This is a genomic window from Devosia chinhatensis, from assembly GCF_000969445.1.
Taxonomy (GTDB): domain Bacteria; phylum Pseudomonadota; class Alphaproteobacteria; order Rhizobiales; family Devosiaceae; genus Devosia; species Devosia chinhatensis.
The window spans coordinates 2,046,063-2,139,066 of sequence record NZ_JZEY01000054.1 but is presented as its reverse complement, the minus strand read 5'-3'; the positions used below and the strand labels follow the sequence as shown (position 1 = coordinate 2,139,066).

The 93,004-nt window shown below is 62.8% G+C and carries 99 protein-coding genes (1 of these 99 running past the window's edge); 41 read left to right on the top strand and 58 right to left on the bottom strand.

The window, feature by feature from the left end; all coding sequences use genetic code 11:
* Positions 1 to 123: 123 nt before the first annotated feature.
* From VE26_RS17455 to VE26_RS10315, 9 genes are all read right to left on the bottom strand, one after another.
* Positions 124 to 1,188: a beta family protein gene (locus VE26_RS17455; RefSeq protein ID WP_084620248.1), complete on the bottom strand. Its 1,065-nt coding sequence runs from the start codon at positions 1,186 to 1,188 to the stop codon at positions 124 to 126.
* Entirely contained in the window at positions 1,188 to 1,682 is a 495-nt protein-coding gene (locus VE26_RS17450) for an ImmA/IrrE family metallo-endopeptidase (RefSeq protein WP_084620245.1), read from the bottom strand. Before VE26_RS17450 ends, VE26_RS17455 begins: the two co-directional genes overlap by 1 nt.
* Before the next feature lie 10 nt (positions 1,683 to 1,692).
* Positions 1,693 to 2,124, bottom strand: coding sequence for a hypothetical protein (locus VE26_RS10345; protein WP_046104847.1), 432 nt, complete (start codon positions 2,122 to 2,124; stop codon positions 1,693 to 1,695).
* 502 nt (positions 2,125 to 2,626) lie between these two features.
* Positions 2,627 to 5,110: an excinuclease ABC subunit UvrB gene (gene uvrB / locus VE26_RS10340; protein ID WP_425283854.1), complete on the bottom strand. Its 2,484-nt coding sequence runs from the start codon at positions 5,108 to 5,110 to the stop codon at positions 2,627 to 2,629.
* A 236-nt stretch (positions 5,111 to 5,346) separates the two neighbouring features.
* Entirely contained in the window at positions 5,347 to 6,129 is a 783-nt protein-coding gene (locus VE26_RS10335; protein ID WP_046104845.1) for a DUF429 domain-containing protein, read from the bottom strand.
* Positions 6,130 to 6,137: 8 nt separating this feature from the next.
* Positions 6,138 to 6,812: a spermidine synthase gene (locus VE26_RS10330; protein ID WP_046104844.1), complete on the bottom strand. Its 675-nt coding sequence runs from the start codon at positions 6,810 to 6,812 to the stop codon at positions 6,138 to 6,140.
* A gap of 76 nt (positions 6,813 to 6,888) precedes the next feature.
* Positions 6,889 to 7,782: a phosphotransferase gene (locus VE26_RS10325; protein WP_046104843.1), complete on the bottom strand. Its 894-nt coding sequence runs from the start codon at positions 7,780 to 7,782 to the stop codon at positions 6,889 to 6,891.
* A 10-nt stretch (positions 7,783 to 7,792) separates the two neighbouring features.
* The gene (locus VE26_RS10320; RefSeq protein WP_046105243.1) at positions 7,793 to 8,224 is read right to left on the bottom strand and encodes a YdeI/OmpD-associated family protein; all 432 of its coding nucleotides are present in this window, start codon (positions 8,222 to 8,224) and stop codon (positions 7,793 to 7,795) included.
* 147 nt (positions 8,225 to 8,371) lie between these two features.
* Positions 8,372 to 9,661 (bottom strand): PQQ-dependent sugar dehydrogenase, encoded by a 1,290-nt coding sequence (locus VE26_RS10315; protein ID WP_425283845.1) that lies wholly within the window; start codon positions 9,659 to 9,661, stop codon positions 8,372 to 8,374.
* A gap of 222 nt (positions 9,662 to 9,883) precedes the next feature.
* On the opposite strand from VE26_RS10315, the gene VE26_RS10310 reads away from it, so the two are divergent.
* A complete protein-coding gene (locus VE26_RS10310) occupies positions 9,884 to 10,255 on the top strand; it encodes a DoxX family protein (protein WP_046104842.1) in 372 nt (123 codons plus the stop codon).
* Positions 10,256 to 10,261: 6 nt separating this feature from the next.
* On the opposite strand, the gene VE26_RS10305 is transcribed toward VE26_RS10310, so the two are convergent.
* The 4 genes from VE26_RS10305 to VE26_RS10290 form a co-directional block, all read right to left on the bottom strand.
* A complete protein-coding gene (locus VE26_RS10305) occupies positions 10,262 to 10,834 on the bottom strand; it encodes a peptidase inhibitor family I36 protein (RefSeq protein ID WP_046104841.1) in 573 nt (190 codons plus the stop codon).
* Positions 10,835 to 10,938: 104 nt separating this feature from the next.
* Complete coding sequence (locus VE26_RS17145) at positions 10,939 to 11,604, bottom strand: SH3 domain-containing protein (RefSeq protein ID WP_052715803.1); 666 nt, start codon at positions 11,602 to 11,604, stop codon at positions 10,939 to 10,941.
* A 217-nt stretch (positions 11,605 to 11,821) separates the two neighbouring features.
* Complete coding sequence (locus VE26_RS10295; protein WP_046104840.1) at positions 11,822 to 12,211, bottom strand: acyl-CoA thioesterase; 390 nt, start codon at positions 12,209 to 12,211, stop codon at positions 11,822 to 11,824.
* Positions 12,212 to 12,214: 3 nt separating this feature from the next.
* Positions 12,215 to 12,808 carry a thymidine kinase gene (locus VE26_RS10290; protein WP_046105240.1) on the bottom strand — a complete coding sequence of 198 codons (594 nt, stop codon included), beginning with the start codon at positions 12,806 to 12,808 and terminating at the stop codon, positions 12,215 to 12,217.
* A 113-nt stretch (positions 12,809 to 12,921) separates the two neighbouring features.
* Here VE26_RS10290 and VE26_RS10285 point away from each other — a divergent pair, with 113 nt between their 5' ends.
* From VE26_RS10285 to VE26_RS10275, 3 genes are all read left to right on the top strand, one after another.
* On the top strand, positions 12,922 to 13,371 hold the full coding sequence (locus VE26_RS10285; protein ID WP_046104839.1) for a GNAT family N-acetyltransferase: 450 nt from the start codon (positions 12,922 to 12,924) through the stop codon (positions 13,369 to 13,371).
* Positions 13,372 to 13,599: 228 nt separating this feature from the next.
* On the top strand, positions 13,600 to 13,989 hold the full coding sequence (locus VE26_RS10280) for a DUF2147 domain-containing protein (RefSeq protein ID WP_152658793.1): 390 nt from the start codon (positions 13,600 to 13,602) through the stop codon (positions 13,987 to 13,989).
* A gap of 4 nt (positions 13,990 to 13,993) precedes the next feature.
* On the top strand, positions 13,994 to 14,392 hold the full coding sequence (locus tag VE26_RS10275; RefSeq protein ID WP_084620238.1) for a DUF2147 domain-containing protein: 399 nt from the start codon (positions 13,994 to 13,996) through the stop codon (positions 14,390 to 14,392).
* A gap of 1 nt (position 14,393) precedes the next feature.
* Here VE26_RS10275 and VE26_RS10270 read toward each other — a convergent pair whose 3' ends face one another.
* The 4 genes from VE26_RS10270 to VE26_RS18075 all read right to left on the bottom strand — a co-directional run bounded on the left by VE26_RS10270 (position 14,394) and on the right by VE26_RS18075 (position 17,889).
* Positions 14,394 to 15,299, bottom strand: coding sequence for a DMT family transporter (locus VE26_RS10270; protein WP_046104836.1), 906 nt, complete (start codon positions 15,297 to 15,299; stop codon positions 14,394 to 14,396).
* 124 nt (positions 15,300 to 15,423) lie between these two features.
* Positions 15,424 to 16,656 carry an aminotransferase class V-fold PLP-dependent enzyme gene (locus tag VE26_RS10265; RefSeq protein ID WP_084620337.1) on the bottom strand — a complete coding sequence of 411 codons (1,233 nt, stop codon included), beginning with the start codon at positions 16,654 to 16,656 and terminating at the stop codon, positions 15,424 to 15,426.
* Between the two features lie 143 nt (positions 16,657 to 16,799).
* The gene (locus tag VE26_RS10260; RefSeq protein ID WP_046104835.1) at positions 16,800 to 17,438 is read right to left on the bottom strand and encodes a Spy/CpxP family protein refolding chaperone; all 639 of its coding nucleotides are present in this window, start codon (positions 17,436 to 17,438) and stop codon (positions 16,800 to 16,802) included.
* A 193-nt stretch (positions 17,439 to 17,631) separates the two neighbouring features.
* Complete coding sequence (locus VE26_RS18075; RefSeq protein WP_160297831.1) at positions 17,632 to 17,889, bottom strand: hypothetical protein; 258 nt, start codon at positions 17,887 to 17,889, stop codon at positions 17,632 to 17,634.
* A 187-nt stretch (positions 17,890 to 18,076) separates the two neighbouring features.
* On the opposite strand from VE26_RS18075, the gene VE26_RS18070 reads away from it, so the two are divergent.
* Both VE26_RS18070 and VE26_RS10245 read left to right on the top strand, forming a co-directional pair.
* Positions 18,077 to 18,490, top strand: coding sequence for a DUF4864 domain-containing protein (locus VE26_RS18070; protein WP_160297830.1), 414 nt, complete (start codon positions 18,077 to 18,079; stop codon positions 18,488 to 18,490).
* 75 nt (positions 18,491 to 18,565) lie between these two features.
* Positions 18,566 to 19,768 carry a pyridoxal phosphate-dependent aminotransferase gene (locus tag VE26_RS10245; RefSeq protein ID WP_046104832.1) on the top strand — a complete coding sequence of 401 codons (1,203 nt, stop codon included), beginning with the start codon at positions 18,566 to 18,568 and terminating at the stop codon, positions 19,766 to 19,768.
* Between the two features lie 24 nt (positions 19,769 to 19,792).
* Here VE26_RS10245 and VE26_RS10240 read toward each other — a convergent pair whose 3' ends face one another.
* From VE26_RS10240 to greA, 5 genes are all read right to left on the bottom strand, one after another.
* Entirely contained in the window at positions 19,793 to 20,911 is a 1,119-nt protein-coding gene (locus VE26_RS10240; protein ID WP_046104831.1) for a hypothetical protein, read from the bottom strand.
* A gap of 1,176 nt (positions 20,912 to 22,087) precedes the next feature.
* Positions 22,088 to 22,795, bottom strand: a complete 708-nt coding sequence (locus tag VE26_RS10230) for an HAD family hydrolase (RefSeq protein WP_046104829.1) — start codon at positions 22,793 to 22,795, stop codon at positions 22,088 to 22,090.
* Between the two features lie 35 nt (positions 22,796 to 22,830).
* Positions 22,831 to 23,730, bottom strand: a complete 900-nt coding sequence (locus VE26_RS10225; RefSeq protein ID WP_046104828.1) for a LysR family transcriptional regulator — start codon at positions 23,728 to 23,730, stop codon at positions 22,831 to 22,833.
* A gap of 113 nt (positions 23,731 to 23,843) precedes the next feature.
* Positions 23,844 to 24,794 (bottom strand): thioredoxin-disulfide reductase, encoded by a 951-nt coding sequence (gene trxB, locus VE26_RS10220; RefSeq protein ID WP_046104827.1) that lies wholly within the window; start codon positions 24,792 to 24,794, stop codon positions 23,844 to 23,846.
* A gap of 155 nt (positions 24,795 to 24,949) precedes the next feature.
* Positions 24,950 to 25,423, bottom strand: a complete 474-nt coding sequence (greA, locus tag VE26_RS10215) for a transcription elongation factor GreA (protein WP_046104826.1) — start codon at positions 25,421 to 25,423, stop codon at positions 24,950 to 24,952.
* A 284-nt stretch (positions 25,424 to 25,707) separates the two neighbouring features.
* Between greA and VE26_RS10210 the strand changes: the two genes are divergently transcribed.
* Entirely contained in the window at positions 25,708 to 26,850 is a 1,143-nt protein-coding gene (locus VE26_RS10210; protein WP_046104825.1) for a PQQ-dependent sugar dehydrogenase, read from the top strand.
* A 62-nt stretch (positions 26,851 to 26,912) separates the two neighbouring features.
* Here VE26_RS10210 and VE26_RS10205 read toward each other — a convergent pair whose 3' ends face one another.
* The gene (locus VE26_RS10205; protein ID WP_046105238.1) at positions 26,913 to 27,122 is read right to left on the bottom strand and encodes a cold-shock protein; all 210 of its coding nucleotides are present in this window, start codon (positions 27,120 to 27,122) and stop codon (positions 26,913 to 26,915) included.
* 478 nt (positions 27,123 to 27,600) lie between these two features.
* Here VE26_RS10205 and VE26_RS10200 point away from each other — a divergent pair, with 478 nt between their 5' ends.
* From VE26_RS10200 to VE26_RS10185, 4 genes are all read left to right on the top strand, one after another.
* Entirely contained in the window at positions 27,601 to 28,578 is a 978-nt protein-coding gene (locus VE26_RS10200; RefSeq protein WP_046104824.1) for a class I SAM-dependent methyltransferase, read from the top strand.
* Between the two features lie 55 nt (positions 28,579 to 28,633).
* Positions 28,634 to 29,656 (top strand): low-specificity L-threonine aldolase, encoded by a 1,023-nt coding sequence (ltaE, locus tag VE26_RS10195; protein WP_046104823.1) that lies wholly within the window; start codon positions 28,634 to 28,636, stop codon positions 29,654 to 29,656.
* Positions 29,657 to 29,758: 102 nt separating this feature from the next.
* On the top strand, positions 29,759 to 30,928 hold the full coding sequence (locus VE26_RS10190; protein ID WP_160297829.1) for a GNAT family N-acetyltransferase: 1,170 nt from the start codon (positions 29,759 to 29,761) through the stop codon (positions 30,926 to 30,928).
* Positions 30,921 to 32,234: an oligosaccharide flippase family protein gene (locus tag VE26_RS10185; protein ID WP_046104821.1), complete on the top strand. Its 1,314-nt coding sequence runs from the start codon at positions 30,921 to 30,923 to the stop codon at positions 32,232 to 32,234. Before VE26_RS10190 ends, VE26_RS10185 begins: the two co-directional genes overlap by 8 nt.
* On the opposite strand, the gene VE26_RS10180 is transcribed toward VE26_RS10185, so the two are convergent.
* The 3 genes from VE26_RS10180 to carB all read right to left on the bottom strand — a co-directional run bounded on the left by VE26_RS10180 (position 32,231) and on the right by carB (position 37,423).
* Positions 32,231 to 33,157, bottom strand: a complete 927-nt coding sequence (locus VE26_RS10180) for a hypothetical protein (protein WP_046104820.1) — start codon at positions 33,155 to 33,157, stop codon at positions 32,231 to 32,233. The genes VE26_RS10185 and VE26_RS10180 overlap by 4 nt on opposite strands.
* 97 nt (positions 33,158 to 33,254) lie before the next feature.
* Positions 33,255 to 33,878 (bottom strand): type B chloramphenicol O-acetyltransferase, encoded by a 624-nt coding sequence (gene catB / locus VE26_RS10175; protein ID WP_046104819.1) that lies wholly within the window; start codon positions 33,876 to 33,878, stop codon positions 33,255 to 33,257.
* A 233-nt stretch (positions 33,879 to 34,111) separates the two neighbouring features.
* Positions 34,112 to 37,423 carry a carbamoyl-phosphate synthase large subunit gene (gene carB, locus VE26_RS10170; RefSeq protein ID WP_046104818.1) on the bottom strand — a complete coding sequence of 1,104 codons (3,312 nt, stop codon included), beginning with the start codon at positions 37,421 to 37,423 and terminating at the stop codon, positions 34,112 to 34,114.
* Between the two features lie 290 nt (positions 37,424 to 37,713).
* Here carB and VE26_RS10165 point away from each other — a divergent pair, with 290 nt between their 5' ends.
* Positions 37,714 to 38,034 carry an ArsR/SmtB family transcription factor gene (locus tag VE26_RS10165; RefSeq protein ID WP_244465656.1) on the top strand — a complete coding sequence of 107 codons (321 nt, stop codon included), beginning with the start codon at positions 37,714 to 37,716 and terminating at the stop codon, positions 38,032 to 38,034.
* Positions 38,031 to 38,423, top strand: a complete 393-nt coding sequence (locus VE26_RS10160; RefSeq protein ID WP_046104816.1) for a VOC family protein — start codon at positions 38,031 to 38,033, stop codon at positions 38,421 to 38,423. Before VE26_RS10165 ends, VE26_RS10160 begins: the two co-directional genes overlap by 4 nt.
* 33 nt (positions 38,424 to 38,456) lie before the next feature.
* On the opposite strand, the gene VE26_RS10155 is transcribed toward VE26_RS10160, so the two are convergent.
* From VE26_RS10155 to VE26_RS10145, 3 genes are all read right to left on the bottom strand, one after another.
* A complete protein-coding gene (locus VE26_RS10155; RefSeq protein ID WP_046104815.1) occupies positions 38,457 to 38,654 on the bottom strand; it encodes a CsbD family protein in 198 nt (65 codons plus the stop codon).
* Positions 38,655 to 38,725: 71 nt separating this feature from the next.
* Positions 38,726 to 40,513 carry an SLC13 family permease gene (locus VE26_RS10150; RefSeq protein ID WP_046104814.1) on the bottom strand — a complete coding sequence of 596 codons (1,788 nt, stop codon included), beginning with the start codon at positions 40,511 to 40,513 and terminating at the stop codon, positions 38,726 to 38,728.
* A gap of 85 nt (positions 40,514 to 40,598) precedes the next feature.
* Positions 40,599 to 40,967 carry a response regulator gene (locus tag VE26_RS10145; RefSeq protein WP_046104813.1) on the bottom strand — a complete coding sequence of 123 codons (369 nt, stop codon included), beginning with the start codon at positions 40,965 to 40,967 and terminating at the stop codon, positions 40,599 to 40,601.
* 202 nt (positions 40,968 to 41,169) lie between these two features.
* Between VE26_RS10145 and VE26_RS10140 the strand changes: the two genes are divergently transcribed.
* Positions 41,170 to 42,543, top strand: a complete 1,374-nt coding sequence (locus VE26_RS10140) for an HD-GYP domain-containing protein (RefSeq protein WP_046104812.1) — start codon at positions 41,170 to 41,172, stop codon at positions 42,541 to 42,543.
* On the opposite strand, the gene VE26_RS10135 is transcribed toward VE26_RS10140, so the two are convergent.
* A complete protein-coding gene (locus VE26_RS10135) occupies positions 42,540 to 43,649 on the bottom strand; it encodes a THUMP domain-containing class I SAM-dependent RNA methyltransferase (RefSeq protein WP_046104811.1) in 1,110 nt (369 codons plus the stop codon). The genes VE26_RS10140 and VE26_RS10135 overlap by 4 nt on opposite strands.
* A gap of 132 nt (positions 43,650 to 43,781) precedes the next feature.
* Here VE26_RS10135 and yghU point away from each other — a divergent pair, with 132 nt between their 5' ends.
* Positions 43,782 to 44,648: a glutathione-dependent disulfide-bond oxidoreductase gene (gene yghU / locus VE26_RS10130; RefSeq protein WP_046104810.1), complete on the top strand. Its 867-nt coding sequence runs from the start codon at positions 43,782 to 43,784 to the stop codon at positions 44,646 to 44,648.
* A 67-nt stretch (positions 44,649 to 44,715) separates the two neighbouring features.
* On the opposite strand, the gene VE26_RS10125 is transcribed toward yghU, so the two are convergent.
* Positions 44,716 to 45,162, bottom strand: coding sequence for a hypothetical protein (locus VE26_RS10125; protein ID WP_046104809.1), 447 nt, complete (start codon positions 45,160 to 45,162; stop codon positions 44,716 to 44,718).
* 184 nt (positions 45,163 to 45,346) lie between these two features.
* On the opposite strand from VE26_RS10125, the gene motA reads away from it, so the two are divergent.
* Positions 45,347 to 46,210 (top strand): flagellar motor stator protein MotA, encoded by an 864-nt coding sequence (motA, locus tag VE26_RS10120; protein ID WP_046104808.1) that lies wholly within the window; start codon positions 45,347 to 45,349, stop codon positions 46,208 to 46,210.
* A 24-nt stretch (positions 46,211 to 46,234) separates the two neighbouring features.
* Positions 46,235 to 47,155: a flagellar motor protein MotB gene (locus VE26_RS10115; protein WP_046104807.1), complete on the top strand. Its 921-nt coding sequence runs from the start codon at positions 46,235 to 46,237 to the stop codon at positions 47,153 to 47,155.
* On the opposite strand, the gene VE26_RS10110 is transcribed toward VE26_RS10115, so the two are convergent.
* The 5 genes from VE26_RS10110 to VE26_RS10095 form a co-directional block, all read right to left on the bottom strand.
* Positions 47,152 to 47,619, bottom strand: coding sequence for a GNAT family N-acetyltransferase (locus VE26_RS10110; RefSeq protein WP_046104806.1), 468 nt, complete (start codon positions 47,617 to 47,619; stop codon positions 47,152 to 47,154). The two genes, VE26_RS10115 and VE26_RS10110, sit on opposite strands and share 4 nt — an antisense overlap.
* Position 47,620: 1 nt before the next feature.
* Positions 47,621 to 47,881, bottom strand: coding sequence for a hypothetical protein (locus VE26_RS18495; protein ID WP_244465655.1), 261 nt, complete (start codon positions 47,879 to 47,881; stop codon positions 47,621 to 47,623).
* Entirely contained in the window at positions 47,878 to 49,131 is a 1,254-nt protein-coding gene (locus tag VE26_RS10105) for a permease (RefSeq protein ID WP_244465654.1), read from the bottom strand. Before VE26_RS10105 ends, VE26_RS18495 begins: the two co-directional genes overlap by 4 nt.
* Positions 49,132 to 49,148: 17 nt before the next feature.
* Entirely contained in the window at positions 49,149 to 49,889 is a 741-nt protein-coding gene (locus VE26_RS10100; protein WP_084620224.1) for an ABC transporter ATP-binding protein, read from the bottom strand.
* An 88-nt stretch (positions 49,890 to 49,977) separates the two neighbouring features.
* Positions 49,978 to 50,415 carry an organic hydroperoxide resistance protein gene (locus tag VE26_RS10095; RefSeq protein WP_046104804.1) on the bottom strand — a complete coding sequence of 146 codons (438 nt, stop codon included), beginning with the start codon at positions 50,413 to 50,415 and terminating at the stop codon, positions 49,978 to 49,980.
* Between the two features lie 118 nt (positions 50,416 to 50,533).
* Between VE26_RS10095 and VE26_RS10090 the strand changes: the two genes are divergently transcribed.
* Together VE26_RS10090 and VE26_RS10085 are read left to right on the top strand one after the other, a co-directional pair.
* Positions 50,534 to 50,971 carry a MarR family winged helix-turn-helix transcriptional regulator gene (locus VE26_RS10090; protein ID WP_046104803.1) on the top strand — a complete coding sequence of 146 codons (438 nt, stop codon included), beginning with the start codon at positions 50,534 to 50,536 and terminating at the stop codon, positions 50,969 to 50,971.
* A gap of 62 nt (positions 50,972 to 51,033) precedes the next feature.
* On the top strand, positions 51,034 to 51,231 hold the full coding sequence (locus VE26_RS10085) for a hypothetical protein (protein ID WP_152658791.1): 198 nt from the start codon (positions 51,034 to 51,036) through the stop codon (positions 51,229 to 51,231).
* A gap of 36 nt (positions 51,232 to 51,267) precedes the next feature.
* Here the strand turns inward: VE26_RS10085 and VE26_RS10080 are convergent, their stop codons facing one another.
* From VE26_RS10080 to VE26_RS10065, 4 genes are all read right to left on the bottom strand, one after another.
* Complete coding sequence (locus VE26_RS10080; RefSeq protein WP_160297828.1) at positions 51,268 to 52,230, bottom strand: ribonuclease T2 family protein; 963 nt, start codon at positions 52,228 to 52,230, stop codon at positions 51,268 to 51,270.
* 62 nt (positions 52,231 to 52,292) lie between these two features.
* Positions 52,293 to 54,278: a bifunctional 2',3'-cyclic-nucleotide 2'-phosphodiesterase/3'-nucleotidase gene (locus VE26_RS10075; RefSeq protein WP_046104800.1), complete on the bottom strand. Its 1,986-nt coding sequence runs from the start codon at positions 54,276 to 54,278 to the stop codon at positions 52,293 to 52,295.
* Between the two features lie 192 nt (positions 54,279 to 54,470).
* Positions 54,471 to 55,268 (bottom strand): hypothetical protein, encoded by a 798-nt coding sequence (locus tag VE26_RS10070; RefSeq protein WP_046104799.1) that lies wholly within the window; start codon positions 55,266 to 55,268, stop codon positions 54,471 to 54,473.
* Positions 55,269 to 55,349: 81 nt separating this feature from the next.
* Complete coding sequence (locus VE26_RS10065) at positions 55,350 to 56,261, bottom strand: sugar kinase (RefSeq protein ID WP_046104798.1); 912 nt, start codon at positions 56,259 to 56,261, stop codon at positions 55,350 to 55,352.
* Positions 56,262 to 56,392: 131 nt separating this feature from the next.
* Here VE26_RS10065 and VE26_RS10060 point away from each other — a divergent pair, with 131 nt between their 5' ends.
* The 3 genes from VE26_RS10060 (at position 56,393) to VE26_RS10050 (ending at position 59,415) form a co-directional block, all read left to right on the top strand.
* Positions 56,393 to 57,865: a mannitol dehydrogenase family protein gene (locus VE26_RS10060; protein WP_425283844.1), complete on the top strand. Its 1,473-nt coding sequence runs from the start codon at positions 56,393 to 56,395 to the stop codon at positions 57,863 to 57,865.
* 63 nt (positions 57,866 to 57,928) lie between these two features.
* Complete coding sequence (gene ypfJ, locus VE26_RS10055) at positions 57,929 to 58,858, top strand: KPN_02809 family neutral zinc metallopeptidase (RefSeq protein WP_046104797.1); 930 nt, start codon at positions 57,929 to 57,931, stop codon at positions 58,856 to 58,858.
* Between the two features lie 50 nt (positions 58,859 to 58,908).
* Complete coding sequence (locus VE26_RS10050) at positions 58,909 to 59,415, top strand: cupin domain-containing protein (RefSeq protein ID WP_046104796.1); 507 nt, start codon at positions 58,909 to 58,911, stop codon at positions 59,413 to 59,415.
* A gap of 35 nt (positions 59,416 to 59,450) precedes the next feature.
* Here VE26_RS10050 and carA read toward each other — a convergent pair whose 3' ends face one another.
* Positions 59,451 to 60,662: a glutamine-hydrolyzing carbamoyl-phosphate synthase small subunit gene (gene carA, locus VE26_RS10045; RefSeq protein ID WP_084620331.1), complete on the bottom strand. Its 1,212-nt coding sequence runs from the start codon at positions 60,660 to 60,662 to the stop codon at positions 59,451 to 59,453.
* A gap of 190 nt (positions 60,663 to 60,852) precedes the next feature.
* Between carA and VE26_RS10040 the strand changes: the two genes are divergently transcribed.
* The gene (locus VE26_RS10040) at positions 60,853 to 61,305 is read left to right on the top strand and encodes a GatB/YqeY domain-containing protein (RefSeq protein ID WP_046104795.1); all 453 of its coding nucleotides are present in this window, start codon (positions 60,853 to 60,855) and stop codon (positions 61,303 to 61,305) included.
* On the opposite strand, the gene VE26_RS10035 is transcribed toward VE26_RS10040, so the two are convergent.
* Positions 61,306 to 62,451: a GGDEF domain-containing protein gene (locus VE26_RS10035; protein ID WP_046104794.1), complete on the bottom strand. Its 1,146-nt coding sequence runs from the start codon at positions 62,449 to 62,451 to the stop codon at positions 61,306 to 61,308.
* A 109-nt stretch (positions 62,452 to 62,560) separates the two neighbouring features.
* On the bottom strand, positions 62,561 to 63,787 hold the full coding sequence (locus VE26_RS10030; protein ID WP_342018402.1) for an MFS transporter: 1,227 nt from the start codon (positions 63,785 to 63,787) through the stop codon (positions 62,561 to 62,563).
* Positions 63,788 to 63,933: 146 nt separating this feature from the next.
* Between VE26_RS10030 and VE26_RS10025 the strand changes: the two genes are divergently transcribed.
* Both VE26_RS10025 and VE26_RS10020 read left to right on the top strand, forming a co-directional pair.
* Positions 63,934 to 64,494 carry an HdeD family acid-resistance protein gene (locus VE26_RS10025; RefSeq protein WP_046104792.1) on the top strand — a complete coding sequence of 187 codons (561 nt, stop codon included), beginning with the start codon at positions 63,934 to 63,936 and terminating at the stop codon, positions 64,492 to 64,494.
* 19 nt (positions 64,495 to 64,513) lie between these two features.
* Complete coding sequence (locus tag VE26_RS10020) at positions 64,514 to 65,554, top strand: endo-1,4-beta-xylanase (protein ID WP_046104791.1); 1,041 nt, start codon at positions 64,514 to 64,516, stop codon at positions 65,552 to 65,554.
* On the opposite strand, the gene VE26_RS10015 is transcribed toward VE26_RS10020, so the two are convergent.
* Together VE26_RS10015 and VE26_RS10010 are read right to left on the bottom strand one after the other, a co-directional pair.
* The gene (locus VE26_RS10015) at positions 65,544 to 66,437 is read right to left on the bottom strand and encodes a YihY/virulence factor BrkB family protein (protein ID WP_046104790.1); all 894 of its coding nucleotides are present in this window, start codon (positions 66,435 to 66,437) and stop codon (positions 65,544 to 65,546) included. The two genes, VE26_RS10020 and VE26_RS10015, sit on opposite strands and share 11 nt — an antisense overlap.
* A gap of 39 nt (positions 66,438 to 66,476) precedes the next feature.
* The gene (locus VE26_RS10010; RefSeq protein WP_046104789.1) at positions 66,477 to 66,869 is read right to left on the bottom strand and encodes a hypothetical protein; all 393 of its coding nucleotides are present in this window, start codon (positions 66,867 to 66,869) and stop codon (positions 66,477 to 66,479) included.
* A gap of 58 nt (positions 66,870 to 66,927) precedes the next feature.
* On the opposite strand from VE26_RS10010, the gene dnaG reads away from it, so the two are divergent.
* From dnaG to VE26_RS09985, 5 genes are all read left to right on the top strand, one after another.
* On the top strand, positions 66,928 to 68,871 hold the full coding sequence (gene dnaG, locus VE26_RS10005) for a DNA primase (RefSeq protein ID WP_046104788.1): 1,944 nt from the start codon (positions 66,928 to 66,930) through the stop codon (positions 68,869 to 68,871).
* A gap of 192 nt (positions 68,872 to 69,063) precedes the next feature.
* Positions 69,064 to 71,121, top strand: a complete 2,058-nt coding sequence (gene rpoD, locus VE26_RS10000; RefSeq protein ID WP_046105235.1) for an RNA polymerase sigma factor RpoD — start codon at positions 69,064 to 69,066, stop codon at positions 71,119 to 71,121.
* A gap of 10 nt (positions 71,122 to 71,131) precedes the next feature.
* The gene (locus tag VE26_RS09995; protein ID WP_046104787.1) at positions 71,132 to 71,416 is read left to right on the top strand and encodes a DUF2442 domain-containing protein; all 285 of its coding nucleotides are present in this window, start codon (positions 71,132 to 71,134) and stop codon (positions 71,414 to 71,416) included.
* Between the two features lie 17 nt (positions 71,417 to 71,433).
* Positions 71,434 to 71,724, top strand: a complete 291-nt coding sequence (locus tag VE26_RS09990) for an HlyU family transcriptional regulator (RefSeq protein WP_046104786.1) — start codon at positions 71,434 to 71,436, stop codon at positions 71,722 to 71,724.
* Positions 71,725 to 71,798: 74 nt separating this feature from the next.
* Entirely contained in the window at positions 71,799 to 72,020 is a 222-nt protein-coding gene (locus tag VE26_RS09985; RefSeq protein ID WP_046104785.1) for a hypothetical protein, read from the top strand.
* Here the strand turns inward: VE26_RS09985 and VE26_RS09980 are convergent.
* From VE26_RS09980 to VE26_RS09955, 6 genes are all read right to left on the bottom strand, one after another.
* Positions 72,001 to 72,603, bottom strand: a complete 603-nt coding sequence (locus tag VE26_RS09980) for a uracil-DNA glycosylase family protein (RefSeq protein ID WP_046104784.1) — start codon at positions 72,601 to 72,603, stop codon at positions 72,001 to 72,003. The two genes, VE26_RS09985 and VE26_RS09980, sit on opposite strands and share 20 nt — an antisense overlap.
* Entirely contained in the window at positions 72,554 to 73,597 is a 1,044-nt protein-coding gene (locus VE26_RS09975; RefSeq protein ID WP_046104783.1) for an LLM class flavin-dependent oxidoreductase, read from the bottom strand. Before VE26_RS09975 ends, VE26_RS09980 begins: the two co-directional genes overlap by 50 nt.
* A 97-nt stretch (positions 73,598 to 73,694) precedes the next feature.
* Positions 73,695 to 74,378 (bottom strand): tellurite resistance TerB family protein, encoded by a 684-nt coding sequence (locus VE26_RS09970; protein ID WP_084620214.1) that lies wholly within the window; start codon positions 74,376 to 74,378, stop codon positions 73,695 to 73,697.
* 145 nt (positions 74,379 to 74,523) lie between these two features.
* Positions 74,524 to 74,889: a hypothetical protein gene (locus VE26_RS09965; RefSeq protein WP_152658790.1), complete on the bottom strand. Its 366-nt coding sequence runs from the start codon at positions 74,887 to 74,889 to the stop codon at positions 74,524 to 74,526.
* A 130-nt stretch (positions 74,890 to 75,019) separates the two neighbouring features.
* The gene (locus VE26_RS09960) at positions 75,020 to 75,535 is read right to left on the bottom strand and encodes a TIGR00645 family protein (protein ID WP_046104782.1); all 516 of its coding nucleotides are present in this window, start codon (positions 75,533 to 75,535) and stop codon (positions 75,020 to 75,022) included.
* Positions 75,536 to 75,654: 119 nt separating this feature from the next.
* Complete coding sequence (locus VE26_RS09955) at positions 75,655 to 77,841, bottom strand: OmpA family protein (RefSeq protein ID WP_052715800.1); 2,187 nt, start codon at positions 77,839 to 77,841, stop codon at positions 75,655 to 75,657.
* 254 nt (positions 77,842 to 78,095) lie between these two features.
* On the opposite strand from VE26_RS09955, the gene VE26_RS09950 reads away from it, so the two are divergent.
* Both VE26_RS09950 and VE26_RS09945 read left to right on the top strand, forming a co-directional pair.
* Entirely contained in the window at positions 78,096 to 78,518 is a 423-nt protein-coding gene (locus VE26_RS09950; RefSeq protein ID WP_046105232.1) for a secondary thiamine-phosphate synthase enzyme YjbQ, read from the top strand.
* Positions 78,518 to 79,348: a sulfite exporter TauE/SafE family protein gene (locus tag VE26_RS09945; RefSeq protein ID WP_046105231.1), complete on the top strand. Its 831-nt coding sequence runs from the start codon at positions 78,518 to 78,520 to the stop codon at positions 79,346 to 79,348. Before VE26_RS09950 ends, VE26_RS09945 begins: the two co-directional genes overlap by 1 nt.
* Before the next feature lie 203 nt (positions 79,349 to 79,551).
* Here the strand turns inward: VE26_RS09945 and VE26_RS09940 are convergent, their stop codons facing one another.
* A complete protein-coding gene (locus tag VE26_RS09940) occupies positions 79,552 to 80,268 on the bottom strand; it encodes an SIMPL domain-containing protein (RefSeq protein WP_046104780.1) in 717 nt (238 codons plus the stop codon).
* Between the two features lie 99 nt (positions 80,269 to 80,367).
* On the opposite strand from VE26_RS09940, the gene VE26_RS09935 reads away from it, so the two are divergent.
* From VE26_RS09935 to VE26_RS09925, 3 genes are all read left to right on the top strand, one after another.
* Positions 80,368 to 80,862, top strand: a complete 495-nt coding sequence (locus tag VE26_RS09935) for a hypothetical protein (protein ID WP_244465653.1) — start codon at positions 80,368 to 80,370, stop codon at positions 80,860 to 80,862.
* A gap of 74 nt (positions 80,863 to 80,936) precedes the next feature.
* Positions 80,937 to 82,088 (top strand): fumarylacetoacetate hydrolase family protein, encoded by a 1,152-nt coding sequence (locus tag VE26_RS09930; RefSeq protein WP_046104778.1) that lies wholly within the window; start codon positions 80,937 to 80,939, stop codon positions 82,086 to 82,088.
* A 44-nt stretch (positions 82,089 to 82,132) separates the two neighbouring features.
* The gene (locus tag VE26_RS09925) at positions 82,133 to 83,572 is read left to right on the top strand and encodes an aldehyde dehydrogenase family protein (protein ID WP_046104777.1); all 1,440 of its coding nucleotides are present in this window, start codon (positions 82,133 to 82,135) and stop codon (positions 83,570 to 83,572) included.
* A gap of 59 nt (positions 83,573 to 83,631) precedes the next feature.
* On the opposite strand, the gene VE26_RS09920 is transcribed toward VE26_RS09925, so the two are convergent.
* From VE26_RS09920 to VE26_RS09905, 4 genes are all read right to left on the bottom strand, one after another.
* Positions 83,632 to 84,054 carry a DMT family transporter gene (locus tag VE26_RS09920; protein ID WP_046104776.1) on the bottom strand — a complete coding sequence of 141 codons (423 nt, stop codon included), beginning with the start codon at positions 84,052 to 84,054 and terminating at the stop codon, positions 83,632 to 83,634.
* Positions 84,055 to 84,056: 2 nt separating this feature from the next.
* On the bottom strand, positions 84,057 to 84,542 hold the full coding sequence (locus VE26_RS09915) for a DMT family transporter (RefSeq protein WP_046105230.1): 486 nt from the start codon (positions 84,540 to 84,542) through the stop codon (positions 84,057 to 84,059).
* Between the two features lie 62 nt (positions 84,543 to 84,604).
* On the bottom strand, positions 84,605 to 85,309 hold the full coding sequence (locus tag VE26_RS09910; RefSeq protein WP_052715798.1) for a phosphotransferase: 705 nt from the start codon (positions 85,307 to 85,309) through the stop codon (positions 84,605 to 84,607).
* A gap of 161 nt (positions 85,310 to 85,470) precedes the next feature.
* Positions 85,471 to 86,415, bottom strand: coding sequence for a DUF2971 domain-containing protein (locus VE26_RS09905; protein WP_084620211.1), 945 nt, complete (start codon positions 86,413 to 86,415; stop codon positions 85,471 to 85,473).
* Between the two features lie 228 nt (positions 86,416 to 86,643).
* Between VE26_RS09905 and VE26_RS09900 the strand changes: the two genes are divergently transcribed.
* The 6 genes from VE26_RS09900 to arsH all read left to right on the top strand — a co-directional run bounded on the left by VE26_RS09900 (position 86,644) and on the right by arsH (position 90,856).
* Positions 86,644 to 87,471: a hypothetical protein gene (locus VE26_RS09900; protein ID WP_052715797.1), complete on the top strand. Its 828-nt coding sequence runs from the start codon at positions 86,644 to 86,646 to the stop codon at positions 87,469 to 87,471.
* A gap of 269 nt (positions 87,472 to 87,740) precedes the next feature.
* Positions 87,741 to 88,097: an ArsR/SmtB family transcription factor gene (locus VE26_RS09895; protein WP_046104774.1), complete on the top strand. Its 357-nt coding sequence runs from the start codon at positions 87,741 to 87,743 to the stop codon at positions 88,095 to 88,097.
* Complete coding sequence (locus VE26_RS09890) at positions 88,090 to 88,617, top strand: arsenate reductase ArsC (protein WP_046104773.1); 528 nt, start codon at positions 88,090 to 88,092, stop codon at positions 88,615 to 88,617. The genes VE26_RS09895 and VE26_RS09890 overlap by 8 nt, the downstream gene beginning before the upstream one ends.
* Positions 88,618 to 88,666: 49 nt before the next feature.
* Entirely contained in the window at positions 88,667 to 89,758 is a 1,092-nt protein-coding gene (gene arsB, locus VE26_RS09885) for an ACR3 family arsenite efflux transporter (RefSeq protein WP_046104772.1), read from the top strand.
* The gene (gene arsC / locus VE26_RS09880) at positions 89,755 to 90,177 is read left to right on the top strand and encodes an arsenate reductase (glutaredoxin) (RefSeq protein ID WP_046104771.1); all 423 of its coding nucleotides are present in this window, start codon (positions 89,755 to 89,757) and stop codon (positions 90,175 to 90,177) included. Before arsB ends, arsC begins: the two co-directional genes overlap by 4 nt.
* Positions 90,170 to 90,856, top strand: coding sequence for an arsenical resistance protein ArsH (gene arsH / locus VE26_RS09875; protein ID WP_046104770.1), 687 nt, complete (start codon positions 90,170 to 90,172; stop codon positions 90,854 to 90,856). The genes arsC and arsH overlap by 8 nt, the downstream gene beginning before the upstream one ends.
* Positions 90,857 to 90,899: 43 nt before the next feature.
* Here the strand turns inward: arsH and VE26_RS09870 are convergent, their stop codons facing one another.
* Together VE26_RS09870 and VE26_RS09865 are read right to left on the bottom strand one after the other, a co-directional pair.
* The gene (locus VE26_RS09870) at positions 90,900 to 92,261 is read right to left on the bottom strand and encodes an amidohydrolase family protein (protein ID WP_046104769.1); all 1,362 of its coding nucleotides are present in this window, start codon (positions 92,259 to 92,261) and stop codon (positions 90,900 to 90,902) included.
* 56 nt (positions 92,262 to 92,317) lie between these two features.
* Positions 92,318 to 93,004, bottom strand: partial view of an ABC transporter substrate-binding protein gene (locus VE26_RS09865; protein WP_046104768.1) — the 3' portion only. The gene runs 303 nt beyond the window's last position; only the last 687 of its 990 coding nucleotides appear in the window; its start codon lies off the right edge, out of view; it ends in the stop codon at positions 92,318 to 92,320.

Below are 93,004 nucleotides of genomic sequence, written 5' to 3'. Positions count from 1 at the left end.
GTCCAATGAAGGGTTTTTATTAAGGGGATCGGGCGGGGTTATCCGGCGGTCTCTCATTCCCCCAATGGCGCCGGAGACAATAGCGAAAAAGGCAAGCCATCGTAAGAGCTGCGCTGCAGCGAGTTAATCTTCATAGTCTTCCGGTACGTCACCGATAGCCACACCTAGGCCCTGAGATATTTGCTGATTTAGGTGTATATTGATCCTTGCAGCTGCCGCTTGCTGGGCGGAGTTGATTGTGAAGCCAGTACCGCTAGCCGTGTTGTCTATGAAGTACTTGCCCCAATTATTCAAATCCCCATCCCAGTACGCGCTATTTCGTGCCTGTGCTGCCAAAGGTTGAAAATCTCCCCCTATGGCATCAGATCTAAAGAAAACCCAACTGTTTGCTACTGGAAGGTCAACGCGTGAGTAGCCCGGCCCTCCGGAGTCGTTGCCATGCGGTCTTGAACTGGCCCAATCACCATAAATCAATCTGGCTGTGTTATGGGTTCCTCGCAGCGCATTATAAAATGGTCTTTCTTGAAGGTTTTCTGTGCCAAATTGGCCATAAGGCATAAACTGATCAGGAAAACTGCTAGCACTTACAACTATTTTTGCGTCGTTATGAAGGTTATTAAGTGCAGTAATCCATCCGCTAGCCCAAAGTTGCGATGACAGCACATCTCTAGACCATCCAGCGTCAAGAACAATTATATAGTTGCTATGTTCAATTGACCCGAAAGCAGCCAGAACGGCAGCTCTGTCGCAGGGGAAGCGTTGCTCAATCCTTAGCGCAAACGGTTTGTTGTTCTGGTCCGCCCAGGCGATTTGGGCCCCTATCACGTCAGCCTGGCTGCCAAAAATTTGAATGCAGGGAATGGCAAATTCGGATTCATCTGCAAAATTTCGCCAGTTTAGGAAGTTGTCGGTTGAGGACCTAAGGGCTTGGAATTCGCTCCACGCTGGTCTTTCGCTAGCGCGCAAGTAGTACCTGTCGATGTCGATAAAAAAGCGCCGATTTGGAAGGGCTCTCTCCACTCTCCTCAGGCTGTTTACTAAGTGGTTCGAGTTTGCCCAAGGCTTGATAGGGATTAGTGGAATGATGCTGTCTTTTTCAGCATTGGATAGCTGCTCCAATGCCTGCATTTCGGCAGTCCGGAGAAAGACGGTAGGAACGTACTTTAGATCGTTGATGCTAACTTGCACTACTGAAGCCCCAGGCGAATTCTCATGGCAGGCGAAGATACCTCCAGTTGCTCGGCAATTAAATCCGAAACTTCTTTTGATCGTAGTCCGCCGTGGGTGTTTAGTAGTGCTTCCACCGTCGGTCTCGGCATGAGTAGCGCTGCGGCGACTTTGTTAGCTTCTACCTCCTGCTGGTTGGAAAGTGTCGATCGGTAAAGAACATTATCTGATACCCCGTCTCCAATAAGACTGCGATGCAGCAAATAGTGTCCAATCTCATGAGCAATCGTAAATCGCTGCCTTTCCTTCTTTTCATGCCTATTGACATTTATCCGAAAGCCCGCGGGGGCTGTCGGAGATGGACGAATTTCGCCCGAAATGTCAGGAGGAAGAAGAATAAGCTTCACTTCGAGCCCTAGTTCGCGAGCTAGCGCACCCACCGGAACGGGTACTTTGTCCAAGTGCTTTTCAATTATTGCTTTGTCGCCGGCGGAAACATTGTTGAACAAGTGCATGTACCGCGTCCTAATTGTTAGTGGTCGATTCAAAGCTTCCGATGCCGCGATACATTTCCTTTTCCATCAGTTTCTGTATTTCGTCTTTGAGCGTACGATGAAACGGGCTGCTCGTATCGGCGATTGCAGCTTTTACAAGCATCTGTAGTTTTCCATCCGCGTCGTCGATGTCTTTTGATAGAACTTCGGACGCAGTCCTCATCGCTTTTCCTTCAATACTGTTCCAGCCAATTACTGCGGCAGTCGCCAAGCCTATACTTGCTACTGCAATAATAACGCCAAATGCCGTCAGTATTATCGTTATTAGATCTGGATATGAAATCTGCCACTGATTGCCGGACAGCAGTTTAATATCCAGCGATTCCGTTTGAATGACATGCGCTAGATATCCTATTGTCATCGATAGAATTGCTATGGATGTCCAAGCGAGAATTTTCTGCATGTCGATAGCCCCGTATGCTGACTTCTATATAGTATATTGCCTGCTGCATCATGCAATAAGCTTACCGCTTCATCGGGCCTGCGCGACGAAAGTCATCGGCGGCTGACCCTGCCTACCACCTGTCGCTCAATTCACCTCGCATAGCTCCGCATAGATGCCGCGCAGCATCCCGGCCTTCGCCAGGGTGGCAATCGGTATATGTTGATGGCGCGAAACCCGAGGGTGACGTGCGCTGGGCGGGGAAACGCGGGACTAGGTGCCCTCCCCGGCCATTCTCGCATAGCGCTCATGGCCTCGTGCATTCAAATCTGTCCACTGGAGAGATCTGCCCGACGCTAGGCGTCGGTCATGCCCCGAGCCTTCCAGCGTATCCGCCACTCGAGCATAGCTCTCGTGGCCTTCTCGCCTCAAAACGCTCCACAGGAGCGTTTTGCCGCCGTTGGCGGATGTCTCGAAGTCCATCACCCGCAGCCGCTTGACCTCGTCGGGACGAAGTTCGCGCTCAGAACGTGGGGTCGGCTTCGAGTATGTCCAATTCCATCTCGCGGAGACGGCGAACTTCGTCCCTGAGCCTTGCCGCCTTTTCGAACTCAAGGTTCGTCGCCGCCTCGCGCATTTCGCGTTCCAGGTCCTTCATGACGGTGGCGAGATTGTCGCCCGTAACGGTCTTTTCCTTGCCGTCCTTGCCCTTGCCGATGGAGATCGTGACGTGGTCGCGTTCGGCGGTGGAGTCGATGATGTCGTTGATGCGGGCTTTCACCGATTGGGGGGTGATGCCGTTGGCTTTGTTATAGGCGATCTGTTTTTCGCGGCGGCGGTTGGTTTCGGCCAGGGCGCGTTCCATCGAGCCGGTTTCCTTGTCGGCATAAAGGATCACCTTGCCGTCGACGTTGCGCGCGGCGCGGCCGATGGTCTGGATGAGGGAGGTTTCGGAGCGGAGGAACCCCTCCTTGTCGGCGTCGAGAATGGCGACGAGGCCGCATTCGGGAATGTCGAGGCCTTCGCGGAGGAGGTTGATGCCCACCAGGACATCGAATGCTCCCAGACGAAGATCGCGAATAATCTCGATGCGCTCGATCGTGTCGACGTCCGAGTGCATGTAGCGCACGCGAATGCCCTGTTCGTGCATGTATTCCGTGAGGTCCTCGGCCATTTTCTTGGTGAGGACGGTGACGAGGGTCCGGTAGCCGGCCTTGATGGTCTGGCGGATCTCGTCGATGACGTCATCGACCTGATGGGTGGCCGGGCGGATCTCGACCGGGGGATCGATGAGGCCGGTGGGGCGGATGACCTGTTCGGCGAAGACGCCGCCGGTCTGTTCCATTTCCCAGGAGCCGGGCGTGGCCGAGACATAGACCGATTGCGGGCGCATGGCGTTCCACTCCTCGAAGCGGAGGGGGCGATTGTCCATGCAGCTCGGGAGGCGGAAGCCGTATTCGGCCAGGGTCGCCTTGCGGCGGAGGTCGCCGCGATACATGGCGCCGAGCTGGCCGATGGTGACGTGGCTTTCGTCGACGAAGACCAGCGCATTGTCGGGCAGGTATTCGAACAGGGTCGGGGGCGGTTCTCCCGGTTTACGACCACTGAAGTAGCGCGAATAATTCTCGATGCCGGCGCAGGAGCCGGTGGCTTCCATCATTTCGAGATCGAAGAGGCTGCGCTGTTCGAGCCGCTGGGCTTCGAGGAAGCGGCCGGCGCCGTTGAGTTCCTGCAGGCGCGCGGCGAGATCGGCGCGGATCTGCTTGATCGCCTGGTTCATCGTGGTGCGCGGCGTCACGTGGTGGGAATTGGCGTAGACGCGGATGAAGGTCAGGTCGGCGCTTTTCTTGCCGGTCAGCGGATCGAATTCGGTGATCGCCTCGACCTCGTTGCCGAAGAGGGAAACGCGCCAGGCTGCGGCTTCATAGTGGGCCGGGAAGATTTCGACGGTGTCGCCGCGCACGCGAAAAGTGCCGCGCACGAAGCCGGTATCGCCGCGCTTATATTGCAGGGCCACGAGCTTGGCGAGCAGCTGGCGCTGGTCGATCTTTTCGCCCTTCTGCACGTCGATGGTCATGGCGGTATAGTCTTCCACCGAGCCGATACCGTAGATGCAGGAAACCGAGGCGACGATGATGACGTCGTCGCGCTCGAGAATCGCGCGCGTGGCCGAGTGGCGCATGCGGTCGATCTGCTCGTTGATGGTGGATTCCTTCTCGATATAGGTATCGGTGCGCGGGACGTAGGCCTCGGGCTGGTAATAGTCGTAGTAGGAGACGAAATACTCGACCGCGTTGTCCGGGAAGAAGCCTTTGAACTCGGAATAGAGCTGGGCGGCCAGGGTCTTGTTGGGCGCGAGGATCAGCGCGGGGCGCTGGGTCTTGGCGATGACCTGGGCGGCGGTGAAGGTCTTGCCCGAGCCGGTGACGCCGAGCAGGACCTGATCGGTTTCGCCGTTCTCGACGCCTTCCACCAGTTCGGCAATGGCGGTGGGCTGATCGCCGGCGGGCACATAATCGGTGGCGAGGCGGAAGGGTTTGCTGGCGCCGCGCTTGGTGGGGCGCTCTGGGCGATGCGGCACCCAGGGGGCGGAGCCTTCCACTTCCTTGCGGCCATGCAGGATGATCTGTTCAAGCGCCTTGACCGTGGCGGTCACGCCGACGGTGGTGGCATTGGAGACGTCCTCGGACTTGCGCGCCTTGTTCTTCTTCACCGAGGCGTCGAGCGCCTCACGGACTTTCGCGATGGCTTCGGGATCGGTGGCGGCGGCGCGGGACAGGGCCTTGGCCGAGGGCATGTGGCCGAAACCAGCCTGCGGGGCCTCGCCCAAGCCATCGAAATCGACGCGGTCGACCGAGTTGATCTTGGTCTTGCCGGTCTTCTTCGACATGCCGGTGGCCGTGTCGTTGTTGGACTTGGTGGTGCGGCGCTTTTCGAGCGCGGTCTTGGGCGCGGCGGCTTCTTTCTCCGCAGCGTCGGCGCGGTCGAGGGCGCGCTTGTTCTTCATGCGCTCGGCATAGAGCGGCTTGGAGGCGGCGATGTCCTCGGCCTTTTCGATCTCGGCGAAGAATTCGTCGATGGAGAACTCGGCCTTGCCGGGGCGTGTGGATTTGGGGGCCATGGCGCGCTCGTGGGTCAGAACAGGAGAGGACAGCAGAACCCTTAGATGGGTGCTCCGTCACACAATGTCAGCAGGGAAATGATCACCATTTCTAGCATGGGGGTAAAGCGGAGGGAACGGGGTCAGGTTCCATACGGGGCCGGCACCCAGATGGCGCTTCGTGCATCGCCATGGGCGATGGCGCGGCCTTCGAGGGCGCAGATACCCACCCAGGCGCAGATGATCGCATCGAGGCTATCCTCGAAAGCCTTGAGGTGGCGGAGGGGCGCATCCGGCGCCGGCAGCGGGGCGAGCGCCGCAGTGCCGGGCAGGACAATATCGAGTGCGGCAAGGATGGTCGTCCATTGCGCAAAGAGGTTGGCGAGGCGCTCCGGCCCGGTGAGCGCAGGCCAGTACTTGCCGCGATTGTGCACCTTATAGGGCAGGCGGCGGGCAGCGCCGGTCAGCTCGATCAGCGCGGGATGGGGATAGACTTCGAGCGTGCCCGGCCCGGTGATCGGGTTGGTGCAGAGAAGGGGATAGCCGAGGCTGGTAAGGGCGGCCAGCATGTCGACGGCCAGTGGGCCGGGGCGCAAGGCACTGGGGCTGTGGGTTGAGGCGCCGCGCGCGCCATAGGCGGAGGCGATGGCATTGTCGCTGCGGCGCCGGGTGGTGATGAGGCCATCCATGAGCGGCATGTCGAGCGCGACGAGGTCGGGGCGCGCGCCGGCCAGGTGGGTGGCGTCATCAAGAAGACGGGGGGCGTCGAACGCGGTTTGCTCCTTTGCGCCGCGCAAGGCGTAAAAGGCCGCGAAGGAGGGGGCGACGGCAACGAGGTGCCAGGCGCCGTCTCTCTGGGCGGCCAAGGCGACGCCGCTGGGATTATGCACGGTCCAGGCCGCGTCGATGCCGAGAACGGCGCGCATGGCAGGGCTCAGCGGCCGGGTTTGGTGGCGAACCAGATGAGGTGGCGGGCGCCCTTGCCATTGCTGCGTTCGCGCACCCGGACTTCCTCGATGGCCATGCCGGATTGCCCGAGGCGCCGGGTAAAGGCGGCGTCGGGATAGGCAGACCAGACCGCGAGATGGCCGCCGGGTGTCAACGCGGCCTTGGTATTGCCAAGACCGGTGGCGCTGTAGAGCCGGTCGTTCTCGGGCCGGAACAGCCCATCTGGTCCATTGTCGACATCGAGCAGGATGGCATCAAACGGCTTGCCGGCGCCAATGGCGGTACGCACGTCGCCCTCGTGGATGGTGACGCGGGGATCATCGAGGCTGGCGCCATGGATGGGCGACAGCGGTCCGCGGGCCCAGGCGATGACGGCCGGGACGAGTTCGGCGACGGTGATCCGGCTGTCCGGGCCGAAAGCGGAGAGCGCCGCGCGCAGGGTGAAGCCCATGCCCAGTCCGCCGATCAGGATGCGTGCTCCGGGACGCTTGCCGACGCGCGCGGCAGAGAGCATGGCAAGCTGTTCCTCGGACCCGCTCATGCGGCTATTCATCAATCCGATCGTGCCGGACATGATGGAAAATTCGGTGCCGCGCTGCATCAGCGTCAGGGGGCCTCCTCCAGGCATGGTGGTTTCGTCGAGCTTTTGCCAGGGGATCATGGGAGCCGATCATGAAGCGGTTGCATCAGGGGCTTTCTAGCCCACCCGGGATGCAAGGCAAAGCCGCAAGACGCGATCAGATGTCGTCGGCCTCGACAAGACGGGCGAGCGTGGTGCGCCCCAATGCACTCATGACCGGATTGGTCTGCGCATAATACCAGACCAGCCCCATGGCCTGCTCAAAGGCCCAGGCGGCGCCGCGCCGCCATTCGAGCTCGCTCACGCCCAGAGCATTGCGGAAGAGCGCACGCCGATCGCTGTTGAGCAGATGCCAGGACGCGACGAGATCGAGGGCGGGATCGGCCGGTCCGAAGGCGCCCGCGTCCAGAACGCCGACCAGACGCCCGCCCGCCACCAGCAGGTTTGCCGGAATGAGATCCCTGTGGCTCATGACAGCGTAACCCAGGCCCGGCAGGACGCGCATCTTGACCCACATGGCCCGCAGGCGGGCCACATCGAGCAGTCTTCCGCTTTTCGAAAAGCACTGGTCCATCCACGCATCATGATCGGGCAGGTTTCCGCCACGGCCCTTTCCGTCAAACTCAAGGCCGTTCAAATCGAGGGCACGCAAAGCGCGGATCAGATGCACAAGATCCAGCGCAAAATCCGCATTGGCACTTTGTCCGTTCGGGGTCGCGACCAAACCTTCGATCCAGGTTTGGACGGTCCAGGGCAGGGGAAAGCCAGGACCTGGCCGGCCGATGCCAATAGGGATGGGGCTGGGAAAGGGGCAATGGGCATGAAATGCGGCGATTGCCCTTGCTTCTGCCTCTAGCAGTCGCCGGCAGTCTCGCGCATCCATCCCGCGCAGGGGCAGGCGCGCGGCATGGGTGGCGCCGATGCGGAAGATCGCATTGGTGGTTGCCGGCGTGGTCAGGGGGGCGATTTCGGCGTCGCGGAATTGCGGAAATTGCCGGCGGATCAGTGCGGCGACGCGCCCGGCGTCTATGCCGATCTGGTCTTCATGCATGGGCCGGCCGTTATTGGCGCAGGGCCAGGATTAGCTTTTCTATTCGTCTGGCGCGCGTTTCGGCAGTCCTGGCCTCTTCTATCGAAAGCACATGGGCCTTGCGCTTCGACGGGGCCAGGGCGTCGAAGCTCTGGCGCGTTTCGGGAAGGGCGTCGAGCGCTGCGGCGAGATCGGGCGGCACCTCGACCTGGCGCGGCTCGTCGTCGATTTCCAGTGTGACCTCTATCGGATCGCCACCCTTCAAGCCGCTCAGCTTTCGGTGTTCGGAACTGAAGGGAATGAGCGCCTTGCCGCCCATGCTGCCGATCGTGGACCGGAACTGATAGCCGTTGACGCTCACCTTGACGGCAGCCCTGCGACTGCCGAGTGCTTCGAGCATATCGGGCGGAACTTCAATACCCGTATTGTTTCCCGTTTGAAGCAGCGTACCTGAAAACTTCATGGAAAAGCGCTCCATTCCTGATGTCGGGAATAATGAGAGCTTCCATCCGGGACTGTCAATCGAGGCTGTCGGGCGGCACGCAGGAGGCTTCTCGCGCAGCCCGGGGGACAAGGAAAAACCCTCCCCTTTGAGGGGGAGGGCTGGGTCTTAGCTCGCGTTGCTCACACGGATGATGTCGGACGTGCTGGCATCTGGATTTTCGGTGACGGCGTAGATCGCGCCATCGGGGCCGACGCGGACGTCACGGACGCGGGCCTCGAGCGGGATGCGTTCCTCGAAAGCGACGCGGTCATTTTCGAGGTGGACCACGACGATGCCGGTGGTGACCAGGCCGCCGATCAGGAAGGTATTGTCCCAGCCGGAGAATTCATCGCCTTCATAGAAGGCCATGCCGGATGGGGCGATCACCGGGTCCCAGTAATAGACGGGCTGCGCGGTTTCGGCATCGGCAGTGATGCCTTCGCCAATGGCTTCGCCGCTATATTCGATGCCGTAGGCGACATCGGGCCAGCCGTAGTTGAGCCCGGCCTCGGGCAGGTTGAGTTCATCGCCGCCGCGCGCACCATGCTCGACGATCCAGAGGCGGCCTTCACCATCCAGGGCTGCCGACTGGGTGTTGCGGTGGCCGAGGCTCCAGATCTCCGGCAGGGCCCCTTCGGTTTCAGCGAAGGGATTGCCGTCGACGGCATTGCCTTCATAATCGATGTGGAAGACCTTGCCGTAGCCGGAGGCCAATTCCTGAGCCTGGGTGCGAACCGGATCGTCCGAGCGTTCGCCGACCGTGAGGTAGAGCGTGCCATCGCCCACCGGAACGATGCGCGAGCCGAAGTGCTTGTCGCCGTCATAGGTCGGCTCCTGGCGGAAAATGACCTGGACGTCCTCGAGGGCGCCGCCGCCGGCTTCGTCAGGCACGAGGATGGCCGAAGCCAGGGTCGTGCCGTTGCCGCCTTCGCGCGGTTCGGCATAGGAGAAGAAGATGCGGCCGCTTTCTTCGTAATCAGAAGCCAGGGCCACGTCGAGCAGGCCACCCTGGCCACGGGCATCGACTTCCGGCAGGCCGGAAATTTCCGGGCCGGCTTGCCCGTTTTCATCGACAATGTGGAGCGCACCCTGCTTGGCGGTTACCAGCATGCGACCATCGGGCAGAAATTCCATGGCCCAGAGCTGGGGCAGGCCTTCGGCCACGGTCTCGGTGGTCACCTCGACGGGCTCGGCCGGCTGGGGCGCGCGCACCTGATCGGGAGAGGCGGGCTGCTGGTCCGGAGCATTGGGCGGAGCGGTTTCGACGGGTTCGCCAGCGGGGGCTTCATCGCCTTCAGCGGGCGCCACGCCTTCGACCTGTTCTTCAGGCGAGGTATTATCCTGGGCAATGGCAGCGGGGCTGAGCAGGGCAAAAGAGAGGGCCGTGCCGGCGAGGAGGTGTGCAATCTTCATCACTGGGGTCCAGACTTAAAAGGTTGAAGGAACACGCAAATTTTCAAAATCTGCATTCAGGGTTCCCCTCACTAAGTGCTGGTGGCGCGAAACGTTGCAGAACGATGCGATCACGAAAGGGCGAAGTGGTCCGTTCGTTGCGCGCGGGCGGATGTCGAAAACGCGGTATCATGCTCGTCGTGACGGCATGAGAAGCGGCCAGCGGCCGCGGCGCTGGAGGGCGGAATGAAAATTGCAGGTTGGGTGCTGAGCGGGCTGGTCGCCCTTTTCATGCTGGGGGCGTCGGTGGCGCCGAAGCTGTTGCAGCTGGACGTGGCGCTGGAGCCGATCGCGGTGGTGGGGTGGCCGGCAAAATATCTGGTGCTGATCGGGCTGATCGAACTGGCCTGCGTGGTGCTGTTCCTCATCCCGCGCACGGCGCTTCTGGGAGCGGTGCTGTTCACGGGGCTATTGGGTGGCGCGTTGGCGGCCAACCTGCGGGTGGACAATCCGCTGTTCAGCCAAACGCTGTTCAGCCTTTACCTGGGGCTCGCGACCTGGCTGGCGCTCTGGCTCCGCGAACCGAAGCTCCGCGCCGTGTTCCCGCTGATGCGGTAAGCGGGCTCAGTAGACGCGGATTGACGACACATTGCGGAATAGGAACTCGGTCAGCACCGGCTGGCTCTGGTAGACGCGTTCGCAATAGGAGCGGAAATCGCGTTCGCGGCAGACGGCGGCGCTGGTGTCGACTTCAACGGCAATCGAGCGGATGGCGTTGTCCCAGCCCCAGAGCGCGAGATCGGGAAAGACCTGGCCAGTGCCGGCGCAGAAGGAGCGGCCGGTATAGTGGGTGCCTTCGTAAAAGCACAGGCGGCCACCTTGCAGATCGGGACGCATCATGCCGGCGGCGCTGAGGGCCGAATAGGGGTTCTTGCGGAAATCGACGGCGTTGCGATCGGCCCAGCCGTGGCCGCCCGGACCATCGACGAGGCACCAGAACTGGACGCAGCGCAGGACCTTGATGTCGACATGGGCGGCAATGATGCCGACGCTGTCATAATGACCGCCGGGACCGGCGCGCAGGCCCAGCTCGGTGCGGCTCCAGGCATGGCTGCCCGAGGGACTGAGGGCGAAGCTGGGCGTAGCGGCGAAGAGCGCAAAAACAAAGCACAGGAAGGCGGCAAGCAGACGCGACATCGGATCATTCCCCCGGGCTGGGCGTGCTCGGCAGAGAACGCCGCTTCAAACGCAAAGCGCCGCCCTTTCGTGGGGGCGGCGCGGAAGCTGATGTGGCTATCGGATCACCGGATGCGGACCGAAGCGATGTACTTGTCGAAATCGCCCAGATTGCCGGCGCTGGTGGTATAGGTGCGGCAATTGCGGTAGGCGACCTCGGAGCAAACCTCGACGCGTACGCGGGAAGGGTTGTCAATCGAGGAGATGCGGTCGACCCAATCGCCCAGATCGCGAACGCTGTCGCCCTGTTCGAGGCAGAAGCTCTGGCCGCGATAATTGACGCGGTCATAGAAGCAGACCTCGGCAGTGGGCTGCACGATCGGCGGGCGCGGGCCCGGACGCGGGGGCTGCGGCTGGGGCTGATTGCCGACGCCGATGCTGATATTGGGGCCGTTCGGACCACCGATGGTGAAGCCGAAGGACAAGCCCGGATTGGCAGGGTTCACCGGCGAACCGCCAGCGGACAGGAAGTTGGCCGATACCCAACCGCCGAAGCCGCGACCCTGGACGTAGCACCAGGAGCCCTGGCAGCGCTGCACGTCGACCTGGTCGCCGCGGCGCAGCGTATTGGTCACGGCATAGCCGGTGCCAGGACCGGAGCGGACATTGACGTTGGACGTCGCCGTGCCGGGCGCGGCCTGAGCAGCCGGCAGGAAAACCACCGCGGCAGCAGCCGCAACGGCGATACCGGTGACGATATTGAGGACTTTCTTACGGGTCTGACGGTGCATAGCATGCTCCCTGTGGCTCTGGCTTACCGGCCCCGGAATTCCGGAACGACGCTTGCGGCTGCCATGCCGATGATTGTGATGCGTGAAACGGAGAATCGTCGAAAAGGGTTCCCTTGGGAGGTGACCCGCTCGCGAGAGCCTGGTTTCAAGCCGACACCGGGTGGTGCCTTGAGAGGGAGAAAAGCACCCGGCAGCTGAACGCAGTCTGAATGTTCCGTTAAGCGGCGGGAATGGGACGTTTCTGGCCGTTCTCGTCCAGCGACACATAGACGAAGCGCGCCTCGGTGACCTTCTGGCGGTCGTCGAGACGATTGCGGCGAACCCAGGCTTCGAGGCCGATGGTGATGGAGGTCGTGCCGACGCGCTCGACATTGGTATAGACGCAGAGCACGTCGCCGACTTTGACCGGCGCGATGAAGGTCATGGCCTCGACCGCCACGGTCACCACGCGGCCCTTGACCTTTTCGACGGCGGCAATGGCGCCGGCAATGTCCATCTGGCTCATCACCCAGCCACCGAAGATATCACCGGCCGGATTGGTATCGGCCGGCATGGCAAGGGTGCGGATGGTGAGCGCGCCGGTGGGCTCGGAGGCAGTGCTAAGCATCTATCAGGGTCCTTTCACGGGCCAGCGGCCAACCGCTTCTTCCCAGTGCTTGCGGCAGAGGGAGAGATAAACCGACTTTTCGATCGACACCTGGTCGCCATCGGTGAGGACGCGGCCCGCCATGTCCTGGCGCACAACCATCGTGGCCTTGGCGCCGCAGGTGCAGATGGTGCGAATTTCGCGCAAGGCATCGGCGATGGCCAGCAATTCCATGGAGCCGGGAAAGAGCTTGCCCTGAAAGTCGGTGCGCAGGCCATAGCACATGACCGGAATGCGCAAGCGGTCACCGACGCGGGCCAATTGCCAGACCTGTTCGCGGGTGAGGAACTGGGCTTCGTCGACGAAGACGCAGTCGACCTTGGATTCCTCATGGAAATCGCGCACCGACTGGTAAACGTCGTCGCCGGGGGCGTAGAGTTCGGCCGGCTCGGCAATGCCGATGCGCGAGGTGATGAGACCGACGCCGCCTTCGGCGTAGAGCGCGGACGTGTAGAGCAGGGGCCGCATGCCGCGTTCGCGGTAATTGTAGGCAGCCTGGAGCAGCAGGGTGGATTTGCCCGCATTCATCGCCGCGTATGAAAAATAGAGCTTGGCCATGTTCGGCGCGGGACTCGCGGGTTGCACTTCGAGGATGGGATAGGCAATAGACCCGAAGCGGGCCGGCATGAAGCCGCGTGAGGCGACGTTCAACAGTTCATTGCGGAGGCGAGATGTCCGATATCCTGATCCGGGGGGCGCGTCAGTCCGAGGCCGGCGACGTCATCAGCCTTCTGGACCGGTCGTGGCGCAGCCATTGGGCGCCCCATCTCGAAGCCGCGGCCCTTGGCCGATATGAGAGCGTGCGACCGGTCGAGAGTTATGTCAGCGCCTATCTCGAACACTTCCGCATTGCCGAGCGGGCCGGGGTGGTGGTGGGCCTCTATCACCTGGACGCGCCGCATCTTCATGCCATCCACGTCGACAGCTGGGCGATCGGCACAGGCGTGGGCGGCGCGATGATGGATGCGGCCGAGAGCGAAGGCGCAGGCCGGCTCGAGGTGCGCAGCTTCAACATGCGGGCGCGCCAGTTCTACCGCAGCCGTGGCTGGGTCGAGGTGGACGAGTACGAGGACGACGAGATGGGGCAGATGGTGCGTACCATTGCCATGGAGCGGCTCTGAACGGAAAAAGGCCGCCCGAAGGCGGCCAGGACCGAATGGCTCGGTGGCAGGGTTGGGGTGCCCCGCAGGTCCAGCCGCAGCAAAGCGGGAGACCTTGCGTCCGGATCTGGGGAGACCGGACCTGCGTAGACTTAAGCGGGTTGCATGACGGGACGGTGACAGGATCATTCAGGCTGCATTCAGCCCGGCGGCGACAGAGTGGCCGCAAGCCCAGTCGAGGAGTTGTCCATGCGTCGTCTTTCCCGCCTTGTTTTCGCTGCCGGTGCCCTGATCGCCACGGCCTTGCCGACGCTGGCCTCGCCAGAAGGAGTCTGGGAGCTGGAAACAAGGGATACGCGCTTTGCGTTGCAGACCTGTGGGGACGGCAGCCAGGTTTGCGGCCAATTGGTGTGGCTGAGCGAGGCCGACTACAACGAGCAGTACAAGCCCTACCTCAACAAGCCGATGGCCGACAGGCTGATGCCCGCCGGACCCAATCGCTGGAAAGGGGAGATGACGCTTTTCGGCCACAAGGTTGCCGGAACACTGACGCAGCGTAGCGCCAACCAGATGACGCTGCAGGGTTGCGCGTTCCTGGTCGTATGCAAGAGCTACGACATGTTCCGCCACAGCGAGTAAGACCATGAGCAGACGCAGAACCTTCACCCGCACCGCCCTCGTACTGGCTATGGGCCTCGGCGGCATGGCCGGGGCCATGGCCTCTCCCGTCGGCGTCTGGGAAATCGAGAGCCGGGACTCGCGTTACGACGTCACTTTTTGCGGAGACGGCACGCAATTGTGTGCCGAGCTGATCTGGCTGGGCAATGGGGCGGACAATCCCACCAACATGCCCTATCTCAACACCCTGCTGATCGAGGGGGCCATGCCCACAGATACCGGACGATGGGAAGGCAAGCTGCACCTTTTCGGGCAGACGGCGGACGGCACCATCACCCAGGTCAGCGCAGACCAGATGACCTTGCGCGGTTGCGTGGCCGTGGTGCTGTGCCGAAGTTACCAGCTCTATCGCTACGCCAAATAGATCAGTTGGTGATGCGGGCCGCGTGCGCCTTGCGGCGGGCCCAGAGCGGCGGCACGGCCTCGACCATGACGATGGCGAGAAAGATCAGCGTGGCGCCGGCATAGCCGACGAGCGGCAGGCGCTCGCCGAGCAGGAGCGCGCCGCCTAAGGCCGCGAAAAGGCTTTCGGCCGAAAGAATGATGGCGGCATTGGCGGGCGGCACATGCTGCTGGCCGATGGCCTGGAAGGTGAAGGCCACGGCGGTCGACAGCACGGCGGCATAGATGATTTCGACCCAGCCGGCGGAGATGGCCGCGAGCGTGGGCGTTTCGACCCCCAGAGCGATGGTGCTGGCGACGAGCCCGGCAAAAAGAAAGCTGATGGCCGAGACGAAGATCGGCAGGCCGGTGAGCCGCGCAATGTGACCAAGCAGGATCACGTGCATGGCCCAGAAGATCGCGCTGCACACGATCAGCCAGTCCCCGCCATTGAAGGAGGCCAGCCCCCCGCCATTGAGGTAGTAGATGCCAACGAGCGCCAGCGGTACGCCGACGAAGATGATGGGATGGGGTCGGCTGTGGAACAGCACATAGCCGAGCAGCGGCACGAAGAAGACGTAAAGGCCGGTGAGGAAGCCGCCATTGGTGGCGGTCGTCGTCGCCAGCCCTGCCTGCTGCAGCCAGGAGCCGAGAAAAAACACGCTGCTCATGGCGAGGATGAAGAGCCAATGGGTGCGGTTGAGCCGGACGGCCTTGCGGCGCAGTTCCCACAATGCCAGCGGCAGGACGAGCAGGCCGCCGATGAGATAGCGCACTCCGGCAAAGGTCAGCGGCCCCATAGAATCCATGGCCGACTTCTGCGCGATGAAGGCAAAGCCCCAGAACATCGTGCAGACGAGGAGCAGGGCTGTGGCGAGGGGGCGGGACATGACTTACCGACGTTACGACAGGCTTCATCCCGAGCGGGTGGCGGGAGTGGCGATGAGAAGGGGACGTATCGGACCTCGTGGTTCGACGGGCGTACCACGAGGTCTATGAGCACTTTGCGGCGCCTTACAATTCAGCGTCCAGCGCGCGGATCAGGCCCTGGATTTCCTCGGGCGATGTGTAATGCACGAAGGAGAGCCGCAGGACGCCGTGATTGAGCGGATCGATGCCCAGCGCTTCGAGCAGCCGCACGGCGTAGAAATTGCCGCCCGAGGCCATGATGCCATGTTTTGCGAGACGCCGGGCGATCTCAATGCCCGGCTCGGCATGGTGCAGGGCAATGGTGGGGGCGCGCAGTTCCGGATCGTCGGGCCCGATGATGCGGACATCGTTGCGGGTGCGCAGGAAATCGAAGAGGGGCCGGGCGAGCGCGATTTCCTGGGCGCGCATAGCGGCATGCGCACGACGGAAGGGATTGGAGCCTGCGCCATCGTCGCCGGCCAGGGCGGCGACCTGTTCGAGGTAATCGGCAATGCCGGCGCAGGCGGCGATCTGGGCGTGGTCCGGGCCGGCCGGGGTCAGGCGATAGCGCAGCTTGGCATCGTTGAAGTAATGGCCCTGATTGGGCAGGGCGGCGGCAAGCTCGGGGCGAATGGCCATGACGCCCTGATGGGGGCCATATACCTTGTAGGCCGAGAACATGTAGATGTCGGCGCCGAGCGCCTTTAGGTCCGGGATGCCGTGGGGGGCATAGGACACGCCATCAATGACGAGCACGGCGCCCATTGCATGGACGCGCGTGGCGATCTCGGCGACCGGGTTGATCTCGCCCACGACATTGGAGCAATGCGGCGCGGCGACGAGCCGGACCTTCTCGTCGAGCAGGGCGTCGAGCGCAGCAAGGGAAAGCCGGCCGGTCTGCCGGTCGACGGCCCATTCGCGCACCTCGATGCCATGGCGGGCGAGACGCCGCCAATTGCCGGTATTGGCCTCGTGGTCCTGATTGGTGACGATGATGGCATCGCCCGGCTTGAGCCAGCCGGCAAAGGCATTGGCCAGCACATAGGTATTGGCGGAGGTCGAGGGGCCGAAATGGATCCAGTCGGCACCGACATTGAAGGCCGCCGCCATGCGGTCGAAGGCCAGGTTCATGGCCTCGCCGCCTTCGATGGAGGCGGGGTAGACGCCATAAGGCTGCACCTTGCTGGCGCGGTAGAAGCGATCGAGCCGATCGAGCACGGCCTGGGCGGTGTAGGAGCCGCCGGCATTCTCGAAAAAGGCCTGTCCGGCAAGGGCGGGTTCGGAAAAGGCCGGGAAGAGCGCGCGCAGGCGGGCGGGGTCGAGAGGCAGCTGGGTCATCATGGGCTCGAAACAAGGATGTCGATTGGTAATCGAGCCCGGCGCAAAAGCAAACCCCGGCTGTTGAGAGCCGGGGCCTGGGGCCGGGGTGACGCGAATGCCGGCCCGCGAGCGCCGCGAAGGATCGGCGCCCGCCTTGAGCCTTACTCGCTTTCGGGCGCGGGGGGCGCATCGACCGGGCCCGGGCCGCCATGGCGCTGACCGTCCTGCGGGCCGAAGCGGTCGTGGCGCTTGCCGGCCCAATGGCCCGGCCGTTCACCCGGCTGCGGCATAAGCTGGGCCTGCTGCTCGGCATCGAGGCTTTCGACAAAGGCGGTGAAGGCAGGCTGAACCGCTTCGAGCGCGGCAAGGCGCGCCTTTTGCAGCGCAATGGTGTTGTCGAGCCGGGAGGCGGGATCGGTAGGCGCCTGGCCCTCGGCCTCACCCGGCCTTTGCGGACGCAGGCCCTTGGTGGCGCTTTCGAAGGTGGTGGCGGCTGCAAGGGCGTCGGCCTTGAGCGTTTCGAGCAGGGCTTGCTGGGCCTCGGTCAAGTCGAGGCGATGGCTGAGACGGACGATGGCGATCTCGATGCCTTCGGCACCGCGCTCGAAGCCGAGAAGGCCATTGGCCGCGCCGGCATGGCCCGGACCGCCGGGGCGGAAGGTGCGGTCAGGCGCGGAGCGTTCCTGCGCGGCCGGAGCGGGGGGCGCATCCTGGGCGAAGGCCGGGGCGACGGCGCCCAGTCCCAGCGAGGCAGCGACGAGGGCAATGGCGGTTCGGGAGGTGAGGGACTTGAGGGTCATGTTTCATCCTTTGCATGGGATCGTGCCGGGTGAGCGGCACGAATGCACTCTAGGCGAGGGCGGATGTCCTGGACCTTGCGAGCGGATGACGTCTTGGAGAGGTTGGTAAGGTGGTTGCAGGCGGCACAAAAAAAGGCCGGCTGAGGCGCCGGCCAGGAGAGGTCAGGAGAAGCAGAACAAGTCTGCAAAAGGCTCAGTGGCCCTGGCGATCCCTCGCCCAGCGCAGAGACCGGGCGGGGCGCTCGGAAATCTGAGCGGGGAGGGTGCCGCGCCGAACGAAACGGGCGGCTTCGAAGAGCAGGACCAGGAGGAGCAGGGTCAAAGGCACCATGAAGATGGCCACCTGCGTATCGGGCTGGCTGGCAAGATTGGCAGCACGCGCTGGGGTGACGCCGGCAAATAGCGCCAACGCGGAGCCAAGGATAAGTGCCATTGCGCCCAATACGGCCAACAGTTTGATCCTATTTCGTCCTGGGAACGTAGATGTGTGCATGGGATCGACGTCATATCCTCGCTTCGATCCGCACAGAGAACCATGGCAATGCGGTTCGAGTGTGGACCGAAAAGGGGCGCCGGAGGACCATTTGGCGGCGGAAGTGTGGCGCTTCGTTATCCCGAAACGAGGAAAGGACACCCTCATGCGCGTATTATTCGGACTGATGCTGGTCGCGATCATGGCGATCGGGACCAATGCCCAGGAAGCCGAGCGCCCCTGGGAGGCGACGGTTACCGGTCAGATCCTGGCCTTCCGCAGCGGCGATGCCTCGGCGGCCCTCGGCTTTGCTGGCTCGACCTTCCAAAGGACATTCCAGGACGCTGAGCGCTTTGCAGCCGCGATCAACAGTATGGGTTATGGACCGATCATCCAGTCGCGGTCGCACAGCTTTGCCGCCTTCCGCCAGACCGCGCCTGACAGCGTGGTGCAGGGCGTGAACCTGGTGGGGCCGGATGGCAGCCTTTATGAGGCGATCTACCAGCTGGTCAATGAAGCCGAACTCGGCTGGCGCGTGCATGGCGTGGTCCTGCGCAAAAGTGCAGGGCTAAGCACCTAGCATAGCCCAAAAGAAGCCCTTTTCGCCGGAAGCGGCTTGCACTAAACCCATGCCGACCTATTGCGGGAGGCAGTCATGGGTTTTCTTTCCGACGCACTGGGGCGCGTGGCGCCGTCGGCCACCGTGGCCATCAGCCAGAAGGCGCGGGTGATGGCCCAGGACGGGCGCGACATCATCGCGCTCTCGGCCGGCGAGCCGGATTTCAACACGCCCGAAAATGTGCGGGACGCCGCCAAGCGGGCCATGGACGACGGCAAGACGCGCTATACCAATGTCGACGGGATCGCCGAGCTCAAGGAAGCGGTGGCCGCCAAGTTCCGCCGCGATAACGGGCTCGATGTGACGGCTGCCGATTGCTTTGTCGGCTCGGGCGGCAAGCAGATCATCTTCAATGCGCTGCTGGCCACGCTCAATCCGGGCGACGAGGTCGTGGTGCCGGTGCCCTATTGGGTAAGCTATCCGGAAATCGTGCGGCTTTGCGGCGCCGAGCCGGTCTTTGCGGTGGCCGATGCCTCGACGGGCTTCAAGCTCAGCCCAGACGTGCTGGAGGCTGCGATCACGCCCAGGACCAAGTGGCTGATCCTCAACACGCCCTCCAACCCCACGGGCGCGGCCTATTCGGCAGAAGAGCTGAAGGGACTGGCGGATGTGCTGATGCGCCATCCGCATGTGCACATCCTGACCGACGACATCTATGAAGTGCTGGTCTATGACGGCAAGACGTTCGCGACCATCGCGCAGGTCGAACCGGCCTTGCAGGCGCGGACGCTGACCATGAATGGGGTGTCCAAGTCGCATGCCATGACCGGCTGGCGCATCGGCTATTGCACCGGGCCGCGTCCGCTTCTGGCGGCGATGACCAAGCTGCAGGGGCAGTCGACCACCAATGCGTCCTCGATCTCGCAATGGGCGGCGGTGGAAGCGCTGAACGGGCCGCAGGATTTTCTCAAAGAATGGCGCGATGTCTTCCAGCAGCGCCGCGACATGGTGGTCGCCGGGCTCAACGCCGATACCGGGCTCGATTGTCTTGTGCCGGAAGGCGCGTTCTACGTCTTTCCGTCCTGCCAGCGCCTGTTGGGCAGAACCAGCGCAAGCGGGGCGATGCTGAACACGGACGAAGATTTCGTCATGGCATTGCTCGAAGAGACCGGCGTGGCGCTGGTGCATGGCACAGCCTTTGGCCTGCCGGGGCATTTCCGGCTGAGCTATGCGGCGAGCAATGCGGAACTGGAAGAAGCGGTGCAACGCATTCAGGGCTTCTGCCGCGGTATCGTCTAGGCGACACCCAAAGGGTTTCCAGCGTCAGCGGCCGCCCAGAAGGGTTGCGAGGTTGACGCCGCCACCGGTGTTTGCGCCGGAAGTGGCCTGGCCGAACATGTCCATGAGCTTGGAGGTGGTCACATAGCTCTGCATGGCGGCCTGGTAGAGCTGGTCGGACCAGCCGACAGCCTGGCGTTCGTCTGCCGACAGCGACGAGAAGGCGCTGATGATGTTCTGGCTGAATGCGGTCGGGTCGCCCGACTTGCTGGCGCTCTGGAAACCGGCCAGCAGGGTGGCGCCGCTGCGGGATTGTAGCGCAGTACGGGCCGCGTTGGTTTCCTCAAGCGAAAACCGGCCCTCCTTGTCGAGGACCATGGATGAGAGGACCCGGCTCGAAAAATCAGAGACGTCGATATACTGGCCGACGCGGGTCTGCCGGTTGAAGGTGGGCACCTTGCCGTTGGCCTTGGCTTCGGCATAGAGCCGATCAAGCGTGGTACGGGCATTGGCGGCAAGCTCGGGCAAGGATGCCTCGACCTGTTCGCCCGATACGCTGAGCGCAAGATAAAGCGCAACCGGGTCGGCGTCGCCTGCTTCCGGCAGGGTGCCGGGGCTGGCCTGGAGTTGCTTGAGGCCCTCGGTGACGGCATCGCGGCCCGCTTTCCAGTCGGCGCTGGCGCGTTCCTCGGGCCCAAGGGCATCGAGATGGGCGGCAGCCGCCTTGTAGAGACCGGAATAATTGCCCGTGACTTTGGCGATGGCGGCGGGCCCGGCCAGCGCTGCTTCGAAGCGGCGTTGCATCTCTAGCCCTGCGGCGTCGCGGGCATCGGCGGTAAAGCTCTCATCGCTCGACATGGCAAAGAGTTCGCGGTGGTCGATCGTGGAGAGATCGAGCGCCAGCTTTCCGTCCTTGAGCGGGGAGGTGCGATCGGCTTCGGCGAGGAGGGCAGCGAGCTTGCCATGCGTATCGGCGACAAGCTGCGCGAAGGTACGTTCCGCCATGGCGGCCCGAGCCGCTTCGGAGAGGGTCACCGAGGTGGCGGTGTCCTCGTCGGTGGCCCTGGCCTGCTGCGGCGTGGCGCTGGATTTCACCGACGACGCATAGGGCGGCTGATAGCCCTGATAGGCGGCGTAGGGTGCGGTGGTGCTGATGGTGACCATGGAGCTATCTCCCGACAGGCGGGGATTGCATTGCAAGCGGCGTGCCGAAAAAAAGCGAGTGAAATCAGGGTGTGGGTCGCGCGGCGAGGCCTGGCCGGAAAGATATGCCAGGCAGAACTTGCCACGAGCAAAAAAAAGGCCCCGCCCGAGGGGATGGGCGGGGCCGTAGGCCGTTGGCCGGGGCCGCTGACCTTGGAGGAGGCGGCATCACCACGAACGCCGCCGTCGCTCGCACTATTGCGCGCCGCGCGTGGCGCCACAAACGCGCAATGGGAAGTGCTGCCATGCAGATTTGCCCAAGGTGCGGGCAAAAAAAGAGGCTCCAACCGAAGTTGGAGCCTTTGATAGGGCCGAAGCCAAATCGCAAGTAGGGCCTCGCGCTAGGGAGGAGGATTAGCGCCAGACCGGTGAGCCAAAACCGAGGGAGGAGGATTCGGTTTCAACTCGGTGTCGGCAACGCGGGTCCGAGGGAGGAGGTTACGGAGCGGCGTCGCAGCGACAAAGCCAATATAGATTTTGACCTTTTGGTCAGCAATGCATAGCTCGTCATGCCAGCTATGCATTAGGCACAGCGTCAATCTGTCCATTTAATAGGCAGGATGACAGAGAGGGGACAGGTTGGCGGATTGGGCAAAAAAAAGAGGCCCTATCCGAAGATAGGGCCTGATGACTGGGCCGAAGCCAAATCGAAAGTGGGGCAGAGAGCAAGGGAGGAGGATATGCGCTCTGCCGATGGACCTTGGATCAAGGGAGGAGGAGATGATCCGCAGTCCAGTGTTGCGATACGGGGTCCGAAGGGAGGAGGAGATCGGAGCGCGCCTCAGCAACGCCCCCTATATGAACTCTACTGACTTGCTAGACAATCCCGGGATCGACATGTCAGCCATGCGTTTTTGCAAGGCTGGCACCTGAAAAAAGTCAAAAAGAAAGGCCCCGCTCGAGGGGAGAGCGGAGCCCAAGGGGGACAGGTCAGGAACCTGTCAGGAGGGAACGCAGCGGGCGCAAGGGAGGGAGGAGAAACACCCGCTGTGATGACGGGGGATATAGGTGAGGTCTGCTGACTCGCCAATCCGGGTGCGATCATGCCAGCCATGCCCTGAGCGCATGCGACAGCAATTTTCCCAATAATTTCAACGGCAGTGAGGTGCGGTGTGGCAGGCTGTCACAGGCGTTGGCTCACGGCATGGCCTCGAAACGGGCCACGGCGTCGGGCAATTGGCCAAAATGATCGATGCGCGCATAGTGCGGCTGATCCTGCGGTTCCTCCGCATGCTCATAGGACCAGGTGAGGTCATGCGGCACGTAGATGGCGGCGGCGCCGGCGGCCAGGGCCGGCAGAATGTCGGACTTGAGCGAATTTCCTGCCATGACCGTGTGCGCCGCCCCTTCGGTGTGTCGCTCGAAGATACGGCGATAGACCGCTTCGGTCTTGTCGGAGACGACTTCGATGGCGGCGAAATAGTCGGCGAGGCCAGAAGCCGCCAGTTTCCGCTCCTGGTCAAAGAGGTCTCCCTTGGTGACGAGGATCAGGCGATAGCGCTGTTGCAGGAGGTCCAGCGTCTGGTCCACATAGGGCAGGGTTTCGATTGGAAAGCTGAGCAGCTCGCGCCCGGCGGCCATGATCTCGGCGATCACTTTGCCCGGCACGCGGTGATCGGTGACCTCAAGGGCGGTCTCGACCATGGAGAGGGCGAAGCCCTTGGCGCCGAAGCCGTAGAAGGCGAGATTGCGGGTGGTGGCGGCGATCAGGCGCTCGGTCAGGTCGGGTGCGTCGCTATAGTCGCGCAGCAGGGCGGTGAAGCGCTGCTCGGTCAGCCGAAAGAATTGCTCGTTCTGCCAGAGCGTGTCGTCGGCATCGAGGGCGATGGTGGTGATCCGGGGCATCTGCTCGTGGCGCTCCGATCTGGCCTATGGCGCGGTCAGAAGCTCCACTCGCGGGCCTTGGAAACCAGGAAGTCGCGGAAGACGCCAACGCGCTTGGAATTCTTCAGAGCCGGCGGATAGACGAAATAGGCTTCGTAGGCGGGCAGCTCGATCTCGGGCAGGACCTGGACGAGGCCATCTTCCTTTTCGGTGACATAGGCGGGCAGCATGGCGATGCCGATGCCAGCACGGCAGGCCTGCATCATGCCGTAGATGGCATTGACCCGCAGGGCAGCGCGGCGCGGGCTGGAATCGGAGCGGCCCATGCGCTCGAGATAGTTGATGTCGCCCAGATAGGAAGGGACCGGTTCGCCGAAGGAAATGATGCGGTGATTGTCCAGATCCTCGGCCGAGGAGGGCATGCCGTTTTCGTCGACATAGCTGTTGGACGCATAGAAGTGGTTATGGACCGTGAACAGCTTGCGCTGGATCATTTCCGACTGGTTGGGACGGTGCAGGCGGATGGCCACGTCGGCCTCGCGCATGGCAAGGTCGAGCTCGGCATCGTTGAGGCGGATTTCGAGCTGGATCAGCGGGTAGAGCTTGAGGAATTCATCGAGCCGCGAGGACAGCCAGGTGGAGCCGATACCCACAGTGGTGGTGACGATGAGCGGGCCGGTGGGGATGTCCTGGCTCTCGGACATCTGCGTCTCGACCTGCTGGAGTTCCCAATGCATGCGGTGCGCGGTGCGGAACAATTGCTCACCCACCTCGGTCAGCACGAGGCCGCGCGCATGGCGGATGAACAGTTTGAGGCCCAGATCGTCCTCGAGGGCCGAAATCTGGCGGCTGACCGCCGACTGGCTCATGCCCAGTTTTTCGGCGGCGTGGGTGAAGGAGCCCGACTCGGCGGCCGTGTGGAAAATCCGGAGCTTGTCCCAGTCGAGCATTTTCATGACGCCTTCTTCGTTATCGTTCAGCCAGGTCGAACCGTGTGCGCCGCCTTAGTCGAAATGGACGCAGCAATTGTGACGGTGTGGGATTTTCCCTCGGTCATCCTGTCGCAGTCCTATTCCGCCGCTTCCGCCAGCTCATGTTCTGCCAGAAAGCGCTCGGCGTCGAGAGCCGCCATGCATCCCATGCCCGCAGCGGTGACCGCCTGGCGATAGATGTCGTCGGTCACGTCGCCGGCCGCGAAGACGCCGGGAATGTTGGTTTCGGTGGTGCCGGGCTTTACCTGCAGATAACCGCCGGCCTTCATGTCGAGCTTGCCGGCAAAGATGGAGGTGGCCGGGGCGTGACCGATGGCGACGAAGACACCGTCGATCGGCTGCTCATAGGTCTCGCCGCTGAGGCGATTGCGCAGGGTGACTGTATTGACCGAAGGCGGCATGGGCGCGCCCCCGACTTCGACGACCTCGGTATTCCAGCGGACCTCGATCTTGGGATTCTTGAACAGGCGGTCCTGCAAAATGCGCTCGGCGCGGAATTCATCGCGGCGATGCACGACGATGACCTTCTCGGCGAAATTGGTGAGGAACAGCGCTTCCTCGACCGCCGTGTTGCCGCCGCCGACGACGAGCACCTGCTTGCCGCGGTAGAAGAAGCCATCGCAAGTGGCGCAGGCCGAGACGCCGAAGCCCTGGAACTTCTGCTCGGAAGGCAGGCCCAGCCATTTGGCCTGGGCGCCGGTGGCGATGATGAGGCTGTCGGCGGTATAGGTGTCGCCGCTATCACCGTGCAGCACGAAGGGGCGGCGGTCGAGATCGACCGAGGTGATGATGTCGTTGACGATGCGCGTGCCGACATGCTCGGCCTGCGCCTTCATCTGGTCCATGAGCCATGGGCCCTGGATGACGTGGGCAAAGCCGGGATAATTCTCGACATCGGTGGTGATGGTCAGCTGGCCGCCCGGTTGCAGGCCCTGGATCATCAGCGGCTCGAGCATGGCCCGCGCCGCGTAGATGGCGGCGGTGTAGCCGGCCGGACCAGAACCGATGATGACGACTTTTGCGTGCATCGCAACGCATCTCCCAAAGACAGGACTTCTCCCTTGCCCCTAGTTAAGAGGCGAAGCGGGAATGTTTCAAGGCAAACTCACTCCCGCTGAGCAGATGCTCGCGGGAGTGTACAGGAAAGACACAGGATATTGGGGTCGCGCCCAATTTTTAGGCGTCAGATATACTCTATCTTGACGATCTCGTAGCTGCGGGCGCCGCCCGGCGCGGCGACCTCGAACGAATCGCCCTCTTCCTTGCCGATCATGGCGCGGGCGATGGGCGAAGAAATCGAGATGCGCCCGGCCGAGGCATCGGCCTCGGGATCGCCGACCACCTGATAAGTCTTTTCTTCCTCGGTGTCCTCGTCGAGGAAAGTGACCGTGGCGCCGAACTTGACCTTGCTGCCGCTCAGCTTTGACACATCGATGATGTCGGCCAGGGCCAGCATGGATTCGAGTTCCTGGATGCGGCCTTCATTGAGGCTCTGCTGTTCCTTGGCGGCGGAATATTCGGCGTTCTCGGAAAGATCGCCATGGGCGCGGGCTTCGGAGATGGCATCGATGATCCGACGACGCTCGTTCTGAGTGCGGTGATCGTATTCGGCCGAAAGAGCCTTGTGCCCCTGAACCGTCATCGGGATCTTGTCCATAATCGTCCTGCCTCCAATCGGCTCGGCAAAATAAAAAACAGTGCGCGGCCAGCCTCCCGGGGCCGCGACACGAAACGAAACTGGTGCCGGCGGGCAATGCCGCCCGGCATGACCTCTCCCTGCCACGCTTCGTTCGGCCAATGCTTCACGACAAGTTTTCAGGAAGATGTCATCCAGCTTGCCCGGCTGCCACGTTGTGGTCAAGCCGGTGGTGACACTTGAGGTAAGCACTCCACATGGCATTGCAATGGCGGTCGCGCCATTGCCAGAAGAAAGGCAGGACCATGCTCATTCGCGCTCTGACGCTTTCCCTCACGCTGGCGACAGGAGGGGCGATGGCGATGCCGGCCCTGGCGCAGAGCGTGGACAGCAGCGCGGGCGCGCTGGTGGCGAGCGTGGTCGCCGATAGTCTCGAGCATCCCTGGGCGCTGGCCTTCCTGCCCGATGGGCGCTTCCTCGTCACCGAGCGGCCTGGACGAATGCTGGTGATCGGCGCCGATGGGGCACGTTTCGGGGTCAGCGGAGTGCCCGAGGTGGTGGCGCGCGGCCAGGGCGGTTTGCTCGACGTGGTCCTGGCGCCCGATTTTGCCGAGAGCGGCACGATCTACATGAGCTTTGCCGAGCCGGCCGCGTCGGCCGGCCGCCAGCGCGGCACCGGCACGGCGGTGATGGCTGCGCGACTGGTGCTCGAAGGCGACGCCGGGCGTCTTGAAGACCAGAGAGTGATCTTCCGGATGAACAATTACGACAATTCCAACCGCCATTTCGGCTCGCGCATCGTGGTGGGGCAGGACGGAAACCTGTTCGTGACGCTGGGCGACCGGGGGACGATGGACCGGGCGCAGGACGAGGCGGACCTGGCTGGAGGCGTGGTGCGGATCGATCCCAATGGCGGCATTCCTGCAGACAATCCGCGGCTGGAGGGATGGGCCGAGGCCTTCTGGAGCATCGGGCATCGCAATCCGCAGGGGGCGACATTGCGCCCGGACGATGGGGCGCTGTTTCTCGTCGAGCACGGGCCGCAGGGCGGCGATGCCCTGCACAGGGTCGAGGGTGGACGCAATTACGGCTGGCCGATCATCACCTATGGACGCGATTATAGCGGCCTGCCGATCGGTGTGGGTCAGGAGCAGGAGGGGCTGGAACAGCCGCTGCATTATTGGACGCCATCGATATCCCCGTCCGGGCTGGCTTTCTATTCAGGCAGCCTGCTGCCCGAATGGGAGGGCGACCTGCTTACAGGCGGTCTCAGCGGCAACATGCTGATCCGGCTGGACATGGAGGGCGACGAGGTCGTGGGCGAGGAGCGCCTGTTCGATGGGCAGCTTGGCCGGATCCGCGACGTACGGATCAGTCCCGATGGGGTGATCTACATCCTCACCGATGCGGCCAATGGCGCGCTCATGCGCATCGAACCGGCCGACTAGGAGGGGCAAACAAAAGGGCGCGCCCCCGAGGAGGCGCGCCCGTGACGATGTCGTCGTTCTGATCAGGCGGCAGTGAGATTGTCGGCGGCGGACTTGCCGGTCCGCTTGTCCTTGACGATCTCGTAGGTCACCTTCTGGCCTTCGTCCAGGCCGTTGAGGCCGGAGCGCTGGACAGCCGAAATATGGACGAACACGTCCGCCCCACCCTCATCCGGCTGAATGAAGCCGTAACCCTTTTGCCCGTTGAACCATTTAACGGTGCCAGTTGCCATAATGCGCGTTCCCTCGTGCAGTCGCTGCTGGTAGGGCTCCGCCGTGCACCCGGCTGAGCCCAATGTGATATCGAAATCTCGGAAGATGACGTCAGCAATAGCGAATTGCATTCGCGTGTTCAGATCGGTCGGCCGCAATATTCGATGCTGGAGCCTAGCCTGAAATTTACAAGGCATCAATATGTCGCGTGGGCACGACAACAGGCTCGGCAAAGCGGGTGCTCTGGCGAGGCCAAACAGGTTGGATCAAAAGATTTCCCGCCGGAGAAAAGCGGGCCGGCCATGAGGCCGGATGAGGCAATGCCGGTGCACCTGGCTCCGCCGACAATGTCCATATTCTAGAGCATTCGAGGCATGTTGAAAGGGCGCAAATGCGCCAGATGCGTACGCCGCTGCATTTTACTTGCGTTTTCCCCGCTCTTGCGTCAAATCCCCGCCGCCGTGCCAAAGGGGCCGGTCTTCTCGAAAGCCAATCGTCTTGAGCAAGGCGTCTTTTTCCTCCGGCGACCTGATCGCCGACCGGCGCGTGGATTATGCCCGCATGCTGGCAGAAGGCGGCGACTATTCCGCCGCAATCGACCTCATCGGGCAGGCGCTGGAGCTGGCGCCCGACTGGGCTGCCGCCTGGGACCTTCTGGGCAGCTACGAGGAGAAAGCAGGCAACGTGGCAGCGGCCATCGCGGCCTGGCGTCGCCTCGAGGCGCTGGACGACGAGGGATTGTTCGGCGCCCGGCTGAAACTGGCAGCCCACAAGGCCGGCCCGGCGGGCGACGGCACGGCCGTGGGCTATGTCGAGGCGCTGTTCGACCAATATGCACCCAAGTTCGAAGACGCCCTGGTCGGCAAGCTCGGCTATCGGGTGCCGGAACTGCTCGACACGCTGATCCAGGAGGAAATGGCGCGGCTGGGTTTGACGGGGTTCGACAAGGCGCTGGACCTCGGCTGCGGCACGGGACTGATGGGAGCGCGGCTGCGCGAGCGCGTGCGGGTGCTCGAGGGCATAGACATTTCTGCGGCCATGATCGCGGAAACGGCTCGCAAGAATATCTATGACAGCCTGCAGAAGGCCGAATTGGTCGCTTCGCTCAATGCGCGCCGGGCGGATGCCGACCTCGTCACCGCGGCCGACGTGCTGATCTATTGCGGCGCCCTGGGACCGGTGCTGACGGCGCTGGTCCCGGCACTCAGGGGCGGGGGGCTCGTGGCCTTTTCGCTCGAAGCCCATGACGGGGATGAGGACGTCTTCCTGCGGCCGAGCCTGCGCTATGCTCATGGCATTGCCGCAACGCGCGACGCCCTTGTGGTGGCGGGGCTCGACATCCTGCGCTTCGAAACCGCCATCCTGCGGTTCGACCGCGGCGCGCCGATTACCGGCATACTCGTGGTCGCGCGCAAGCCGGCCCTGGAGCTCAGTGCGGCCAATGACGGAGAAGATGGCGGCGACGTCGCGGCCTAGCCAAAGCGGTCCGGGCTTGGCACAAAGCCAGTCCCGGTTTTCATGAGGCTCAAAGATGATCCGTCACGACTTTCGCTCCGATACCGTCACCAAGCCCGACGCTGCGATGCGCGCGGCCATGGCCGCGGCGGAAGTGGGCGACGACGTCTTCGGGGACGATCCTAGCGTCAACGCGCTGGAGCAGCGCATGGCGGAGATGCTGGGCAAGGATGCGGCCCTGTTCGTGCCCACCGGGACCCAGTCCAACCTCCTGGCCCTGATGAGCCATTGCGGACGGGGCGACGAGTTCATCGCCGGCCAGAATGCGCATTGCTACAAGTATGAAGCAGGCGGGGCGGCGGTGCTGGGCTCCATCCAGCCCCAGCCGATCGCGCACCAGCCGGACGGGACGATGGCGCTCGCCGATATCGAAGCAGCGATCAAGGCCGGCGACAACCATTTTGCCACGACGCGGGTGATCGCGCTCGAAAATACCTTTGGCGGGCGCGTCCTGCCGATGCACTATATGCAGTCCGTCGCAGCGCTGGCGCGCAAGCACGACCTTGGCCTCCATCTCGATGGCGCGCGGGCATTCAATGCCTGTGTGGCGCTGGGGGTCGCGATCAAGGACTTCGCGGCACCTTTCGACACGGTCTCGATCTGCCTTTCCAAGGGATTGGGCGCGCCGGTCGGTTCGGTGCTGGTGGGGCGGGCCGCGCTCATCGAGACGGCCAGGCGCCATCGCAAGATGCTGGGCGGCGGCATGCGCCAGGCCGGGTTGCTGGCCGCAGCCGGGCTATACGCCCTCGATCACCATGTCGACCGGCTCGCCGACGACCATCGCCGTGCGCATGTGCTGGCGGAGGGGCTGGCGCGCCACGAGGCGCTCCAAGTCAGCAGTCCGCAGACCAATATCGTCTGGGTCGACATGGATACCCAGATCGGCGCGCAGCTGTCTTCGCATCTGGCGGACCATGGAATCGGCGTGACCGGTCGCTACGGCCAGCAACGCTGGGTCACTCACCTTGATATCGACGATGCCGATGTCGCGATCGCGCTCGACGTGGTCGGAAAGTTCTTTGCCGGGCGCGAACACTAGTTCTCTTTACCAAGCCGGGCGAAAGCCTTTGTTTACCGCCGCAAGCAACGTCATCTTTATCCTTGCAACGCTAGTCATGAGGCGATGCGGGGGAATTTTTCAGTGCGGCCAAGGGGCGAAATCGTCAGTCGTGTGCTCAGAACGCTCGAGGATATCGATGCCATTGCGTGCGACTGGCGTGCGCTCGAGCGCCTTTGTGCCGATCCTCTGGTCTACTTCCAAAGCTTCGACTGGTGCCGCAACTGGGTCGCCGAATTCGGCAGGAGCGGGAAGCATCGCCCCTATGTGGTCACGCTGTGGGACGGCGACCTGCTGATTGCCGTCTGGCCGCGCATGATCGTGGACATGGCGGGCATCCAACGGCTAGAGACGCTGGGCGCGCCGCATAGCCAATATTGCGGTGTGCTGGTGCGGCCCGATGTGCTGCCCGTTTCGGAGATGTCGCGATATCTGCGCGATGAGATCCGCGCCGCCGGCTGCGACGTGACCATTTCGCGGGCCGTTCCGGAAGGGTCGGTGCTGGCGCAGATCCTGGCCGACAAGCCTGAGGTCGAAGGCTCGGCGAATATGGCCTCGATGCTGGACCTATCGCACTTCGAGTCCTCCGAGCACTATACGTCCCAACTGGGCAAATTGCAGAAGCGCAATCGCAATCGCCGGCGCAATCACCTGGCGCGGCTGGGCGAGCTGCACTTCGAGGTGCTCTGGCCGGGCGATGCCCAGTTCAGGAAGCTGGTGCGGCTTTGCGCTGAGATGAAGCGGCGCTGGATCGCCGAGACCGGGCGCGTCAGCGTCGGCTTTTCCATGCCGGGCTACGAGGATTTCCTGGCCAATCTCGAGGGCGATCGCGACAGCCTGAGCGGGGCGTGCCTCTCGGTGCTGCGGGCCGGCGACCGGGTGGTGGCCCTCGAGCTCGGGATGCTGCGCAACGGGCATTACTACGCCTATATCGGCGGCTTCGACTGGGCGCTGCGTGATCTCTCGCCAGGCAAGGTGCAGATGGATCTGACGGTAGGCTGGCTCATTGACAACGGCATCAAGGCCTATGACCTGCTGATCAATCCGGCCGATTACAAGGCGAGCTGGACCAACACGGCCATTGCGGTGACCGCCCGGGCCGAGGCGCTGAGCTGGAAGGGGCGGCTTTATGCGTGCGCGTGGCTGCCCAGACTGCGCCCCGCGCTGAAGCGCCTGCATGGGCAATGGCCGGTCATGGTCGAGCGGGCAGGGCATGTGTTGCGGCCTGGCGTCTGCCTGTTGCTCTATGTTTAGCACGCCCGGCGGCACGCTGGACGCCATTATCGCCCTTGCCATCCGCGTGCTGAGCGCCGGTCTTGTCTTCGCGCTGCAGGTGCTGCTGGCGCGGCTGATGCCGGCGGAGGGCTATGGCGGCTTTGTCACGCTCTGGACGTGGATGCTGGCACTGGGCAGTTTTGCCGCGCTGGGCTTTGCCGAATCCAGTATCCGCTTTCTGCCGCGCTACCAGATGCGCGGGCATCTGGCGGCGCTGGGCAATTACTGGCGGTTCGGCATGGCCTGCGTCTTCGGCGCGAGTCTCGTGCTGGCCTCTGGGGCCATCGCGGCCGCGCTCTTGTTCGGCATCGAGGCGGGGCCGGGCCTGACAATCCTGCTTGTGGCGCTGGGGCTGCCCTTCCTGGCCATGGAATATTATCTCGAAGGGGTGGCGCGCAGTTTCGGCTGGTTTCGCCTCGCTGCCGTGCCCGTCTATGTGCTGCGGCCGATCCTCATCGGCATGGGCTGCATCTTGGTCAGCGCGTCGGGCGTGCCGCTGACCCTGCCGGTGGTCGGCGCCGTCCTCATCGGCTCCATGGGCGTGGTGACGGCCGGGCTGGCGCTGGTTCTGGCGGGGCGGCTGCGGCGCCTTGCGCCCGGACGCCGCCCGGTGCGGCCCGGGCAGAGGCGCCTCTGGCTGATGGCCTCGCTGCCCCTGCTGCTGCTGTCCGGGCTCGACGATCTTATCGGCTATGGCGATGTGCTGGTGCTGAGCCTTCTGGCAGAGCCGGAGGCGGTGGGCATCTATTTTGCGGCAGCGCGAAGCCTGGCCCTTGCCGGGTTCGTTGCCTATGCCATGACGCTGGTCGCCGGGCGACGCTTCGCGCTCGATCTGGCAGGACGTTCCCGCGCCGCGCTGCAGGACAGCGTGCTGGCAAGTTCGCGGCTGACCTTCTGGGCGACGCTTGCCGCCGTCGCCGTGGCGCTCCTGGCCGGGCCTGTCCTGCTCGGGGCCTTCGGCGAGGAATTTCTGGCCGGCTATGGGGTCATGGCGGTGCTTGGCCTCGGGCTGGTCATCCGCGCCATGGCGGGGCAGGCGGGGGAAGCGCTGATCGTGCTGGGAAAGCAGCGTGCGGGTATTTTCGTCGGGCTCGCGGTGCTCGGCGTGACGCTGGCGCTGTCCTTTGCGCTCGTGCCTCTTGTCGGCATCGTCGGCGCGGCAATGGCGAGCGCTGCCGCGATGATGGTGCGCACGATCGCGCTCGCCATGGTGCTCGAGCGCGTCGCGGGTCTGCGGGTGGTATCGTTGGGCCTGCCGCAGATCAGGCGGCCCCTGCCGAACTAGCGGGTTTCGCGGGCCCGCATCAGGGCGATCTGTCCGGCCACGTCGATCTGGCGGAAGGAAATGGCGAAGAGCTCGTCATCGTTGAGCGCGGTTTCCCGCCAGACGGTGTCGATGGCGCTTTCCTGTCCCAGATCCCGGTCGATGGCGATGAAGCGATAGGGCTCGACGCCCTGGGCTGCCTCGGGATGTTCGCCGCCCGTCCATTGGTAATAGCCGTTTTCGGCATTGGCCCAGAAGCCCAGGACCGCCAGGCGGGAAATGGCGAAAGCCGGAGCGCTGATCTCGCCGGTCTGGGTGGGATAGAGCGGCGGCCAGGTGGGAATCTTGCCCTGGATTTCGGCCCAGTCGGCGAGGTCGTCGAAGCCGGCCGATGGATCAAGGCAGGGCCGGCCGGAGCAATCGTCGCCCGCGGCCTCTTCGTCCGAAATGATCCGCATGCTGGCATCGAGCAGCATGGCCGTATTGCCCATCATGGGGCGGAAGACGAAGCGCCAGGCCCTGTGCTCGCCAAGGCCGAAGGCTTGAGGATCGGCAACGTCGTCCTCGCCGAATGCGCCGATGGCCTCCGCACGGATGACCTGGCCGAGATTGTAATGGCGCACTTCCACGAAACTGTAGGGCAGGGGCGCCCCATCCTCCTCGTCAACAATCTCGCCATAGGCGATCGCGGTGCGCGTGCGGGTTGCGTCGATGGCCTGGTCGGCAATGAGCATGGCCTTTTCGAGCGGGCCCACAAGGCCACCGGGAGTGATGCTGTCGGTATCGAGCCATTGCTGGGCCAGCTCGACTTCGAGCGGCACGGTGTCGATGGCGTCGAAACCGGGTGCATTGATGAAAGCGGCAATGTCGGCGTCCATGCCTTGCGCATGGGCAAGGCCGGTTGTGCCCAGAAAGGCGGCCAAGAGAAGGGCAAAGCGGTCCATATCGTCCCCCGATAAGTCGTTGGCCTTGGATATCGCCTGCAACCTGTACCGAAGATGACTGAAAGGGGAGACGGTTTTTGACCGCCTCCCCCGTTATTCACGCATTACGCCACATGCTGTGGAGCGCCGCGATGTCGCCTGTCGTCAGAAGCGGCATGGCTTGTGTGAGGCGTTCGATCGGCCAGTCCCACCAAGCCATTTCCAGCAGCATGGCAATGTGTTCATCCGCAAAGCGCTTGCGGATCGGCCGGGCGGGGTTGCCGCCGACGATGGTGTAGGGCTCGACATCCCTGGTTACCAATGCGCGGGTGCCAATGACCGCACCGTGGCCGATCTTGATCCCAGGCATGACGATCGCTTCAGCACCGATCCAGACGTCACTGCCGATTTCGGTATCGCCTGCCGGCTGGAAAGCGTTGTTCGCGCCGGTAAATTCGGGGGCGTCGGGCACGAAGGCAAAGGGAAATGTAGATACCCAGTCGTTCCGGTGGCCCTGATTGCCGGCCATGATGAAGGCGGCGCCCGATCCTATGGAACAGAATGCGCCGATGATCAGCCGGTCGACGCCGGGCGTGGTCATCAGGTAGCGGGCGCAATCATCGAAGGAATGGCGGTGATAATAGCCCGAATAATAGCTGTAGCGGCCGACGACGATATTGGGGTTGGTGACCTGGCGGTCGAGCGGAATGCCAAGGAACGGGCTGGCGAAATAATTGGACATGATTGATCCATGAAGGTCGAGACAACAAACAGCGCGCACGTAAAGACGCCGGCGCTGAACCGGTTGGTCGGCGTTCCTTGCGCGTGTCAGGCGCGGGGGAACGCGATGCTGTTTGTTCGGTCTGCGATCTTCATGGAGAGCATTCTAGTTTGCGGGAGACTTTCGTGAAAGCCCCCTCCGCCGCCACCCTGAAGCCTTCTCCCTCAAGGAGAAGAAGGCCTCAGGGTTCATAATCAGGCCGCGAAGTAATCCTGCAGGGCGCGCACCTGAAGGGAGCCGTTGCTGAGGGCGACAATGCCTTCCACGGCGGCCAGGGCACCGTCGATCGTGGTGTAATAGGGGATCTTGGCGAGCAGCGCGGTGCGCCGGATGTCGCGGCTGTCGCTGATCGACTTCAGCCCGTCGGTGGTGTTGATGACCAGCTGCACGCCGCCATTCTTCATGGAGTCGACGATGTGCGGACGCCCTTCGAGCACTTTGTTGATCTTGGTGGCGGGCACGTTGTTGTCGCTGAGGTAACGCTGGGTGCCGCCAGTGGCGAGGATTTCAAAGCCTGCCTCGACGAGATGGCGCGCCATATCGACGATATATTGCTTGTCTTCGTCGCGCACCGAGATGAACGCCTTGCCCGAGGTCGGCACTTTCTGGCCCGCACCCATCTGCGACTTGGCAAACGCCATGGCGAAATCGGTGTCGAGGCCGATGACCTCGCCGGTCGATTTCATTTCCGGTCCCAGAACCGTGTCGACGCCGGGGAAGCGGTTGAACGGGAAGACGGCTTCCTTGACGGCGATGTGCTTGAGCTTCTTTTCGACGAGATTGAAGCTGGCCAGCGTCTCGCCGGCCATGATGCGCGAGGCGATCTTGGCGATGGGTTCGCCGATCACCTTGGCCACGAAAGGCACGGTGCGCGAGGCGCGCGGGTTTACTTCGATGAGGTAGATCGTGTCATCCTTATAGGCGAACTGCACGTTCATCAGGCCGCCCACCTTGAGCGCGAAGGCAAGCTCGGTGGTCTGGCGCTTGAGCTCGGCAATCACCTCGGGGGAAAGCGAGCGCGGGGGCAGGGAGCAGGCGCTGTCGCCGGAGTGAATGCCGGCTTCCTCAATATGCTCCATGATGCCGGCCACGAACACGTCCTTGCCGTCGCAAAGGGCGTCGACGTCGATTTCGATGGCGCCCGAGAGATAGGCATCGAACAGCAGCGGATTATCGGAGAGAACCGAATTGATCTGGCCGGTCCGGTCATTGGGATAGCGCTGGAGGATATCGGGCGGCACGAGGCCGGTCAGCGTATCCTGGATGTAGCTCTCGAATTCCTTGGCGGAATGCACGATGGCCATGGCGCGGCCACCCAGCACGTAGGACGGGCGGATGACCAGCGGATAGCCCAGGCGCTCGGCAACGAGGCGGGACTGTTCGAGGCTGTAGGCGATGCCGTTCTTGGGCTGAGTCAGCTCGAGACGGTTCAAGAGCTTCATGAACAGGTCGCGGTCTTCGGCCAGATCGATGGCGTCGGGCTGGGTGCCGAGGATCGGGACCCCGGCCTTCTGCACGGCCTCGGCCAGATTCAGCGGGGTCTGGCCGCCGAACTGCACGATGACGCCATGGAGCGTACCCTTCTGTTTCTCGGTCAGCAGGATCTCGATGACGTCCTCTTCGGTAAGCGGCTCGAAATAGAGACGGTCGGAGGTGTCGTAGTCGGTGGAGACGGTTTCGGGATTGCAGTTGACCATGATGGTCTCGTAGCCCGCGTCCGAAAGCGCGAAGGCGGCGTGACAGCAGCAATAGTCGAACTCGATGCCCTGGCCGATGCGGTTGGGGCCGCCACCGAGAATCACGACCTTCTTGCGGTCGGACGGGCGGGCTTCGTCCTCGACCTGGCCGGCAAAGGGAGCTTCATAGGTCGAATACATATAGGCCGTGGGCGAGGCGAACTCGGCCGCGGAGGTATCAATGCGCTTATAGGCGGGGCGCACGGCGAGGCTGTGGCGCAGCTTGCGCACATCGGAGGCCTTGAGGCCTGCGAGCTGGGCCAGGCGCGCGTCGGAGAAGCCCATGGATTTCAGCAGGCGCAGGTTGGCGGCATCCTGAGGCAGGCCGAATTCCTTGACCTTGGCTTCCATGTCGACGATGCCGCGCATCTGCTCGAGGAACCAGGGATCGATCTTGCAGGCCTCGAAGATATCCTCGTTGGAAACGCCCAGGCGCATGGCCTCGGCGACGTGGAGGAGGCGCTGCGGCGTGCCGGTGCCCAGAGCCTGCTTGATGGCGTTCTTGTCCTCGCCCTCACCGATGCCGGGAATGCCGACCTCGTTGAGGCCGGTCAGCCCGGTTTCGAGCGAGCGCAAGGCCTTCTGCAGCGATTCCTGGAAGGTGCGGCCGATGGCCATGGCTTCGCCGACCGACTTCATGGAGGTGGTCAGGCGATTGTCGGCGCCGGGGAATTTCTCAAAGGCGAAGCGCGGGATCTTGGTGACGACATAATCGATGGTGGGTTCGAACGAGGCCGGGGTGGCGCCGCCGGTGATGTCGTTTTCGAGTTCATCGAGCGTGTAGCCCACGGCCAGGCGCGCGGCCACCTTGGCGATGGGGAAGCCGGTGGCCTTGGAGGCGAGGGCGGAGGAGCGCGAGACGCGCGGGTTCATCTCGATGACGACCATGCGGCCGTCCTTGGGATTGATGCCGAACTGGACGTTTGAACCGCCGGTTTCGACACCGATTTCGCGCAGCACCGCCAGCGAGGCGTCGCGCATGATCTGGTATTCCTTGTCGGTCAGCGTCAGGGCCGGAGCGACGGTGATCGAGTCCCCGGTATGGACGCCCATGGGATCGATGTTCTCGATCGAGCAGACGATGATGCAATTGTCCTTCTTGTCGCGGACAACCTCCATCTCGAATTCCTTCCAGCCGAGGACGCTTTCCTCGACAAGAACTTCGTTGGTGGGCGACGCGTCGATGCCGCTTTCGCAGATGGCGAGATATTCTTCGCGGTTATAGGCAATGCCGCCGCCGGTTCCGCCCAGGGTGAAGCTGGGGCGGATGATGCAGGGCAGGCCGATCACCTCAAGCGCCTGAAGCGCCTCGATGGTGTTGTGCGCCAGCATGGAGCGCGGGGTTTCGAGACCGATCTTCTTCATGGCATCGCGGAAAAGCTCGCGGTCTTCTGCCTTGTCGATGGCCTCGGAATCGGCGCCGATCATTTCGACGTTGAACTTGTCGAGCACGCCCATCTTCTTAAGGCTGAGCGCGCAGTTGAGCGCGGTCTGGCCGCCCATGGTGGGGAGCAGCGCGTCGGGGCGCTCCTTTTCGATGATCTTGGCGACCACCTCGGGAGTGATGGGCTCCATGTAGGTGGCGTCGGCCAGGTCCGGATCGGTCATGATCGTGGCCGGGTTGGAGTTCACCAGAATGATCCGGTAGCCCTCTTCCTTGAGCGCCTTGCAGGCCTGGGTGCCGGAATAGTCGAACTCGCAAGCCTGTCCGATGATGATGGGGCCCGCGCCGATGATGAGGATCGATTTGATGTCGGTACGCTTCGGCATTCGGGGCTCGCTCTGGCTCTATTTCATACTAGGGCGGGCGAGGGAAAGAATCGCCCGGATACACCCGTCCGTGCGAAACCCGCGTGGCCGTTGAGCACAGCAGCGCAGGGGAAAAGACCGAACATGGTGGTTAAGCGGGCGGTTTAGCGGAGAAGGGCGGGAAAGGGAAGAGGGGAGACGCGCTTGTTGCAGCAGGCGGGCCATGCGGATGCAGCAGAGGCCAGGACCAGCGCTCCATGGCTTGACATGCAGGTAAATGCTTGCATATCTAAATGCAATGAAAACCTTGCATGTCCCCTGTCGCGATGGCCGATGAACTGGATCTGGTGTTTCGTGCGCTTGCGGACCCCACGAGACGGCGGATCGTCGAGCGCCTGGCTGAGCGCGACGGACAGTCGCTGTTCGAATTGTGCGCCGCGGCCGTCGCCCAAGGCCAGTTGGCCATGACGCGCCAGGCGATCAGCCAGCATCTGGACGTGCTGGAAAAAGCCGGGCTGGTGCAGATAGCCTGGTCGGGACGAACGAAACTGCACAGGCTGAACCTGGATCCGCTGCGGCGTGCCGAGGCCAGCTGGATAGATCCCCTCCTGCAAAAGGACATTGAGCGATGAAGATCTATGTGACGAGCGTCTTCGTGGATAATCAGGCCGAGGCCCTGAATTTCTACCGCGACATTCTGGGCTTTGACGTCAAACATGACATCGATCTCGGGGGCGGCGCGCGGTGGCTGACGCTGGTGTCTCCGGACGATGGACAAGGCATCGAATTGCTGCTCGAGCCCAGTTCGCACCCGGCCGTCGGGCCCTACAAATCGGCGCTGGTCGCCGACGGCATTCCGGCGGCATCCTTCATGGTCGACGACATCGCGGCAGAATATAAGAGGCTGGTGGATCTGGGGGTTGTCTTCACCGTGCCGCCGATGGACGGGGGCGCGGTCATGATGGCCGTGTTTGACGATACTTGCGGCAATCTCATCCAGATCGTGCAGTTCAAGGCATAAAAAAAGCCCCGCCGGAAGCGGGGCTTTTTTCGATCAGACGCGGGTCGACCAGTCGTCGATTTCCTTGCGGACCTCGTCCTTGGCCTTGCCGTAGCGCTCCTGAAGCTTGCCTTCGAGCTGCTCTCGGTTGCCGTTGATCTGGGCAATATCGTCGTCGGTGAGCTTGCCCCATTGTTCCTTGGCCTTGCCGGAGAACTGCTTCCAGCTGCCTTCAATGCGGTTCCAATCCATTCGAAATCTCCTCGCAAAGTTGCTTGTGGTTAAAGAACGCGCCCAGGGCCGCGCAGTTGCATCTTCCGCTCCTATAGCCCGTACCAGAAGTAGATGGCGGCGCATGTTGCGGGGCCGACGACGAGGTTCATGGGAATGCCGACCTTGAGGAAATCGCTGAAGCGATAATTGCCGGCGGCATAGACCAGGGTATTGGTCTGGTAGCCGATGGGCGTGGCAAAGCTGGCGCTGCTCGCGAACATGACGGCGACGACAAGCGGGCGCGGATCAACACCGACCTGCTGGGCCAGGGTGATGACGATGGGCGTCATGATCACTGCCACCGCGTTGGAGCTGATGATCTCAGTAAGCAGCGAGGTCAGCATATAGACCGCGATGAGCAGCAAGACCGGAGGCAATGTCGACAAGGTTGGGGCGAAGGCGCCGACCACCAGTTCGATCGCGCCGGACTTTTCGAGCCCGAGACCGACGATCAGCATGGCGAAGATGAGCACCAGAATGCCGCCGTCGAGCGTGCGCCAGGCTTCGTCGCTGTCAATGCAGCGCAGGACCAGGATAGCCACGACCGCGAGCATGGAAAGGATGGAGATGTCCATGATGCCGAAGGCGGCGAGCCCGACGACTGCGGCCAGCGCGATCAGGGCGATCGGCGCCTTGGAGGGACGGAAGGCGCGGCCGCTGGTGCGGTTGACCGAGGCGAGGACGCCTTGCTCGGCCATGCGGTCGACGCCGATGGCGGGTCCTTCGATGAGCAGGCGATCGGCCGGACGGAGCAGGGCGGTGCCGAGGTCCTTGCCGGGCAGGTGCTTGTGCCGATGGATGCCCAGGACCTGTATCCCGAAACGGCTGCCGAGGGACAGCTGGGCGATGCGCTGACCGATGACGGAGCGCTGCGGGCCGACAACGGCTTCAACGACCACCGGGTCTTCGGGTGGGCGGCCGGTGCGCAGCTGGCCGACGCGCAAGCCCGCCGTGTCGCGCAAAGTGAGCAATTCGGACGTCGTCGCGGCAACGATGAGGCGGTCGCCATTCTCGATCTGCTGCTCGGAAAGGTCGCTGCGCAGGATGGTGCTGTTGCGCTTGATGCCGAGAATGCGCAGGCCCGGTCGCTTGAAGGTGGCGATTTCGCCCAAGGGACGTCCCGCCAGGGCAGCCTCTTCGGAGATGGCGATTTCCGACATGAATTCGAGGTTGTCCTCGATCTCGACGGAGTGGGCTTCTTCGCCCTTCCTATCGGGGAGAAGCAAGCGGCCGAACAACGCCAGCATGAGCACGCCCGTGCCGAAGGTGACAAGGCCCACTGGGGTAATCTCGAAAATCGAGAACGGCTCCAGCCCGCGGGTCCGCGCGACGCCGTCGACCAGCAGATTGGTGGACGTGCCGATGAGGGTCAGCGTGCCGCCCAGGATGGTAATATAGGACACCGGAATGAGGAGACGGGTCGAGGCGATCCCGAAACTGCCGGCGATGCGGATGGCGACCGGAATAAGGATGAGCACGACCGGCGTATTGTTGACGAAACCAGCGATCAATCCGGCGCCGGCCATGAGCAGGAGGATGGCCATCCAGGGACGGCCGCCGGCGCGATCCATGATGCCTCCCACAAGCCATTCGAGCACGCCGGTGCGCACGAGCGCGCCGGTGAGGATGAACATGGCGGCGATGGTGAGCGGAGCAGGGTTGGAGAAGACCTGCAGCACATCGGTAGTGGGCACCAGTCCGAAGATGACGAAGAGCGCGGCGCCTGCAGCAGCCACTACCTCGGGAGGGAGCCGCTCGAACAGGAAGCCGGCAAACGTCAATAAAACAAAGGCAAGCGCAACGTAGGGTTCATAACCAGCAATCAAGCCCCCGAGCATTCAATCCCCCAAACGCAATTCGTGCGCGTCTATAAGTCGACGGCCATGTTTAGGTTGCGGAAGTGGGGGACCGCTGACAAGAAAATCATGCTGCGTGTGCAACGGCTTGTCGTTCAAGCGCGTCGAGGAGTTCTTCGAGCCTGTAGGGCTTGGGAACAAAGACCGCGCCGGGAGGCAGGTCACGGTGCGAGGGCGTGACGCCACCAGACACGACCACGATCGGCAGCCCGGGACGCCGGGCGGCGGCCAGGCGCGCCAGGGTAAGGCCGGTGGGACCCGAACCCAGTTCAATATCGGTGATGAGGGCGTCGATATTGCCATCGAGCATGTGCGCGGCGACACGCGCATTGCTCGCCGGCATGGTGTCGAAATCCAGTTCGGCGAGCTGATCGATGAGGTCGAGCAAGAGCAGCGGCTGGTCTTCGACGACAAGTATGCGTGGCTTAGTGGACATGTGGCTTCCCCTCTGTACGCGGTACTGACGAGGAAAGTGTCGGTCGGGGTCCTTCGTTGCATGCGCGTCGCGCATGGCTGGCAGCATGGTTACCATTTGGTTCAAATTGTCCGCATCCCAGCGCGGCGGGGCGAAAATTCGGCTTTTCACTAGAGCGTTCGCTTAAGGTATTTTGCTTATTCTGGCAGGACGGAGAAGCGTCATGAGCCAGAACAAAGTCATCCTGCTGTCAGAAGTGGTCGGCGCGCTCAGCTATGCGCTGGACATCACGGAAGGTCAGCCTGTGGGCCATAGCCTGAGGTGTTGCTGGATCGGGATGCATGTGGGGATGCAGCTGGGCCTGAGCGAAGGAGCGCTGTCAGACCTCTATTACACGCTGCTGCTCAAGGATATCGGCTGTTCATCCAATGCTGCGCGCATCTGCAAGCTCTATCTGGCCGACGATCTGAGCTTCAAGAATGCCTACAAGGTCGTCGACACCAAGCTGCCGGAAATCCTGCGGTTCCTTCTGGCCAACACCGCCCGCGGCTCGGGCTTTGTCGAGCGGCTGCAAACGCTGGTGCATATTGCGCGCAATGGCGGTGAAATCTCCCGGGAGCTGATCGAAACCCGATGCCAGCGGGGGGCGGAGATTGCACGCAGCATGCGGTTTTCCGACGCGGTGGCCGACGGCATTCTCGACCTCGACGAGCACTGGGACGGTACGGGCCAGCCCTTGCACAAACAAGGGCAGGACATTTCGCTGTTTGCCCGGATTGCGCTGCTTGCGCAGGTCGTGGATGTGTTCTTCATGCGCGGTGGCGCCGAAGCGGCGATTGCCGAAGCACAGGAGCGCAGCGGCCGCTGGTTCGATCCGCAAATGGTCGAAACTCTGGTCGAGCTGCGCCATGATTCAGGTTTCTGGGGCCCGATGCTGGGCAATGACCTGCCCGAAAAGGTCGCCGATCTCGAACCCAAGACGCTGACGCGGCGGGTGGACGAAGATTATCTGGACGATATTGCTGCCGGCTTCGCGCAGGTGGTGGACGCCAAGAGCCCGTTTACTGCCGGCCACAGCGACCGCGTCTCGCTGTTTGCCGACCTGATCGCCGAAGAGCTGGGCTATTCTGCCGATCAGCGGCGCTGGCTCAAGCGTGCGGCTTTGCTGCACGATATCGGCAAGCTGGGGGTCTCCAACAGCGTGCTCGACAAGAACGGCAAGCCGGACGACGATGAATGGGCGCAGATCCGGCAGCATCCCGAGCTCGGCCGGCAAATTCTCTCCAAGATCGCGGCATTTTCCGACATGGCCCGCATTGCCGGCGACCATCACGAGAAGCTTAACGGCCGGGGCTATCCGCATGGCATTGCCGGGGAGGCCATCGATCTCGACACGCGCATCGTGACGGTGGCAGACATTTTCGACGCACTGACCGCAGACCGGCCCTATCGCAAGGCAATGGCGGTGCATGACGCCTTTGCCATCATGGATCGGGACGTCGAGATCGCAATCGACGCCGAGGTCTATGCGGCGCTCAAGCGGGGCTTTGCACGCCTCGAAACCGTTGCCGAGCCGATCGGCAGCCAGGCGGCCTAGAGCGCTGCGGTGCGGTAGAGCGCCACCCGTATGCCGCCGTGCAGAACCGGCGGAAGCGCAGGCTCGAAGGCAAGGCCGGTCGCCTGGGCCAGCTGTTTGTCGGCCGTGATGATGCCAACGCGCCAGCCCGAGAAGCGCGTCTTGAGCACCGTGCCCAAGGTCTTGTGCAGGGTGATGAGCGGGCCCTTGCTGCCGATGCGGCTGCCATAGGGCGGATTGACGATGACCAGACCCGGGGGACCCTCGGGAGGAGTCAGGTCCTCGATGGATTGCTGCACGAACGATGTGGACGCCGCAACGCCGGAACGCGCCGCATTCTGCTCGGCCATGCGAATGGCGCCGGGATCGCGGTCCGAGCCGTGAAAGCGCAGGGGACTTGGGCGGGCCTGGCTGCCATCCCGCAGGGCTGCCCATTTCGATGCATCGAAACCGGGGAGCAACTGGAAGGCGAAGTCGCGGCTGCGGCCAGGGGGCAGGCCCAGCGCGATCTCTGCGGCCTCGATGGGAAAGGTGCCCGAGCCACACATGGGATCGAGAACCGGCTCGGTCCCCTGGTAGCCGCATTGGCGCAGGAACATGGCGGCCATGGTCTCGCGCATGGGGGCCTTGTTCACCGCCTCCTTGAAGCCGCGCTTGTGCAGCGAGGCGCCCGTGGTGTCGAGACTGATGGTGACGAGATCATCCTCGATGCGGACCATGACGCGCAGATCGGCATCTTCCGCAGTGGGCGTACCGATGGTCTCGGCAATGGCCTTGGCCACGCGTTGGGCGGCCGCGCCGTCATGGTAGATGCGCGAGCGCTTGCAGGATGCTTCGACGGTAACGGGAATGTCCGGCCGAAGGATCTCGGCCCAGTCGATCTTGCGGGCGCGCTTGTCGAGCTGGGCAAGATGCAACGCCCGGAAACTGGCGACACGCGCCAAGACGCGGGTGGCGCCGCGCAGGACGAGATTTGCGCGCCAGACATCGCTCCAGGTGCCCGAGAAGGTGACACCGCCCTCGATGATGCGCGTGCCCGCAAAGCCGGCGTCGCGCGCCTCGGCCGCCAGCGGAACGTCAAGGCCGGGCGTGGCCACCAGAAAGATGTCGAAAGGGGCACTGTTCATTCCGGAGCCTTAGCCGAGGGCAAGGGTGGTGGCAATCGGGAGGGGCGGGGTTACCTTGATGGGGAAACGTGCTTATATCGGCACAAGGCGATGAAGTGTCGCCATATCCATGACCAGCAGAGAGCCTTTGCGATGAGTGAGTATGTGCCGCCGAAAGTGTGGACCTGGGACGCCGAGAACGGGGGGGCCTTTGCCAGCACCAACAGGCCGATTGCCGGCGCGACCCATGAGGCAAAGCTGCCGCGCGGTGACCATGACCTGCAGCTGCATTCGCTGGCTACGCCCAATGGGCAAAAGGTCACCATCATGCTCGAGGAGCTGCTGGCGGCCGGACACAATGCCGAATACGACGCCTATCTGATCAATATCGGCAAAGGCGACCAGTTCGGCTCGGGCTTCGTCGAGATCAATCCCAATTCCAAGATCCCCGCCATGATCGACCATGGCCCCAAAGAGCCGATCCGCCTGTTCGAAAGCGGCTCTATCCTGGTTTACCTGGCTGAAAAGTTCGGCGCCTTTCTGCCCACAGACGTGGCCAAGCGGGCCGAGACGCTCAACTGGCTGTTCTGGCAGATGGGCAGCGCGCCGTTCGTCGGCGGCGGCTTCGGCCATTTCTATGCCTATGCCCCGGTGAAGCTCGAATATCCCATCAACCGCTATGCGATGGAAACCAAGCGCCAGCTGGATGTGCTGGACCGGCAATTGGCCGAGCACGAATTCGTCGCGGGAAGCGAATACACCATCGCAGACATGGCCATCTTCCCCTGGTATGGCGGCATGGTGCTGGGCCGCGCCTATAATGCGGGGGAGTTCCTGCAGGTGCAGGAATACAAGAACCTGCTGCGCTGGGCCCAGCAGGTGGATGCACGCGAGGCGGTCAAGCGCGGCCGCTGCGTCAATGCGGCGACCGGCCCGGAGGACGAGCACCTCTATGAGCGCCATTCGGCTGCGGACGTGGACAAGGTGCTGAGCCTGCGCAAAGAGCGCGGCACGGTCTGAGCCCGATAATCACCAAGATAGGAGCGGGCGCAGGTCAGGGGCGCCCGCTCTTTTTTCGCAAAAGCAATCAGTTATTGATGCTGAGAATGCCCCATTGCGTTTCGGCGCAGGCATCGTCCAGGCAGACATTGGTGACCCAGATCGCGCCGTTGCCGATACCGACGCCCTCGCTCGTGACGATGAGATCGGCCACATCCTGAGTGAGCAGGGCGTCGAGCGTTTCGGGATAGACCAGGCTGTCGAAATCATCGATGAGGTCCTGGGCCTCGAGGACGTCGTAGCTCTCGCCATTGGCGTTCACCAGAAGCGGATAAAGCGCGTAATCGGCCAGAAGCGTCGGGTCATCGCTCATGGCAATGTCCTGCATGGCGCCGTAGAGCGCAAAGAAGCCATCGGCATCGCCGTGGATGGTCTCGATATTGCTCCAGACATCTTCCTCGGACTGGGCGAGAGCCGGGTTCGCCAGCAGGGACAAGGTCAACATGGAGAGCGTGGCGGCGAGAGACAGGCGCATGTCTGTTTCCTGAAAATGGGGACCCGTTCGACCTGCCCGAGCAAAATGGCGAAAGCAAGTTTTCGCAAGCACGCAGCATTCCATACACGCCATGTTAAGCCCGGCAACGGCACTATCCGGCAGCGTCCGTGGGACCGAATTGTCCCAAAAACGCAGAATGCGTTCGAGTGCGAGTATTGCGTCCATGCGTCTGATCATCGGTATCATCACCGTCTTTGCCTGCGTTTTCGGCGGCTATTCGGCCATGGGCGGACATGTGGAGGTGCTCTGGCAACCCTTCGAATTCGTCATCATCCTGGGCGCTGCGATCGGTGCATTCATCATCGCCAATGGCGGCCCGGTGCTCAAGGCCGTGCCCTCAATGTTCGGCACGATGTTCAGGGGCCCGAAATACAACAAGGCGGCCTATGTGGAGCTGCTGGGCCTGCAATTCGCCATGTATAAGTTGATCCAGCAGAAGGGCATTCTGGGGATCGAGCCGCATATCGAAGACCCGCACAATTCGACGCTGTTCAACGCCTTTCCGAGCTTTGCCAAGAACCACCATGCGGTGGAATTCGTGTGCGATTACATGCGCATGGTGACCATGGGATCGAACAATGTGCATGAGATGGAAGCGCTCATGGACGAGGAACTCGAAACCCATCACCAGGAGCAGGAGCGGCTGGTTTCGGCCATGCAGGCTTTGGCCGACGGTACGCCGGCCCTGGGCATCGTGGCCGCCGTGCTCGGCGTGATCAAGACCATGGGCGCCATCACCGAACCGCCCGAAGTGCTGGGCCACCTGATCGGCGGCGCGCTGGTGGGTACATTCTTCGGCGTGTTCGTCGCCTATGGCTTCTTCGGTCCGATGGCCCAGTCGATGAAGAATATCTACGAGGCGGAATCCAAGTATTACCTGTCGCTCAAGGTGGGCCTGCTGGCCCATATCGGCGGCCAGCCGCCGGTCATGGCGATCGAGTTCGCCCGCAAGGCGCTGATGAGCGAAGTGCGTCCGACCTTCAGCGAGGTCGAGGCCGCGACCGCCAACCTGCCAGCAACCGCGTAAGGCGACGCCGAAGGGGCAGCTGCAATGGCGAATTTCGACCAGCCGATCATCATCAAGAAGGTCAAAAAGAAGGGCCACGCTCATCACGGCGGCGCCTGGAAGATCGCCTATGCCGACTTCGTGACGGCCATGATGGCGTTCTTCCTGCTCATGTGGCTGATCAGCATGACGACGCCCGAGCAGAAGGAAGGCCTGGCCGATTACTTCGCCCCGAGCGCCGCCAGCACGTCCAGTTCGGGCGCCGGCGGGGTGATGGGCGGTTCGGCGCTGGACAATTCCGGGGCCAAGATGGCGGGATCGTCATCGGACGTGGTCACTGACAGCGCATCGTCGCCGCAAAGCGCCGACAAGGGTTCGACCGAGAACAATATCGGCGGCGTCGACCGGTCCAATGGCGATGCCCAACAGGCCAGCAGTGACAGCGCCTTCGATCTCAAATCCGAACAGGATCGGGCCTTTCACAGTGCCGCCGCGAGCATCAAACAGGCCTGGCAGGCCATGCCGGAGCTGACCCCGTTCATGGACAATCTGCTGGTCGAGCAGACCGAGGACGGGCTCGACATCCAGATCGTGGACCAGCAGGGCCGTCCGATGTTCCCCGAGGGTTCGAAATATCCCACCGAGGCGACGCGGGCCGCCATTGCCGCCATCAGCCCGATCCTGCAGCAGCTCAATGCGCAGGTGATGATTTCCGGGCATACAGCAGCGGGCGGGCGCTATGACAATCCGCGCTACGGCCCCTGGGAATTGTCTGCCGACAGGGCCAATGTCGTGCGCTCGACGCTGGGCGAATTCGGACTGGGCAACGATCGGATCAAGTCGGTAGCCGGCCGGGCGACGGACGACCCGTTCTTCCCCAACGATCCCTATATGGCAGCCAATGAGCGCGTGCGCATATCGGTGTTGCAGACGCCGCCACCGGTACCGGTGGGGCTGGCGCCCTAGAGGAAAAGTTTGAAGCCTTCGTGGGTCGCCTTGAAGCCGAGCTTCTCGTAGAAGCGGTGAGCGTCGAGGCGGACCTTGTTGGAGGTGAGCTGGACCAGTCCGCATCCCGCCTGGCGGCATTGATCTATGGCCCATAGCACCATCTGGGAGCCGAGGCCGCCGCCGCGCTGGTCGGCACGAATGTGCACATCTTCCAGAATGGCGCGGGTCATGCCGAAACGGGGCAGGCCCGGAATGATGCTGATCTGGATTGTCCCTAAGATCTCCCCGTCGCGCTCGGCGACGATCAGCCTGTGGGCCGGATCGGCGGCGATGGCATCGAAGGCTGCCCGGTAGCGCGGATCGGCCAGGGTCGCGGGGTCGAGAGGCGGGGTCTCTGCGCCGCGCGCATCGCCGGCATGGCCGAGTTCAAGGATGATCGCAATGTCGGCCGGAACGGCGTCGCGGAAGGTGAGAGTGGTCATTTCAGGTCGATCTCGGCGCCAGGAGTCGCGCCAAGCCTAGCACACCCAGTGCGCCGATGGCCGGGAGAATGGCCAGGACCGAGCCATAGGCGATCAGGGCTGCCGTGCCTGCCCACAGGATGGAGGAAAAGGCTTCGCTGAGTGTGGCGGCGCGCGACGCCGTCTGGCGACGGCGGAACATCGAGCGCTTGGCCACCACGCGGAACCAGAGCTGGATCGCGGTCGAGGCACCCGAGGCGATGATGGCGAACAAGGCCGTCACCACGGCATCGGCCAGGAGGCCAGGCCGAGCAGCAGCAGAATGGGCACGAGAACGATGGCGATCACCGCCAAAACCGATTCAACCTTGGCCCGCAGGATCGTGGAGGCAGGCAGGGGGGCGGTGGCCACCAGGTCATGGGCGTCTTCGCCGGAAATGGCCAGCCAGGCGAGGCCGCCGGCCAATTGACCCGAGGCCATGACGAGGACGGGCACGATGATGAAGAGGCTGTCGCTATTGCTGCCGAAATTGACCCAGAGCAGCAAGGCCGGGGGGACAAGATAGAGCAATTGCATCAGCGTCTGCGACAGGAGCCAGGGATCGCGCTGGAGGAGCTTCCATTCCTTGCGGCGCAGGGCCTGTCGCTGGGTGGTTGCTGCAAAGGCACGCCCGGAAGTACGGCGCTGGCTGCGCACATGGCTGAGGCCGGCGGCAGAGGTGGCCAGGCGGGCATAGCTGGGCGCCACAAGCGCGATCGTGCCGGCAAGGATCAGGGCTGAAATCGTCAACAGGGCAATGGCGGCGCCGATATCGCCCATGGCCGCCCTGGCCGGCAGCCAGATCGGATGGGACGGAGGGGGCGCGGCAGCCAGCACGGCCTCGGACTGGAAGAAGGCGAGGCGCGACAGACCGTCATGGGAGAGGATCGCCGCTGCCTGGACGCCGATGACGAAACCCGCACCCACCAGCCCGGCGATGATCTGTGCCAGAAGGCGCGTGCGTCTGGGACCGGTGAGCTGAAAGAGCAGGCGGGTGATGGCCATGGCGATGGCGACGGAGAGCGCAGCGAGGGCGGCCAGAAGCAGATAGGCCGAGAGCCAGCGCCAGGTGTGCTGAAGCAAAAGGGAGAGGATCAGAGGGCTGACGAGGAGGACGGCCAGGGCAAAGGTGGAGGCAAAGACCGCCAGCCCCCTCACCGCGAAGACAGCGGCACTGGGCGTGGGCGACGACAGGATAAGATCGAGATCGGAGCGGGTGTAGTAGACCCGCGTGACCGCTTCGAGCGCCTGGGACAAGGTGACGGCCCAGAAGAGCAGGCCCATGCCGGAGACCACGAGCAGGGTCTGTGCATCGATCCGGGCGCCGGCGAGAACCCAGGGCCTGACGGCAAACCAGGCGATGAAGGTGATAAAGCCATAGACGGCCAACCCGCCGAACACCCAGCCTAGGAGCCGCGTGCGCTTGCCGCCGGTCAGCATGGCGAGCCCGTCGCGCCAGGCGAGACGGAATTCATGGCGGGCGAACCAAAACATACTGGCGGGGGCGCCGCTCATGGCGTGAGGTTGCCCTGACCGACGAGGTCGAGGAAAATATCCTCCAGCGTGTTTTCGCCGCCTGTCCGGTCCCGCAATTCGGCAAGCGTGCCCTCGGCGATGAGGCGACCATCGGCAATGACACCGATGCGTTCGGCCATGCGTTCGGCGACTTCGAGGATGTGGGTGGTCATGATCACGGTGACGCCCGAGGCGGTCTTTTCGCGCAGGACATCCTTGACCTGCCGCGCCGAGCCGGCGTCGAGGCCGGTCAGGGGTTCATCGAGAATGATGAGCTTCGGATCGTGAACCAGCGCCCCGGCCAGAGCCACCTTCTGCAGCATGCCCTTGGAAAACCCGCCGCACAGCTCGTTGGCGTGGGGAGCGAGCCCGAGCCAGTCAATCAGGGCATGAGCCGATCGGCGGGCGTGGTCGGGGTCCACCTGCCACAGGCCGGAGACGAATTCGAGATATTCGAGCGGCGTCAGCCGGTCATAGACCATGGGTTCGTCGGACACCCAAGCCATCTGCCTTTTGGCGGCGACGGGATCGGCCAGGGCGTCTTGCCCGAATATGGAAATGCTGCCGGCATCGGGCCGCAGAAGCCCGGCGATCATGCGCAGGATGGTGGTCTTGCCGGCGCCGTTGGGGCCGAGCAGGGCGTAAAACTCCCCCGCGCCTATGGAGAGATCGACGCCGCGGACCACCGGACGGTCGAAAGACTTGGTCAGACCGGAAAGGGCAAGGGCGGCAGGCATGACGGCTCCAGTTCGGCGGGCCAGGCTAACCATGCCGCCCTTTCAGGCGAGTGAATGGCAATCGTTAACGAATTGCCGAGGCGCTCGATCAGGCGACCGAGAGCTTCACATCGACATTGCCGCGCGTGGCGTTGGAATAGGGGCAGACCTCGTGGGCCTTGTGCACCAGATCTTCGGCCTGAGCCTTGTCGAAGCCGGGCAGGGTGACCTTGAGTTCAACGGCGATGTTGAAGCCCTTGGCGCCTTCATTGGCGTTTTCACCGAAGGAGACGGAAGCGTCGATCGTGGCTTCGTCCGGAATCTTCACCTTCTCGCCACGAGCGACGGCTTTGAGCGCGCCCAGGAAACAAGCCGAGTAACCAGCAGCGAACAGCTGCTCGGGATTGGTGCCCGGACCGTCATTGCCACCCATGGCCTTGGGCGTGTCGAGCGTCACTTCGAGGCGGCCATCGTCGGTCTTGCTGGTGCCGGTGCGGCCACCAGTGGTGTGGGCGTGGGCGGTATAGACTGCGGATTTGATGCTCATGGGGAAGCTCCTGGTTGAGTGACAGTATGATTAGTGCACAATTTAATTGTGCGCAATACAAATTTGTGGGAGAGTGTGCCGGATCGAAATTGGGGAGTGTGACGTGGCCGAGCCCAAAATGCCGACAATCGACCAGATGCTCTGCTTTGCGATCTACGCGGCGGGCCACGCCTTCACGCGGTTCTACAAACCGCGACTGGATGCGCTGGAGCTGACCTATCCCCAATATCTGGCATTGCTGGTGCTCTGGGAGCGGGACGATATCAGTGTAAAGACGCTGGGCGATCGATTGTTCCTCGATTCGGGCACCGTCACGCCGCTGCTCAAGCGGCTCGAGGCGCGGGGGCTGGTGGCGCGCCGCCGCGATGAGAAGGATGAACGCCAGGTGCGGATCAAGCTCACCGAGGCTGGTCAGGCGCTGGAGCAGAAGGCGCTCTCCATCCCGCTCGCGGTCATCGAGGGCACGGGTCTCGATGTCTCAGGGGGCGACCAGATGCGGCAGGAATTGCTGATGTTGCGCGATCGCCTCGACGCGGCACTCGATCGCCAGCGATAAATTCGCGCAAGGAACCTTTGCCAATCTCGATCCGTTTGTGCGCCGAACTCAAGGAGGCTCGCATGAGCAATGATCGTGAAACCGTAATCGTGGATCGCGGCGGCGGCAGCGGGGCTGCCGTCATTGGTGGCATCGCCGTCGTGGTGCTGCTGCTGATCGTGGGCTATTTCGTCTTCTTCAACGGCCAGCCCAGCGGCGGCGGCACGGTGGATATCGACGTTCCAGCCGTGAGCGTCGATGTTGTGCCCGACGGCCAGTAATCGATACAAAAAACGGGCGCCGCGAGCGCCCGTTTTTTATTGCAGACCGGCGCGGTCGACGACGCCACTGCGACAATCATCCCGCTGGCGCTCGCCTGCGCGTATGAGCTCGGCGAAGTCCGCCGTCGTCACGTCGCCCCTGATGGCGATGCGCAGCTCCCTGATGATCTGGCGATCGCCATCGCGGGCACAGTCAACAATTACACGCTCTCCGGCGCCGCGGCCAAAAGCACGCTCGAAGGCCGCCTTGATGTCCTCGAGTTGCAGCGTACTGCCGATATTGGCCGCAAAGAGCGCGCGCACCTCCGATGCGTTCAGGGCCGCCATGAGGTCGAGAGAGGCCTGATAATAGGCGCGTTCATCCCCGCCAAAGCACGTGCCGTGCTTGATCCATTCGTGACGGTCCAGCCCCGACTGACTGCCCGGCATGACAAGGTCGAGCGCGCGCCTCTGGGCGATGGTGAGGTCGAGCACGGGCAGATCGCGCCAGCGGCCGCTTTCGCTGGCGGCGCGGTCACGACCGGAGACGTTGCAATATTCGTTGCCGCGCGGCTGCGGCCAAAGGCCGTGCAGGCTGAACTGGGTGGCATCGGGTGCATTGGGACGCTGATCGCGGCATTCGCGGACCCGCGCATTGAGTTCGCAGAAGGCGGGCTGCCAGTTTACCGCAAGGATGTAGTCGGCACCGGTTCCGGCAAATGCCGGGCTATCGTCTGCAAATGCGGGACTGTCTCCGCACTGGACCGCGACCCAGCGCTCGGCAGGGCTCGCGCCCGGCACGACGATGCGCAGGTGCGTCGGCGGGGTCTTGTTGGCGGCAAGAAGCTCGTAGCGCTCACCCGGCGTGATGACGATGTTGCCCGGATTGCTCTGGCGTCTGATTGACTGGACGGCCGGGCAGGCTTGGGTGGCCGTGAGCATGCCGGAAAGGCGCGTCTCGGCGACGACGGGCGGGGTCAAGGCTATAAGCGAGGCAAGAATCAGAAGCTGTCGCAGCATGCGCATTCCCGTGGGAGGAAGAGAGCCAGTGCGGCTCTCTTCCATTTTTGTCCGGCTCTTGCCTAGAGGGCGATGCGGTAAATGCCGAAGCCGGCCTCGTCGGTTTCCCCGGTGGGTTCGATGTCGATGGCAGTGACGTCGGCCACCTTGTCCGCAGCCTTGGGGCCGGTGGTGAACAGAACGGAGGTGTCGCCGATCTCGGCCAGGGACCAATTGCTGTCGGCCTTGGGATCGATGGTGCCGTTCTCGATGATGTAGCGCACAATGATGTCGCGATTGGTGTCGGGGCCGACAAAGATGATCTTGTCGGAGCCGATGCCGGGGAAGGAACCGCCACCGCCGGCACGGTAATTGTTGGTGGCGACGACGAATTGCTGGGCCGGGTCGATGGGCTCGCCGTTATAGGCAAGATCGACGATGCGGCTGGCCTCGGGGTTTTCCAGCGCCCCGCCATCGGCGGCATATTTGGAGGGCTGGGTGACGTCGATGCGATAGGTCACGCCGTCGATGACGTCGAAATTGTAGGATGGGAAAGCCGGATTGATGAGCTCGGCATCGGTGGCGCCGGCTTCGACCTGATTGAAGATGCCGGCGGACCGCTCCAGCCATTCCTTGACATCGGCGCCGGTGATCAGGACCGCCTGGATGGTGTTGGGGTAAAGGTAGAGATCGGCGACGTTCTTGATCGCCACCGGACCCACGGGGACATCGGTGTAATAGTCCGGACCGCCGCGGCCGCCGGCCTTGAAGGGTGCGGCAGCGGAGAGGATCGGCAGGCCTTCCCATTCCGTGCCGATCATCATCTGTTCGATATACCAGGATTGGGCCTGGGACACGATCTGCACGGAAGGATCGTCGGCCACGAGGGCGAAATAGGAATGGAGCGGCGCCGCCGTTTCGCCGACGGGGCGACGGATGTAGTCGAGGGTTTCCTGATGTTCGAGGGCGACGGCATCCTCGACCGCAGGGACAGAAGCGACCGTGGGGACATTCTGATTGTCGACCCGTTCGACGATGGGGCGGGCTTCGGACGTGTGAGAAACGACACTCCAGCGGCCGTCGGCATCGACTTCGAGCAGCAGGTCGATGAGGCCCATATGCGAACCCCAGAAGCCCGGCATGACGGCAGGAACGCCATTGAGGGTGCCGGCCTCGCTGTCGGCGCCCTCGACCTCGGCGTAATCGGGGCCGGGGAAGACCAGATGATGGTGACCGGTCAGAATGGCGTCGATGCCCTCAACCGATGCGAGCTGCAGGGCGGCATTTTCCATGCCGGGGACATGATCGCCCGCCTCGATGCCGGAATGGGCCAGAGCCACGACGATGTCGGCGCCTTCCTCCCGCATTTTGGGCACCCAGGCCCGGGCGGCCTCGACGATGTCGCGAACGCTGACCTTGCCGGTGAGATGCGCAGCGTCCCAGGTGAGGATCTGCGGGGGGAGGAAGCCGATGACGCCGATGCGGATCGTGTGCGTGGCGCCGGAGCCGTCGGTCAGTTCCTTCTCGAAAATACGGTAGGGCTCGACATAGGTGTCGTCCTCCCTCGGGTCTTCGGCCAGCTCTGTGCCCCGGACAAGATTGGCCGAAACAAAGGGGAATTGGGCGCCTTCCAGCGCGCGGTCGAGAAATTCGAGGCCGTAGTTGAATTCATGGTTGCCCAAGGTCGCGGCGTCATAGCCAAGCGTGTTGAGCGCGGCGACGGCAGGATGGATGTCACCCTGGTTGAGGCCTTTCTCATAGGCCATGTAGTCGCCCATCGGATTGCCCTGAATGAGGTCGCCATTGTCGAAAAGGACGGCATTTCCGGCTTCGGCCCGGATGTCCTCGATAATGGCCGCCGTACGCGCCAGACCCATCGTGTCATTGGGCGCATCGGCATAATAATCATAGGGCAGGATCGCGACGTGGATGTCGGTGGTCTCGATGATGCGCAGGTGTGCCTGATTGGCCTGGGCCAGGACGGCAAAGGGGTGCATGGCCGTCATGGCGCCAAGGCCGGCCGAGCCGGCGAGGAAGCTGCGCCGGGAAATCCGGGGGAAGAAGTTCATCGATTTTTCTCCATGTGGAACGCCGTGGCCATGGGGGCCGCGCTCCCATGGGTGGCGGCCGCCTGGGCGACCGTTTCGTACGCGCCGCAAGGCGACGCTGGCTCGGTCATGCCCCCTGGAGGTGACGCTGGCATGACGACGCGACGGGAAGGCTATGGAGATTTTACCTTCTGGTCAAATTATTGCTGCCACTCAAAGTTCGGCGATGGCCCTGGGGTAGGCGACGGCCAGCCGGTCTGCAGCGGCATCGATAGCATGGGCGAAAGCCTGGGAGGCCTGGAGGGAATAGGAGATAAAATCGGGGTCAGCCATGACATCGGCCAGTTCGCGCAGAAGGTCGGGGTCAACCGTGCTATAGCCGGCGGCCGTGCTGGCGAAGTTGCCTTCGACATATTGGTCGCGCAGGGTGCTGCCGATACCCGCGACCCATTCATCGGCTGCTTCGGCGCCGATGACCGGCTCGGCTCCGGTTTTCATCATGCGGTAATAGGCATCCATAACTGCATTGGCCACGTCCGGGCCCTGCTGGAGCTCGAACAGTTCCACATAGAGCGCGTTCAACTCAGCGGGGGCTGCCTCGATCATCTCAGCAGCCTTTTCCAGCTCTTCCTCGAATGTGAGGCTATTGTCCGGATCAATCTTGGTGAGCTGCGCTTCGACCTCTATGGCGAGGCTGGATTGAAAATGGTCGATTGCGGCGGTGCGAGCGTCCTGCGTCAGGCCGGTCCCGAGGGCCTGGACATAATCGGCTTCCAGCAATAGGGGTGCGAAGGCCTCGTCCACTGCGCCCTGCCAGGCGCTGACATATTCCACCGGGAAACCAATTTCAGGCCGCAGAAGTTCGCGCAGGTCCCTGCCCAATTGCGCCAAATGCTCGACGTTGCGATCGCCATCGATCACGCCGGCTTCGACCGCTATCGCCGCCGGTGCGACGAGCAACATTGCCGAAAACGCGGCTGTTCCAACAAGGCGATTGAACGGCAGGTTCATTTGGGATCTCCATCACTTGGTGACATCGGCTGTTGCAGATGGGACGTCACCGTGCCGGGAAACCTTGGCGGATAGTTGCGATCAGCTTCTGATCAGTTTTGGATCCACCAGCGCGCCCTTGTGGCCGATGATGATGCCGGCGGTGCGGTGGGCGGCCTGGGCGGCCTGCTCGAGGCTTGCGCCGCCAAGTCGTGCCGAAAGATAGCCGCCATTGAAGCTGTCGCCTGCGCCGGTCGCATCCACAACCTTTGCCCCTGGCGCCGGGGCGACGCGGACGCGCTCATCGGCGGTGGCAATAAGGGCTTCCTTGCTCCCGTCCTTGACCACGACCTCTGCGACACCGAGCTCAAGATAGCGGTCTGCCGTATCGTCGATGGACTTGTCGCCGAAGAGCGGCGCTTCGTCGGTATGGGTGGGCAGGACGATGTCGCAAAGGCTGGCGGCGGCAGTGAGCACGCCGGTCATCACGCGATTGCTGGTCCAGAGTGCCGGGCGGATGTTGGTGTCAAAGGCAATGCGGGCGCCGTTGTCGCGGGCCTTTACGATGGCGCCGAGCAGCCGGCCCCGGGCGCGAGGGGCCAGGATGGCGAGGGTGATGCCGGAAAAATAGACCAGCTCGGCCTTTTCGACGGCATGCGCTAATGCCTGCTTGTCATCGGCGAGCAGCTTTGCCGCAGACTGATCGCGCCAATAGGTGAAGTGGCGGTCGCCCTTTTCCTGGTGGATCATGTAAAGGCCGGGGCGGCGCTCCGGGACGGTCTGGATGTGACTGGTACCGATGTCGTTGTCTTCCAGAAAGGCGCGGATGTCTTCCGAATAGCGGTCCTTGCCGAGGGCGGTGAGGTAATCGACGGACCAGTCCCTGCCCAGCAGCGCGCGCAGATACCAGGCCGTGTTGAGGGTGTCGCCGGCATAGCCGAGGCGATAGGTGCGATCTTCGCCCCCACTCATCTCAATCATGCATTCCCCAATGGAGACGATGCGCCTGGTCATGATGGTCCTCCCGCGAGCCTGGTGTGGCTTATGCCGGTGCGGGCTTGCTCCGGCAAGGGCTTGCGACTAAAGAGGCTCTATCCTGTGCGCCACTTCCATACAAGATTACGCGCCTGTCTTTGGAGATTGCCGTGAGCCAGCCGCGCTTGAACAATGCCAGCCTTCCCAACCTGGCCGAGGGCACGCAGGTGCCGACTTACGATCGCTCGGCCGTCACGCCCGGCATCGTGCATCTGGGCATCGGGGCGTTCCATCGTGCGCATATGGCAGTCTATGTCGACGACCTGCTTGGCGAGGACCTGAGCTGGGGCATCGTGGGAGCGAGCCTGCGTCGGCCGGACACCAAGGACGCCCTGGAGCCACAGGACGGTCTTTACAGCATTGCCGTGCGGGACGCTGCCGGCACGCATCCCAGAGTGATCGGATCGATCCTTTCGGTCATGGACGCGAATACGCAGCGCGATGAACTGCTGGCCCTGATGGCCGATCCGAAAATCCGCATCGTGTCGCTGACCGTGACGGAAAAGGGCTATTGCCACGATCCCTCTACCGGCGAGCTTGACGAACGCCATCCCGATATTGCCCATGACCTGGCCCATCCGGGTGCGCCCCGTTCGGCTCCGGGCATGCTGGTAGAGGCCCTGTCGCGGCGCAGGGCGGCGGGGGTCGCGCCCTTCACCGTGATGAGCTGCGACAATCTTCCCTCCAACGGCCAGACCGCCAAGCGCATCGTGACCCACTTCGCGGCCCTGCGGGACGCCGCGCTGGGGGAATGGGTCAAGACGGTGGCTTTTCCCTCGACGATGGTCGATCGTATCGTGCCCTCCACCACCGATGCCGATCGCGCTGAAATTGCCGCGCTCATCGGGGCAGAGGATGCCTGGCCGATCATGACCGAGCCGTTCACCCAATGGGTGATCGAAGACAATTTCCCGGCCGGTCGTCCGCGCTTTGAGAAAGTGGGCGCGCAGGTCGTCGATGACGTAGAGCCTTTCGAGCACATGAAGCTGCGCATGCTCAACGGCTCGCACTCGACCATGGCCTATTCGGGCTATCTGGGCGGCTATGAATACATTGCCGAGGTCATGGGGGATGACGCCTATGTGGCACTGATCCATGGCCTGATGACGGAAGAAGTCATGCCGACGCTGGATATGCCCGGTGTCGATCTTGGGGCCTATCGCGACCAATTGCTCGAGCGGTTCCGCAATCCGGCGCTCAAGCATCGGACCTGGCAGATTGCCATGGACGGAAGCCAGAAATTGCCGCAGCGGCTCTTGGGCACCATCCGCGACCGGCTGGAGGCGGGAGCGGGTTTCGAACGGCTGGCGCTCGGCGTTGCCGCCTGGATGCGCTATGTCACGGGCGTGGCCGAAGATGGCGGCGAGATCGACGTGCGCGATCCCCATGCCCTCAAGATGATGGCGATCGCAGCCGATGCCGGCGACGATCCCGAAGCGCTGTTCGACGGCCTTGTGGGCATGAGCGAGGTTTTCGGCGAGGACCTGGCGGCAAACGGCAGGTTCCGAGAGTCGGTGATCGCGCACCTCGAGCGGCTTTTCGACGAGGGCGCCCGGGCCAGCGCAAAGAAGGTGGCCGGCTAAGGAACCCGTTCACCGCCATCGCACTTACTGCTAGCGTTTCACCACGATCGAAAGGCGTCAGCGATGAAGTGGCAGGGCAGGCAGCGCAGTTCCAACATCGAAGACCGACGCGGCCAGCGGGCTGGTGGCGGGCTTGGCGGTCTGGGCGGATTGGGTGGCAATCGCGGCGGCATTCGCATCCCGAGCGGCGGGCGCGGATCGCGCGGTGGGATTTCCGGGCTGATCGGTATCGTGCTGTTCCTGGGCATCGTGTGGTTCGCCACCGGACAGAACCCGCTCGACATGCTGACCGGCGGATCATCGGCGAGCGCACCCGGTTCGAGCGTGAGCTCTCGGCAATTGCCGGCGCAGGGTGAGGACGAGCTGGCCGATTTCGTTGCCGTCGTGGTGCGCGAAACGGAAGATTTGTGGAACGAGCAGTTCGCGGCCCTGGGCGAGGATTATCCCGAGCCGAATGTCGTCCTGTTCACCGACAGCGTCAATTCCGCCTGTGGCCTGGCCGATGCCTCCATGGGGCCGTTCTATTGTCCGGGCGACAGCAAGGTCTATATCGACCTTTCCTTCTACGACCAGCTGCATCGCCAGCTCGGAGCCCCCGGCGACCTGGCGCAGGCCTATGTGCTGGCGCACGAAGTGGGTCACCACGTGCAGAACCTCACCGGGGTTCTCCCCGAGTTCAACCAGCGTCGGCAGCGCATGAGCCAGGAAGAGGCCAATGCTTACTCGGTGCGCGTTGAACTGCAGGCCGATTGCTATGCGGGCGTCTGGGCGAATTATGCAGGCCAGCAAAACCTGCTCGAAGACGGCGACATCGAGGAAGCGCTCAACGCAGCCGAGCAGATCGGCGACGACACTCTGCAACGGCGCATGCAGGGATTTGCAGTGCCCAAGACGTTCAATCACGGCACGTCGGAGCAGCGCAAGACCTGGTTCGAGCGCGGCTATGTTTCGGGCAATCCCGGCGACTGCGATACGTTCTCGGGCAATGTCTGATCGAACCGGCCTGTCGGTGGCGCGTTGTGCCCCGACAGAGGAGATGATCCATGCAGGGCAATATCGCCAAGGTCGTGCTCGAGCACTTTGCCGATGACGGCGCCTTCCCCAACAGTACATTGCCGGTGGTGATCTACCGGCAGGCGCTGGCGCAGCCCAGTGCCGAGGCCCTCGAAAAGCTATTCGATGGCAATGGCTGGCCGAGTGCCTGGCGCTATGGCGTCTATGATTTTCACCACTACCATTCCACCAGCCATGAATGCCTGGGCGTAGCCAGGGGCAAGGCGCGACTGATGTTGGGCGGGCCGGAAGGGCGGCAGTTCGAAGTGGAGGCGGGCGATGTCTTGGTCCTGCCGGCGGGGACCGGGCACTGCAACCTGGGATCGAGCCCGGATTTTCTGGTCGTGGGATCCTATCCGCCCGGCTTCAGTGCCGATCTACTGCGCGGGGAAGCGGGCGAACGTCCTGAGGCGGACGAGCGTATTGCCCAGGTGCCCTTGCCTAGGACCGACCCGGTCGGCGGGCAGGGTGGTCCAATCCTGGACAAATGGGCCTAGGAAAAACCCCGGCCTAACGACCGGGGTTTTGATTTTCAAGCGGCGTCGCCGGGGGCCACATATTCGGCCCGTTCGGGCAGGCCCTTTTCCTTGCGCACGTGGTTGAGGAACCGCGTGAAGAGGTAGTGGCTGTCCTTGGGGCCGGGGCTGGCTTCGGGGTGGTATTGCACCGAGAAGATGGGCTTGCCATCCACGGCCAGGCCGGCATTGGAGCCGTCGAACAGCGAGATATGGGTTTGGGTCACGCCAGCGGGCAGGCTGTCGGAATCGACGGCAAAGCCATGGTTCATCGAGGTGATCTCGACCTTGCCGGTGGTGAGGTCCTTGACCGGATGATTGGCGCCGTGGTGCCCCTGATGCATCTTGGAGGTCTTGCCCCCCAGGGCCAGGCCGAGCAATTGGTGTCCGAGGCAGATGCCGAACATGGGCTTTCCCGCGTCCATCAGCTTCTGGATCGTGGGAACGGCATATTGACCGGTGGCCGCCGGATCGCCGGGGCCATTGGACAGGAAGATGGCGTCGGGATTGTGCGAAAGTACATCGGCAGCGGTTGCGGTGGCCGGAACGACCGTCACCTTGGCGCCCTGATCGGCGAGGCAGCGCAGGATATTGCGCTTGGCGCCATAATCGATGGCAACGACGTGGAAGTCCGGCTTTTCGAGCGTGCTGTAGCCCTCGTTCCAGGTCCAGCCGGCCTGGTCCCAATGATAGGTCTGGGCCGTGGTGACTTCCTTGGCGAGGTCGAGCCCTTCGAGACCGGGAAAGGCGTTGAGCTCGGCCATGATCGAACCTTCGTCGAACTGACCGGTGGGCTCATGGGCGATGACGCCGTTGGGCATGCCATGTTCACGAATCCGCGCCGTCAGGGCCCGGGTGTCGATGCCGGCAATGCCGATGATATTGCGCTTCTTGAGCCAGGCGTCGAGCTTTTCGGCAGCGCGGTAATTGGACGGATTGGTGATGTCGGCCTTGAGCACGACGCCGCGGACGCCTGAGAGGGCGGCCATGTTGACCGTCTCGATATCCTCGTCATTGGTGCCGACATTGCCGATATGCGGGAAGGTGAAGGTGATGATCTGCCCGGCATAGGACGGATCGGTCAGCACTTCCTGATAGCCGGTCATGGCTGTGTTGAAGCAGACCTCGCCGGCCGAATGACCCTCGGCGCCGATGCCGTGTCCTTCGAGGCGGGTTCCGTCTGCCAGAATCAGCACTGCGGTCGCGGGTTTTTGCTGCCAGCCGGTCACTTTGTCGTCTCCAAGCACGGTTTCGTAGGGTCGCGCGGCAAGAGCGGAGGCGGGAGCCTGCCTCACTGTCGCAGCGATGATGTCGGTTGAGGCCTCCTCTTAGAAGGCCCGGACGGGCAGCGCAAGTGGCGCAGCCCGCGTTTCTTGCCTATATGGGGGCGACATCGTGCATAGCAAGGAGCCGACAGACATGCGTGAAGACATCAGCGAGGGGCTCAAGCAGGCATTGAAAGCCCGCGACCAGCGGCGCACCGCCACCTTGCGGTCCATCAATGCCGCCATCAAGGACCGCGACATTGCCAATCGCGGCGAGGGCAAGGGCCCGGCCACCAATGACGAGATCCTGGCCATGGTTCAGAAAATGGTGAAGCAGCGCGAAGAGAGCTTTGCCATCTATGCCCAGGCTGGCCGGGCGGACCTGGCCACTGTGGAAAAGGAAGAGATCGACATTCTCAACGAATTCCTGCCCAAGGGACTGAGCGAGGAGGAAGTTGCCGCTGCCATCACCGCTGCCATTGCGGCCACGGGCGCGGAAGGCCCCAAGGACATGGGCAAGGTAATTGCCCAGCTCAAGGCCGATTACCCGGGCCGGATCGATTTCGGCAAGGTGAGTGGACAGGTTCGGCAGGCGCTGAGCGCCTGATCAGGCAACCAGCCGGAGCGTGGCCAGCTGAACCTGGTTGCGCCCGGCATGCTTGGCCTTGTAGAGCGCGTCGTCGGCGCGGCTGAGAGCCGATGAAAACGTCTCGGTACCCCCGCCGATGGAGAGGCCGGCGCTGACCGTTGCCACACCGCCCTCGACGCCGATCGGCATGTCGAGCGCAGCAAAGGCCAGGCGTACCCGCTCGGCGGCGTGGCGGGCCTGCTCCTGGTCAAGGCCCGGCAGGATAGCGCAGAATTCTTCTCCGCCGAGGCGAGCGATGACATCGCGATCGCGCAGATGGGCCTTCAGGATCTGGGCAAATTCCTGAAGCACCAGGTCACCATGCGCGTGGCCCATGCGGTCGTTGATCTGCTTGAAGTGGTCGAGATCGAACATGATGACGGCGACGCGGTGGACCGTGTCGATTTCTGGAAAACGGGCGAAGAGCGCCCTGCGATTGAGCACGCCGGTGAGGGCATCGGTGTTGGCTTCGTCGCGATGGCGTCGCGCGGCGCGTGCATGATGCAGAGTCAGCGTGATGGCGCCGATGCCGGTCAGGCCCACCAGAGACATGATCGAGTTGAAGTCCTCGGCCCAATTGTCGGCCGGCGCGGTCAACACCCAGGACTGTTCCCAAAGCAGAACGGCGGCACAGGCGAGGAAGGAGAGGGCGGTGAGACCGTAGACGAAAGTGTTGGCGCTGAGTGCAACCGGCGCCTCCCGGCGGCCCACCCAGTATTCACGGGCGCAGAGCAGCATGATGATGCCGGCGGAAAGATTGAGCACGATGGTGCCAATGCCCGAATAGCCGAGCAGAAACGAAACGTGCAGGGCCACCAGAGACAGGCCGCCAATCATCCATATCGGCCAGCGGCGCGGCCGGGCGGTGCGAAAGAGACGGGAGGCGGAATAGATCAGCGTGAAAGCAATGATCAGCAGCGAATAGGGCACGAGGGTGACGAGCAGATTGTACTGATCGCTCCTAAACGCCATGATGCCAACGCCGAGCACGATCAGCCCGATGCCCGAGGCGCCGTGAACGAGGTAGGATTCCTGGCGGGAATTGAGCCAGCCGATCAACAGGGCTGCCATGAGGGATGCGCTGGAAAAGGCGATGCCGACCATCAGTGAGGCATTATCCAGCATTGTTCCCGCGCCCCTCGTCCGACGGTTCCTTGTGGCGTCCTCTTAAGACGAAAGTCCGAAGGTTCCCTTACACCGGCGTTCAAATTGAATGAATAAGTTCGCCCTTTCGTCAGACCGCAATGGCCGGTCCGGCGAGGGGTGGGCGTTGACCACTGCGCTTTTCCTGGATCGCAGAAATCGAGGCGATGACGACGGCTATAGCGAGGGATGCAGCGCCGATCAGGGGCAGATATTGGTAATTCCAACCGGCATCGAGCAGGGCTGCGCCCAGGATCGCGCCGATGGCGATGCCGATGTTGAAGCCGGTGGGGATCAACGCCGAGGTGAGATTGGGGGCATCGGCAGCCCACATGAGCATGCGCGATTGCAGTGGTGAGCCGAAGGCAAAGTTGGCGCCACCCCATAGCACGACCACGATCGACATCAGGACCGGATCGGCGCTTGCATAGAAGAGGGCGATGAAGAGCAGGACCTGGATGGCGAGCACCGCGATCAGCGAGGGCATGAGCCGCCAGTCGGCCAGGCGGCCGCCGATGAAGACGCCGATCGTCGAGCCGATGCCGTAAAGCAGCAGAATGAGGGGAATGATTTCGGTGCTAAGCCCGGTCACGGTGAGCAGGAGCGGCGCAATGTAGGTGAAGAGACTATACTGGCCGATCATCACGAGGATTGCGATCAGGATGCCGGTGAACACCTGCTGCCGGCCCAGCGCGGAGAATTCGCGGCGGAAACCATTTCTGGCCGCAGAGCGCCCGGCATCCGCGGGCAGCCAGATGGCGATGATAAGCGTCGCAACGAGGCCGAGCGCACCGACGGCCCAGAAGGTGGCGCGCCAGCCCAGGGCATTGCCAATGGCCGTGCCCCCCGGCACGCCGAGGATGTTGGAAACCGTCAGACCGGCCAGGATCAGCGCCATGGCAAAGCCGCGACGCTCCGGTGGCACAATGGCCGTGGCGAGAATGAAGGCGATGCCGAAATAGCTGCCGTGCAGGGCCGAGACGAAGACACGGGCTGCCATGAGCAGTTCGAAATTGGGCGCAAGAGCGCAGAGAGCTTGGCCGAAGGTGAAGCCCAGACCGAGGACGATCACGAGCAGCTTGCGGTTCATGCTCCGGGTGGCCAGGGTCAGGAGCGGGCCACCCAGGGCGATGCCCAGGGCATAGCCGGACACGAGGAACCCGGCGACGGGGATGGAAACGCCCAGACCCAGTGCGACATCGGGCAGGACGCCGGCGATAACGAACTCGGCCGTACCGAAAGCGAAGGCGGCAAGAAAAAGCGCGAGCAAGGGCAAGGACAAGAGGGCACCGGAACCGGAAGAAACTGGAAGGGCCACATTCCATGCCGGCCCGGGCGGGGCAATGCACAAAATGCGCTCATCGCTTTAGAAAAACTATAGCACCGAGGGTGTTGGCGCGACTCTCCGACAGGGATAGGCTCGGTGTCGCAAGAGAGCGCAGTGCGCTCGCAAGGAGACGGGGAATGGCGGTTTCTTCTCAAACCAAGCGGCGCTTTGCCCTGGCGACGGCCCTGCGCGGCGTCCTCATGCTGATCGCCGGTCTTTATGCGGCGATCTGGCCCCTCGAGGCGCTGGCCGTTCTGGTGCTCTTCGGCGGCATTCTCCTGCTCATCGATGGAGCCCTTGGATTGTGGAGCCTTACCTTCGGGGGTGGCAAGTCGGGCAATTACTGGTTCGACGTGGTGGCCAATGCCGCCTCGCTGATCCTGGGAATCGTGATCCTGATCAGTCCGTTCCTGGCTACGGTGTTCACGGTGACCTTCCTGTCGTCGCTGGTCGGCATTGCCGCGATCATCGTGGGAGCGATGCAGATCGTGGTCATCGTGCGGGAGCGCGACAGTTATGCGCGCATCTGGCCGGTGGTGCTGTCCGGGCTGTCCTACATCCTGCTCGGTTTGGTCTTCCTGCTCTTTCCACTGCTCAGCGCCTCCATCGGCATGATCGTGGGCGGAATCCTGCTGATCGCCTTTTCGATCGGTCTTTTCGGGTGGGCCTGGCGGCTCTATCAGGCCAGCAAGGCCTGAACTTTTCAGGGAGGACGTCATGGTTGACCAGTCGGTGCCCGGGCGCTGGAGCGCGGAGAGGGCAAATGAATGGTATGCCCGCCAGCCCTGGCTCGTGGGCGCCAATTTCGTGCCCTCGAGCGCTTCCAACCAATTGGAGATGTGGCAGGCGGAGACATTCGATCCTGCACTGATCGAACGCGAACTGGGCTGGGCGGCAGAGCTGGGCATGAACAGCATGCGCGTGTTTCTGCATGACCTGCTCTGGGCTGAGGATGCAGAAGGGTTCAAGGGGCAGATTTCCCGTTATCTCGATATCGCGCAGGCCAAGGGGATCAGAACGATGCTGGTGCTGTTCGACTCGGTCTGGAACCCCGACGTCGCCTTGGGAAAGCAGCCCGAGCCGCGGCCGGGCGTGCACAATTCCCAATGGGTGCAGGGGCCGGGTCGCGCTCTTGCCGATCCCAACCAGTACGGGCGCCTCGAAGGCTATGTGGAGGATGTGGTCTCGAGCTTTGGGGCAGACGAACGGGTTATCGTCTGGGATGTGTGGAACGAACCGAGCAACCTCAATGGCGGCCGCTTCGAGGAATTGGAGAACAAGCGGGCTCTGGTGACTGACCTGCTGCCCCAGGTCTTTTCGTGGGCCCGGCGCGCTGCGCCGATGCAGCCGCTCACCTCCGGGGTCTGGGCCGGCAAGACGCTCTATGACGATCCGCATGCGCGCATCCAGATCGAGAATTCCGACGTCATCAGCTTCCACGACTACCAGGCTCCCGAGGCTTTCGAGGCCAAGATCGCGGACCTGCCCAGGGACCGGCCCCTCTTGCTCACCGAGTTCATGGCGCGCAAGCCGGGCAGCACGTTCGAAGGCATCCTCCCTATCGCCAAGCGCGAGAAGATCGCCTGCTATTGCTGGGGCCTCGTCGCGGGTCGCTCGCAGACGCTCTATCCTTGGGATAGCTGGGCCAATCCCTATGTCGAGGCCATGCCAGAACCCTGGTTCCACGATGTGTTTCACCCGGACGGCATGCCTTATCGCGACGACGAGGTGGCGCTGATCCGGCAGCTCACGCGCTAGCGGGGCGACTGCGTTCGGTTTCCCGTTGCAGTTCGGCATTGAACGTGGCGCCAAGCACCATGATCAGCGCTGAATTGTAAATCCAGAGCAGCAGAACGATGGCGGTAGCCAGCGATCCGAACGTCGCTTCGAAATTGCCCAGCTGCTCGACATAGAACGAGAAAATGGCACAGGCGGCGAGCCAGAGGGACGTGGCCAGCAGGGCGCCCGGCCAGATCCATTTGGCGCGTTTGAAACGCCGGTCGGGAGCGTAGCGGTAAAAGGCGGCTATGGCGCCGACACCCAGGACCAGCAAGAGCGGCCAGCGCAGGGTGAGAATCAGGGCCTGGTCGGCACTGATGAAGGGCACGGCGCCAAAGAAGGCCGGAAGACCAGCCACGAGGGCCAGGATGACGATCATCGTGATCCCGGCGATGAAGGTCACGAGCATCGACATGGCTATGGCCGCGAGGATGCTGCGCTTTTCATCCTGCGAGCGTGTGCGCGATATGGCGAACATCAGGGCCGCGATGCCGCGCGATCCACTCCAGGCGGCGATGACCAGCGAAAGGGCAAGGCCGATGCCGAGGCCGGTATTGGACTGGTCGGCAAGGTTGCTGAGCTGATTGGCAATGGTCTGGCGCACCATTTCGGGCACGATCCCATCGAGTTTCTGGACCATGTCGGCCATGAATTCGACGGGCATGAGCAGGCCGACGAGGATAATGATGGCGCTGGCCGCGGGAAACAGGGACAGAAAGCCGAAATAGGCGATGCCGGCGCAATTCATCGCCATTTCCATGCGCGCCATGGACCGGATGGTGCGCCAGAGAACACGCCGCCAGCGAAACGGAGAGGTGGGATCGGCATTCGTGGTCGGAACAGGCGTCGTCAGTTCGGTCATGCTCACACGGAAGATGGTGCGGGAGAAAAAGGATTGCGATCAGCGGTAAAGGACGTTGATGCCGGCGACAGTCTCGTCTCGGCGGTAAATTTCAGCGTCTTGGGGCAGGGTGAGTTCGACACTGTCGGGCCCCTCCCAGCGCGGTTGCAGATTCGCCTCGGCACCGACCGAGACGAAGCTCGCTGCATCGAACGGAACAGGCTCGTCCGGCGGGACCAAGGCTGCCTGCATATTGGCATCGGTGCTGTCGCCGCACTGGCGCGAGAACGTGACCAGGTCGAACTGGCCATCAGGCGCGGCCAGGCGCTGATGTTCGGTCACGTCGCAAGCGGGCACCAGATCATTGACGATCCACAGCGTCATGCCGATGGCCAAAGCAGGGCCGGCGGTCAGGATCAGCAGGACGGCGGGGGGCATCTTCGTCTGCGGCATGGGTGTGGATAAGTTCCTTGTTCGTGACTTACGGTCGGTGAATGCCTAGATAACATACATGCGCTTTACCGATCAGTTCCTGGATGAAATCCGTCAGCGCCTGCCGATCACGCAGGTGGTCGGCGAGCATGTGCTGTGGGACAAGCGCAAGAGCCAGCCCGGCAAGGGCGACATGTGGGCATGCTGCCCGTTCCATGCCGAAAAAAGCCCGAGCTTTCACGCCGATGACCGGCGCGGCATCTATCATTGTTTCGGCTGCGGTGCATCGGGCGATCATTTCCGGTTCCTGACTGAAAAGGCCGGGATGAGCTTTCCCGAGGCGGTGGAAAAGCTCGCGGGCATGGCAGGCGTGCCGATGCCGGCCCGTGACGAGCGCACGGAGCGCCGCGAGGCCGAGCAGCGCAGCCTCGTCGACGTCATGGAGCTGGCGACCAAATATTTCGAGGCCGCTCTGGCCCACAATATCGGGGCGCGGGCACGCGGCTATCTCTTCGAGCGCGGCGTGTCGCCGGCGAGCCAGGGTCGGTTCCGCATTGGGTTTGCGCCGGACAGCCGCAATGGGCTCAAGGAGCATCTTGCGGCAAACGGCGTGTCGGCACAGGCGATGATCGATACCGGCCTGGTGACCAGCCGCGACGGCGATCCGCTGACCTATGACCGGTTCCGCAATCGCGTCATGTTCCCGATCACCGATTTTCGTGGCCGGGTGATTGCCTTTGGCGGGCGCGCCATGTCGCCGGATGTGCCGGCGAAATACCTCAACTCCCCCGAAACCCAGCTCTTTTCCAAGCGGCAGACGCTCTACAACGGGCAGTCGGCGCGGGGCGCAGCGCGGGATGGTGCCACCGTTATCGTGGTGGAAGGCTATCTCGACGTCATCGCGGCGGTGTCGGCCGGGTTCGAAGGGGCAGTCGCGCCCCTGGGCACGGCATTGACCGAAGAGCATGTGCAATTGCTCTGGCGCATGAGCGACAATCCGGTGCTTTGCTTCGATGGCGACAAGGCCGGCCTCAAGGCCGCCGAACGTGCGGCCGACCTGATCCTGCCACATCTCAAGCCCGGCAAGAGCGTCAAGATTGCCACGCTTCCCGAAGGACAGGACCCGGACGACCTGATCAAGGCGCAGGGCAAGGCCGCCTTTACAGACGTGATTGAAAAGGCGCGCAGCCTTTCGGACATGGTATGGAGTTTCGAGACCGGCGGCGGACTGGTGCCCGAGGCACCCGAAGAGCGCGCGGCCCTGCAGGCCCGACTGCGCGAACGGGCCAATTCCATCCAGGATTCCTCGGTGCGCTTTCATTACCAGCAGGCGTTCGACGAGAAGATCAAGGCGTTCTTCGCGCCATTGCGGCAGGGCGCGCAGCAGAACTGGCGCAATGGCGGCAAGCCGGCCTATGGACAGAGCGGGGCCTATGGCTATCCCGCGCGCGGCACGCCCCGCCTGGTTGTTTCCGATACGCTCAAGAATTCGCGGTTGCTGCGACCCAGTGCGGTGGCTGAGGCCTCGCCGCGCGAGGCGACGATTATCCTCACCCTCGTCAACCATCCGGCCGTGGTCGAGGACAAGTTCGAGGCGCTGGCGGCGCTCGATTGCGAGACCGCCATTGCGCAGAAGGTGCTGGGGGATATCCTGGCGCTGGTGGTCCGCCATCATGACATTTCCGCCGACGACCTGCGAGCGGCGCTGGGGGCGCGGGGGCACGGCCCGGCGCTCGAGCGGATGGCCGACACGCTCACCCGGCAGGGCGTGTGGCAGGTGGGACTGGAGACGGCTCGCGCGGATGCGGAAACCGGCTTAGGTCATGCGCTGGCCTTGCATAACAAGAAAGTTCAGCTAAATAGAGAGCTGAAAGCAGCCGAAGCCGCGCTGGGCGAAGACCCAAGCGAAGAAACCTTTGAAAGGCTGCGTGACATCAAGAACCAGATTACCACTGTCGATGGCACAGAGGCATTGATCGAAGGATTTGGTTCGCTATCAGGACGCGCAACTCGCAGTTTCTAGGGGAGTTACCCCAAGGGCGGCGACGATGCGCGATTTTGCGTTATGGCGAATCACTTCGTCATGCCATCCGATGCGAACCATTTTGGCATGGGCCGTTAACGGTCCGGTGACCAGACCTTTACCTTGTCTTGAGTTGTCACCACCTAAAGACACAGCCGGAACCATCCGCCCACCGGTTCCGAGGAGTACATGATGGCCACCAAGGCAGCGAACAAAGTTTCCAAGGATACCGAGAAGCCGGAATCCGGCGCGCCTGAGACTTCCAATGACGGTCCGTTGATCGATCAGAACGATGCTGCGGTCAAAAAACTCATCAAAGTCGCCAAAAAGCGCGGCTATGTGACCTATGAGGAATTGAACGCCGTCCTTCCGTCTGACGAGGTCAGCTCCGAGCAGATCGAAGACTTCATGTCCATGTTCTCGGAAATGGGCATCAATGTCGTCGATGAAGACGAGGTCGAAGAGACCGAAGTCGAAAAGGACGAGGAAGACACCGGAACTGAAGTCGCGGCGACGACCGGCACTGCCGTTGCCAGCACGTCCAATGCCAAGTCGGGCTCGGATCGTACCGACGATCCGGTGCGGATGTATCTGCGCGAAATGGGCTCGGTGGAACTGCTCAGCCGCGAGGGCGAAATCGCCATCGCCAAGCGCATCGAGGCCGGCCGCGAGACCATGATCGAAGGGCTTTGCGAAAGCCCGCTGACCTTCCAGGCCATCATCATCTGGCGCGACCAGCTCGCCCAGGGCGAAATCCTGCTGCGCGACATCATCGATCTCGAGGCCACCTATGCCGGCCCCGATGCCAAGCAGGCTGCGCCGGAGATCCCCGTGCCGGTTGCCAAGCCGGAACCCGAAGTGGCCAAGGAAAAGGCCAAGCCGGCCCCCAAGAAGGCATCGTCGGGCGACGACGAGGACGATTACGTGCCCGAGGAGCCCGAGGCCCCGCAGGACCCGGTCGAGGACGACGACGACGAATTCGACAACGCCCTGTCGCTGTCGGCCATGGAAGCCGAGCTCAAGCCGCAGGTGGTCGAAACCTTCGATCGCATCGCCGATGCCTATGGCAAAATGCGCGAGATGCAGGATCGCCACGCCGAAGACCGTACGGCGACTGTGTCCGATGCGGAAACCGAGACGCTGGCCGCCCTGCGCAGCGAAGTGATCGCTGACGTGAAATCGCTGTCGCTCAACAATGGTCGCATCGAAAGCCTGGTCGAGCAACTCTACGACATCAACAAGCGCTTGGTGCGCCTGGAAGGTCGTCTGCTGCGCCTGGCCGAGAGCTATGGCGTCAAGCGCGAGATCTTCCTCGAGAATTATTACGGCCGCGAACTCGATCCGAGCTGGGAATGGCAGCTGGAAAATTTCCAGGGCAAGGGCTGGGGCGAATTTGCCCGCCGGGAAACCGACACCATTGCCGACCTGCGCCGCGAAATCGCGACCCTGGCCACCGAGGCCGGGCTCGATATCGGGGAATATCGTCGCCTTGTGCACAAGGTTCAGAAGGGCGAGCGGGAAGCCGCCATCGCCAAGAAGGAGATGGTCGAGGCCAATCTGCGCCTCGTGATCTCCATCGCGAAAAAGTACACGAACCGCGGTCTGCAGTTCCTCGATCTCATCCAGGAAGGCAATATCGGCCTGATGAAGGCCGTCGATAAGTTCGAATATCGCCGCGGCTACAAGTTCTCGACCTATGCGACCTGGTGGATCCGGCAGGCGATCACCCGGTCGATCGCCGATCAGGCACGAACCATCCGCATTCCGGTGCACATGATCGAAACGATCAACAAGATCGTGCGCACCAGCCGCCAGATGCTGCACGAAATCGGTCGCGAGCCGACGCCGGAAGAGCTCAGCGAAAAGCTGCAAATGCCGCTCGACAAGGTTCGCAAGGTGCTCAAAATCGCCAAGGAGCCGATCAGCCTCGAGACGCCGATCGGCGACGAGGAAGATTCGAACCTAGGCGATTTCATCCAGGACGTGAACGCCATCCAGCCGATCGACGCGGCCATCCAGAGCAATCTGCGTGAAACCACGACCCGGGTGCTGGCCTCGCTGACGCCCCGCGAGGAACGCGTGCTGCGCATGCGCTTCGGCATCGGCATGAACACCGACCATACCCTGGAAGAAGTGGGCCAGCAGTTCTCGGTGACGCGTGAACGTATCCGCCAGATCGAAGCCAAGGCGCTGCGCAAGCTCAAGCATCCGAGCCGGAGCCGGAAGCTGCGGAGCTTCCTGGACAATTAGGAGCGGCCACATGGCTGCTCCGCTCAAGGTCGCTTCGATCCGCGCGGCCATACCGTTCAAGCTGGTGGTGACGTTTACGGACGGCACCTCCGGCACTTTCAATGCGGCACCCATGCTGGCGCAGCGCGGCGAGGGAACGGAGCCTTTGCGGGATCGGGCCTATTTCGGCAAGGTGGGACTGGCGAACGGCGTCCCCACCTGGCCAAACTATTTTGACATCTCACCGCTTTGGTTGCAGGAGGAGATGGACAGAAACGGCGCGCTGGAGCGACCCCGGCCTGCCCGCAGACCCTAGGACACGAGGAGACAGCCATGTCGTTTTTCAAGAAGCTGTTTGGCGGCGGAAGCGCGAGCCAGGAGCCGCAGGGCGACAAGGTGCTCGGAGAGGAAAGCTACAAGGGCTTCCAGATCAAGGCGATCGAGATGAAAGCCGGCAGCGAGCTGCAGCTGGCAGGCCTCATCGAAAAAGAAATCGACGGCGAGACGAAGAGCTACCGCTTCATTCGCGCCGACCGGATGAGCTCGGTCGATGACCTCATCGCGCTGGCGCTTTCCAAGGGTCGCCAGATCGTGGATGAACAGGGCAACGGCATCTACCGCTAAGCCCGACACCAAATGAATGATTATCGACCGCGAGCCGGCCCGGCTCGCGGTTCTGTTTTGAAAGGACCATTGAAATGGCCAGGAAACCGACCGCTCGTTCCGAATTCGTCATGTTCGACGTCGTCTATGAAGACGGCACTCAACGCTCCAACCGCAAGGTGGATGCCAGCCTGCTCGGTGGCCTGGATGGCGACGAGCCCGCCCGCACGGCTATCATGGATCAGGACCGGGCCATTTCCGAGAAGTCGGGCGTGCCGCCCCTCGCGATCAAGTCGATCAAGCGCTCCGGCAAGTAAGCTCGCGCAGCGCCTCTGCGAGAAGGCCTGCGCGGTTTGCGAAGCTGGTGCCGCGCGCACTTGGATGAGGCACGGCCCGGTGCGCGATATTGTGGCGTCGACAGGTCCGGGCGGCGACTTCACCCAAGGCGATGACCCGGCGCCCTTCGCATTCATGCCGACCGATAATGTCGAAGGACGTATCGACGTCTTTGCTCGCGATCGCTGCGGAACGGGTGGCGGGCAGCATGTGGAAGGCGTGGGTAACGTAAAGCTCGGCCCGCATCGTTTCGGCCTGGGCGAGCGCAAGATCAAGCACGCGGTTGAAGGCCATGTCGGGCAGATAGCCCAGCCGGGATAGAACGTCCCGGTCGCGCTTCGCCGATGGCGCGTCGAGATAATTGTAAGTCACGAGGACCGGCCCGTCATGGGCGCAGGCGGCCAGATGGTAGGGCGTGGTCCATTCGCCATCCAGCCCCACATCGGCAAAGCTGGCGTAACCTGGGAGGTCGAGCGCCCGGCGGCGCGCGACCCACTTGCGATATAGCGCCCGATCAGGCTCCGGCCAAAGCCTTGTCCACGGCGGGTTTAACGACGGTACCATAGAGCTCGATCGCCTTCATGACCTTGTCGTGGGGCAGGGTGCCGACGCTGAGTTGCAAGCCGAAGCGATCATGGCCGAACCATTCGTGCTGCATGAGGATCTTGTCGATCACTTCCTGCGGGGAGCCGATGTAATAGGCCCCCTCGGCAGTCGTGCCTGCATCGAATTGAGCGCGGGTGCCCGGTGGCCAACCGCGTTCGGCGCCGATCCGACTCATGGTCGCGTTATGGGCCGGAAAGGCAATGTCGCGCGCATCCTGGCTGTTTTCCGCGATGAAGCCGTGACCCGAAATGCCGAGCCGGAGGCTGGATGGCGTATGGCCGGCCTTTTCTCCCGTCTGGCGATAGAGTTCGGTGAGCGGCTGGAACTGGCGGGGCCGGCCGCCGATGATGGCGATCATCAGGGGCAGGCCGTAATAAGCGGCGCGAGCAACGGAATTGGGCGTGCCGCCGACGGCGATCCAAAGCGGCAGGGGCTCCTGGATTGGCTTGGGATAGATGTCGAGGCCTGGAATGGGCCTGGTGTGCGTGCTGCCTGGCCAGGCGACCTTGCCGCCCTTGCGGATATTGAGCAGCATTTCGAGCTTTTCCTCGAACAGGTCATCGTAATCGTTGAGATCGAGACCAAAGAGCGGGAAGCTCTCGATGAACGAGCCGCGGCCAGCCATGATCTCGGCACGGCCGTTGCTGATGAGGTCGAGCGTGGCAAATTGCTGCCAGACCCGGATCGGGTCTTCCGAGCTGAGCACCGTGACGGCAGTCGAGAGGCGGATCGATTTGGTGCGGGCGGCAGCGGCGGCAAGAATCGTTACCGGCGCGGACGCGACGTAATCGGCGCGGTGGTGTTCGCCGAGGCCGTAAAAGGACAAGCCGAGCTGATCGGCAAGCTCGATCTCTTCGAGCAGGTCGCGCAGCCGCTCAGCCGGAGCCTGGACGCGATTGCCGTTCAGCGGATCGGGGGTGTTTTCGGCGAAGGAATAAAGTCCCAGTTCCATGTGATGTCTCCTTGCCGGCAGAAGTGGACGGCTCGGCCGCCCGCTTCAAGAACGCACATGGGTGATACCGCACGGCCGGAGCCGCGCGGTATCCCGATCAGACATTATTGGCGTTGGGCGTGTAGGCGAACGGCGAGGTGGGGACCGGAGCGGGCTGCGGAGCCTTTTCACCGGCGGTCCTGTGGATTTCGGCGACAAGGGCTGGATCGAGCTTTAGCTTGGCCGCAAGCGCTTCGAGATAGGCCTGTTCGGCAGGCGTATCGGCGCTGATGGCCACCAGCGACGCTGCGTAGATCTCGGCTGCGTGCTCGGGGGTATCGGCACGCGCCACGACGGCGTTGATGTCCAGCGGGGATGAAAGTTCGTCAAAAACCCAAGCCTTTTCCTCGGCGGAAAGCGGCATGGTCTTCAAGCGATCGAAAATGGCGTCCTTTTCGGTTGCGTCGATGCGTCCGTCGGCCTTGGCCGCGGCGATCATGGCGCGCACCAGGGTCTTGCCGAGCTCTTCATGGCCAGCACTTTCCGGAGCGGGAATAAAGGCGTCCTCGCTGGGCGGCGGGGCAGAGCTGGACTGGCCCTGCTGATAGTTCTGCCAAGCTTTGTAGGCGAGCCCACCCACCGCTGCCATGGCACCGACCTTGACCGCATTGCCCAAAAGCTTGCCCGGCTTGCCGCCCGACAACAACATGCCCGCAGCCAGACCGGCGGCACCTGTGACGGCCGTGCGCCTGGTGTTGTCGTCGGTCTGCAAGGACTTGAGGATCTGGTCGATGTTGAACATGTCTACTCCCGTTGTGCTTTGAGCGGAGATGGGAAGGGTGGGCGGCTTTGAAAAGGGTCTCTCACAAAAAGAAAGACCCCGGGGGGCGCCGGGGTCTTCTTCAGGCCTTGGAGGGAGGGGCCAAGGCTGGAGGGGAGGCTAGATATTAGACGCCCGGAGCGACCGGAGCCGTCTCGGTGCCAGCGCCAGCCGGGGTTTCGGCCGGAACTGCCGGAGCGGTCTCAACTGCCGGAGCCTCGGTCATCGGGGCGGCTTCCGGAGCTGCCGGTGCCGGCGTTTCCGTCATGGGAGCCGGAGCCAGAGCCGGGTCGGTGCTGGTCACAGCAGGAGTGCTGTTGACGTCAACCGTGGTGGCGGGGCCGGAATTGGCCGAGAACACCAGGTAGCCGATTGCCAGCAGGGCCAGAGCAACGATGATGCCGACAAACCAGCCGGTACCATTGCTCTCACGGGTATAGACGGTGCGGTTGCCGTCATTGGTGTAGACAGTATCGCGTTCTGGGGTAGCCATCATTTGCTCCTTTGTTTCACGCTGGCTAAGAAACGCTGGCTGTGACGGAGAGTTCCCGCAAACGTGAAAAGCGAGCGAACGCTTTCCAGACGGAAATTTACAAATTAGAATCAAGGATTTGTGAGCCCGCTTACAGCGACGGGCCGTCGTTCTTTTGTGGCTTTTTCGAGATTTTATCTATCAGCGCCAGGAAAAGCGCCGAGACAATGAAGGTCAGATGCAGGATCGTGTACCACATGATCTGCTCGTTGGTGTAGGTCGGCACGTTGAGGAAGATCTGCAACAGGTGGATGGACGATATGGCCACAATGGTCGAGGCCACCTTGATCTTGAGCGATCCGGCATCGATCTGGCCCAGCCAGTGGACTTCTCCCTCGTTGTCGAAGCGCGACACGAAGTTTTCGTAGCCCGAGATGATCACCATGACCACAAGGCTGGCAATCAGCGCCGCGTCGATCAGGCCCAAGATCTTGAGAATGGTTTCGGTCTCGTCGAGGTCGAACAGGTGACTGGCGAAGTCCCAGAGCTTGACGAAGAACGTGACCGCATAGAGCCCCAGGGCGAGGCCAAGGCCGATATAGAACGCCACGAGCAGCCAGCGCGACGCCAGGATGATGCGTTCGACGAAAATCTCGAGGTTCTTCATGAAGGGCTCCGACCAAGCCGCCGAGATTTACCAGGTCCGTTGCCCCCTGCAAGATAGGCGCAGATAAGAAAAAGGCCGGGCAGAGGGCCCGGCCTTTCGAGAGCTTGCGTCGATGCCGCTTAGTTGCTGGCGATCGTGACCAGCGGGGTGATGCGGCGGATGGTAACGCGACGGTTTTCGCGCTCGGCCGCCTCGGTGCGGATCTTGAGGTAACGCTCGCCATAACCCTGGGTGGCCAGGTTTTCCGGCGGAACGCCATAGAAGTCAGTCAGTACGCGAGCCACAGTTGCCGCACGATTGTCCGACAGTCTGAGGTTGGAGATATCCGAACCCACCGCGTCGGTATGGCCTTCGATCAGGAAGGTTTCGTTCGGGTTACGCTGCAGCAGGGCCAGCATGGCGTTGGCGACGCTGGACAGCGAGCTGACCTGATCGCGGCCGATGGTGGCAGCGCCGGTATCGAAGGTCAGGTTACCGACTTCGAGCTTACGGACGCTGTCGCGCAGACGTGCAGAGCGCTTGACTTCGTCGATCGAGTAGGTGCGGGCGATCTGTTCGACCGGCGGCTGGGCAAAGAAGCGCTCAAGTTCCTGTTCGTTGGCATAGCGCGCATCCAGCACGTAGTCGCGAACCGGAATGTTGAGGCGCAGCGGGGGCAGGTCGCGACCCGGATCGTACCAGGTGTCGAGCTGTTCACCGTAGCGGTCATCAAAGTAGGCCAGCACATATTCACGCCCATTGGGGTCGATGCGCGAGCGACGCAGGATGTCGCCGTTCCGGTTACGAACGGTGACGATCTGGGTCCCGTCGGGACGGGTGATCACTTCGCGCACGCGGCCATTGGACAGGTTTTCGTAGAAAATCTCGTCCTGATCGGGATTGTAGAAGCGGTCGGTATCCTGACCGATCGAGTTAACGATCAGCTGGGTGCCAACCTGCAGGATGACCTGCGCGATGGCGTCGCCAGTGCTCGTCTGAACCACGGGCGCCTCAACCACGGTCACATTGTTCTGCTGACCAATATTGTTCTGCGTCACATTGGTCGAGTTATCGACGTTGGTCACGTTGTTGGTGATGTTGGTGATGTAGTTGTTCACGACCGTCTGGTTGATGGTCGTCGACTCGGTGGCCTGGATGGTCTGGCCTTCCTCGGCGGTCACCGAAGCGATCGGCTCGGCTGCAAAGGCGCGCAACAGCTCGGACTGGGCTTCTTCATCGGAAGCAGGCGCAGCTACGACGGGCTCGGCCTCCATTTCCTCGACCGTGACTTCAGCTTCAGCCGGGGTCTCGGCACCGCTCTCGACGGCAAAATCCATGTCCTTGGCGCTGTCGAGGACCGGCGCGATCTGCTCGGCGCTCACACCTTCGGGCAGCGTTTCGATCGGCTCGGCAATTTCGCCATCCGAGGTCACTTCCTCAGCCGGCGGACGCTGCTCGCCTACAGGCGCTTCAGCGGCAGGAGCCTCAACGGCTTCCTCGGCGGGCGCGCGCGGCTGATCGAGCGCCGGCACTGCCGGCAAGGCGAGACCATACTCGGCGAGACAGGCGTTGACATCGGGCTGGCCGGCTTCGGCACAGAGTGCGGAAATCTCGGCGCGTGCAGCATCGATGCGGGCCTGCACCGCGGCGGGATCACCACCGGAGAGCAGTTCGGCCACCGCATCCTCATAGATGGCGACCTGTTCGGCCAGGAGGCTGCCGTAATCAACGTCGGATGCGGCAGGCTGTTCAGCGGCAGGCTGCTCAGGAGCGGGCTGTTCGGCCTCGGCCGGCGCGCGCGGGGCGGGTTCCTCGGCGACACCTTCTTCCACGACCGGCTGTTCGGGAGCGGGCTCTTCGACCTGAGCGGGAGCAACGTCTTCGACAACCGGCTCAGGGGCAGGCTCGACAACGGGCTCAGCCGGTGCGCGAGGGGCGGGTTCCTCGGCTACGGGAGCAGGCTCGGGCTCAACAGGAGCGGCCTCGGGCTCGACAGGAGCGGCCTCGGGCTGTGGGGCGGGTTCTTCAACGACCGGCTCCGGCGCGGGTTCGCGCACTTCCGGTTCCGGCTCCGGTGCGGGAGCAGGGGCGGTTGCCGCATTCATGGCAGCAATACACTCGTCCACACTGGAGAAACCGCCAACAATGCAAAGCTCGGTCAGCTCGGTGCGCGCAGCATCCAGTGCCGCAGCATCGCCAGAGGCTTCGGCGCTCAGATAGGCGTCATAGGCCGCGCGAAGTTCGGCGTCCTGGGCCAGTGCTGACAGCGGCGCAAGGGCCATGAAGCCAATGCTTGTTCCGGCGAGCAGCCAGGTCTTAAGGCTCATCTTGTTATTCCTTTTGTGTTTTCCACACGTCTGCCGAGCATCGTTGGTGTTTCCTGAACCCATCCTGAATGGGCGAAAACGATCCGCGAAGACGCGCAGCAGCCCCGCAAAGGCCGGAACGCCGGGACTTGGGCATGGTTCCCGCGCTCGCTGGGCATTTATGACCCCGTCGTGTTTCTGGCGGGATTGGGGCACTGGACGCAAAGGTGCCGATCCGGCTCCCCAAGCTCGCGGCAATCGTGGTAGGCGAGGACATGGAGCAAATAACCGACATCGTCAGGCTCGAAACGCGCGGCCAGGGTCTTTACGAGATGACGTCGTCCGTACGCCAGCTGGTTTCACGCAGCGCCATCGCCACCGGCCTCCTCACTGTCTTTGTGCGCCACACCTCCTGTTCGCTGCTGATCCAGGAAAATGCCGATCCAGACGTGCAGACCGATCTCAACGGGTTTTTTCGAAGGCTGGTGCCGGAGGGGATGGACTGGCTGGTGCATACGACCGAAGGTCCGGACGACATGCCGGCACATATCAAGTCTGCCCTGACCCAGACGTCCATTGGCATTCCTGTCGTCGAGGGCAGACTGGCACTGGGTACCTGGCAGGGCCTTTACCTTTTCGAGCATCGCCGTCGCCCACATCAGCGGGACGTCGTGCTGCACCTTATCGGAGAAAAATGATGGATCTGGCGATGCTGGCCAGTTACTGGCCGTTCATGCTGGCCATGGTGGTTACCGGCATGGTGTCGGGCGTGGCCGCAGGGCTGCTGGGGATCGGGGGAGGGGCCGTCATCGTCCCGGCGCTCGCCAATTCGCTGCTGCTCATGGGCTATGACGCGGAAGTGGTACAGCATGTCGCGGTGGGCACGTCGCTGGCGATCATCATTCCCACCGGAATTATGAGTGCCCGTGCCCATGCCAAGCGCGGTGCGCTGGACGGACAGGTGCTGCGGCTCTGGGTGCCCTTCATCGTCGCAGGCACCTTCATCGGCGGTCTCATGGCGGGCCTCTTCTCCGGCGACGTCCTGCGCATTGTCTTTGCCGTGCTGGCCTTCGTCATCGCGGCCAATATCGTCTTCGGGTTCCAGACCCGACTGATGGGGCACCTCAAGGATGCAGCATGGGTGCATCGGCTCTCCGCGTTCGTCGTGGGCTATCTGTCCTCGCTGATGGGCATTGGCGGGGGATCGCTGACCGTGCCGACGCTGGTCGCGTTCGGGCGCAGCATGCACAATGCGGTTGGCACATCGGCGGCGATTGGCGTCGCCATTGCCCTGTCCGGCACCGCGGGCTTCCTGATTTCGGGGTGGAGCGTGGATGGCCTGCCGCCGGCCAGCATCGGGTATATCAACCTGCCGGCGCTGGTGCTGGTGGGCGTGCTGGCAGCCGCCCTTGCGCCGGTGGGCGCCGCGCTGGCGCACAAACTGGATCAGAAGACGCTCAAATACATCTTCGCGATTTTCCTGGTCGCGGTTGGGCTCAACATGCTCTGGAAGGTGATCGGCGGCTGATACTGGCCGCAGGGCGCCAGAAAGGCGGTTGGTGGGGACGGAGTTGACTACGGTGGAACCGTCCCCACCGCCCAAGCCCCCTCAGGGAGGGGATCCGGGAACATGGTGGCAGACCTCAGTCGTCAGTCCGCCACCGATGTAACAACGTGCGATTGGCCTTTCGGGTTTGGCCAAAACATGGCGACCCGCGAAGCTGTTGTGGATTAGTCGGCGGTCTCGTCCAAATTCCAGGCCACGTTGACGGTGATGGCAAAGGTCATTTCGCCGGCCTCGACGGGCACATCCGCGGCCGCCTGGGCTTCTGCCCTTGCATACATCGGATAGGGCTGAGGGCCATTGAAATCCTGCCGCTCGGTGATGGATTCAAGAGCGCCCAGCTGCGCACCGGCGACGTCAGCATAAAGTTCGGCGCGCGTCCGGGCATCGGCAAACGCGGCGCGGCGGGCTTCATCGAGCAATTGGGAAGGATCGGCGACCGAGAAGGTAACGCCGTTGACGGTATTGGCGCCGACAGTGACCGATTTGTCGAGAATGGCCCCGAGTTCTTCGAGATCGCGGACGACCACGGTCACCGAATTTGCGACCTGATAGCCGTTGATGCGCGGCGGCAGGGTATAGCCGAGCTCGTCTCGCGCGTCGGAATAGACATAGTTCGGATTGACCGAGAAGCCCGAGGTCTGGATGTCGCGGGACTCGATGCCGGCATCCTTGAGCGCGGCGATCAGTTCGCTCATTGCCTCGGTATTCGCATCGAGCGCCTCACGGGCCGTGGCGCCCTGAGTGGTCACACCCGAACTGATGGTCGCCATATCGGGGGCGGCACGCACTTCGCCACGCCCTTCAATGGTGATATCGCCAGCAAAGGCCGGCAGCGTAGTGGCCAGAAGGGCAAGTGGGGCGAGGACGCTGAGGGCGCGCATGGCAAACTCCTTGTTGTGCACTTACCGGGGGACATTTCCCGGCCTAATGCGTCCTTATTGCGGCGCAGATGAACCAGACTTGAACGGCAGAGTTAGCCTGTGAACAGCGCGAGCGGGATGATGTGGGAAACAGCCAGTTATGTAGTCACTGTAATCGGCCTGCCCTTGGCGATCGCCTTTTATGTGCTCGATCGGTTCAAGCAGCGGTCGCAGGAGGAGGAGGAGACCTATCTCCACCTCACTGACGAATATGTTTCGTTCCTCAAGCTTGCGCTCGACAATGCCGACCTGCGCCTGCTCGATCCCAATGCGACGCACGGGCTCGACGACGAGCAGAAGATGCGCAAGTTCGCCTTGCTGGGCATTCTCATCTCCCTGTTCGAGCGGGCTTACATTCTGACCTATCGCGACGCTATGCGCGGCGCGGAATTGCGGCGCTGGCGCTCATGGGAGGACTGGATGGTCGAATGGTGCCGGAGGGAAGATTTCCGAGCGGCCATGGACGTGCACCTGCCCGGAGAGGACCCCGAATTCGTTGCCTATCTCCAGAAATTGGCAGCGATGTCGGTGCCGGGCTCTCGTCAAAAAGTATGATTTAAGGTCATCGCGGCTTGCACATGGCGGTGGGGGTAGGCTAGTCACAGGCCCTGAGAAAAGCGGGGACGACCATGACCAGCAATCATATTCCTGACGGCGTCCTGATTGGTCGCGCCCTGCTGCCGGGTTTTGATCACCCCCGGGTGGTGACGGTTCGCGACGGCCAATTGGTCGATATCACAGCGCCTGGGCGAGCCACGGTTCGCGACATTGCCGAGAGCGGGCACGCCGCCGACTATGTGAAGAACGCAAAGGGCGACGCTGTCGGTTCGCTTGACGCTCTGCTGGCCGATGCGCTCGCCGCACAATCGGATGGAGCGGCTCCCCGTCTCCTCGCGCCGATCGACCTGCAGGCCATTAAGGCCTCGGGCGTTACCTTCGTGGTGTCCCTGCTGGAGCGGGTGATCGAGGAGCAGGCGCGCGGCGACAAAGCACGCGCCGAGGCGTTGCGCGGTGACATCCTGGCGCTGGTGGGCACCGATCTCAGCCAGCTGGTTCCCGGCTCGGAAGACGCCGCCAAGGTCAAGGCCGCCCTGATCGAAAAGGGCGTCTGGAGCCAGTATCTTGAAGTGGGCATCGGTCCAGACGCCGAAATCTTCACGAAGGCCCAGCCGATGAGCGCGGTGGGCCACGGCGCCGATGTCGGGCTGCATCCGGTATCGACCTGGAACAATCCCGAGCCGGAAGTGGCGCTGCTGGTGACAAGCAAGGGCGAGATCATCGGTGCCACGCTGGGCAATGACGTCAATCTGCGTGACGTGGAAGGCCGGTCCGCATTGTTGCTTGGCAAGGCCAAGGACAACAATGCCTCGGCATCGCTGGGCCCGTTCGTCCGGTTGTTCGACGGTGATTTCTCGCTCGAAACCGTCAAGCAGGCCGAAATCGCGCTGCGCGTCGAAGGCGAAGACGGTTTCGTTCTGGATGGCCGCTCGAACATGGCCGAGATCTCCCGCACGCCCGAATCCCTGGTCGCCGCCACGATTGGCGATCACCACCAATATCCGGACGGGCTGGTGCTCTATCTCGGCACGATGTTCGCGCCGGTGCAGGACCGCGACGGGGCCGGCAAGGGCTTTACCCACAAGATCGGTGACATCGTCTCCATATCGACACCGAGCCTGGGTACACTTTCCAATCGCGTGAACCTATCTACCAAATGTGCGCCATGGACCTATGGCGCCAGTCATTTGCTGCGCGACCTGGCTCGCGCCAACCTCCTCTAGCTCCGGCGCTTTCCCCCAGGCGCGCTCCACCGAAAGGCATCGACATGACCGAATTGCACAAGAACCTCATCGACGGCGAGTGGGTGGGGTCTGATGGCATCGAGAACATCAACCCGTCCAATATCAGCGAAGTGGTGGGTGTCTATGCGCGCGCCACGGCTGAGGAAACCAAGCAGGCCATCGCCGCCGCCAAGGCCGCTTTCCCGGCCTGGTCGCGCTCAGGTATTCTCGAGCGCCATGCCATCCTGTCCAAGACCAGCCAGGAAATCCTGGCGCGCAAGCAGGAATTGGGCGAACTCCTGAGCCGGGAGGAAGGCAAGACCCTTGCCGAGGGCATCGGCGAAGTCACTCGTGCCGCTCAGATTTTTGACTTCTTTGCGGGAGAAGTGCTGCGCCTTACCGGCGAAGTGCTCGCCTCGGTGCGTCCGGGCGTTGGTGTGGAAATCACCCGCGAGCCGGTGGGTGTCATCGGCATCATCACGCCCTGGAACTTCCCCATCGCCATTCCGGCCTGGAAGATCGCGCCGGCGCTGGCCTATGGCAATACGGTCGTGATCAAGCCGGCCGATCTCGTGCCGGGCTCGACCTGGGCAATCGTCGACATTCTCGTGCGGGCCGGCCTGCCCAAGGGCGTGCTGAACCTGGTCATGGGCAAGGGTTCGGTCGTGGGGCAGACGCTGCTCGACAGCCCCGATGTGCATGCCGTCAGCTTTACCGGCTCGGTGGGTACGGGCAAGCGGGTGGCCGAGGCCTCGATCAAGGTTGGTCGCAAGTTCCAGCTGGAAATGGGGGGCAAGAACCCGACCATCGTCCTGGACGATGCCGACCTCAAGGTTGCGGTGGAAAGCGTTGCACAGTCTGCGTTTTTCTCGACCGGCCAGCGCTGCACGGCGTCGAGCCGCGTGATCGTCACCGAGGGTATCCACGACCAGTTCGTGGCTGCCCTGGCCGAGCGTACGGCCAAGCTGCGCGTCGGCCATGCCCTTGAAAAAGATACGGAAATCGGCCCGGTGGTCGATCCGGGCCAGCTCAAGCAGGACACCGATTACATCGAGATCGGCAAGGGCGAGGGCGCGACCCTGGCGGCTGGCGGCGACCGGGTGAAGAAGGATACCGAGGGCTATTTCCTGCAGCCCACGCTGTTCACCGGCGCCACCAACCAGATGCGCATTGCCCGCGAGGAGATCTTCGGGCCGGTCGCGGCGGTGATCAAGGTGAAGGATTACGAGGAAGCGCTGGCCACGGCGAACGATACAGAATTCGGCCTAAGTGCCGGTATTGTAACGACTTCTCTCAAGTATGCGACGCATTTCAAGCGCAATTCGGAAGCCGGCATGGTGATGGTCAACGTGCCCACGGCAGGGGTGGATTTCCACGTGCCGTTCGGTGGCCGCAAGGGCTCGAGCTATGGTCCGCGCGAGCAGGGCAAGTATGCGGCCGAGTTCTTCACCATCGTCAAAACGGCCTATACCGCAGCCGGCTAAGCCGATTGCCAAAGGTTAGCGCGGGGCCCTCACGGGCCCCGTTTTCGTTAGCAGACTGTTCACTTCGAGCGCTGCGTCAGGGCCACTCCGGCTAAAATCAGCGCAACGCCGAGCGCGCTGGCCCAAAATGTCATCGGGGCGCCGCGCACCAGATCGAAAAGCACCCCCGACACCATCTGGCCACCAATGACCAGCAGCGCGGAATTGACCGCGCCGATGCGCGGGATGAGCCAGGAGCCGGCCGTGACGAAAACGACCCCGAGCGGACCGCCCAGATAGACCCACCAGGGCGCATCGCCCGCGCCGGGCAGGATGAGATTGCCCAGGACGAGGCCAAGGAGGGTGAGGAAGAGAAAGCCGACGATGTGGTTGAAGAAGGAGGCGACCAGCGGGGTGGTGGACATGGCCAGACGGCCATTGAGCTGGCGGCTGAGGCCGACCAGGGCGCCGGCGACGATGGCATAGGTGACAAAGAGCATCATGGCTAACTTCCCATGCCCACGAAGATGATGAGCAGGCTGCCGGCGGTGATGAGGATGACGGCGCCGGCATCACGCAGGGTGAGCCGCCGACGCGGCAAGCCGAACAGGCCCCATTGGTCGGCGGCGAGGCTGAAGACCACCTGACCGGCCAGACCCAGCGACAGCGTGCCGGCCAGCGCCAGGGGCGTGTTGACGGCGGTGGAGGTCAGCATGACGGTGGCGGCGCCGGAAATGCCGCCGAGATAGGCCCAGAGCGGGGCGCGGTTGGCAAGGGCGGTCACGGCCGGGCGGTCGCGGAACCAGAGGAGCGCCAGCACCAGGATGCAGGCAATGGTGCCGGTGCCATGGGCCAGCCACGAGGAATAGAGGGCGCCGCCATAGCGGCCGGCCTCGGCATTGATATAGACCGCGAAGGTGAGAAGGCCGCCGGAGGCAAAGGCGGCGAGCAGATGCAGCGGCCGGGGGCGCTGCGGGGAAAATGAAGACATGGCAATCGACTCGGGCATGAACGGGCCGAGCCTAGCATGGCTGCCGCGGCGATGCTGCCGGATCAGTCCAGTCCGTCGGGATGGAAATGGCCGGTGATATTGCCCAGCGTCCAGTCGAGGGCGTTTTCGGCCCAGGCGAGCGCGGCGGGGAGCCCCTGGGCGCGCGCGAAGCGAATGCGGCCGGCCTGGCGGGCGGGCAGGCACGCGGCAACGAGCGCCGGCGTGCAGCTGGGGTGATCATAGGCGGAGACGAAGAGAACAAGGCGGCGCCGCTGGTGCTGCGGGCTCCAGACCGGTTCGCCAAGGCCGAGCCACATCCATGCCGAATAGGTCAGGTCCCAGAGACGGGTGCCGGGGGCGGCGGTATCGAAGTCGATCATGCCCGAGGGCAGGCCGTCGAGGCAGGTCGTATTGGCCGGGGTCCAGTCATTGTGGCAGAGGATTTCGGCTCCGGCCGCGCGCACGGGTGGAAAATCGAGGGTGGCATCGTGATAGGCGCGCAGGAGGCGGGCCGCCGCGACAAGCTGGGCGTCGCTGAAATCGTCCTTGTCGTAAAAGACCTCGCCGGGCAGGTAGGTCAGTATTTCCCGACCCTCTTCGTCATGGCCGAGAAAGCGCGGCGCGCCGGCAAAACCTTTTGCAGCCAGATGCGCAAAGAGCGCGTGCTGCAGGCTCATGTCGCGTTTCGTGGCGCGGCGCACGGTGTCGCCAATGCGCACGACGCTGTTGACCTGGCCGCCGGGCAGGGGATGTTCACGCTCCGTCATGGGAGCATTACGCCGGAGATAACGGGTCTTGGCAAGAGCGGGGGCAGGTAGCGACCCCGTTGCGGTCAGTCAGGCTCGACATTCAGCATCTCGAAAGCTGCCGTTGGTCGGGCGCTAGGCGAATGCCTTTGGCGATCTCCAATATTTCGGGCGTTTCCGACTTAAGCGTCATCCAGCACGAAAGTGCCGGCCATTCTTTGCGGATTTGCTCGTTGCAGCCGAGCATCGGGATACCTCTGTTTGAGCACATCGCGAACGAGATCAAAGGTGTCGCTAGATGCCTTAGCTCCCAAAATCACCGAGCTAACGCTTTCAGCTGGGAAGGAACGCAGGTGGATCTTGTCGACGCCAACATCAATGGACTTTTCGATCTGTTTCATCGAGCAATTAATCCGCCATTCCCGTTCGTATGACCAATCGGTGGCTTTTGAAGAAAGCGCTGCCTGGAGGTCATCGAACAGCTCGTTGTTTTGTTCGTCGAGATATTTGATCTTCTGCAGTTTCGATTTGCTGGGGTCGCTGTCACTTTTGAACCAAGGATGGTTCGTATCAAACGCTATCACTAGGCCTGTGTGATTTCCTGCGTAGTGCGCCCACATCGTGGCAATATCCCAGCGCTCTGAAAGAGAGAAGCACAGGAGAATTGAACCAATCTCCATAAGGAACTCCTCCGGTGACTTGACTGCGTCAAGACCGCCGGAAAATGAGCCTACCAACATTCCCAAATGGGATTTCATCAACTCTTTTACCGACATTCCGAAGCGCTGCTCGAGCACTTGTCGGACGAGGGCCGTTGGAAGTTTCACTCCGGCCTTCGCCAAATTTTCTTGAATTTGCTGGTCGACGTATTCGGGGGTGAGCGCTTCTGACGCTGCCCTCATTATCAATTCATTGAGTTTGGGTCCGGCAAAACGCCTGAACGTTTTTCGGACCTCGAACGAGTCATTTGTGTCTAAAAGGTGAGTGAAGCGCACCATCCCTGCATCAAGAACGTCGGAGACACGGTCCGCCACCAGATACTTATAGAGTACCGCTGGCGGATTCTCTGACATCTTGAAGTCTTCGGGAGTGAACGGATGCGGGGATGTTGGATGCATGCTAGCCATTTTTTCTCGGAGGGAATCGGCGCATTCCGCCTACTATCGCAGGGCGCCTGATGATACGCCATCCAGCCGAGCGTGGACTTCCACTAAGAGCCGTTTGCAGATTATGGGAAAGAGCGGCAACGAAACCCGACCCAAGTGGACTGGGTCTTTTGTGTAATCCAGTAGCCCACACGCAGGTGATGGCGTCTGCCCTATTTGATACCGCAACCTCAGTACCCGGAGAGCATCATGGGAACCGATATGAAGTCCAGGCCGTGGTTGCTTGACAATTGGGAGCGCGTTCTCTTCGCGGCTGTCGGGTTAGCGTTCCTCACCATCAGCTTCTACTTGATCTTGCGGGCAAGGATCCCAGAAGGCTCCGCCGTTTTCGGCTTGGCTTTCCTGAGCTTCATCTATGCCAATGTCGCGAGGTTCAAACGCTTCAAGGGCTTGGGTTTCGAGGCCGAACTTTGGGAGGACAAGCAAAGGGAAGCTGCCGGCCTAATCGAACGCCTGCGTGACGTCGTTTCCATCTACACGCGGGAAGTGGTTCTCGGGAAGGTACAGGCCGGCCGTTTTGCCAGAGGTGTGGATTGGGCAAGCAACTGGAAACTGTTCGATGATCTGGTAAGCAAGCACAACGAATTGGGCCAGAAAGTCGACCTGACGGATGTGAAAAAGGTCATGGACGATTACTTTCTGTTCGACATGGCGATGCCGGAAATTAACAATCTCAGGCTAGCCGCCGAAAAAGGAAAGACAGCTGCTCGCGCGAAAATAGACGCGGAGTTCGGAAGTCCCATCCGCGATAACGAAGGTTACAGCGCACGCTTCGCTCAGTTTCGTCAGATTCCGCCGAATATTGAAGATCCGTTTCTGATTTCGACGCGAGAGGACCTTGCCGCCTACGCATTGAAGCAGTGGAAACAAACGAAGCTTCACCTCAAAACGGATTTCGATGTGGAAGCGGAGGTCGATGTCGGGACGATCAATCGCCTGCGGGCAATCTCAGAGCTGTATCAATCTCGTCCAGTCAAGGTGACCGAGGAACTGATCAGCTGGGCAAATAGGGAATAGAAACTGCTTCTGACTGCCCTATCAGCAGGTGGCCATGATAGATGTGGCCCCGTCCTCCCACATTGTTGCTAACACCAAAAAGCCCAAGAAGCGATCAACGTCTGCATTTTGGGTCGGACAGGCCATTTACGGACAGTCCGCAACCCACCCCAGAGCAGCGCTCCGCTCCATGTGCTCACTGGGCGGTGAGCCTTGAGCTCATATTCGGCTGCGGTGAAGCATGTCCCCCATCCTTGACGGCACCCCTATAAATCGATAAACCTCGAAATATGGAATCTTCACAGGCGATCGATGTGTTTGCGGCGCTGTCGCAGGGGACGCGGCTTGAGGTGTTTCGGCTGCTGATGGAGCACGAGCCCGAGGGGCTGGCTGCGGGCGAAATTGCGCGGCGGCTGGAGGTGCCCCAGAACACCATGTCTTCGCATCTGGCCATCCTGACGCGGGCCGGACTGGTCGAGAGCGAGCGGCACAGCCGGTCGATCGTCTACCGCGCGGTGATCGAGCGGGTGCGCGAAATCACGAGCTTTCTCGTGCAGGATTGCTGCGGCGGCCGTCCGGACCTGTGCGTGCCGCTCGTCGCCGAATTCACGCCCTGCTGCACTGCAAAGGAAACGCGCCATGCCTGACCGCGTCTACAATGTTCTGTTTCTCTGCACCGGAAATTCTGCCCGTTCCATCCTGGGGGAGGCGATCCTCAACCATGTCGGCCAGGGGCGGTTCCGCGCCTATTCGGCCGGGTCCACGCCCAAGGGATCAGTGCATCCGATGACCCTCGACGCGCTGGCCAAGGTCGGCATCTCGACCGCGGGCCTGCGGTCCAAGCCCTGGGACGAGTTCGCCGTGCCCGGCGCGCCGAAAATGGATTTCATCTTCACCGTTTGCGACAATGCTGCCGGGGAGGCCTGTCCGGTCTGGCCCGGGCAGCCGATGACGGCGCATTGGGGCATCGAAGACCCCGCGGCAGTCGACGGGCCGGACTTCCAGCAGCGTGCCGCCTTCGACGATGCGCTGCGTTATCTGCGCAACCGGATCGGCGCGTTCATCAACCTGCCGCTGGCCAGCATCGACCGCATGGCGCTCAATTCCCGGCTCGAGGGCATTGGCGCCATGGACGGCACGACGACCCGATCTTCCAGGGTCGCCTGAAAGACTTTCCCGCCGCCCCCTTTCCCGCAGACACAGACGGTCCATCACCATGCCAGCCTCACCGGCGCCTGCGCGCCTGTCGTTCCTCGATCGCTACCTCACGCTCTGGATTTTCGCGGCCATGGCGTTGGGCGTGGTGCTGGGATCGGTCGTTCCCGGCCTGCCGGATGCGCTCAATTCCATGTCGGTGGGGTCGACCAATATTCCCATCGCCATCGGCCTCATCCTGATGATGTATCCGCCGCTGGCCAAGGTGAAATACGAGGCCCTGCACGAAGTGTTTTCCGACAGGAAAGTGCTGGCCCTGTCGCTCGTACAGAACTGGATCATCGGGCCGGTGCTGATGTTCCTCCTGGCCGTGATCTTCCTGCGCGATCACCCCGAATACATGACCGGGCTGATCCTGATCGGGCTGGCGCGCTGCATCGCCATGGTGCTGGTGTGGAACAAGCTGGCCGGCGGATCGAACCAATATGTCGCCGGGCTCGTGGCCTTCAACTCGATCTTCCAGATCCTGTTCTTTTCCACCTATGCCTGGCTGTTCCTGGCGGTGCTGCCGCCGCTGTTCGGGCTGGACGGGAGCGTCATCGATGTCGGCTTCTGGACCATTACCGAGGCGGTGCTGATCTATCTGGGCGTGCCGTTTCTGGCCGGGTTCCTCACGCGGCGCGTGCTGATCCGCAGCAAGGGCAACCAATGGTATGAAGAGACATTCCTGCCCAGGATCAGCCCGATCACGCTTCTGGCGCTGCTGTTCACCATCATCGCCATGTTCAGCCTCAAGGGGGGCGACATCGTGCGGCTGCCGTTCGATGCGCTGCTCATTGCGGTGCCGCTGACCCTCTATTTCCTGATCCAGTTCACCGTGAGCTTTTTCATGGGCAAGTGGATCGCCAGGGATTACCCGCGCTCGACGGCCATCGCCTTTACGGCGGCAGGCAACAATTTCGAACTGGCGATTGCCGTTGCCATCGCGACGTTCGGGCTGGCCTCGCCGGTCGCCTTCGCCGCCGTCATCGGGCCGCTGGTCGAGGTGCCGGTGCTGGTGCTGCTGGTGCACCTGGCCCTCTGGCTCGGGCGCAGGCATTTCCCGGCCAGGAGCGCGACCCCTCAGCATCAGACAATCGGAACTCAGCCATGACCGTCACCATCTATCACAATCCCGAATGCGGCACCTCGCGCAACACGCTGGCCATGATCCGGCAATCCGGGGTCGAGCCCATCGTGGTCGAGTATCTCAAGACCCCGCCGAGCCGCGCGCGTATCCGCGACCTCGTATCCGCCGCAGGCCTGTCGCTGCGCGATGCCCTGCGCCAGAAGGACACCCCGTTCGAGGCGCTCGGACTAGCCGACCCGGCCAAGACCGATGAAGAGCTGCTCGATGCCATCGAAGCCCATCCGGTGCTGCTCAACCGGCCGCTGGTGGAGACGCCGATCGGCACGCGCCTGTGCCGGCCTTCGGAGCTGGTGCTCGACATTCTGGAAAACCCCGATATCGGGCCGTTCACGAAAGAGGATGGCGAAGTGATCATCGACAGCGAAGGCAAGCGGGTTGTCTGACCTGCCCAATATCGTCGGGGGCGCCTTCGAGATACCGGACCTCGCCCGTCTCACCGGTCCGGCGCCGACGCACAGGCCCCGCATCCTCATGCTCTATGGCTCGCTGCGGGAGCGCTCCTACAGCCGGTTCCTGACCTTGGAGGCGCAGCGTTTGCTCGAGGCGTTCGGTGCGGAGGTTCGCATCTTCCATGCCAATGGGCTGCCCCTGCCCAATGATGCGCCCGACAGCCACCCCAAGGTGCAGGAACTGCGCGAGGCCATGCTGTGGTCGGAAGGCCAGGTCTGGACATCGCCCGAGCGACATGGTGCGATGAGCGCGGTGATGAAGTCGCAGATCGACTGGATACCGCTTCCCGGGGGCGCCATCCGGCCGACCCAGGGTCGGACACTGGCCGTGATGCAGGTCTCAGGGGGATCGCAATCGTTCAATGCGGTCAATCAGATGCGTATTTTGGGACGCTGGATGCGCATGGTCACCATCCCCAACCAATCCTCTGTCGCCAAAGCCTACCAAGAATTCGACGAGGCGGGGCGCATGAAGCCATCTTCCTATTACGACAGGGTCGTGGACGTCATGGAAGAGCTGGTGAAATTCACCCTGATCAATCGCGGCATTGCCGGCTATCTCACCTCCCGCTACAGCGAGCGGAAGGAAGCAGCGGCCAGGGCGGCGCAATAAATCGGCCCAGCGCGCCGACCTTTTGCCCGCCGGCTCATCGCCCTCAATTCTGATCGATGAGCCGGGCAATGCCGCGTCGCGCGTCACGGGCCAGATTTCCGAGATCGAGCCCTGGTATGATGCCGTCCACCACGATGTCGGCGCCGGCGATGACGAGCCGGCGCATCTGCGCCGATCCGGCGCTGACGACCGGCCCGATCAGGGGATCGTGCAGGCCGGCATAGCGGGGCTGGGAGAGATCGAAGACGGCAATGTCGGCGGCCATGCTGGGCTCGAGACTGCCCGTATCCTCAAAGCCGAGCATGCGCGCGCCATTGACGCTGGACCAGGAGACCACGTCTTCGACGCGCACCGCGTCTGGCCGGCCGCCGGTGCGGTGCAGGTGCCAGGCGCTGTGCATTTCCGAGATCATGTCGGCGGCTTCGTTGGAGGCCGCGCCATCGACGCCGATGGTCACCCGGCCGCCCAGGGCCGCAAGTTTCGGCGCCGGGGCAATGCCCGAGCCCAGGCGTGCATTGGATTGGGGGCAATGGGCCATGCCGGTGCCGGTCTCGACCAGCAGGTTCAGTTCCGCATCGTCGACATGGACGAGATGGGCAAACCAGACATCGTCGCCCACAAAGTCGTTCTGCGCGGCATAGTGGACCGGGCGCAGGCCCCGCGTCTGAAGGCAATGAGCGACGTCTCCGGGCGCTTCGGACAGATGGCTGTGCAGGCGCAGGCCCAAGGCGCGACCCTCGCGCGAGAGGTCCCTGATGTCCTGTGGTTCGACCGACCAGATGAGATTGGTCGGGGCGAGCACGACCTTGCGCATGCTGCCCGGGCCCGATTGGTGGAAGCGCTGGGCCAGAGCGGCAATGGTGTCCAAGGTCTGGGCGATGGTTTCGGCCGGCACGCCCACGGCGCCCTGGGCCGAGAGCCGGCTGGGGCGTGTGGCGCTGCCCCGGCAGAGCACAAAGCGAAGCCCGAGACTGGCGGCGATTTCGAAGAGGATTTCGGACGGATCGTAACCGAGATCCGGCGAATAGATATAGTGGTGGTCGGCAATGGTGGTGGCGCCCGAGAGCAGCAATTCGACCATGCCGATGGTAGCGGCGAGGCGAAAGGTGGCCTCGTCGAGCTTGCGCCAATAGCGATAGGGCACTTCCACCAGCCATTCGGTCACCGGCAGGTCGATGGCAGCGGGTATGGCCTTGAGCATGCTCTGGGCGAGATGGTGATGCGTATTGACGAGGCCCGGATAGATGACGCATCCGCTGGCATCGATGATGGTATCACCGGGCGCGGCGACCACGTCCCCGACATGGGTGATGATGCCGGCTTCATAGCGGATTGCCCCTTTGGCGCGCGGCGCCTCGCGTCGTCCGGTAAAGAGACCTTCCGCCCCTTCGATGATCGTGCCCATGCCAGTTGCCTTTGCGCGCAAGAAGGGGGCGGCAGGAGGCCGCCCCACCTGAAGACCTATTCGCCCCTGGCGATGTCGAAGTCGACCGCAGCCATCGGGTCGAGCGTGTCGGGGGCGACGTCCTTCTGCTTGGCGACCCATTCCCAGGTCGTCGTCACGCGAGCCGGATCGAACACCCCCAGACCTGCGGCCTCGGTGCTCTCGTTGAAGACCAGTGGCAGCGTGGCGTTGGCCATGGCCAGGGTGACATCGAGATCGATCTCCGGAATGGCGTCCTTGACGGCTGCGGCCCCAGCTGCCGGGTCGGCCCTCAGCATCTCCTCGGCCTTGCGCAGGGCGCGGGTGAAGCGGATCACCACATCACGATTGTCGGCGAGGAATTGCGCATTGGCAAAGATGGAGGCCGAATAGCCGTCGAGGCCATAATCGGCCCAGGGAATGACCACCTGTTCCTTGCCGGCTTCTTCAAGAATGGCAGCGGTTCCCGGCGCGTTGGTCACATACTGGATGATGGCATCGACCTGGCCGGTGGTGAGCATGGCGGGCAGGGCATTGGCATCGGCCTGCGTGGTGTTGACCTGGGCGGGGTCGACACCATTGTCCGAGAGCAGGAAGGGCCAGGGGCCATTCGAGGACGTGAAGGGCGAGGTGCCCACGGTCTTGCCGGCAACATCCTCAATGCCCGCAATGCCGCTATCGGCGGTGGTCAGCAGGCCATCGGGAGCACGCGTATAGACCGGCAT

What these genes read in the sequence shown, in the direction of transcription:
- VE26_RS09995 (WP_046104787.1), top strand. Translation starts at nt 71,132, where the DNA reads ATGGCTGCTCCGCTCAAGGTCGCTTCGATCCGCGCGGCCATACCGTTC.
- VE26_RS09940 (WP_046104780.1), bottom strand. Translation starts at nt 80,268, where the DNA reads ATGCGCGCCCTCAGCGTCCTCGCCCCACTTGCCCTTCTGGCCACTACG.
- VE26_RS10145 (WP_046104813.1), bottom strand. Translation starts at nt 40,967, where the DNA reads ATGTCCACTAAGCCACGCATACTTGTCGTCGAAGACCAGCCGCTGCTC.
- VE26_RS09870 (WP_046104769.1), bottom strand. Translation starts at nt 92,261, where the DNA reads ATGGGCACGATCATCGAAGGGGCGGAAGGTCTCTTTACCGGACGACGC.
- VE26_RS09920 (WP_046104776.1), bottom strand. Translation starts at nt 84,054, where the DNA reads ATGATGCTCTTTGTCACCTATGCCATCGTCGCCGGCGCCCTGGTCGGC.
- VE26_RS10180 (WP_046104820.1), bottom strand. Translation starts at nt 33,157, where the DNA reads ATGGACCGCTTTGCCCTTCTCTTGGCCGCCTTTCTGGGCACAACCGGC.
- VE26_RS10240 (WP_046104831.1), bottom strand. Translation starts at nt 20,911, where the DNA reads ATGGTCACCATCAGCACCACCGCACCCTACGCCGCCTATCAGGGCTAT.
- trxB (WP_046104827.1), bottom strand. Translation starts at nt 24,794, where the DNA reads ATGCACGCAAAAGTCGTCATCATCGGTTCTGGTCCGGCCGGCTACACC.
- VE26_RS10210 (WP_046104825.1), top strand. Translation starts at nt 25,708, where the DNA reads ATGCTCATTCGCGCTCTGACGCTTTCCCTCACGCTGGCGACAGGAGGG.
- ltaE (WP_046104823.1), top strand. Translation starts at nt 28,634, where the DNA reads ATGATCCGTCACGACTTTCGCTCCGATACCGTCACCAAGCCCGACGCT.
- VE26_RS10230 (WP_046104829.1), bottom strand. Translation starts at nt 22,795, where the DNA reads ATGCCCCGGATCACCACCATCGCCCTCGATGCCGACGACACGCTCTGG.
- VE26_RS10270 (WP_046104836.1), bottom strand. Translation starts at nt 15,299, where the DNA reads ATGTCCCGCCCCCTCGCCACAGCCCTGCTCCTCGTCTGCACGATGTTC.
- VE26_RS10150 (WP_046104814.1), bottom strand. Translation starts at nt 40,513, where the DNA reads ATGCTCGGGGGCTTGATTGCTGGTTATGAACCCTACGTTGCGCTTGCC.
- VE26_RS10160 (WP_046104816.1), top strand. Translation starts at nt 38,031, where the DNA reads ATGAAGATCTATGTGACGAGCGTCTTCGTGGATAATCAGGCCGAGGCC.
- VE26_RS10065 (WP_046104798.1), bottom strand. Translation starts at nt 56,261, where the DNA reads ATGACCAGGCGCATCGTCTCCATTGGGGAATGCATGATTGAGATGAGT.
- VE26_RS09990 (WP_046104786.1), top strand. Translation starts at nt 71,434, where the DNA reads ATGTCGTTTTTCAAGAAGCTGTTTGGCGGCGGAAGCGCGAGCCAGGAG.
- VE26_RS09975 (WP_046104783.1), bottom strand. Translation starts at nt 73,597, where the DNA reads ATGGAACTGGGACTTTATTCCTTCGCCGAAAACACCCCCGATCCGCTG.
- VE26_RS10125 (WP_046104809.1), bottom strand. Translation starts at nt 45,162, where the DNA reads ATGCGCCTGTCTCTCGCCGCCACGCTCTCCATGTTGACCTTGTCCCTG.
- VE26_RS10285 (WP_046104839.1), top strand. Translation starts at nt 12,922, where the DNA reads ATGTCCGATATCCTGATCCGGGGGGCGCGTCAGTCCGAGGCCGGCGAC.
- carB (WP_046104818.1), bottom strand. Translation starts at nt 37,423, where the DNA reads ATGCCGAAGCGTACCGACATCAAATCGATCCTCATCATCGGCGCGGGC.
- VE26_RS10135 (WP_046104811.1), bottom strand. Translation starts at nt 43,649, where the DNA reads ATGAACAGTGCCCCTTTCGACATCTTTCTGGTGGCCACGCCCGGCCTT.
- VE26_RS10025 (WP_046104792.1), top strand. Translation starts at nt 63,934, where the DNA reads ATGGCGGTTTCTTCTCAAACCAAGCGGCGCTTTGCCCTGGCGACGGCC.
- VE26_RS10260 (WP_046104835.1), bottom strand. Translation starts at nt 17,438, where the DNA reads ATGACCCTCAAGTCCCTCACCTCCCGAACCGCCATTGCCCTCGTCGCT.
- VE26_RS10110 (WP_046104806.1), bottom strand. Translation starts at nt 47,619, where the DNA reads ATGACCACTCTCACCTTCCGCGACGCCGTTCCGGCCGACATTGCGATC.
- VE26_RS10140 (WP_046104812.1), top strand. Translation starts at nt 41,170, where the DNA reads ATGAGCCAGAACAAAGTCATCCTGCTGTCAGAAGTGGTCGGCGCGCTC.
- VE26_RS10165 (WP_244465656.1), top strand. Translation starts at nt 37,714, where the DNA reads ATGTCCCCTGTCGCGATGGCCGATGAACTGGATCTGGTGTTTCGTGCG.
- catB (WP_046104819.1), bottom strand. Translation starts at nt 33,878, where the DNA reads ATGTCCAATTATTTCGCCAGCCCGTTCCTTGGCATTCCGCTCGACCGC.
- VE26_RS10185 (WP_046104821.1), top strand. Translation starts at nt 30,921, where the DNA reads ATGTTTAGCACGCCCGGCGGCACGCTGGACGCCATTATCGCCCTTGCC.
- VE26_RS10310 (WP_046104842.1), top strand. Translation starts at nt 9,884, where the DNA reads ATGAAAATTGCAGGTTGGGTGCTGAGCGGGCTGGTCGCCCTTTTCATG.
- arsB (WP_046104772.1), top strand. Translation starts at nt 88,667, where the DNA reads ATGCCAGCCTCACCGGCGCCTGCGCGCCTGTCGTTCCTCGATCGCTAC.
- VE26_RS10100 (WP_084620224.1), bottom strand. Translation starts at nt 49,889, where the DNA reads ATGCCTGCCGCCCTTGCCCTTTCCGGTCTGACCAAGTCTTTCGACCGT.
- VE26_RS10115 (WP_046104807.1), top strand. Translation starts at nt 46,235, where the DNA reads ATGGCGAATTTCGACCAGCCGATCATCATCAAGAAGGTCAAAAAGAAG.
- VE26_RS10205 (WP_046105238.1), bottom strand. Translation starts at nt 27,122, where the DNA reads ATGGCAACTGGCACCGTTAAATGGTTCAACGGGCAAAAGGGTTACGGC.
- VE26_RS10305 (WP_046104841.1), bottom strand. Translation starts at nt 10,834, where the DNA reads ATGTCGCGTCTGCTTGCCGCCTTCCTGTGCTTTGTTTTTGCGCTCTTC.
- VE26_RS09890 (WP_046104773.1), top strand. Translation starts at nt 88,090, where the DNA reads ATGCCTGACCGCGTCTACAATGTTCTGTTTCTCTGCACCGGAAATTCT.
- VE26_RS10075 (WP_046104800.1), bottom strand. Translation starts at nt 54,278, where the DNA reads ATGAACTTCTTCCCCCGGATTTCCCGGCGCAGCTTCCTCGCCGGCTCG.
- VE26_RS10015 (WP_046104790.1), bottom strand. Translation starts at nt 66,437, where the DNA reads ATGACCGAACTGACGACGCCTGTTCCGACCACGAATGCCGATCCCACC.
- VE26_RS09895 (WP_046104774.1), top strand. Translation starts at nt 87,741, where the DNA reads ATGGAATCTTCACAGGCGATCGATGTGTTTGCGGCGCTGTCGCAGGGG.
- VE26_RS09985 (WP_046104785.1), top strand. Translation starts at nt 71,799, where the DNA reads ATGGCCAGGAAACCGACCGCTCGTTCCGAATTCGTCATGTTCGACGTC.
- VE26_RS10275 (WP_084620238.1), top strand. Translation starts at nt 13,994, where the DNA reads ATGAGCAGACGCAGAACCTTCACCCGCACCGCCCTCGTACTGGCTATG.
- VE26_RS09905 (WP_084620211.1), bottom strand. Translation starts at nt 86,415, where the DNA reads ATGGCTAGCATGCATCCAACATCCCCGCATCCGTTCACTCCCGAAGAC.
- VE26_RS09950 (WP_046105232.1), top strand. Translation starts at nt 78,096, where the DNA reads ATGGAGCAAATAACCGACATCGTCAGGCTCGAAACGCGCGGCCAGGGT.
- ypfJ (WP_046104797.1), top strand. Translation starts at nt 57,929, where the DNA reads ATGAAGTGGCAGGGCAGGCAGCGCAGTTCCAACATCGAAGACCGACGC.
- VE26_RS10090 (WP_046104803.1), top strand. Translation starts at nt 50,534, where the DNA reads ATGCCGACAATCGACCAGATGCTCTGCTTTGCGATCTACGCGGCGGGC.
- dnaG (WP_046104788.1), top strand. Translation starts at nt 66,928, where the DNA reads ATGCGCTTTACCGATCAGTTCCTGGATGAAATCCGTCAGCGCCTGCCG.
- VE26_RS10010 (WP_046104789.1), bottom strand. Translation starts at nt 66,869, where the DNA reads ATGCCGCAGACGAAGATGCCCCCCGCCGTCCTGCTGATCCTGACCGCC.
- VE26_RS09900 (WP_052715797.1), top strand. Translation starts at nt 86,644, where the DNA reads ATGGGAACCGATATGAAGTCCAGGCCGTGGTTGCTTGACAATTGGGAG.
- VE26_RS10155 (WP_046104815.1), bottom strand. Translation starts at nt 38,654, where the DNA reads ATGGATTGGAACCGCATTGAAGGCAGCTGGAAGCAGTTCTCCGGCAAG.
- VE26_RS10325 (WP_046104843.1), bottom strand. Translation starts at nt 7,782, where the DNA reads ATGCATGAAGACCAGATCGGCATAGACGCCGGGCGCGTCGCCGCACTG.
- VE26_RS09945 (WP_046105231.1), top strand. Translation starts at nt 78,518, where the DNA reads ATGGATCTGGCGATGCTGGCCAGTTACTGGCCGTTCATGCTGGCCATG.
- VE26_RS09925 (WP_046104777.1), top strand. Translation starts at nt 82,133, where the DNA reads ATGACCGAATTGCACAAGAACCTCATCGACGGCGAGTGGGTGGGGTCT.
- greA (WP_046104826.1), bottom strand. Translation starts at nt 25,423, where the DNA reads ATGGACAAGATCCCGATGACGGTTCAGGGGCACAAGGCTCTTTCGGCC.
- arsC (WP_046104771.1), top strand. Translation starts at nt 89,755, where the DNA reads ATGACCGTCACCATCTATCACAATCCCGAATGCGGCACCTCGCGCAAC.
- VE26_RS10080 (WP_160297828.1), bottom strand. Translation starts at nt 52,230, where the DNA reads ATGCTGCGACAGCTTCTGATTCTTGCCTCGCTTATAGCCTTGACCCCG.
- VE26_RS10040 (WP_046104795.1), top strand. Translation starts at nt 60,853, where the DNA reads ATGCGTGAAGACATCAGCGAGGGGCTCAAGCAGGCATTGAAAGCCCGC.
- VE26_RS10225 (WP_046104828.1), bottom strand. Translation starts at nt 23,730, where the DNA reads ATGAAAATGCTCGACTGGGACAAGCTCCGGATTTTCCACACGGCCGCC.
- VE26_RS10335 (WP_046104845.1), bottom strand. Translation starts at nt 6,129, where the DNA reads ATGCGCGCCGTTCTCGGCATCGACGCGGCCTGGACCGTGCATAATCCC.
- uvrB (WP_425283854.1), bottom strand. Translation starts at nt 5,110, where the DNA reads ATGAAGAACAAGCGCGCCCTCGACCGCGCCGACGCTGCGGAGAAAGAA.
- VE26_RS10295 (WP_046104840.1), bottom strand. Translation starts at nt 12,211, where the DNA reads ATGCTTAGCACTGCCTCCGAGCCCACCGGCGCGCTCACCATCCGCACC.
- VE26_RS10265 (WP_084620337.1), bottom strand. Translation starts at nt 16,656, where the DNA reads ATGACCCAGCTGCCTCTCGACCCCGCCCGCCTGCGCGCGCTCTTCCCG.
- rpoD (WP_046105235.1), top strand. Translation starts at nt 69,064, where the DNA reads ATGGCCACCAAGGCAGCGAACAAAGTTTCCAAGGATACCGAGAAGCCG.
- VE26_RS10070 (WP_046104799.1), bottom strand. Translation starts at nt 55,268, where the DNA reads ATGAACCTGCCGTTCAATCGCCTTGTTGGAACAGCCGCGTTTTCGGCA.
- VE26_RS10050 (WP_046104796.1), top strand. Translation starts at nt 58,909, where the DNA reads ATGCAGGGCAATATCGCCAAGGTCGTGCTCGAGCACTTTGCCGATGAC.
- VE26_RS10085 (WP_152658791.1), top strand. Translation starts at nt 51,034, where the DNA reads ATGAGCAATGATCGTGAAACCGTAATCGTGGATCGCGGCGGCGGCAGC.
- VE26_RS10095 (WP_046104804.1), bottom strand. Translation starts at nt 50,415, where the DNA reads ATGAGCATCAAATCCGCAGTCTATACCGCCCACGCCCACACCACTGGT.
- VE26_RS09910 (WP_052715798.1), bottom strand. Translation starts at nt 85,309, where the DNA reads ATGACGGAGCGTGAACATCCCCTGCCCGGCGGCCAGGTCAACAGCGTC.
- VE26_RS10330 (WP_046104844.1), bottom strand. Translation starts at nt 6,812, where the DNA reads ATGATCCCCTGGCAAAAGCTCGACGAAACCACCATGCCTGGAGGAGGC.
- VE26_RS09930 (WP_046104778.1), top strand. Translation starts at nt 80,937, where the DNA reads ATGACCAGCAATCATATTCCTGACGGCGTCCTGATTGGTCGCGCCCTG.
- VE26_RS09965 (WP_152658790.1), bottom strand. Translation starts at nt 74,889, where the DNA reads ATGGCTACCCCAGAACGCGATACTGTCTACACCAATGACGGCAACCGC.
- VE26_RS18070 (WP_160297830.1), top strand. Translation starts at nt 18,077, where the DNA reads ATGCGCGTATTATTCGGACTGATGCTGGTCGCGATCATGGCGATCGGG.
- VE26_RS09960 (WP_046104782.1), bottom strand. Translation starts at nt 75,535, where the DNA reads ATGAAGAACCTCGAGATTTTCGTCGAACGCATCATCCTGGCGTCGCGC.
- VE26_RS10280 (WP_152658793.1), top strand. Translation starts at nt 13,600, where the DNA reads ATGCGTCGTCTTTCCCGCCTTGTTTTCGCTGCCGGTGCCCTGATCGCC.
- VE26_RS10320 (WP_046105243.1), bottom strand. Translation starts at nt 8,224, where the DNA reads ATGAAGTTTTCAGGTACGCTGCTTCAAACGGGAAACAATACGGGTATT.
- VE26_RS10290 (WP_046105240.1), bottom strand. Translation starts at nt 12,808, where the DNA reads ATGGCCAAGCTCTATTTTTCATACGCGGCGATGAATGCGGGCAAATCC.
- VE26_RS17145 (WP_052715803.1), bottom strand. Translation starts at nt 11,604, where the DNA reads ATGCACCGTCAGACCCGTAAGAAAGTCCTCAATATCGTCACCGGTATC.
- motA (WP_046104808.1), top strand. Translation starts at nt 45,347, where the DNA reads ATGCGTCTGATCATCGGTATCATCACCGTCTTTGCCTGCGTTTTCGGC.
- VE26_RS10020 (WP_046104791.1), top strand. Translation starts at nt 64,514, where the DNA reads ATGGTTGACCAGTCGGTGCCCGGGCGCTGGAGCGCGGAGAGGGCAAAT.
- VE26_RS10345 (WP_046104847.1), bottom strand. Translation starts at nt 2,124, where the DNA reads ATGCAGAAAATTCTCGCTTGGACATCCATAGCAATTCTATCGATGACA.
- VE26_RS10245 (WP_046104832.1), top strand. Translation starts at nt 18,566, where the DNA reads ATGGGTTTTCTTTCCGACGCACTGGGGCGCGTGGCGCCGTCGGCCACC.
- VE26_RS09970 (WP_084620214.1), bottom strand. Translation starts at nt 74,378, where the DNA reads ATGTTCAACATCGACCAGATCCTCAAGTCCTTGCAGACCGACGACAAC.
- VE26_RS09955 (WP_052715800.1), bottom strand. Translation starts at nt 77,841, where the DNA reads ATGAGCCTTAAGACCTGGCTGCTCGCCGGAACAAGCATTGGCTTCATG.
- VE26_RS09980 (WP_046104784.1), bottom strand. Translation starts at nt 72,603, where the DNA reads ATGGTACCGTCGTTAAACCCGCCGTGGACAAGGCTTTGGCCGGAGCCT.
- VE26_RS10105 (WP_244465654.1), bottom strand. Translation starts at nt 49,131, where the DNA reads ATGTTTTGGTTCGCCCGCCATGAATTCCGTCTCGCCTGGCGCGACGGG.
- yghU (WP_046104810.1), top strand. Translation starts at nt 43,782, where the DNA reads ATGAGTGAGTATGTGCCGCCGAAAGTGTGGACCTGGGACGCCGAGAAC.
- VE26_RS09915 (WP_046105230.1), bottom strand. Translation starts at nt 84,542, where the DNA reads ATGTCTTCATTTTCCCCGCAGCGCCCCCGGCCGCTGCATCTGCTCGCC.
- VE26_RS17450 (WP_084620245.1), bottom strand. Translation starts at nt 1,682, where the DNA reads ATGCACTTGTTCAACAATGTTTCCGCCGGCGACAAAGCAATAATTGAA.
- VE26_RS10035 (WP_046104794.1), bottom strand. Translation starts at nt 62,451, where the DNA reads ATGCTGGATAATGCCTCACTGATGGTCGGCATCGCCTTTTCCAGCGCA.